Consider the following 109,843-nt stretch of genomic DNA (forward strand, 5'->3'; position numbering starts at 1 on the left):
GCACGTCCGCGTCCTCGTAGGCGAGCCCCAGGCCGATCGCCTCCGGTACCGGGAACCATGCCACGCGCTGCCCCTCGGTGAGCGCGATGTCCTCCGCCGGCACATCGAGCCGCGCCGTGAACGTGTGCTCCATCCCGTAGGAGCGCGTCCGCGTCATCAGGTGCGTGACCTCCGCGGGCGGGATCCGGGCGCCGAGCTCCTCCTCCACCTCCCGCACGATGCACGCGAGCGGCGTCTCCGGCGGCTCGAGCATGCCGCCGGGCAGCGCCCACATCCCGGGGAACGGGATGGTCGGGATGTCGTCGCGCAGCTGCAGGAGGATCCGGCCGCTCCCGTCGACGAGCACCACCTGGCAGCCCTCGGGGAGCGCGGAGCCGTCGGTCACGGGGCCGTCGCCGCGTCCGGTCCGTCCATCGTGTGCGCCGTCATCGCGATCGCCGCGCGCGCGATGTCCTCCGCGGTCTCCTCGGATCCGAGCCCCGGCGACGCCCGCAGCGCCACCTCGGCAGCCGCGCGGTAGTCGGCCGCCACGTGCGCGAGCTTGGCGCGGCCGGTGTCGGTGAGCTCGAGGAAGACGCTGCGCCGATCCCGCGGGTTGGGTACGCGGTCGAGGAGCCCGGCGCCCACCAGCCGGTCGATCACCGCGGTCACGGCGCCCGTGCCCATGGAGATCTCGGAGGCGAGCAGCTTCGGGGTCATGCGGCCGAGGTCGCCGACGACGCTGATGACGGTCAGGTCGGTCGTGTTCATCCCGACGTCGTGGGCGATGCGCGTCCGCAGCTGCCGCTGCGCCGTCTCCACCATGTGCAGCGCGTTCGCGAGCGCGTCCACGGCCGCGGCGTCGCGGCGTCGCGGAGCGGTCTTCTCCGGGGTCATGGGCGGTGTCCCTGCGTCGGGGATCCGGGCGGATCCGGGTGCGGTCCAGCGACTGTAACGCGGCGCGAGGGGGCTCATCCGCTCCGCGAACGGCATGCCCCCCGCAGTGGGGGGATTGCGCGGAATCTGAGTAGCTGTATATTCGAGTTACTTGCAAAGCGAGTCAAACTTCCTCCCCGGGCCCACCCCGCCCGTCCCACCCCGATCCGCCAGGAGCCAGAACATGTCGAACCACATCGCCCCCGCCGCCAAGACCAAGCGCGTCCGCTTCGCCCCCCTCGCCATCGCGACCGGCGTCGCCGCGGCCGTCCTCCTCTCCGTCTCGATGTCCGGCACGCTGTCGGGCTTCGTCGCCTCGATCACCAACGACACCAACACGGCGGCCTCCGGCTCGCTCGTCATGCAGGAGTCGCAGGCCGGCGCCAACGGCGCCCCGACCGTCACCTGCCTCAGCACGAGCGCGGCGACCGGCGTCGACTCCAACGCCGCCACCTGCTCCACCATCAACAAGTTCGGCGGCTCGACCACGATGGTCCCCGGCCAGACGGTCACGAGCGTCGTCAACATCAAGAACGTCGGCACGTCGAAGGCCGCGACCTTCACGCTGACCCCGGGCGCGACCTGCACCCAGACCAAGAACGGCACGGTCAACGGCTCCGCCACCGACTTCTGCTCCAAGCTCAACGTCGTCATCACGGCCGCCGGCTCCACCGCGCCCGTCTTCTCCGGCACCGCCGCGACCCTCGCCGGCTCCTCCGCCAAGACGCTGACCGCCCTCGCCGCGAACGGCAGCACCGACTTCACGTTCGCCGTCACGCTCGACTCCTCCGCCGGCAACACGTACCAGGGCCTCGGTGCGTCGCTGCCCCTCACCTGGACCTTCGCGGCCTAGTCCCCGCACGACCCGGCGGGGCCGCCACGGCGGCCCCGCCCTCCGCGCGACCATCCCCACGCGCGCCCATCCCCATGAGCCCCTGACCCGGGAGGTGCCCCATGACCGACATCCAGGACCGCGCGACCGCCCCCGCGACCGCTCCCCTTCCCCCGACCGCCTCCGCGATCGACGCCCTCGAGATCGACGCCCTCGAGCTCGACCTCCTCGAGCTGGACCTCCTCGAGCTCGACGCCGTCGACCTCGAGCCCGTCGAGCGGGATGCCGTCGACCTGGACGTCCTCGTCACGGAGGAGGCGGACCTCGACCCCGCCTCCTCCGTCCTCCCCGCGCGCGGCGCCGCCCGCCGGGCCGCGCGCACCTCCCGCTCCGTCCGCCGCCGCACCGTCGTGATGTGGACGGCCACCGTCCTCCTCACGCTCCTCGTCGCGGCGACGCTCCTCTTCCAGGCCTCCGGCGGCCGCTGGTTCGTCGTGCAGACGCCGTCGATGGGCACCACGGCCCCCGTCGGCACGCTGCTGCTCACCACCCCCGTCCTCCTCGAGGACGTGCAGGTGGGCGACGTCGTCAGCTTCCACCCCTCCACCACCCCCGCCGAGACCTACACGCACCGCGTCATCGGGGTCGACGCCGACGGCCTCACCACCCGGGGCGACATCAACGGCGCCGTGGACCCGTGGAAGACCGACCAGGAGCACCTCGTCGGCGAGGCCACGACGATCCTCCCCGGCTTCGGCTGGCTCGCGAAGGGCCTGCCGCTGATGCTCGCGGGCCTCGTGATCGTGATGATCCTCACCCGCCTCATCGGCTCGCCCACGCACCGCGCCTCGATGCGCATGCTCGGCGGATCCCTCGTCGCCGCCTTCACCGTCTTCCTCCTGAAGCCGTTCGTCGGCCTCGTCGTCCTCGACGCCGTGACGGCCGGCAGCGACGTCCGCGCCACCGTCGTCAACACCGGCCTGCTGCCCATCCGGGTCGCGGCCGAGGGCGGCACCGCCACCTCCGTCGTCTCCGGCGCGGTCGGCACGATCACCGCCCCCGCCGGCGAGGCCGGGAAGTTCCACGACATCTCGTCCACGCTCGACCTGCCGCTCTGGGGCTGGGTCGTCTTCTTCGGCCTCTGCGCCGTCCCCCTCCTCTACACGCTGGTCGTCGGCCTCCCCGCCGAGGAGGAGCGCCGCGCATGAGCGTCGTCGCCCGCCTCCTCGGCCGCGCATCCGCCGCGGACGCTCGCCCCCGCCGCGCCCCGCGCCTCGCCGGGATCGCGGCCGCCGTCTCCGCGGCCGCCCTCGGCGCCGTGCTTCTCCTCGCGCCGGGCACGAACGGCGCGTACACCGCCGCGATCACCAACACGAACAACAGCGCCGCCTCGTCGGCCGCGTTCTTCACCTGCTCGAGCGCGTTCGCGGCCGACAAGGCCAACGCCGTCTTCGCCTACGCGCTGAACGAGGCGAGCGGATCCACGACGGCCACCGACGCCGCGACCGGCGCCTACCCCGGCACCTACCGCGGATCCATGACCAGCACGAGCGTCAGCCCGCAGGCCTGCCCCCGCGACGCCGGCGGCGCCTACACGCTGAACGGGTCCACGAGCCAGCTCACCAACTCGCTCATGGCGCAGGGGCCCTCGACCTTCAGCACCGAGCTCTGGTTCAAGACCACGGTGAAGGGCGGCAAGCTCATCGGCTTCGGCAACTCGGCCACCGGATCCTCGTCGGCCTACGACCGCCACACCTACGTCTCCACGACCGGGCAGCTCGTCTTCGGCACCTACAACAACGGCTACCAGACGCTCACGAGCCCGGCGAACGTCGCCGACGGCGCCTGGCACCACGTGGTCTCGACCATGTCGCCGAGCACGGGAATGATCCTCTACGTCGACGGCGCGCGCGTCGCCGGCAACACGGCGTTCACCGCGCCGGAGAGCAACACCGGCTACTGGCGGATCGGCTACGACAACACGTCGGGTTGGCCGAACCCGGGCAACAACTACTTCACGGGCAGCATGCGCTTCGCCGCGCTCTACAAGACGGCGCTCACGGCGACGCAGGTCAAGGCCCACTACGACGCCGGCCGCTGACCGGCTTCGGACGCGAGAGGAGGGACGGCCGTCGGGCCGTCCCTCCTCGTGTGTGCGTGCGTGCGTGCGTCGGATCAGCTCGCGGGCACCACGTCCCAGTGCTCGCGGATGAGGCCGCCGTCGACGCGGAAGACGTCGGCCGCGAGGTACGGGTCGTCCGCCTTCGCGCCGACCGGCTGCGAGAGGATCCAGACCAGGTCGCCGTCCGAGATCGAGACCACCGCCTGCTGCGCCGGGAACTGCGCGCCGCCCGAGAAGAACGCCTTCAGCGCGGCCGTGCCGTTCGCGGCGACGGTGTTGTGCTGGAGGTACGCCGGGTCGAACGAGCGGTCGAGCACGCTCGGGTCGTGGTCCTTGAAGAGGGTGTCGTAGGCGCTCACGGCCAGCTGCCGGTTCGCCTCCTCCTGCTCCTCGGTGGGCGCCGGCTTCCCGGCCGATCCCTGGTAGAGGTCGCTGAACATGGTGTTCGTGTTGCCGCTCGCGGGCGTGCCCTGCGGCACCGGCTGGTCGAACGACCAGTGCTCGTCGATCTGGCCGTTCGGAGCGACGCGGAACACGTCGAGCGCCGCCTCGCCGGTGCGCTCGTCGTCCGGGTTCGCGGTGATCTGCCAGTGCACGGCCACGAGGTCGCCGTCGGCGCCGATGTGCTTGACGACGGCCTGCGCGCCGGGGATGCGCGCGTGCGCCTGCACGAACTCGTCGAGCAGGCCGCCGGGGCCGGCCTTCGACCCGTGCGAGGTGGCGTCCGGGGCGACGGCCGCGATGACCGCGGACTGCGCGGCCTCGCTGGTCGGATCCGGGAACGCGGCGGCGATCAGCTTCGAGACGGCGTCCGCGTTGGCCGACTCCGTGGCGGAGTCGGTGCGGTCGGCCGTGGTGCCGCCGTCGCCCGCGGGAGCGGTGGCGACGATGGGGGAGGCGTCGGTGGCGGGGTCGGCGGAGGCCGCGGAGGATCCGGCGGCCTGGCAGCCGGCGAGGACGACGACGCCAGCGAGCGCGGCGGTGCCGCGCGCGAGCAGGGACACGGGAGTTCGTTGAATGCTCATGCATCCACGATGGGGGTGGTGGCTGGGAAGCTCCGATGTGCATGGACGGCCCGCTGATCGGGAGATCCTGTTATGCGCGACGCCCGCGGTCGAGGTGGACGGGCGGGGGCCTGGCCCCCGGCGGACAGCCGCCCCGCCGGATCCCGCGTCCGTTCCGAATTGAGTGGACCGGGTCCCGAGTCGCCCGGCAGGGGCCCCCTCGCTGCGCATGCGAGGGGGCTTCCCTGCGTGCGGCGTCGCGATCCGCCGGGCGCACGAGGAACGGCCCGGCGTCGTGGGCCGGGCCGTTCCTGGTGCTGCTGCGGGGGTCGAGCCCCGGGTGGGTGCTACTTGGTGTTGACGGTGATCTTGGCGATGCCGACGACGAGCTGGTCGGTGACGGCCGTGGTGCCGAAGGTGCTGTTCAGCAGCGACGCGGCGTCGGGGCTGACCTTGACCGTGGTGCCCTCGAGGACGGCGTTGTCGCCCTCCATCGCGAGGGGCTTCAGGGTCGTGCCGTCGAGGTTGAAGATGTAGACGTCCTTCATGACCTCGCCGTCGCCGACCTGGACCGAGCCGGTGAGGCGGCTGGTGCCGGGGTCGATGACGAAGTCGGTGAGCTTCACGACGGTGGAGCCGGCGGTGAGGCTGATGCCGGAGCCGGAGTGGTCGATCTCGCCCTGGACGTAGGGGCGGTAGGACTGCTGCGGGTCGAAGTACTTCACGTTGCCGCCGGTGATGGGGAACGCGAGGGTGCCGGTGGCGCCGTCGAGGGTCGCGGTGCCGATGACGCCGGGCGTCAGGCCCAGGGTCGTGAGGGCGCCGGTGAAGCCGGAGTCGAGCGTGACCTTCGTGTCGACGCCGGTCAGGGTCGGGATCGACGCGAGCGGCGTGGGGTTCGCCTCGGTCGTCGCGGTCGCGGCGGGCTTCGAGGACGACGATCCGGAGTCGGCGGTCTGCGGCGGCGTGGAGCACGCGGCGAGCCCGACGACGAGGAAGCCGGCGGTGGTGAGGCCCAGGAGGGACTTCGAGATGTTGCGCATGGTGGATCCTTCGGTCGGGGCGGCCGAGCGGCCGCCGGTTGGAGTCGACAGGGCATTCGGCACCCCTCCCGAAGTCGATGGGTCCGTGATGCGAACGTGACCTGATCGGCCCTCTCCTGGGAGTTGAGCCGCTTGCGCTCAGGTTCGGCGGATCCGACTTGACGCCGGACGGGGCTCCGGTAGAGTTGAGTCATCGCGGCTCAAGTAGCAACGCCGCTGACGAAGCGGCACCGCGAGCGAGACTCCGCGGCTCACCCCGCGTCACCCACGAAGCGACCCCGTGATCCGGGCGCCGCGGCAACAGAAGGAGAACACCCCATGGCTCGTGCAGTAGGAATCGACCTGGGTACCACCAACTCGGTGGTCTCGGTCCTGGAGGGCGGAGAGCCCACCGTCATCGCCAACGCCGAGGGCGCGCGCACCACGCCGTCCGTCGTCGCGTTCACCAAGGACGGCGAGGTGCTGGTCGGCGAGACCGCCAAGCGCCAGAACGTCACCAACGTCGACCGCACCATCTCGTCGGTCAAGCGCCACATGGGCACCGACTGGACCGTCGGCATCGACGACAAGAAGTACACGTCGCAGGAGCTGTCCGCCCGCATCCTCGGCAAGCTCAAGCGCGACGCCGAGCAGTACCTGGGCGACTCGGTGACCGACGCGGTCATCACCGTCCCCGCGTACTTCAACGACGCCGAGCGCCAGGCCACGAAGGAGGCCGGCGAGATCGCGGGCCTCAACGTGCTGCGCATCATCAACGAGCCGACCGCGGCGGCCCTCGCCTACGGCCTCGACCGGGGCAAGGAGGACGAGCTCATCCTCGTCTTCGACCTCGGCGGCGGCACGTTCGACGTGTCCCTCCTCGAGGTGGGCAAGGACGACGACTTCAGCACCATCCAGGTCCGCTCCACCGCGGGCGACAACCGCCTCGGCGGCGACGACTGGGACCAGCGCATCGTCGACCACCTCGTCAAGCGCTTCAAGGAGTCGACGGGCGTCGACGTCTCGAACGACAAGATCGCCAAGCAGCGCCTCAAGGAGGCCGCGGAGCAGGCGAAGAAGGAGCTCAGCTCCTCCACCAGCACGAGCATCCAGCTGCCCTACCTCTCCCTCACGGAGAACGGCCCGGCCAACCTCGACGAGACGCTGACCCGCGCCAAGTTCGAGGAGCTGACGAACGACCTGCTCGAGCGCACCCGCAAGCCCTTCGAGGACGTCATCCGCGAGGCCGGCGTCTCGGTCGGCGACGTGGCCCACGTGGTCCTCGTCGGCGGATCCACCCGCATGCCCGCCGTCGTCGACCTCGTGAAGAAGCTCACGGGCGGCAAGGAGCCCAACAAGGGCGTCAACCCGGACGAGGTCGTCGCCGTCGGCGCCGCGCTCCAGGCCGGCGTGCTGAAGGGCGAGCGCAAGGACGTCCTGCTCATCGACGTCACCCCCCTGAGCCTCGGCATCGAGACCAAGGGCGGCATCATGACCAAGCTCATCGAGCGCAACACGGCCATCCCGACCAAGCGCAGCGAGACCTTCACCACGGCCGACGACAACCAGCCGTCCGTCGCGATCCAGGTCTTCCAGGGCGAGCGCGAGTTCACCCGCGACAACAAGAACCTCGGCACCTTCGAGCTCACCGGCATCGCGCCGGCGCCCCGCGGGATCCCGCAGGTCGAGGTCACCTTCGACATCGACGCCAACGGCATCGTGCACGTGTCCGCCAAGGACAAGGGCACCGGCAAGGAGCAGTCGATGACCATCACGGGCGGATCCTCGCTCGGCAAGGAGGACATCGAGCGCATGGTGCGCGAGGCCGAGGAGCACGCGGCGGAGGACAAGACGCGCCGCGAGCAGGCCGAGGTCCGCAACAACGCGGAGCAGCTCGCCTACTCGATCGACAAGCTCATCAAGGAGAACGACGACAAGCTCCCCGAGGACGTCAAGTCCGAGGTCCAGGGCGACGTCGACGGCCTGAAGAGCGCCCTCGCCGGCGACGACGAGGCCGCGGTCAAGACCGCGTTCGACAAGCTGTCCGCGAGCCAGACCAAGCTCGGCGAGGCCATCTACGCGCAGGGCCAGCAGGAGCAGGCCCAGGCGGAGACGCCCGAGGGCGCGCCCGAGGCGAAGAAGGACGACGAGGACATCGTCGACGCCGAGGTCGTGGACGAGGACGAGGACAAGAAGACCGACCGATGACCGAGGACACCGCGAACGGCGAGGGCCGCGTGCCCGACGACGCCACGCCCGAGGACGAGGGGGCCGAGCGGTCGGCCTCCTCGGCCCCGGCCGGGCCCGACGCCACGGCGGACGCGGCGGCCGACCAGGCCTCCGTCCCCGGCGTGGACGGCGCGTTCGTCGAGGCCGAGGGCCCCGACGTCGAGACGACCGACGCCATGGACGAGGAGCTCCAGGACCTCATCGAGCAGACCCGGAACGAGCCCGTCGAGGGCGACTCCGAGCACCTCGCGGACCTGAAGCGCGTGACCGCCGAGTACGCGAACTACCGCAAGCGCACCGAGGCCAATCGCGAGATCGAGCGCCAGCGCGCGGTCGGCGACGTCGTGAAGGGCATCCTCCCGGTGCTCGACGACCTCGACCGCGCCGAGAAGCACGGCGACCTCGCGGAGGGCGGACCGCTCACCGCGATCGTCGCCAAGCTGCGGACGAACGTGGAGCGCATCGGGCTGGTGAAGGTGGGCGCCGTGGGCGACGCCTTCGACCCGCAGGTGCACGAGGCGATCTTCCAGAAGCCGAACCCCGAGGTCCAGGTGGACACCGTGGCGGACGTCGTCGAGAGTGGCTACTACATCGGCGAGACGCTGCTGCGGGCCGCGAAGGTCGTCGTCGACAAGCCGGAGTAGCGCCATCGACCGCAGCATCGATCCGGCTGCACCCACCCCGGTCCGGGCGCCCGCACGCGCGGGCGCCCGGACCGGGTCGTGCGGCACCCACCACGAGAAGAAGAAGGGAGGCGTCTGATGGCCAGCCAGGACTGGTTCGACAAGGACTTCTACAAGGTCCTCGGAGTGTCCAAGGACGTCTCGGAGGCCGACCTCAAGAAGGCCTACCGCAAGCTCGCCCGGCAGTACCACCCGGACAGCAACCCGGATCCGTCGGCCGAGGCGCGCTTCAAGGAGATCAGCGAGGCGAACGCCGTGCTGTCCGACAAGGAGCAGCGCCGCGAGTACGACCAGGTGCGCGCGATGGGATCCGGCGCCCGCTTCAGCGCGCCCGGCGCCGGCGCCCAGGGCGGCGGCTTCGAGGACGTGTTCGGCGGCATGTTCGGCCAGCAGGCCGGCGGCCGCGGACGACGTGCCGGGTTCGGATCCGGCCAGCCGCAGTACGGCCAGGGCGGGTTCGAGGACATCCTCGGCGGCATGTTCGGCAACGGCGGCTTCGGCCAGTCGACCGGCGGCTACCGCGGGTACGGCGCGCCCACCAAGGGCCGCGACGTGACGGCGTCGACCACTATCGACTTCCTCACCGCGGTGCAGGGCGACGTCGTGCGCCTGCAGGACTCCGACGGGCGCCCCATCACGGTGCGCGTGCCGGCCGGGGTCACCGACGGGCAGAAGATCCGCCTCGCCGGCAAGGGCGAGCCCTCCGGCGACGGCGGCGCGTCGGGCGACATCATCCTCACCGTGCACGTGCGCCCGCACCCCGTGTTCGAGCGGGACGGGCTGAACCTCCGCGTCAACGTGCCCGTCACGTTCCCGGAGGCCGCGCTCGGCGCGACCATCGAGGTGCCGACGCTCGGCGGCGACCCGGTGCGGCTGAAGGTCACGCCGGGCACGTCCAGCGGCAAGGTCCTGCGCGTCAAGGGCCGCGGCGTCACGACCGCGAAGGGCACGGGCGACCTGCTCGCGCGCATCGAGGTCGCGGTGCCGTCGCGCCTCACCGACGCCCAGCGCGTGGCGCTCGACGCGTTCGCCAGCTCGGGACCCGTCGAGGACCCGCGCGCCGACCTCCTCGAGCGGGCCAGGAGCTGACGTGGATCCCCGCGACGCGATGGACGAGGACGCCCCCGTCTTCGTGATCTCCGTGGCGGCGGAGCTCTCGGGCATGCACCCGCAGACGCTCCGGCAGTACGACCGCCTCGGGCTCGTGTCGCCCACCCGCACGGCCGGGCGCTCCCGCCGCTACTCGATGCGCGACATCGTGCAGCTGCGGGAGGTCGCCCGGCTGGGCGCGGAGGGCGTGAGCCTGGAGGGCATCGCGCGGATCCTCGAGCTCGAGAACCAGGTGTCCGAGCTCCGCGGCCGCGTCCGCCAGCTCGAGTCCGCGCTCGCGGACGAGCTGCTCTCCCGGCCCGGCCGCCGCGTGTTCGCGGCCCGCGGCGACGGCGACGTGGTGTCGCTGCGCGCGGGCGTGCGGCCCTCGCGACAGACCGAGGTCGTGCTCTACCGCGCGGCCCTGGCCGGCCCCGGCGACGACCGGGACGCCGGCGGGCGCGACGCGCGGTGACCAACGCCACCGGATCCGCGGCGACCGCCGACGACCTCCTCGACCTGGGCGCGCTCCGGCGCCGGCCCGACGTCGAGGCCGAGAACCTCTTCGCGGCCGACGCCGCGGATCGCCTGCTCCTCGACGAGCTGCTCGCGCTCCTCGCGGATGCGGCCGCCGCCGGTCGGCCCGTGACGCCCGACGAGGTCGTCGTGGTCGGCGACCAGTACGGCGCGCTCGCGCTCGGGGCCGCCGCGGCGCTCCGGCGTGCGGGGGCGACGGAGCCGATGCGGATCCGCGTGCACCAGGACGCGCTCGTCTCCGAGACGGCGCTCGACCTCAACGCCCGGGACCTCGGCACGACCGTCGCGTTCGCGCACCACGGGCTCGACGAGGCCCTCGCCGTCGGCGCCCGGGTGGTCCTCGCGCGCCTCCCGCGCAGCCTCGACGCGCTCGACGAGTGGGCCGGCGTGGTGGCGCGCGCGGCGGCCGACGACGTCACCGTGCTCGCGGGCGGGCGGATCAAGCACATGGCGCCCGCGATGACCGACGTGCTCCGCCGGTCCTTCGGCGACGTGCACGCCACGCTCGCCCGGCAGAAGTCGCGCGTGCTCGTGGCGCGCGGGCCCGTGCGCGACGCCGCGGCCGACGCCTTCCCCCGCCGCGAGTCGCACCCGGACCTCGGCCTCGAGGTGCGGGCGCACGGCGCCGCGTTCGCGGGCGCGCGCATCGACATCGGCACGCGCTTCCTGCTCTCGTTCCTGCCGGACCTGCCGGCGGATGCGCGCAGCGCCGTCGACCTCGGCTGCGGCACGGGCGTCATCGCCTCGGCCGTCGCGCTCGCCCGGCCCGGCATGCGCGTGATCGCGACCGACCAGTCGTGGGCGGCCGTCGCGTCGGCCCGCGCCACCGTCGCGGCGAACGGGCTGGGGGAGCGGGTGACCGTGGTGCGCGACGACGCGGGCTCGACCGTGCCCGACGGGTCCGTCGACCTCGTGCTCCTCAACCCGCCGTTCCACACGGGCGCGACCGTGCACGCGGGCCTCGCCGAGCGCCTCTTCCGCTCCGCCGCCCGCATGGTGCGCCCCGGCGGCGAGCTCTGGACCGTGTACAACAGCCCGCTCGGCTACCGGCCGCAGCTCACGCGCCTCGTCGGGCCGACCCGCGAGGCGGGACGGAACGCGAAGTTCACGGTCGCCGTCTCGACGCGGGCGGATCCGCGGGCCTAGCCTCGGGCCACCGCCGGCGGCCGCCCGGCGCCGCGCCGCCCGCTCACCGAGGAGCCGCCATGCCCACCTTCCGCACCCGCGTCCTGCAGGCTCGCGTGAACGCGACGGGGCTGCCCGTGCCGCCCGAGGCGCTCGACGAGCTGGGCGCCGGGAAGCGGCCGGCCGTGGTCGTGACCGTCGCGGGCCACTCCTACCGCACGACCGTCGGCACCATGGGCGGGCAGCACCTGCTGCCGCTGAGCGCCGCGCATCGCACCGCGTCCGGGATCGCCGCCGACGACGAGGTCGAGGTCACGATCGAGCTCGACGCCGTGCCGCGCGACGCCGTGCTCCCCGAGGAGGTCGCCGCCGCGGGTCAGGGACCCGTGGTCAGGACGCCGCGCCTCCGGACGTCGGCGGATCCAGCACCAGCAGGTCGCCGATCTCGCAGTCGAGCGCGCGGCACACCGCCACGAGCGTGGAGTAGCGCACCGCCCGCGCCCGGTCGTTCTTCAGCACCGACAGGTTCACCTGGCTGACCCCCACGATCGCGCTGAGCCGCGTCAGCGTCATGCCGCGCGCGGCGAGCAGCTCGTCGAGCCGGCAGTGCACGCCGGTGGGGCCGTCGTCGTCGGCCGCCATCAGACGAGGCCGCGGGTGTCGCGCTGCAGCCGCTCGCCGTGCTCGACCACGAGGCCCACGATCATCAGGGCGAAGCCGAGGGCGATCGTCGAGAGGTCGACCTCGGCGACCACCGGCCAGAAGCCCTCGAGGCCGTCCAGCGGGTCGTTGAGCTCGCCGCCGACGAGCCACGCGACGCCCGTGCCCACCGCCAGTGAGAGGAGCGCCGCGATCATCACCGTGCCGCCCGCGAGCGTGACCACGAGGCTGACGCGGCGGGCGAGCGGATCCGGCCGGAGCAGCCGCCGGGCCAGGATCGCGACCGTGCCCGCGAGCGCGAGGCCGACCGACGCGTCGAGCGCGATGCGGACCACGTGCATCGCGACGATGCCGTCCGACAGCTCGCCGACCGCGACGTCCGCCGTGCGGTAGGCGCCGGAGCGCAGGTCGGCGGATCCGGCGTCGGCGCGCGCGGGGAGGTCGCCGCGCATCTCGAGCGAGGTGCGGACGACGCCCGTGCGGATCGTCTCGACGGCGACGAGGGCGGCGCTCACCGCGACCGCGAGCATCACGAGCAGCGCGACGACGAACGCCAGCCGGAGCACGAGGCGCGTGCTCTGCGCGGCGACGGCGGGTCCGGCGGTGGAGGTGCTGCTCATGGTGGCGTCCTATCGATCGTCGTTGCAACGAATGTCGATAGGGTCCCACGGGCGCGGGGCGGTGTCCACCCCGCAGCGCGCGCGGATCAGACCGGGTGCGAGCGGAACCACTCCAGGAGCCAGCGGGCCCGCGACGGCGCGTCCGGGCGCGCGGCGGCCTCGGCGGGCCGGTCCAGGAAGTCGTCGTAGCCGTCGAGGCGGGCGACGGTCGCGTCGTCCACCGTGCGGAACGCCATCTTCCAGGCCGGGAACGCCCGCTCGGTGATGGACTCGTCGAGGAGCAGGCGCACCTCGGTGTGCCGGGTGTCGGCGGCGATGACGGCGAACACGTCCCGCACCGCGTCGTCGGGCCCCTCGAGCACCTGCATGAAGCGCCCGTCCCGATGCAGGAGCATGCCGGTGAGCCCGGATTCCTCGTTGTTGCGGACGCACTGGTGCAGGAGCTCCGCCAGGTCGTCGTCGGTCAGGTCCCGCGTTGCGGTGCTGGTGTAGACGGTCGTGCGCATGGATCCCCCTCGTGCTTCCCTCCATCCTCGCGCGTCCGAGGGCTCATCGGGGGCACCGGCGTCTCCTCGGTGCGCCGCGGGGACAGGGGCCGGGCCCGGGGAGGAGCGACCGCGCCGGGCGGGCGGAGCGGGCCGGGTGTCGCGCCGGACGGTGCGATGGCTCGGTGCGACGGCCCGGCGCGACCGCCCGGTCAGGCGTCCCGGCCGCCCAGGGTCCAGGTGCGGACGTGCTCCCAGGTGAGCGTCGTCCACCAGCGGCCGGACCAGTCCGGGCTCGCCGTGCGGTACATGACCACCGTGTCGCCGAGGAACCCGTCGGGCACGGGCTGGTCGAGCCCGCGGATGAAGTCGCCGACCTCGTCGTGCAGGTCGGGGCGCACGAGGAGGTCGTGCGAGGCCAGGGAGAGGTGCGCGCGGAAGCGCGCGGGGTCGAACGAGTGGTGCTCCGGGGAGTCCATGGGTCGGCGGAACGGGGCGGCGACGCGGTCGATGTCCGCCGCGAGCGCGAGCAGCTCGGCGTTCTTGCTGCCGTCGGCCCGCTCGTCGACGTCGTAGACGAAGCCGAAGCCCTGATCGCGGACGCCCGCGTTGTGCACGGGGAACGCGGGGCGGTCGGCGAGGAGCGCGGTGACCGCCTCGATCACCCGGGCCTCGTCGTGCCCGAACGGCTGGCTGCCGATGAGGGTCGCGTGCGGGGGGAAGGCGCCCGCGGAGACGAGGCCGTACTGCGCGCGGATCTGGTCGGTGACGACGGTCACGGCGCGGCAGGTGCGCGGGTCGGGACGGAGGAAGATCCCGTAGCGGTAGGGGTCGCTGTCGTCGCGGGGGAGCAGCGACGGGCGCAGGTCGACGCGGCCGGCCGCCGCGGGCTCGATGTCGGGTGCCGCGATGTCGTAGGCGGTGGGGTCGTCGTGGTCCATGCGGGATCCTCCTGCGGCGTCGTCCGGGCGGAGGGAACGTTCCCACCGCGACCGACACGGTGCCACATCGACGCCCCCCCGGGGACGGCCGCGGGGTGAACGGGGGATGGACGGCGGGTGCCGGCGGACGGCGCGGCGGCCGGGCGCGACGCTCGTGCGCGACGACGCGGGGGCATCGCCGTCCGGGCTACTGCGACAGCCAGTGGTCGTAGTCGGGGATGTCGATGGGGGAGGTGAGCGTGGCGCCGAGCTCGTCGTCCTCGGGCAGGTCCACGGTCAGGAAGACGAGGGGGATGCCCGGGCTCACCAGCACGTCGACCACGCGCGCGCCCGCGAGCCCGACGCGGACCATGGCGCCGCCCTCGCGCACGGCCGCCAGCGCGCGGCGCTGCACGTCCCCGGGGTCCTGGTCGTCCGCGAGCACGTAATCGCGGCCGCTGATGTGCATCGTCGTGCGCTGCTGCATGCTGCCTCCCGCCTCCATCCCACGCGCGTCGGCGCGGATCGCCCACCCCCTTGCCGAGGAGGGGGAGCAGGGGTTACGGGCGCCCGCGAGGCGGATGCCGGAGCGCGGCGGCGGGGCGATCCGCGCCCGGCGTCGTGTGCATCCGCCGCACGCTCACGGCAGGCGCCGGCGGCACGCGCCGGCCGCACGCGCGCCGCGTCAGCCGCGGAGGCGGACGGCGGTCCTGCCGGGGATCAGCTCGCCGTCGACCGCGGTGTGGCACGTGCCCGAGACGCTTCCGTCGATGCGGTCGACCACGGCGTCGACCGCGAGCGCGCCGATCACCGGGATCGGCTGGCGCCACGAGGTGAAGCCGATCAGCTCGCTCGTGAACGGCGGCAGGCCGTCGTAGCCGGTGACGGAGATGTCGTCGGGGGCCGTGATCCCGCGGCGCGCGAGCCCGTCGAGGATCGCGAGGGCCCAGAGGTCGCTCGGCGCCATGAGGGCCGTGATCCCGCCCGCGTCCACGAGCGCCTGGGCGAGTCCGTCCGCGCCGTCGATGTGGCCGTCGGCGTGGTCGTCCGCGCGGACGTGCACCACGTCGAGGCCGAGCTCGCGCAGCCGGTCGAGCATGGCGTGCGTGCGGGCCGAGATGGTGAGCGAGTGGCGCGGGCTGAGGGTCACGACGGCGACGCGGCGATGGCCGAGCGACGCCACGTGGTCGGCGAGGCCGTGCCCGCCCGTGGTCTCGTCGCAGTAGACGCTGCTGAGCGCCGGGTCGACCTCGGGGCGGCCGGCGACGACCGTGGGGATCCGCCGGGCCGACGGCAGGATGTCCTCCACCGGGAGCGCGCCGCTGCAGACGACGAGGCCCTCCACTCGCAGCGACACCAGCGTCTCGAGGGCCTTGCGCTCCTCCTGCACGTCGAAGGCGCCGAAGCCCGTGGCCGTGACGACCCGGTAGCCGCGCTCCGACGCGCGCTGCTGCAGCGCCGTGAGCAGGTGCCCGTAGAAGGGGGTGGACGCGTCGCGCACCAGCACCCCGAGCGTGTGGGTGCGATGGGCGGACATGCTGCGGGCGTGCGCGTTCGGCACGTAGCCGATCTCGTCGGCGGCGGCGCGGACGGCCAGCTGCGTGGCCGCGGCGACGCCCGGGGCGCCCGAGAGCGCGCGGGACACGACCGACTTGGAGACGCCCGCGCGCGCGGCGACGTCGTGGATGGTGGGGGAGTCGTCGATGCGCCTCATGCGCGGGGCCCGGCGGTCGTGCGCGTCGCCGCGGGGGCTGCCGCGCGGGCTGGTGCTGGCGCGGATGGGAGCGCGATCTCGGAAGCGGTCCGGAGGGCGGGGTCGGAGGGCACGGGTCCACGGTAGCGACGTGCGGGGGCGGGTGGAGGCGTCGCGGGTCGCGCGTCGCGCGGATGGGGCGGCGGGGTCAGCGGGGGCGGTCGGTGCGGCGGGTGCGGCGGGCGTCGGCGTCGACGTCGGTGTCCCCGTCGGCGTCCCCGTCGGCGTCCGCGTCCGCGTCCGCGTCCGGAGCGGGGGCCGGGTCGGGTGACGCGGGAGGCGAGGTCGCGGCGAGGTCGGCGCCCGGGGCGGCGGCGCCAGGTGGCGTCGGGGCCGGCGGCAGGGGCAGGCCCGTGGCGCTCGCGCCGAGGCGGCGGCCGATGGCGCGGCACACCGGGGCGACGAGGTCGACGAGCCGCGGCGGGGATCCGGCCTCCGCGCGCCGGCGTGCGTCGTGCAGCGGGTCGTCGTCGGCGGGGTCGCCCGGCCAGGTGTCGTGCAGGGCGCGGAGGCGCTCCCGGAGGAGGTCGTCGTCGCGGTCGGGGCTGCTCAGCATCGGCGCGCTCCGTCGGCACGGGCCGGATCGGGCCGCCGGGTGGCCGCGCGGCGCGCGCGGCGGGCGACGGCGTGCGGGGGTGGGACGGGCGTCATGGGACCTCGGGCGCGGATCGGGGACGGGATCGCACGAGGGTACGGGGTGGGCGGATCCGGCCGGTCGGCTCCTGCACATGGGCGGCAGCGCGGATCCGTCCGGCACATCGCCGCCGGGCGCCGGATGGGCTCCGGCCGCGGCCTACGCTCGCCCCATGACCCCCTCGCGCCCGGCCGACCGGCCCGTCCCGCCCGCCGACGGCGCTGCTGCTGCCGACGCTGCCGGCGCTGCCGCGGACGGCGTCGCTGCCGACGCTCCCGGCGCCGCCGACGACGGCGTGTGGCGCGTGCGCGAGCTGCGGCTCGACCGGCGGCACCGGGAGGTCGCGGTGCGCATCGCGGGCGGGAGCGTCACGCTCGCGGATCCCGCCGCGCCGGTGCGCGATCGGCTCGACCTCAGCGTGTCCGACGGCGTCGTCGACCGGCACGTGCACCTCGGGCTCGTCGACCACGCGGCGCTCGCCGGATCGGCCGTCACGGCGGTCGTTGACCTGGGGTGGGATCCCGTAGCGATCGCGCGCATCGCGGCCCGCCCGCCTGCCGGGGTTGCCGTCCGGTACGCGGGTCCGTTCCACACCGCCGTGGGGGGTTACCCGTCCGACCGGCCCTGGGCACCGGCTGCCGCGGTGCGCGAGGTGGCGCGCGCGGAGGACGCGGCGGGGGCCGTCGCGGCGGCGCGGGCGGGCGGATCCTCCGCCGTGAAGATCGTGCTGCACGACGGCGGGCCGCTCCTCCCGGACGACGTGCTGGCGGCGCTCGTCGACGCCGCGCACGACGCCGGGCTCCCGGCCGCGGTGCACGCGGAGGGCGCGGGCCAGGCCGGGCGGGCGATCCGCGCGGGCGCCGACGTGCTCGTGCACGTGCCGTGGACCGAGCGGCTCGACGACGCGACGCTGCGGGAGTCGGCAGCGCGCGACGTGCTCTGGATCTCGACCCTCGCGATCCACGAGGGCGCCGACCTCGACGCCGCCCTCGACAACGCGCGCCGGTACCGCGCGGTCGGCGGCCGCGTGGCGCATGGCACCGACCTCGGCAACGGCGACCTGCCCGTGGGGCTCAACGCGCGCGAGATCCAGCTGCTCGGCGAGGTCGGGCTCCGCGGCGACGCCCTGCTCGACGCGGTGCTGGGGAGCGCGCCCGGCGGCATCGCGCACGCGCTGGCCAGCGCGGACCCGCTGCCCGACGCGGCGGACGCGACCGCGGACGAACTGGTCGCCTGGCTCCGCGGCGCCCACCGGCTCGGGGAGGAGGACCTGCGCGGCTGAGGCCCGGGTTGTCCGCGGACATGAGGTTAGGCTAACCTCACCTATCGTGACCTCCCCCGCTCCGACCTCGCCGATCCCGCGCGCCGTCGACCCGGGGTCGGCCGCAGACGCCCCGGCCGAGGCCGCGGCGCCGGCCGCAGGCCCCGCGGGCGCGGGCCCCGCGGCCACAGGCACCGCCCGCCCCGCCGCATCCGCCCTCGCGGCCCGCGACATCACCGTCGCGTACGGCGACACGGCCGTCGTGCACGGCGCCGGCCTCGAGATCCGGCCGGGCTGCGTCACCGTGCTCGTCGGCCCCAACGGCAGCGGCAAGTCGACCCTCCTGCGCACCATGGCCCGGCTGCAGGCGGCGCGCTCCGGATCCCTCGCGCTCGTCGAGGAGGAGGGCGCCGAGACCGACGCCCTCGACCTCTCCCTGCGCCGCTTCGCCCGCCGCGTCGCGCTCCTCACGCAGGGACGGCCGACGCCCGGCGGCCTCAGCGTCCGCGACGTCGTCGAGTTCGGCCGGTACCCGCACCGCGGCCGCTTCGGCGGGGCGGATCCCGAGGGCCGCGCCGCCGTCGACCGCGCCCTCGACCTCACGGGCCTCGTCGCGCTCGCCGACCGCGGCGTCGACCAGCTCTCGGGCGGCCAGCTCCAGCGGGTCTGGCTCGCGAGCTGCCTCGCGCAGGAGACCGGCGTGCTGCTCCTCGACGAGCCCACCACCTACCTCGACCTCCGCTACCAGGTCGAGCTCCTCGACCTGGTGCGCGACCTCGCCGACGACGGCCGCATCGCCGTCGGCGTCGTCCTCCACGACCTCGATCAGGCCGCCGCGCTCGCCGACACCGTCGCGCTGCTCTCCGACGGCCGAATCGTGAAGACCGGCACCCCATCCGAGGTGCTGACCCCCGACCTCCTCACCGAGGTCTACGGCATCCCCGTCGAGGTCCACGCGGACCCGACGACGGGCAGCCTGCGCACCCGCGCGGTCGCCCGCCACCACCACAGGAACGAGAGGCTCCACCCGTGATCACGAGACGACGCACCCTGGCGATGACCGCCCTCGCCGCCGCGACAGCGCTCACGCTGACCGCATGCGGCACCACCGAGGAGGCATCCACGGGCGCCGGATCCACGCCGGGCGCCGCGTCCATCACCCTCACCGACGGCACGGGCGCGGAGGTCACGCTCGACGGACCCGCGACCAAGGTCGTCGGCACCGAGTGGAACGTCGTGGAGAACCTCGTGTCGCTGGGCGTGGATCCGGTCGGCGTCGCGGACGTCGAGGGCTACGGCGCGTGGTCGTCGGCCGTCCCGCTCGTGAACGAGCCCGCCGACATCGGCACGCGCGGCGAGCCCAGCGTGGAGACCATCGCGTCGCTCGCGCCCGACCTCATCGTCGCGACCACCGACCTGCCCGCGGACGCCGTCGAGCAGCTCAAGGCGATCGCGCCGGTGCTGCAGGTGAAGTCTGCCGACGGCACGAAGCAGATCCAGCAGAGCGAGGACAACCTCGAGCTCATCGCGAAGGCGACCGGCACCGAGGACAAGGCGACCGAGGTCATCGGCGCCTACGACCAGGCCGTCTCCGACGCCAAGGCCGCGCTCGACGCGGCCGGCCTCGCGGGCTCCAAGTTCCTGTTCGCGGACGCGTACGTGGACGCCGGGCAGGTCACCGTCCGCCCGTTCGGGAAGGGCTCGCTCGTCGGCGACGTGACCGCCGAGCTCGGCCTCGAGAACGCCTGGACCGGCGAGGTCGACCCCGCCTACGGCCTCGGATCCACCGACGTCGAGGGCCTCACCACCGTCGGCGACGTGCAGTTCCTCTACAACTCGAACTCCTCGCAGGGCGACGACCCGTTCGCGTCCACGCTCGCGGGCAACGCCGTCTGGCAGTCGCTCCCGTTCGTGACGGCCGGCGACGTGCACCGCATGCCCGAGGGCATCTGGGTGTTCGGCGGCCCCGCCTCGATGACGGCGTACGCGAAGGCCGTCGTCGCCACCCTCGCGGGCTGATCCGGCGCGCCCGACCCCCCTCCCGATCCGATGACCGCCCCCGCCCGCACCGCGCCCCCGCCGGCCGACGCGCCTCCCGAGCGCCCGACGGAGGCGGCGATGCCGGCCCCCGTCCCGTCGCTCGCCGCCGTCGTGCGCGCCGACGGGGCCGGCCGGATCCCGGTGCGGGCGGTCGCGGTCGTCGGACTGCTGGTGCTCGTGGTGGCGGTGCTCGCGGTGGTCGACGTCACCCAGGGCACCGCCGCGGTCGGACCCCGCGAGGTGTGGGAGGCGCTCACGGGCCGCGCGACGCCGGGTGACGCGTCCGTCGTGGTCGCGTCGCGGCTGCCGCGCATGGCGGCCGGGATCCTCGTGGGCCTCGCCCTCGGCGCGGCCGGCGCCGCGCTCCAGACCGTGAGCCGCAACGTGCTCGCCTCGCCCGACACGCTCGCGGTGAACGCGGGCGCCTACGCGGCCCTCGCGGTCGCGGGCGTCACCGGCCTCACGCTGCCGGTGATCGCGGGCGCGGGCGTCGCGTTCGTCGGCGGGCTGGTCGCCGCGGCGGTCGTGCTCGCGGTCTCGGGACTCGGATCCGGCACCGTGCGCCTCGTGCTCGCGGGCAGCGCGCTCGCGCTGGGCCTCGGATCCGTGACCAGCGCGCTCCTCCTCCTCTTCCCGCAGCAGACCAGCGGCCTCTACCGCTGGGGCCAGGGCGGCATCGGCCAGAACGGCTTCGACGCGGTCGCGCAGATGGCGCCCGTCGTGGTGGTCGCGCTCGTGCTGCTGCTCCTCCTCTCGCGTCGGCTCGACGCGCTCGGCCTCGGCGACGACGCCGCCCGCAGCCTCGGCGTCGACGTGCGGGCGACCCGCGTGATCGCCGTGCTCGCGTCCGTGCTGCTCGCCGCCGCGGCCGTGACGGTCGCCGGGCCCATCGGCTTCGTCGGCCTGTACGCGCCCGCGTTCGCGCGGCCGCTCCGCGCGCTCGTGCCGGGCGTCCGCCGCTCGTGGGTCTTCATCCCCGTCGCCGGCCTGATGGGGGCGGCCGTCGTGCTGCTCGCAGACGTGCTGCTCCGCGCGGTCGTCGGGGCCGAGGCGTCGGTCGCCGTCCCGACCGGCCTCGTCACGTCCCTCATCGGCGCGGTCGTGCTCGTGGTGCTGGCCGTGCGCACCCGCGACAGCGCGGCGCCCGCGCCCACCGAGCGGCACGGCGTCGTCACCCGTCGCCGCGTCGCGCTCGTGGTCGGCGCGCTCGTGGCCGTCCTCGCGGCGCTGCTGGTCGCGGCCGTGCTCCTCGGCGACGCGAAGCTGCTCCTCGGTGACGTCGTGAACGGGATCCGCGGCACCGCCGGCCCCGTCGTGAGCTACGTGCTCGACACCCGCGTGCCCCGCGTGCTCGCCGCCGTGCTCGCGGGCGCGGCCCTCGCGCTCGCCGGCGTGCTCGTGCAGGCCGTGACGCGGAACCCGCTCGCGGATCCCGCGATCCTCGGCGTCTCCGGCGGCGCGGGCCTCGGCGCCGTGCTGTTCGTGACCAGCGCGCCGCTCGCGGCCGGCTGGGGCATCGCCGGCGCTGCGGGCCTCGGCGCGCTCGCGGCCGCCGGCGTGGTGTTCGGCCTGGCGGCGCGCGGCGGCTTCCCGCAGAACCGCCTGGTGCTCATCGGCGTCGGCGTCTCGGCGGGCACGGCCGCGGCCATCAGCCTGATCATCGTGCTCACCGACCCCTTCAACGCGGCGAAGGCGCTCACCTGGCTCTCCGGATCCACGTACGGTCGCGGCTTCGACGACGCCCTGCCGGTGCTCGTCGCGCTCGTGCTCGGCGTGGCGCTCGCGGCCCCGCGGCACCGGATGCTCGACCTGGTCGCCCTCGACGACGACACCCCGCGCCTCCTCGGCGTCTCGCTCGGCCGCGCCCGCCTGCTCGCCCTCGCGATCGCGGTCGTGCTGACGGCGACGGCCGTCGCGGCGGTGGGCGTCATCGGCTTCGTCGGCCTGGTCGCCCCGCACGCGGCCCGCGCGCTCGTCGGCTCGCGGCACGCGCGCGTGGTGCCCGTCGCGATCCTGCTGGGCGCCGCCCTCGTGACCCTCGCCGACCTGCTCGGCCGCACGGCGATCGCCCCCGCCCAGCTCGGCGCCGGCCTCGTAACCGCGCTCGTCGGCACGCCGTACTTCGTGTGGCTGCTGTGGCGCGGGCGGGCGGCCAGGGGGCGGTAGCGGCGACGGCGCCGCGTAGGTTCGGGGAATGACCCGACGCATGGCCGGCCACGACTTCCGCATCTCGCAGGAGGACACGGCCGAGACCGCGCCGCACATGGCGCCGATCAACGCGTTCGTCGCCGCGATCTCGGAGCCGGACCCGGAGGGGTTCGTCCCGCGCATCGCCCCGCACCACGGCGGCACGGACGCGCGCGTGCTCAGCGTGCTGCGAGATCCCGGGCCGGCGACGCAGGTGGGTGTCGGCTCCGGCTTCCTCAGCATCGAGAACGACGATCCGACCGCGGAGCGCCAGGCCGTGCTGTTCGCCGAGCACGGGATCCGCGACCGCGACGTGCTGCCCTGGAACGCGTACCCCTGGTACATCAACGCGGCGCCGGATGCGGCGCAGGGCCGGGTGGGAGCTCGGGCGCTCGTGGAGCTCGTCGCGCTCCTGCCCGGCCTCGAGGTCGTGCTGCCACAGGGCCGTGACGCCGAGCGGATCTGGCGCTACGCCGTCGAGCTCGACGACACGCTCGCCGACGGGATCCGCTTCCCCGTGGTGGCGACCATCCACCCCGGTCGCCAGGCGCTCTTCCACCCCGACCCGGTCGAGCGGGAGCAGCGGAGGGCGCACCAGGTGGATGCGTTCGCTGGTGTCGGGCGGATCCTCGCGGCCGGATGCGTGTCGTGAGCCTGTCCCCGGGCGGATCCCGCGCGATGACCTGCGCCCTCGCGGTCGTGAACGCCATCCTCGCCCTGGCGGGGATCGTCGTGGGCGCCCTAGCGGTGTCCGTCGCCGACGGCCGCGCCTCGATCGGGGCCATGGGCGTCGCGCTCCTCCTGGGCGCGGCGATCTTCGGGACGATGTCAGCGCTGTTCGTGGTCGCCCTCCGGCGGATGCGCTAGCCGACCCCCATCACGTACCGCCGGCACACGTGCACGCGCCGGAACCGCGCCCGCAGCTCCGCCTCGCGCTCGATCGGCGCGTGCAGCAATGCCTGCACCGGCCGGCCGAGGCCGTCGGGGGTCGTGAAGCCGCTCGTGTCGTCGCCCTCGCTCACGTACACGTGCAGGTAGCGGGTCTCCTCGACGAAGCCGACGCGGCGGTACCAGGCGTTCGCGGCCGGATCCTCGCGGGTCCACGCGTCGAGCTCGGTGGCGCCGGTGCCGCCGAGGAGCGGGAGCGCGGTCTCGAGGAGGGTCGTGGCGATGCGCCGGCCCTAGTGGTCGGGGTGGACGGCGATCGCGTCGATGGTCGCGAGGGCGCCCTCGACGCCGATGTCGAGGATCCCGACGATGGTGCCGTCCGGGTCCTCCGCGACGAGCGCGACGGACGGCTCGGCGGGATCCGGCCGCCGGGCCAGCGCGTAGTCGAAGTACTGCGTGTCGAGGAACGAGAGCGCCCGGCAGCGGAGCCAGCCGGTCTCGTCGGCGGGCAGGTACGGGCGGATGCGGGGGAGCGGGGCGTGCGCGGTCATGGGTGCCTTGTCGTCGAGGCGCGCCGGGCGGGATCCGCCGGGCGCGGGTGGAGGGGTGCGGAGCGGGAGCCGGTGCTCATCTCGACGACATGGGTCCACACTGGCCGACGGCGCGGATCGGCACAAGGCCGCCGTGCGCGCGCCGCCTCAGCCCAGCGCGCGCCCCATCTGCACCCGTCGCCCGAGCCGGTCGAGCCCGAGCCGCGCCTCCGTCTCCACGAGGCGCAGGTGGAAGGGCGTCGCCGACGGCTCCTCCACGAAGCCGGCGCGGGCGTAGGCGGGCGCGTTCCAGGGGACGTCGGCGAAGGTGCGCAGCGTGATCCGCCGATGCCCGCGCCGCCGGGCCTCCGCGGCCGCCGCCTCGACGAGCGCGCCGCCGTGCCCGCGGCGCCCGTGCTCGGGCGGCACCGCCACCTGCTCCAGGTGCGCGAGGCCGTCGACCTCGAGGACGTGCGCGAAGCCGACGAGCTGGCCGTCGGCGTCGGCGTCCCCGTCCGCGTCCTCCGCGACCAGCAGGAACCCGGGCTCCGCCGCGCGCTCCGCCCCGGTCGGCGCGGGCCACCACGTGGCGGGGCGCAGCAGCTCGACGAGGATCCGGTCGGCCCGGTCCTCGATCCCCTGAAGCGCGGCGAGGTCGCGGGCGGCGACGGGGCGGATCCGGGTGGGCATGCCGCGAGCGTATGCGGGCGGGTGGACGGGTACGGCCCATCGCCCATGCGCCGGCGCGGCCGGCCGATCGACTGGCATGCTCGGTGACGGCCCGCAGAGCGCGGACCGGACCCGGTCGGAGGCACCCGTGCACTACCGCCTGATGGACGAGTACGGCGTGGACCGACCGCTCTGGGGCGACGACGGCCTCTGCCCCGACGGCACGCCCGAGCTGCCGCCGCACGTCGAGGAGGCCGTCCGGGCCTGGGCGGCCGTGTTCCAGGAGGGGTTCGAGTGGGACCGCGGCTGGCGGGATCGCGCCGTCGCGCGCGAGCACGCGGCCCAGGGCGAGCGTCTGCTCGCGATCCTCGAGCGCGTGCTCGGGCCGGAGGACACCGTCGAGCTCGTCTACTGGGAGACCGACCGGCGGACCGGACGCGGCACCGGCCGCTGACCGCCGCGCCCGCTGCCGCCCGGAAGCACATCCCGCCCCCGTCCGACGAGGTGTTGGACGACCGTCCAACGACCGGCCCGATCGCGTGCGCTCCGGCCGGCCGCCCGGCATCGTCATGGGTGTCGGAAAGAACGACTGACAGCACGATCCATCCAAGACCCCACAGGAAGAGGAAGAGATCATGAGCAAGCTCACGTCGAAGACCACCCGCATCGTCGCCACCGCGGCCCTCAGCGGCGGGATGATCGCCGCGCTCAGCGGCTTCGCGGCGGCACCCGCCCAGGCCGCCGAGCCCGCGGCACCCGCCGCCGAGAGCAGCGAGGTCAACAGCCCCGTCACGGGCAGCGTCACGCTCGACCCGGTCGCCATCGTCGGCGCCATCACCGCCGCGGTGAACGACCAGAGCGACCGCAACGGCGCCGTCCTGGCCGCGCTCGACATCGGCTACTACAGCGCGGACAACCCGGACCGCCTCACGGTCGCGGTCGTCAACAAGAACCAGGACATCGTCGTCGAGGGCGCCATCGTGGACGCCAAGCCCATCGACATCAAGGGCGGCAGCTACGTCATCTACTGGTTCGACGGACCCGGCAAGGTCACCAACAACGGCGACGGCGGGTTCCTGAACTGGGGCGTGCTGGGCAACAACGTCAAGACGGACAACGTCATCAGCATCAACGGCGGCTGATCCCCGTCACGGCTCCGTCGGCGCCCCGTCATCCTCCGGGATGGCGGGGCGTCCGCGCGTCCCGCCCTCGATCATGCGCGGCGGCTCGGCACGGCGCGCGCGCCGGTCGCGCCGGGTGCGGATCACGCCGCGGACGAACGCGACCGACACGAGCGCCGTGCGGTTGGGCGCGTTCCACGTGCGCATCAGCCGACCGAGGTGCCACGCCACGGCCTGCCGGCTGTACGAGGTGGCGCGCGCGATCTCGTCGTTGGACATCCCATGGGCGGTGAGGGCGAGCATGCGCTCCTCCACGTCGTCGAGGTCGGGCGCGCGGGCCACGAGGTCGAGCTCCACGTCGGCGTCGGCGGGGGCCGGTCCCGCGACGATCACGGCGGGCGTCGCCGCGTCCTGCGCACGATGCCCCGCCCACGCCTCCACCCAGCACGTGCCGAGCTCGTGCGCGACGTGGGACGCGCGGGCCATGGCGACGACGAGCGTGGCGTCGCGCTCGGCGGCCGCCGCGTGCATCACGAGCGCGAAGACGCGCAGCGCGGGCAGGGCGCCGCGGAGGGCGACGGACAGGTCGACGTCGGGCTGCGCCGCGCTCCGGCGGGCGACCGCGCGGAGCTCGTCGAGGCACGCGGGAGGCAGGGTCCGCCCGTGCTCGACGGCCGCGAGGGCGGCGGGCAGCACCAGCGGCACGATCTCCTCGTAGCGCAGCCGGAGCCAGTCGCGGCCCGCGGGCCGCACCTCCTCCAGCGGGCAGCGCAGCAGCAGCTCTCGGAACTCGTCGACGCGCGCGTCGAGCCGGAGCCCCAGCGGCTGGCCCGGCCGCAGCAGCCGCGCCCGTTCGACGGGCTCCGCCTGCGCCGCGGGCGGCCCCTCATGCGTGTGCTGCGCATCGACCATCGGAATCCCCCCGGATCCGCGGTGCACGTCGTCCCCCCGGACGTCCGCACCGCACCCCCATGCTGTGCCCGGCGGGTGGACGGCCGGTGGACGCGCCGTGTCCCGCCGGGGTACCGGCGGCCGACCCGCACCGCCCAGCTCCTCGGAGCTGCCCCGTGGGGCGCGGATGCCCGGCCCCACCACGACGCTCCCACGGCGGGCCCCGTTCCTCAAGGCGTTGACGGCGACGGCGGTCCGTGCGAGGGATCGGCGGGCGGGACGGCGTCGCCGCCTCGGCCACGGCGCCACCCGCTCGATATCGTGGGCCCCACCCGCGCCACCCGCGCGGCAGCACGAGGAGGAGCACCCATGAGCAGCTACGCCGTCACCGATCCGACCACCGGCGAGACCGTCGCCGAGCATCCCGAGATCACCGACGCGGAGCTGCAGGACGCGCTCGCCGCCGCCGAGGGCGCGTACCGCGGCTGGTCGCGCCGCACCTCCATCGCCCAGCGCGCCGCGCTCGTGGCCCGCGTCGCCGAGCTGCACACGGAGCGCCGCGACGAGCTGGCGCGGATCATCGTGCGCGAGATGGGCAAGCCCCTCGACCAGGCGCTCGGCGAGGTCGACTTCGCCGCCGACATCCTCGGCTACTACGCCCGGAACGCCGAGGAGTTCCTCGCCGACGAGCCGATCGCGCTCGTCGACGGCACCGGATCCGCGTTCGTGCGCCGCTCGGGCCTCGGCGTGCTGCTCGGGATCATGCCGTGGAACTTCCCGTACTACCAGGTGGCCCGGTTCGTCGGTCCCGCCATCGTCACGGGGAACGCGATCCTGCTGAAGCACGCGCCGCAGTGCCCCGAGTCGGCGGAGGCGATCCAGCGCATGTACGCGGACGCGGCGGCGGAGCAGGGCGCCGACCCGGGCGTCTACGTGAGCGTGCTCGCGACGAACGCGCAGATCGAGGGCGTCATCGCGGATCCGCGCGTGCAGGGCGTCTCCGTCACGGGCTCCGAGCGGGCGGGCGCCGCGGTCGCGGAGATCGCCGGCCGGCACCTCAAGAAGGTCGTGCTGGAGCTCGGCGGATCCGATCCCTTCCTCCTGCTGTCGACCGACGACCTCGACGCGGTCGTCGCCGACGCCGTGGCCGCGCGCCTCGACAACAACGGCCAGTCCTGCAACGGCGCCAAGCGCTTCCTCGTGATCGACCACCTCTACGACGACTTCGCCGCGCGCTTCACGGCGGCGCTCACGGCGGCCCAGCCCGCGGATCCGATGGCCGACGGCACCCTGCTCGGCCCGCTCTCCTCGCGCGCCGCGACGGAGCGCCTCACGGAGCAGCTGGCCCGCGCGGTGGAGCAGGGCGCCACCGTGCTCGCGAGCGGCGAGCCCGTCGGCAACATGTTCCCGCCCGCCGTGCTCGCCGACGTGACGCCGGAGATGGACGCCTACCGCGAGGAGTTCTTCGGCCCCGTCGCCGCGCTCTACCGGGTCGCGTCCGAGGAGGAGGCCGTCTCGCTCGCCAACGACACCCCGTTCGGCCTCGGCTCGTACGTGTACACGACGGATCCGGAGCAGGCGCTGCGGGTCGCCGACGGCATCGACGCGGGCATGGTCTGGGTCAACCTCGTGCTCGGCGACGCGGCCGAGCTGCCCTTCGGCGGCGTGAAGCGCTCGGGCTCCGGCCGCGAGCTCGGCCGGCACGCGGTGGACGAGTTCGCGAACCGGAAGCTGATCCGCATCGCGTGAGGCGCGGGGCCGGGCTGCTGTGCGGGCGGCCGCGGCGCGACGGGGGCGCGCACCCGTCCGCGAGGCGCGGGCCGCGAATACCCTTCACGCATGACGGATCCGCATGACGCCGCCCTCCGCCCGCGCTCCCGGGCCTGGCGGCTCGGCTGGCTCAGCCTCGTCGGGCCGGTGGGCGTCGTCGCGTCGATCGCGGCCGCGCGGCTGATCCCCGAGCCGCAGCTCCTGATCGGGGCGGTGCTGTTCGCCGCCGCATCCATCGTCACGTTCGTGATCGGGATCGTGGGCGTCCGGCGCGGGATCCGCGATGCGAGGCGGCACCCCGCGGAGCGCCCGCGCCTCGTCGGGGGCGGCATCGCGGTGTCCTCGGTCGGGCTGCTCGCGTCCGCCGCCGTGGTGCTCGTGATCGGCGGGATCCTCTTCGCGCTCTCGCAATACCGCCCGTACTAGACGTCCCCGTCCCCGTCCGGGCCGGCCGGGGGCGTCGGCTCAGGCGCCCGACGTCGCCGACGGACCCCGGCGCGCCGCCACCGCGGCGTCCAGCCCGGCCGCGATGACCTCCAGCGGATCCGGCAGGGCCGCGATCGCCGTGGCGACCTCGCGGCTCCGCAGCCGGTACGACGGCGTCGTGAGGACCTCGCGCACGGCGCGGCGCACGGCGTCCGGACGCGGGGTGCCCGTTAGCAGGTTCCTGCCGCATCCGGCCCAGGCGACGCGGGCCGCCACCTCGGGCTTGTCCTCGGTGGATCCCGCGACCACGAGCGGCAGGCCGTGCGCGATGACCCGTTGCACGCCGCCGAACCCGCCGTTCGTGACGACGGCGTCGACCAGCGGCAGCAGCAGGTCGTAGGGGAGGAACTCCGCCACGCGCGCGTTGTCCGGCAGCGGGCCGCCGAGCGCGCGCTGCACGTCCGCGACGGGGCGGCCGCCGGTGGTCGCGACGACCAGGGCGTCCTCGTCGGCGAGGGCGCGCAGGGTCGGTGCGACGAGGCGACCGAGGTCCGCGTTGTCGATCGTGCCCTGGGTGACGTGCACGACCGGGCGGCCGTCGACGAGGTCCGACCACCAGTCCGGCAGCGCCGCCGCGTCCGCGCGACCCGCCGCGTCCCGCAGCGGCCCGACGAAGCGGACGGTGCCGGGCAGCTCCCGGCGCGGGTACTCGAGCTCGGCGACGCTCAGCTGGAAGAGCGCGTCGAAGCAGCGGTAGGCGTAGTCGAAGGGGTCCGCGCGGGAGGCGGGGGAGTCGATCTCCGCGAGCACGGCATCCACCGCCTCCCGCAGCGGTCGGGTGAGCCCGGGGCGGATGGCGAGCGCGAGCGCCCGGTTCCGGAGGCGCCCGAGCGGCCCGCGGCCGGGCGCGAGGCCCGCCCCGAACGGCGCCGCGTCGACGCTCGCGAGCACGACGGGCGTGGCGCCGATGCCCAGCACGGGCAGGCGCTCCGCCGGCGGGAGGGCGAGGTAGGGGACGAGGCCGGTGAAGGCCCCCTCCGCGAGCACGGCGTCGAACGGCTCGGCGTCGAGGAGCGCGAGCACCGCGCGGTGCTGCGCCGGGATCACGCGCACGAACAGGGCGATCATGCCCTCGCGGATCGCTCCCACGCCGCGCGCCGCGGAGGCGGGGGCGAGCAGCTCCTCGAGGTCGGCGTCGTCGTAGTCGACCTCGGCGGGCAGGGGCGCGAAGCGGAGGCCGGCCCCCGTGACGAGGTCCCGGTACTTCGCGCCCGTCAGCACGGTGATCGCGTGACCGCGCGCGGCCAGGCCGCGGCCGACGGTGACGAGCGGCGCGAGGTGCCCGTAGATGGGCGGGGCGCAGAGCAGGTAGGAGGACACGATGCGGCTTCCGGTCGGGTACGCGCGGCGCGCGGCGGGAGGGCGGGCGGACGGGTGCGCGTCCCGGGCGTGGACGCTGGGTGGACGGGTGGCTGGGTGGACGGGTGGACGGGTGCGCCGACGATCGCGCGGAGGGCTCCTCAGGGGAGCGCGGCGTCGGGCCGCGGCGCGACCGGATCCGCGAGGAGCAGCCGCTGGAGGCGGATGGCGCCGACGGTGAGGACCCCGAGCACCCCGGCGGCGACGCACGCGGACCCGAGGGCGACGACGCCGAGGGCGAGGGGCAGGCCCGTCGGGCGGGCGGCAGGGCGCATGCTCGATCTCCCTCGTCGCGGCGGGGAGCGCTGCGGTCCCGAGGAGGGTAGGGATCGAGGCTGGGATCGGCGCCCGACCGTCCACACCCGTCGCCGCGGGAGGCGCGGGTGGAGGATCCGGCCGCATGTCGCCGTGTGACGGGCCGCCTCGGTGTTCCGCGCCCACCCGCAGGCGCCGTCCGCCAGGCTGGGCACGGCGCGACGGCCGGATGTCCCGCAGGGCCGCCGGACGCGCCGTCCCCACCCCCGCATCCGCCCGCCGCCCGCCCCCGAGGAGCCCGCATGACCGACCGCATCCTGACCACGCACGCCGGCAGCCTGCCGCGCTCGCCGGAGCTGACCCGCCTGCTCGTCGCCCGCGACCAGGGGCGCCCCTTCGACGCGGCCGAGCTGGCGGAGGTGACCGCGACGTCCGTCGCCGACACCGTGCGCCGCCAGCTCGAGACCGGCCTCGACGTCGTCAACGACGGCGAGGTGCCGCGCGTCGGCTTCTCGACCTACGTGCTCGAGCGCATCGACGGGTTCGGCGGCGCCGGGCACCGCAAGCCCACGCTCGACTCGCTGAAGTTCCCCGACTACGCCGCGTTCCAGGCGAAGCAGATCGTGGAGGGCGCGGACGTCGCGCGGGTCTGGGATCCGCCTGTGGCGCAGGGCCTGCTCGCGTACGACCCGACGCTCGCGGGCATCACCGAGGACCTCGACGGCTTCGACCGCGAGCTCGCCGCGCAGGCGGGCCAGGGCCTCCGACCCGCCGGCACGTTCTTCTCCGCCGCGACCCCGGGCATCGTCTCCACGACCCTGCTGCTCGACGCCGCGAACCCGCACTACGGCGACGACCGCGCCTACGTCTTCGCGCTCGCCGACCAGCTCAAGCTCGAGTACGACGCGATCGTCGCGCGCGGCCACGTCCTCCAGCTCGACGCGCCCGACCTCGCGATGGAGCGCGTCATCCAGTTCGGCGATGCCACGCTCGAGGAGTTCCTCGCGGCGGTCGACCTGCACGTGGACGCGCTCAACCACGCGATCCGCGACATCCCGCGCGAGAGGGTGCGCCTGCACGTCTGCTGGGGCAACTGGCAGGGCCCGCACCAGGACGACGTGCCCGTCGACGTGCTGCTCCCGCACCTGTACCGGGCGAACGTCGGCGCGTTCAGCATCCCGCTCGGGAACCCGGCGCACCAGCACGAGGCGCCGGCGTTCCGCGACCACCCGCTGCCCGAGGGCGCCGTGCTCATCCCGGGCGTCGTGGACGTGACCACCAACTACCTGGAGCACCCGCAGGTGATCGCGAACCGGATCCTCGAGGTCGTCGACGCCGTGGGCGACCCGACCCGCGTGATCGCCGGCACCGACTGCGGCCTCTCGACCTTCGCGAGCTACGAGTTCGTCGCGACCGACGTGGCGTGGGCGAAGCTCCGCGCGCTGGTCGCGGGCGCGGAGATCGCGTCGCGGCGCGCGTTCGGCTGAGGGGCGCCGTCAGCTCCAGCGCTGCTGGAGCTGAAGGGACCGCCTGGAGGCGGTCGCCTGGTCAGGCCGCGCCGCTGCCCGCGATGTCGCGGAGGCGGCGGCGCACCGCCGCGTGGGAGGCGACCAGGGTCGCGTCGAGGCCGGCCGTGCGCGCATCCGCCCACTCGTCGAAGGCCGCGCGCACCGCGACGCCCGCGAGCTCGGTGACGAGGCGCGCCTCCTGCGCGGTGATGCGGCCGCCGAACGCCGTCGTGATCCGCTCCGCCAGCTCCCACGAGCGCGTCGCGTCGATCGACACCGCGGCCGAGCGCAGCTGCGGCTCGTCGGCCATGAGCCGCCGCACGCGCAGCTGCTGGTGCGCGATGTGCGCGAGCTCGCCGTCGAGGCTCGCGAGCACGCGCTCGTAGACGGCCTCGAGCTGGGGGAGCGGCGCGGATCCGCGGTCGACGTCGGCGAGCCACGCGTCGAGCGGGGCGTCGAACACCGGGTGCAGCGTGAGGACCGACTCCTCCTTGCTCGGGAAGTAGCGGAAGCACGTGCGGTCGGAGACGCCCGCGGCCTGCGCGATGTCGTGGATGGTGGTGCCCGCCATGCCGCGCTCCTCGAAGAGCGCGAGGGCGGCCTCGCTGATCTCGGTGGTCGTCGCCATGCGGCGGCGCTCCCGGAGGCCCGTCGCGCCGGCGGCCGCGCCGCTGGCCGCGGTGGCTGCCACGGCTGCGCCCGTCGTGCCCGCCGCCTCGGCCGTGTCGCTCAGCGTGCCCATCCGGTCGCCTGCCTCTCGCGCATCCCGCCGGTCGGATCCGACGAATCTGTCATATACTGCCACATGGTCCGAGTCTGACATCCGGACCTCCCCGGCCCCGCACCGTCGCGCGCGCCCCGCCTTCCACTCCCCGGAGAACCGCACATGACCACGCCGCCTTCCGCCGACACCCGGCGCGACGCCACGCCCGCCGACGCGACCCTGCCCCGCGCGGACCGCGCCGCCGCCGACCGGGCCGTCGCCCCCGAGGACGAGCGCCTGCCGCACGGCGCCCCGCTCGTCATCGGCCTGCTCGTGGTCGCGGCGTTCGTCGTGATCCTCAACGAGACGATCATGAGCGTCGCCCTGCCGAGCCTCATGGTCGACCTGTCCATCACCACCGCCACCGCGCAGTGGCTCACGACGGGCTTCATGCTCACGATGGCCGTCGTGATCCCCGCGACCGGCTTCATCCTGCAGCGCTTCTCCACGCGCCAGGTCTTCGGCGCCGCCATGACGCTGTTCTCGCTCGGCACGCTCGTCGCGGCCATCGCGCCCGGCTTCGGCGTCCTGCTCGTCGGCCGCATCGTGCAGGCCAGCGGCACGGCCATCATGATGCCGCTGCTGTTCACGACCGTCCTCAACCTGGTGCCCGCCGCGCGCCGCGGCCGCCTCATGGGCGTCATCTCCATCGTCATCGCGGTCGCCCCGGCCATCGGGCCGACGGTGTCCGGCCTCATCCTCAGCTCGCTGTCGTGGCGCTGGATGTTCTGGATCGTGCTGCCCATCGCCGTCATCGCGCTCTCGCTCGGCCTCTGGAAGATCACGAATCTCACCACCCCGCGGAAGCTCCCGTTCGACATCCTCTCCGTCGTGCTCTCCACGCTCGCGTTCGGCGGCCTGATCTTCGGCCTCTCGAGCCTGGGCGAGTCCGCTGAGGGCAACGCGCCCCTGCCGCTCTGGATCCCCATCGCCGTCGGCGCCATCGCGCTCGCCGCGTTCATCGCCCGCCAGATCGGCCTGCAGCGCGAGGACCGCGCCCTCATGGACCTCCGCACGTTCCGCAGCCGCGCGTTCGTGGTGGCCGTGATCATGGTGAGCGTCAGCATGATGGCGCTGTTCGGCAGCCTCATCGTCCTGCCGCTCTACCTGCAGAACGTGCTGGAGCTCGGCACGCTCGAGACCGGCCTGCTCCTCCTCCCCGGCGGCGCGCTCATGGCGATCCTGTCGCCCATCGTCGGCCGCCTCTTCGACCGCGTCGGGCCGCGCCCGCTCGTGATCCCCGGCGCCGTCGTCGTGAGCATCGCCCTCTGGGGCATGACCACGATGCTGCACGAGGGCACGTCCATCGGCTGGGTCATCGCGGTGCACCTCGTGCTCAACGCGGGCCTCGCGTTCATGTTCACGCCGCTGCTCACCTCGGCTCTCGGATCCCTGCCGCCGCGCCTCTACTCGCACGGCAGCGCGACCGTCTCGACGATGCAGCAGCTCGCGGGCGCGGCGGGCACGGCGCTGTTCGTCACGGTGCTCACCACGACGACCGTCGCGGGCGTGGCCGACGGCCAGTCCGAGGTCACCGCGACCGCGGCCGGCGTCCAGGCGGCCTTCATGATCGGCGGCTTCATCTCCCTCGCCGCCGTCGCCGCGTCGTTCTTCGTGCGGCGCCCGGCGAACCCGGTCCCGGAGGGCGTGGCGGGGCACTAGGCCCGCGCGGGCTCCGGCCTCCGCTCCGGCGTCAGTCCCACGCGGCGGAACCGGGCGGGACCGCGACCCGTGCACCCGCCCGCCATCGGGCGATCGACTGCTCCACGTACTCGCCGACGAGGCCGGGCAGGTCGATCCGCGGGTTGTGGATCCACTGGATCTCGAGCCCGTCGAGGATCGCGAGGAAGCACGCGGCCTCGTAGTCGAGCGTCGCGTCGTCCATCGGCGGCACCTGCTCGAGCGTGACGGCCTCGCCGATGCTGCGGCGGATCTGCGCGACCGTGCGCGCGTACCGCCCGCGCATGTACTCGTGGGCGGGGTGCGTCGCGTCGCTGGTCTCGGTCGCGAAGGTCAGGTACAGCTCGAGGAAGCCGCGGTGCTCCACGTGGTACCGCATCAGGTCGACGAAGGCGCGGATCGCGGGCAGGCCCGGCGCGGCCTCGGAGACGAACGGCTGCTGCCGGTCCCACTGGCGGAGCACCTCGGTGAGCAGCTCCTCCTTCGTGAAGTAGCGCAGCACGGCCGCGGGGGAGACGCCCACCTCGTCGGCGATGCCCTTGATGGTCGCGGCGCCGTACCCGCGGATCCCGAACACGCGCACGGCCGCCTCGACGATCTCGGCGCGGCGGCGGACGCCGGTCGAGTACCGACCGCGCCTCGTCTGGCCCGCGCGGGGGGCCGGATCCGTGATCGCGCTCTCATCGCCACCAGCGCGGGAATCGCTCTCGGGGGTGCCCGAGGGCGGGGCCGGCCTGCGGGTGTCGGTCACGATGTCGATCCTCCCCCTTGTGCGGTCCGCGAACCCGGACGTACAGTGACTCAACCGTAAACAGGTCGTCAGTATTCGTCCTGGGTCATCAGCTAGGGACGAGGGCGTCGTGAGCGAAGTGGTGTTCGGGGTCGGCCTCATCGGGGCGGGACCCGTCGGGCAGGCCATCCACCTGCCGACGTTGGCGCGCATGGCCGACAGGTTCCGCGTGGTGCACGTGATGGACGTGGACCCGGACGTGGCCCGCCGCGTCGCCGCCCGCGTCGACGCGCGCCACTCCACCGACGCGGACGCGCTCATCGACGACCCGGCCGTCGACGTCGTCGTGATCGGCAGCCCGAACCGCTTCCACGCCGAGCAGGTCATCGCGGCCTGCCGGGCCGGCAAGCGCGCGGTGCTGTGCGAGAAGCCGCTCGCGGTCTCCGTCGAGGAGGGCGAGGCCATCGCCCGGGCGTCGGTCGAGCACGGCGTGCCCGTCGTCGTCGGCACGATGCACGCCTTCGACGCCGCCTGGACCGCCGCGCTCGGCGGCTGGCGCGCCGCGGGCGACGCCCCGCACACCGTGCGCATCTCCGCCGTGATCCCGCCGAACCCCGACTCCGAGGACTCGGCCACCGAGATCGTCGGCCGGCCCGCGCCCCGCTCGCCCGGCGCCCCGGACCTGGAGGCGCGCGTGGCCGCCATCACCGGCGGCGTGCTGGGCCTCGCGATCCACGACCTGCCGCTCGCCCGCCAGCTGCTGCCCGCGGAGCCGCCGCGCGTGATCGCGGCGCGCACCCTCGACCCGTGGGGCTACGAGATCGTCGCGATGGTCGGCGGGAGCGTGCTCGAGGTGCACGGGGTCGGCGGCGCGACGTGGGACCCCGAGTGGACGCTCGACGCGGTCGCCGTGGACCGCTCGCTGCACGTCGACTTCTCCCTCTCCTACGTGCACGCCGGATCCAGCACCGCCACCCTCGTCGACGCCCGCAGCGCGACGACGTGGGGCCCGTACGCCGACAACGGCTACGTGGGCGAGTGGGAGCACGTGCACGACGTGCTCGTCGGCGCAGCCGATCCGGTGCCGCTCGACGACCTCCTCGCCGACCTCGCCCTCGCGACCTCCATCGCGGAGCAGTGCGCCGACCTGATCCGCGCCGCCGACGGCGACGCGCTCGCGGGCGCCGGATCCCGGGCGGGGGTGGCCGCATGAGCTCGCTCGCCGTGCGCGTCGACGCCGCCGCGACGCCGGTCCGCCGGGCCGCGGCCGCCGCGACCCTCGCCTCGCTGCCCGAGTCCTTCCGCCGCGCCGACGACGCCGGCGAGGTCGTCGTGCTCGACGGCGGACCCGGCTGGGCGGCCCGCGCGGTCGAGGCCGCGCGGGACGGCGCCCGCGCGCTCCTCGTGCTCGACCCCGGCGCGGCCGACGACGACGCCCTCGCCGCGCTGATCGCGACCGGCGTCCCCGTGGTGCTCGACGTGCCGTGGCGCCACGCCGAGGCCGTCCGCCGGGTGGCACCGCGGATCCACCGCTTCGCCGCTCCCGGCGCGCTCCTCGAGGCGCGCGCCGCGGTCGCGGGCACGGCCGACCTGCGGGGGGCCGCCCGCGCGCTCGCGCTCACCGCGGGGACGCTGCTCGGCTCGCCCGTCGCGGAGCTCGCCCCCGTCGTCGCGACCCCGCAGCACCTGATGCTCGCCGGGCCGAGCGCGTCCGGCGTCCACGTGGTCGTGAGCGTCGTCGTCGCCGGCCACGACCACGGACGGTCGACGTTCCGGATCCTCGTCGGCGACCGCGCCGCGCACGTGGTCCTGCCCGCGCCCGGCTCGGCGTCGCCCGGCCGCGCGAGCGTCACGGATCCGGCCGGCCGCGAGGACCTGCCCGTCGTCTTCGAGTCGGGCCACCGCACGGCCCTGCGGATCGCCCGCGACGCCGCCCACGGCCGATGCGCGCCCGGCGACGTCGCCGACCTCCGCGCCCTCCTCGCCGCCGCCCCCGCGCTCGCGGCCGACGCGCGCCCCTAGACCCAGCCCCTTCCCTCCCACCACACACAGCACCACGAGACAACGGAGTCAGAAATGCCACAGCAGTCCTCGAGCGCCTTCGGCAACGGCCTCACCCGACGATCCCTCCTCAGCGCGGGGGTCGGCGCCGCAGCGGTCGGCCTCCTCGCCGCCTGCAGCGGCGGCGGCGGAGGCGCGAGCGGCGCCGCCGCACCCCTCAAGTTCTGGAACATGCCCTGGGGAGCGCCCGCGTTCCTCGCCGAGGACAAGGTGATCTCGGCGGCCTACAAGCCCGCGAGCGGCATGGGCGCCGTGAGCTACCAGCAGGTCCAGTGGGCCAACTTCACGCAGACCTTCTCCACCGCGGTCGCCGCCAACAACGGCCCCGCGGTGAGCTCGGGCGGCGGGACGACGGCGTTCCTCTTCGAGTCGCAGGGCAAGATCGCGTACGCCGACGACCTCATCGAGACGTGGAAGGGCAACGGCATCTACGACGACTTCCTCCCGGGCCTCGTCGACACCCTCAAGACGGCCAACGGCTACGCGGCCGTCCCGTACAACCTCGACATGCGCATGTACTGGTACCGCAAGGACCTCCTCGAGAAGGCCGGCGTCGAGGCGCCCACCGACTGGGACTCCTACGAGGCCGCGTGCGCCGGGCTCAAGAAGATCGGCGTCTACGGCTACGGCACCCGCTCGGGCGCCGGCGCCTTCACCGGCTTCCACCAGATCGTGGCCCACATGATCAACAACGGCGGCGGCCTGTTCGACGGCGACCAGAACCCGGACGTCGTCACCGACAAGAACATCGAGGCCGTCGAGTGGGTGCTCGGCATGGTGAAGAACGGCTACGTGGACCCCCGCAGCGCCACCTACACCTCCGACAACGCGTACCAGCAGATGGACGCCGGCACCTTCGGCATGCTCTGGGACGGCGCGGGAGCCCCGGCGAACGTGAGCGCGGAGACCGCCGCCAACATGGTGGTCGGCGACCCGCTCGTGGGCCCCGGCGGCGAGAAGGGCGCGCTCTACTTCCCGAACAACATCATGATGTACAAGTCGACGCCGAGCCAGGAGAACAGCGAGGCGTTCCTCACGTACTACTACCAGAACATGAAGTCGCTCTGGACGAAGCAGACCGGCATCGGCCTGCCGCCGCTGAAGTCCATCGCGGAGGAGGCGTACGCGGACGACGCGAACACCACGAAGATCCTCACCGACTGGCAGCCCATCTCGAAGACGTGGGGCGCGCCCGGCTCCAACACCGTCTTCCAGAACGTGACCAAGGTCGACGGCACGCAGCCGACGATCTCGTTCGCGCAGTCGGTCCTCGGCGGCACCGTCACGGCGCGCGAGTCGCTCGAGAAGCTGCAGAAGGAACTGGACGCGGGCGCGTGATCACGCGCGCATCCGGAGGGCATGACATGGACGAGGTGACCTGATGGCGCTGGACACCCGGGACACGCGGGACACGCGCGACACCCGCGTCGTCGACAAGGTCGGGCTGGCGCGCCGCGGGGTCGGCGTCGCCGGCCCCGGCCGACGGCCGAGCGCGCCGCGGAAGGGCTCCGGCAAGACGCCGCTCGGCCGGGCCGGCGCGACGCTGGCGCTGTTCGCGCTGCCGTCGCTGATCCTGCTGATCCTGCTCAACGTCTACCCCGTCGTCTACTCCTTCCTGCAGTCTCTGCAGCAGGGGACGCCGTCGACGCTGCCGTGGGAGACGCCGTTCGTCGGGTTCGAGAACTACGCGAGCGTGCTGGCGTCGGAGTCGTTTCGCAACGCGACGGTGTTCACGATCGTCTTCACGGTCACGGGCGTCTTCGGCTCGTGGCTCGTGGGCCTGGCCCTCGCGCTGCTGCTGCGCACCCGGATCCCGGCCAACGGGTTCTTCAAGGTGCTCCTGCTGCTGCCGTGGATCGTCCCGGTGGTCGTCTCGTCGACCTCGTGGAACTGGCTGGTGGCGACGCCGCAGAGCCCGGTGCCGATCATCCTGGAGACGCTCGGGTTCCCCGACGCGAACTTCCTCGGCGATCCGCTCCTCGCGCAGGTCGTGGTCTGCGTGTTCAAGGTCTGGATCAGCTTCCCGTTCATGCTGATGATGATGTCCTCGGCGCTCGCGTCGGTGGACACCAACGTCTACGAGGCGGCGAAGATGGACGGCGCGAGCGCCTGGCAGGCGTTCCGCGGCGTGACCCTCCCGATCATCTCCCGTACCACGTACATCAGCTGGGTGCTGATGACGATCTTCTGCGTCAACGACTTCCCGACGATCTTCCTGCTCACGCAGGGCGGTCCCGTGAACGCGACGACGTCGCTGATCGTGCTGGCGTACCAGCAGGCGTTCCAGAACCTGCAGACCGGACCGGCCACGGCGGTCGCGTTCATGATGACGGCCGTGCTCGTCCTCGTGTCGACGCTGCTGTACCGGCAGATCAAGAAGGCGGACATCGAATGAGCCAGGCACTCGCGGTCGGCGGCGCCACCTCGGCGACCGTCGGCGACGTCAAGCGGACCTCCGCGAAGCAGCGCGAGCAGAAGGGCCAGTGGTGGCGCTTCCTGCTCATCGCGGTGATCACGCTCGTGGTGATCACGCCGATCCTCGCGGTGCTGTTCCTCTCCACCCAGCCGGGGCAGAACTCGACGGCGACCGGTTTCACGCTCGAGAACTTCGAGCGCGTGCTCGGCGGCACCGACGTGATGATCTGGCTCGGCAACAGCCTGCTCGTCGCGCTCGTGACCGTGGTCGTCTCGGTCGTCATCGCGGCGCCGGCCGGCTACGTGCTCAGCCGCTCGCGGTCGCGGCTCGTCTCCGGGTACTCGCTCGTGCTGTTCGTGGTGCAGGCCCTGCCGGTGGTGACGGCGGCGATCCCGCTGTTCATCACCTTCTCGGCGATGGGCCTCATCAACACGCTGCAGGGCGTGGCGATCATCTACATCGGCTCGACCATGTCGGTCGCGATCTGGATGATGGCGGCGTACATCGACTCCATCCCCATCACCCTGGAGGAGGCGGCGTGGATGGACGGCGCGAGCGTGTTCGGCGGCTTCGTGCGCGTCGTGCTCCGCAACTCGCTGCCGGGCATCCTCTCGACCGCGATCTTCTCGTTCCTGCTGGCCTGGAACGACTACCTGATCGCGCTCCTGTTCCTGCAGGACTTCACGAAGTACACCCTCCCCATCGGCCTCAACACGTTCTTCCAGCAGAACGCGGCCGACTGGGGCTCGGTGATGGCGGTCGCGGTCATCATGATGCTGCCGCCCGTGCTGATCTTCGCCCTGCTGAACAAGTACTTCAGCGTCGGCGGGATCGGCGGGTCGCTCGCCGGGAGGTGAGGCGGCCTCGCCCCGGACGAGAGCCCGCCCCCGTGGTCCATGTGGATCGCGGGGGCGGGCTCTCTTCGTGAGCGGCGCTACTTGGTCTGGTTCGGATGCCGCGTGTGGACCTGCTCGAGGAAGACCGTCTGCCCCTCGACGTAGAACCAGATGCGGGCGTCTCCGCGCGCGGTCGGCTTGTGCTGCCAGCGCACGTGGCGCGTGCCTGCGCGCGTGACGATGCCGAGCTCCTCGCCCTTGAGCGGGTAGTTCGTCGGCGTGCGCTCCGTCGGGGTCCGGGTGAGGAAGTCCCACGCGTCCGCCAGCGGGCCGCGGATGGTCGCCGTCAGGTCCTGCCACCCCTTCCGCGCGCTCTCGGAGGCGAAGACGATCGTGTGCTCGGACTTCTTCGTGGGACGTGGGACCTGGGGATCCTTCGCCACGGTCAGGGGCGCTCGACCGGCAGCGGACGATCGAGCCACTCGACCGGCGAGTGCGACAGGCCGGCGGCGATGGCGGTCGCGGTCTCGCGCCAGGAGGTGAGCTCGGCGATCGCGAGGTGGGGCTGGCCGGTGGAGAAGGACGCTCGAGCGGCATCCACGAGCTCGCGCGCGCAGCTCTCCCGGTCGGCGGCGGACAGGGCGAGCATCCACGGGAACCGCTGGGCCATGCGCGAGGCCAGCGAGCCCTCGTCGTCCAGCGTGACGGTGATGAGGTCGGCCGCGAGCTGAAGGAGCTGCCCCTGCGCGTCCGCGGCGCTCTGGGACATCAGCACCAGGGTCTGGCCGTCCCGCCGCGTCACCTGGACCGGGTGCTCCTCTGCTTCGGCGAACACGTCCGCCGAGTGCTTGCTCAGGTCGGACGAGCGACGGATCGTCGTGCGGGCGTCGTGGAGGAGGGACATACCTTCATCATATTCGGAACGTGTTCGGAAGTCCACGTCGCGGGTCAGGCGTCGTCCCGCTCCTCGTACGCCGCCCGCTTCTCCTGCACCGCGCGGATCCGCGCGATGTCGAACTTGGGCCGGCGCTGCGCGTCGTAGATGCCGTTCTGCTCCTGGAACGTGTCGGTGAGCTGCGTGTAGCAGTAGCCGAACATGCGCGGATCCTCGAGCAGCACCTCGGTCAGGCCGCGGAACCGGGCGTGCCACTCCTCGACCGTGCGGACGCGCTCGCCGTAGCCCCAGGAGACGGCGCGCTCGGGGTCGGCGTCGTCGGCTGCGGCCTCCGCCTCGGCCGGGTTCCACCAGATGCCGCCGTACTCGGAGACGAAGAACGGCTGGCCCGCGTACGGCACCGACATCGCGCGGCCGTCGAGGTCGTTGACGAAGGGGCGGCCGTCGGCGAGGCCGGCCTGCTCGCGGCGGAAGGCGTCCGGGTCCTGCTCGTAGGAGTGGGAGTCGTAGACGTCGGCGCCGGGCACGCGGTGGGAGTAGCCGGAGGCGTCGAGGACGGGGCGCGACGGATCCGCCGCCTTGGTCGCCCGGTACATGCCGGCCGTCACGTCGTCGAGCTGCGTGATGCGGTCGTGCAGCGGCTGGTACGTCTCGTTCAGCGGGCACCAGCCGACGATCGACGGGTGGGAGCGGTCGCGCTCGACCGCCTCGATCCACTGCGTGATGAACGACGCTGTCGGCTGCTGCGCGTCCTTGCCGAGGCCGCCGCCCGCGCCCCAGTCGCCGAACTCGCCCCAGACGAGGTAGCCGAGCCGGTCGGCGTGGAAGAGGAAGCGCTCCTCGAAGACCTTCTGGTGCAGGCGCGCGCCGGTGAAGCCCGCGGCCATCGACAGCTCGATGTCGCGGACGAGCGCGGCGTCATCCGGTGAGGTCATGAGCGTGTCGGGCCAGTAGCCCTGGTCGAGCACGAGGCGCTGGAAGACGCGGCGGCCGTTGAGGAGGAGGTCCTGCCCGTCGATCGCGATCGAGCGGAGGCCGCCGTAGGACGCGACCTCGTCGACGACCCGCGCGTCGTCGCCCGTGCCGTCGACCAGGCGGAGCGCGATGTCGTAGAGGTGCGGATCCTCCGGCGACCACGGTCGCACGCGGTCGGCGGGGATCCGCAGCACGACGCGGGCGCCGAGGCCCGCGGGCACGGCCGCGCGCGTGATCTCGCCCGCCGCATCCCGGAGCACGGCCTCGAACCGGAGGCCCGCCGTGCGGTGCGACAGCTCGGGCGTGACGGTGAAGGACGCGTCGCCGAGCTGCGGCTCGATGTGCGCCTGGCGGATGTGGGCCTCGGGCACCGGCTCCAGCCAGACCGTCTGCCAGATCCCGGTCGTGCGCGTGTAGAAGCACTCGGTGTTCGCGTACCAGGTGGCCTGCTTGCCGCGGGCCTGGGGCTCGTCGCGGGTGTCGCGGGCGCGGACCGTGATCACGAGCTCCTCCTCGTGGGCCCGCACGCCGAGGTCGGCCGTGAACGACGTGAAGCCGCCGCGGTGCCGCGCGACCTCCTCGCCGCCGACCCACACGGTGGCGTCGTGGTCGACCGCGCCGAAGTGGAGGAGGACCCGGCGGCCGCTCCAGCCGGCGGGGATCCGCACGCGGCGGCGGTACCAGACGGCCGTGAGGAAGTCGACGTCGCCGATGCCCGAGGCGATCGACTCCGGCGCGAACGGCACCAGGATCTCCTCGGCCAGCTCCCGCTCGAGCAGGCCGCGCTCGAGGCCGGAGTCGCCGCGGTCGCGCTCGAAGTCCCACGTGCCGTTGAGGATGAGCCAGTCGGGCCGCGTGGACTGCGGGCGCGGGTGCTCGGGCTTCGGGATCCGCGGGGCGGCGATCGCGGGGGCGGGGGCGTCGGTCATGGGCGGGTCCTTCTGTCGCGGCGGGCCGGGCGGACGTGCTCGCCTCCACTCTCCCGCAGCCGGGTGGGACCGTCCCGCGAGGATCGCCGGGCGGCCGCGCCTGCCGCGGCGGCCCCGCTCGTCGCGGCAGGCACGGCCGCCGGGACGGTCCGCCCGCCGCGACCGCCCGCGTCCGCCCCGCCCGCCGCGGCCGTCCGCGCTCGCCGTGGACGCCGCGCCGCCTACCGCTCGTGCGGCGCGGCCTCCGTCTCGGCCTGGACGGTCGACGCCGTGGGTGGCGCCGCGTGCGCGCCGTGCCCGCCGTCGGCCGGCAGCCCGCCGGGGAGCTCGGTCGCGGGGACCCCGGTCGTCACCGTCTCGTGCGGGTGCGTCCGTTCGAGCGCCGCGCCCTCGATGTCGACGTCCGGCAGGATCCGGTCGAGCCAGCGCGGCAGCCACCAGGCCGAGCGGCCGAGCAGGTGCATGAGCGCGGGCATGAGCAGCATCCGCACCACGAACGCGTCGAGGAGCACGCCGAACGCGAGGCCGAAGCCGATGGACCGGATGATGGTCGACTCCGAGAAGACGAACCCGCCGAACACCGACACCATGATCAGCGCCGCCGCCGTGACGACCGCGCGCCCGGCCCGGAAGCCCTGCACCACCGCGAGCCGCGCGGGAGCGCCGTGCACGTACGCCTCCCGCATGCCGCTGGCGAGGAACAGCTGGTAGTCCATGGCGAGGCCGAACAGGATCCCGACGAGGATCACGGGCAGGAAGCTCAGGATCGGCCCGGAGCTCTCCAGCCCGATGAGGCTCGCGCCCCAGCCGAACTGGAACACGGCGACGATGAGGCCGTAGGTCGCGAACAGCGACAGCACGAACCCGCCCGTCGCGATGAGCGGCAGGAGGATCGAGCGGAACACCACGATGAGTATCAGCAGCGAGAGCCCCACGACCACGAGCAGGTAGAGCGGCAGCACCGCGGCCAGCGCCTCGGAGATGTCGATGTTCGTGGCGGCCTGCCCGGCGACGCCGAGCGAGATGCCGCCCTCGAGCTCGGGCATGGCGCGGATGTCCTGCACCAGCTGCTCGGTCGACGCGCTGTTCGGACCCTCGGTCGGGAGCACCTGGAACGCGAGCACGGTGCCGTCGTCCGTGTTGGCGACGGGGGCGACGGCCACCACGTCGTCGAGGTCGTGCAGCGCCTGCGCGACCTCCACCTGCGTGGCGAGCAGGTCGCCCTGCGAGACGCCGGAAGGCACGTCGGCGACCACGAGCAGCGGGCCGTTGGCGCCCTCGCCGAACTCGGCGGCGACCGTGGAGAAGGCCTGCTGGCTGGTGGATCCGGCCGGCTCGCTGGATCCGTCCGGCAGGCCGAGGCGCATCGAGAGGCTCGGGATCGCGACCACGAGCAGGGCCACGACCGTGCCGACCACCGTGAGCACGGCGCGTGCGTTCGACATCGGCTTGAGGGCCGTCGGCGCCCCGTGCGGGTGGCGCTCGTGGCCGGCGGCGACGCGCGCGCGGTCGCGCTTCCGGAGCACGCGCATGCCGGCGAGGCCGAGGACCGCGGGCGTCAACGTGATCGCGACCAGCACGGCGACGAGCACGCAGACCGCGCCGACCGTGCCCATCAGCGCGAGGAACGGCACGCCCGTGATGTTGAGGGCGAGGAGCGCGACGATCACGGTGGATCCCGCGAACACGACCGCCGTGCCCGACGTGCCGGTGGCGAGCCCGATCGACTCGCGCACGCCCGTGCCGCCGAGGAGCTGCTTGCGGTGCCGGTTGACGATGAAGAGGGAGTAGTCGATGCCGACCGCGAGGCCCAGCATCACGCCCAGCACCGGGGTCACCGACGCCATGTCGACCACGCCGGAGAACGCGAGCGACGCCGTGACGCCGACGCCCACGCCGACCACCGCGGTGACGATGGGGAGCGCGGCGGCGATGAGGGTGCCGAGCATCACGATGAGCACGATGGCGGCGAACACGAGGCCGACGACCTCGCCGATGCCGAAGATCTCGGGCACGCCCTGCGCGAGGTCGGTCGCGAAGTCGACGCTCGTGCCGGCGACGGGGGAGTCCTGGAAGTGCGCGATGGCGTCCTGCTTGGTCTCCTCGGAGAGCTCGAGGCGCGGATCCGTGAAGGAGACGTTGACGATGGCGGTCGAGCCGTCGTCCGAGACGACGCCGATGCCGTCCGTGAGGCCGAGGAGCGTGCGGCCGAGCTCGGCCTGCTCGGCGCCCGACTCGAGCTGCGTGCGCGAGGAGTCGACGGTCGACTGCTGCTGCGCCAGGGCCTGGGTCTGCGCATCGAGCTGGGCCTGCTGGGCGTCGAGCGCGGCGATCTGCGCGGCGGGCGCGCCCGCGGCCTCGGCCTGCTGGCGCGCGGCGGTGAGCTGCTGCTGGCCCGCGTCGAGCTGCGCCTTCCCGGCGTCGAGCTGCTGCTGCGCCTGGTCGAGCTGCGTGCGGCCCGCGGTGATCTGCTCCTCGCCGCTCGTCAGCTGCGCGGCCTGGTCGGCGCGCTGCTGGGTGACGGCGAACGGATCCACCACGCGCGCGACGCCCGGGAGGTCGCCCGCGCTGGTGGCGAGGGCGGAGATGGCGGCCTTCTGCTCGTCCGTGAAGGCGGAGCCGTCGGTCGTGCGGTAGACGACCGTGCCGGTGCCGCCCGCGGTGTCGGGCAGCGTCTGCGCGAGCTCGTCGGTGACGGCGCCGGATGCGGTGCCCGGGATGTCGAAGCTGTTGCCGAGGGTGCCGGCGAACGCGAGGAACGAGCCCACGCCGATCCCGAGGATCACCACCCACGAGACGATCACGAGCCACGCGCGACGCGCGGCCATCGAACCGAGCCGGTACAGCACTGACGCCATGTCATCTCCTTCAGACGCTTCGACGATACGCTACGTCTCGTCTAGTTTCTGGAGCTACCCTGTGCAGGTGAACGAGCACCGAACCGGACGGGTCCGCAGCGAGGCGGCCCGCGAGGCGATCCTCGGCGCGACCGTGCGCCTCATCCACGCCGTCGGCTACGACCACCTCACGATCGAGGGCGTCGCCAAGGAGGCCGGCGTCGGCAAGCAGACGATCTACCGGTGGTGGCCGACGCGCGGCGCGCTCATCGCCGAGTGCATGACCGAGGGCCGGCTGATCCCGGTGGAGTTCGCCGTGCCCGACACGGGCGACCTGCTCGCCGACATCGAGCGCTGGCTCACCGGCGTGCTCGCCGTGCTGGACGCGCCCACCGGCGGCCCGCTCGTCCGTTCGCTCGTGGCGGCGGCCGCCGAGGACGAGGCCGTCGGCGACCACCTCGGCTCGAGCCTCGGCGTCGACCGCGACCTGTCCGAGCGGCTGGCCTCGGGGATCCGCGCGGGCCAGCTCCCGGCCGACGCGCCCGTCGAGGAGCTCGGCCAGGCGATCCTCGGCGTCATCGTGCTGCGCGTGCTCGGCCGGAAGGCCGACCACTCCGAGAGCGTGACGCGGCTGGTGCGGTTCGTGCTCGGATCCGGCGGGGCGACCGGGAAGGCCCGCCGGGGCTGATCAGCCGAGCAGCCGGATCGGCGCGCCCGCGACCCACGCGGCCACGCACTCGTGCGCCTCGGCGAAGAAGCGGCGGTAGGTGTCGTCCGTGACGTAGCCCAGGTGCGGCGTGAGCACCGTGCGCGGCGCCGACCGCCACGGCGAGTCGGCGGGCAGCGGCTCGCGGTCGAACACGTCGAGCGCGGCGCCGCCGATCCGGCCCGCGTGCAGGGCGGCGAGCAGCGCGGCCTCGTCGACGAGCGGGCCGCGGGCGGTGTTCACGAGGATCGCCGTGGGCTTCATCGCGGCGATGTCGCGCGCGCCGATGAGGCCGACGGACGACGCGTCGAGCTTGGCGTGCACGCTGAGGACGTCGGAGGTGGCGACCAGCTCATCCTTGTCGACGGGGATCACGCCGAGGCCGCGCGCCCGCTCCGGATCCAGGTGCCGGCTCCACGCCGCCACCTCCATGTCGAAGGCGAGCGCCACCCGGGCGACGCGCGCGCCGATCGCGCCGAGGCCGACGATGCCGAGCCGACGCCCGGCGAGGTCGCCGCCGATGGTGCCCTGCCAGAGGCCGTCGCGCACGCGGCGGTCCTCCTCGGGCATGTGCCGGAGGGCGGCGAGGATCAGCGCCCACGTCAGCTCGGCGGCGCCCGAGGTGCCGCCGGTCGCGCCGCCCGACACGAGGATCCCGGCGCGGGCCGCCGCCGGCAGGTCGATGGCGGCGTTCGCGCGTCCCGTGGTCACGAGGAGGCGGAGCGCCGGCAGGGCCGAGAGCACGGCCTCGTCGAAGCGGGTGCGCTCGCGCATCGCCACCACGACGTCGAAGGGCCGGAGCGCCGCGACCACCTCACCAGTGGATCCGAGGTGGTCGCGGAACGCGGTGGCCGCAACCCCGGGGATCGATCCCCAGTCGGCGAGACGAGCGGAGACGCCCTGGTGGTCGTCGAGGACGGCGATGCGGATCGGTGCGGTCATGCTCCACTCTTCCTCCTCCCGCCACGCGGCGGGGGATGCGTGCGGTCGGATCAGGCGAAGGCGTTCGGGATGACGACCAGCAGCACCCAGCAGATGAGCGGCGCGACGGCGACCACGGCTCCCGCGTTGAGCAGCAGCTGCCGGTAGAAGACGTTCCGGTCGATGCCCTGCGCGTTCGCCAGCACGAGCGCGCCGTTCGTGGAGAAGGGCGAGACGTCGACCACGGTGGCCGCGATCGAGAGCGCCGCGACGACCCCCACCACGGGCAGCTCGCCGAGCTGCAGCAGCGGCAGCGACAGCGGGATGATCGCCGCGAGCAGCGCGGTCGAGGAGGCGAAGGCCGAGGAGACGCCGATCACGTAGCAGAGCACCAGCGCCACGACCACGGGGGCGCCGATGAGCAGCGCCATGTCGGCGAGGTCGTCGATGGTGCCGAGCTCCTCCAGCATCGCGATGTAGGTGACCATGCCGCCCACCAGCAGCACGGTCGGCCAGCTGATGCCGGCGATCGTGCGGCTCGTGTTCTTCAGGTCGGTGAAGGAGAGGAGCACGCCCGCCGCGATGGCCACGAAGCTGATCGGCTGGTGCCCGACGAGCACGATCACGAGGATGGCGGCGATGAGCGCGAGCGTCAGCATTCGCACCCGGGTGAGCGGCACGTGGTCGGCGTCGACCGCGTCGTCCTCGATGGTCATGACGCTGCCGGTCGCCGTGTACTCGAGCGTCTTCACGCGGCTCGTGACGGCGTAGGCCGCGACCGTCAGCACCGACAGCAGCGTGTTGATCCCGAAGCTGGAGAAGAAGAGCTGCCACGGGTCGAGCGTCAGGCCGTTGCCCTCGACGATGTCGCGCACGAGCACGCCCGAGACGGAGATGGGGGAGAAGGCGCCGGCGTGGGCCCCGTTGATGGTCATGATCCCCATCACGAGCGGGCTCATGCGCGTGCGGCCGGCGAAGCTCATGGCGGCGGGGGCGATGAGCGCGACCGCGGCCGGGCTGAACGTGCCGAGCGACGTGAGGAACGCGGCCACCAGGAAGAAGACCCACGGGATCAGGTAGAGCTTCCCGCGCACGGCCCGGATGCAGGCGCTCACCATCAGGTCGATGGTGCCGTTCTGCTTCGCCATGCCGAAGAAGTAGGTGACGCCGATGATCGTGAGCACGATCGACGACGGGAAGACCTCGAGGATCTCCTTGTCGTCGTAGCCGAACGCGATGGCGCCGACGAGGAAGGCCCCGATGAAGCCGAGGAAGCCGATGTTGATCGGGAACACGGTCGCGATGACGAACATCACGACGAGGCCGATGAGGGGGATGATCTCGATAGACGACACTGTCTTCTCCTGGTGATCGCGGACGCGGGACGCGTCAGCGGGTGGGGGCGAGCGGGATGGGTTCGTGGTGCGTGAGCAGCTCCGAGTCGGCGAGGCGGCGGGCCGCCCGCTGGAGCAGGACCCGCGTGCCGGATGCGTCGACCTCGACGCCGGCGCGGAGCGGGCCGCCGAGGGTCCCGAGGCGGAGCGGCGCGGTGGCTGGATCCACGCCCACGCGCTCGAGCACGGTGCCCGGTTCGCGCGCGGCGAGGGCCAGGGCGACGGCGCTCGTGAGGCCGATGGTGGGGTGCGCGGCGTTCATCGAGAGCATGCGCACGGAGACGTCGTGGTCGGCCGCGCGCACCTCCTCGCCGAGCGTGGTCACGTGGTCGACCGCCGGGCCGACGACGCCGACCTTGGGCACCGCGTCGCCCGCCTCGGCGACGCTCGGCGCGATGCCCATGGCGACGGCGGCGTGCGCGCGGATCCGACGCAGCAGCGGCACGGCCGCGAGGATCTCGACCTCCGTCGCGGCGGCCGGCAGCCCGAGGTCGGCCGCGGCGAGCAGCACGACGGGCGCGCCCGCGTCGGCCATCGTGACCTCGTAGGCGGTGCCGTCGACGACGAGCTCCTCGCGCACGGAGCCGGTGGGGAAGAGGGCGCCGGTCGTGGATCCGGCCGGGTCGACGAACGCGAGGTCGACGGCGGTGCCGGATCCGCGGACGCCCGGCACCGAGACCTCCGCGTCCCGTGCGCCCGCGACCTGGGCGACGACGACCGCGGAGGTGTTGAGGTTCCGCATCCGGACGGTCGTGGCCGCGTCGCCGGCGCCCGCCAGGCCGAACCGCTCGACCGACCACTGCGCGACGGCCGTGGCGCAGTTGCCGCAGTTGCTGCCCCACTCCACGACGTGCGCGCCGATCGCGACCTGCGCGAAGAGGTAGTCGACGTCGATGCCCGGCTCGTCGGTCCGGCCCACGATCACGGCCTTGGACGTGACCGACGTGCCGCCGCCGACGCCGTCGAGCTGGCGCGGGTCGTCGGCGCCGAACAGCTCGATGAGGAGCTCGGCGAGCGCGTCCCGGTCGGCCGGGACGGCGTCGCGGTCGAAGAGCCAGCACTTGCTGGTCCCTCCGCGCATGAGGGTGGCGGGGATGCTCACGAGGCCTCCTGGTCGTCGTCGATGTGCTCACGCTACGAACGCGGTGGGTCAAGGAGAAGCTCGATCTGCTACGCCCCCGTTCAGCTCCGCTAAAGTCGGCGCATGGCCTCCTTCGACCTCGTCACGCTCGACCTGCTGCTCGACGTGGTCGACACCGGCACGCTGACGGGCGGCGCGGCCCGGTCGCGGATGACGACCTCGGCGGCGTCGCAGCGCATCGCGAAGCTCGAGCAGCTCATCGGCCAGCCCGTGCTCGACCGCCTCCCGCGCGGCATGCGGCTGACCGAGGCCGGGCAGGTCCTCGCGGCGAAGGCGCGCGCGGTGCGTCGCGAGCTGCGGGCCGCCGAGGGGGAGCTCGAGGCGATCCGCGGGCTCGAGCACGGCACCGTGCGGCTCGGGTCCTTCCCCACCGTGAGCGCGTCGCTGCTGGCGGATGCGCTCAAGGACGCGCACGCGGCGTGGCCGGGCATCGAGATCCGCGTGCAGTCGGCGCTGCGGCCGGAGCTCATCGACAAGCTCAGCTCCGGCGAGGTCGAGCTCGCGCTGCTGTGGAGCTACGCGTGGACCGAGGAGGCCGAGAAGCACCTCGCGCTGCGGAAGCTGGTGGAGGACGAGACGATGCTGCTCGTCGCGGCGGACAGCCCCATCCGCGACGGGGTGTCGCTCAAGTCGCTGCGGCGGGAGTCGTGGATCACGCGCAACGGCGGGCACCCGGCGGCCGACGTGCTCTACCGCAGCTGCGCGGCCGCGGGCATCCGGCCGGACGTCGCGTACGAGGCGTACGACTACCAGGAGGTGCAGGCGATGGTGGCGGCCGGCGTCGGCATCGCGATGGCGCCCAGGCTCGCGCTCGCGTCGCACCGCGAGGACGTGCGGGCGGTGTCGTTCCGCCCGGCCGACCGGATCCCCGCGCGCACCATCTACCTCGCGTCGCTCGCCCGCCGCGTGGAGACGCCGGCGATGCGCGCCCTGTCGGAGGCGGTCACGCGCGCGGCGCGGTCGTTCGCGGCGAGCGGGGCGGCGGATCCGCGGTAGCCGGATCCTCCCGCTCGGCTCCTAGGCGGGCGCCGGCGCCTCGACGGCGAGCTTCACGCCGACCGCGCCGAGGAGCCCGCCGGTGGCCCAGCGCTGCCAGCGCATCCACCGGGGTCGGCCCCGCAGGAACTAGGCGACCGAGCAGATCACCTCACCGTCGGTGCGGTCGCATCCGCCCGAATTGGGGGTCTCAGGGCGGCTTCACGCTTCTATGCAGACTCATAGGATCTTGGCGATTACCCGATCCTGCGGTGTTGTGCCACGCCCGCGCCTATGCGCCGCGCCGTTTTTGCGACCCGAATCGCACCGGAAGAGAAGCATTGATGCTCAACGAGAACAACGAGTCCGACATCGCCACCGAGCCGCAGCGCCAGCCTGCATCGGAGGAGGTGACGTCGTCCCGGCGCAGAATCACACGGAGATCATGGGTCATCGCCGGCGTGAGCCTCCTGGTCGCCGTCATCGTCGTGGTGGTCGTCGTCCTGGTGGCCAACCTCCTTCGCGAGCAGGCGGAGACGAAGGCCGAGGCCGTGGCCGCCTATTCGTCCATCCGCACCTCACATCTGAGTGCGATCTCGAATCTGCGCAACAGCATCGACAGCGCTGAAGCGGTGACGGAGACGAAGGCGGAGGGTGACGTGGAGGACGGCAGTCTTCTCCGCGAGCTCACCGCCGAGGTCGGTACCGCGAAGGCGGGACTGGCCGAGTCGCAGCGGAAGTACATCGATCCAGCGGGCTTCGGAAGCGATGAGGTGGATGCGGCCGCAGCGGGACTCGGGCTGGCGCGGTACCAGGCGGAGATCGCGACGAAGAGCCTGAACGAGGCGCGAGTGGCCGTCGTCGACAGTGCGTCGGCGCACGATGCGCGAATCGCGGAAGAAGAACAAGCTGCCAAGACCGCCGCAGCGAAGGCCAGTGCAGGCACGATCGCCTTCGAAGACCTTGCTCGAGCGGGCAACAGCGCGATCGGCACGTACTACCGGTTCGAGGGCCGCATCATCCAGGACGCGGGTGGCGGCACCTATCGGGTGAACATGACGAAGGATCCTGGTTACACGCGCGTCTTCTGGGAAGACACGATCCTCGTCTCCGTCTCTGGCACACCCGGTACTCGTTTGATCGAAGACGACATCATCTCGTTCACCGCCGCATCCGCGGGCGAGCAGAGCTATACGACCGTCCTCGGTGCGACCGTGACACTGCCCCTGGTCATTGCGGAAGCGTCAGACATCTCGGTGACAGGGCGGGCGGACTGACGAGCGCGATGGGCCTGTAGGTCTTCTTCGCTGAGACGGCGCTCCTCGGGGCGACACTCGGGCGAAGCAGCATCGATGGCGAGCCGATCTCGTGTCATCGCGCCTTCCCGCGGATGCGGGATCAGGAGGATCCCGTGGAAGGGTGCTCCGGCGATCATCCGTACGCGTAGAACCCCTCGCCCGACTCCACGCCGAGCTTGCCCTGGTCGAGGTACTCGCTCTGGAGGTGCGCCGCCCACGCCTGCGCGCCCGGGTCGTCGCTCGCGGCGGAGACCGCGTAGGCGGTGCGGAGGCCGATGAGGTCGAAGATCTGGAACGGGCCGAGCGGCGCGCCGGTCGCGATGCGCCAGGTGGTGTCGATGGTCTGCGGATCCGCGACGCCCTTCAGCAGGAGGCCCGCGGCCGCGTCGAGCAGCGGCACGAGCAGCGAGTTGAGCACGTAGCCGGGCTGCTCCTTCTTCAGCGGGATCGGGACCATGCCGATCTCCTCCGCGAACGCGACCACCCGGTCGAACACCTCGGGCGACGTGCGCTCGGTGCCCATGACCTCGGCCGTGTTCTGCCGCCACACGTGGTTCGCGAAGTGCAGGGCGAGGAAGCGGTCAGGGCGGCCGGTGGAGTCGGCGATCGCGCTCGGCAGCAGCGTCGACGAGTTGGTGGCGAAGACCGTGCGCTCGGGCGCGGCCTCGGCGATGCGGCGGTAGACGTCCTGCTTGAGGTCGAGGCGCTCGGGGACCGCCTCGATCACGAGGTCTGCGTCGGCGACGGAGGCGGCGAGGTCGCTCGTCAGCGTGATCCCCGCGGCGGCCGCGGCCGCGGACTCCCGGGTCTCCTCGCCGGACTCGGACACGAACTGCGCGACGATCGCGTCGAGCCGCCCGCGCGCGGCCTCGAGCGCGGCACCGTCGACGTCGTAGCTCGTCACGGTCTTGCCGTGGTTCGCGGCCTGGAACGCGATCTGGGCGCCGAGCACCCCCGCTCCGAGGACGGTGACCTTCGTGATGTCGGGCATGCGGACTCCTTCGTCGGCGGACGCGGCGAGGCGGCGGGCGGGTCCCGCGCCGGGCGTCCTCGCCAGCGAACCACCGGTGGAGTCGGGCGGTCGGGTCCGTGCGGCGAGCGGACATCACTCGCCCGCGCGCCCGGGGCATCCCCGGCCGGCACTCGGTAGCGTCGGGGAGCGGATCCCTCCGCCGAGCAGGAGGACCCCATGAGCGAGACCCCGAGGCGCAGGCCCCTCGATCCCCTCGACCCCGCCGACCAGGGCGTCGCCGGCGAGCTCCGCCGCGACCGCTACCTCGGCGCCCGCGACCTGACCCGCTGGGCGACCCCGGTCGGCCGCGCCCTGGTGCGGCTCGTGCAGCGGATCGTGCGGGCGCTCGGCCCGTACGCCGCCCTCGTGATCACGCTGCTGGTGGGCCTCGTGCTCGCGTTCGGCCTCGCCGCGATCGCCGCGCAGGTCTACGACAACGTGACCGACGCCGACGGGGTCGCCGGCCTCGACCGGCCGCTCCTGGCCTTCATGATCGGCATCCGGACGCCTTGGCTGAACGACGTGGCGACTGCGTACACGGACGTCGCGGGCGTCGTGGTCATGCCGATCATCGCGGTGGTGACGATGCTGTTCCTCGCGGTGCGGCGCCGCTCGTGGACCCCGATCATCCTCGTGCTCGCGGCCGGCGGCGGATCCCTGCTGCTCACCATCGCGGGCAAGGACATCATCGACCGCGCCCGCCCCGACCTCGCCGACGCGGTGCCGCCGTACGAGACGTCGCCGTCGTTCCCGAGCGGCCACACGCTGAACGCGGTCGCGATCGCCGGGATCCTCGCCTACCTGCTGCTCCTCCGCCAGCACCGCCGCGCCACCCGCGTGCTCTCGATCGCCGTGGCCGTGGTCTTCGCCGTGACGATCGGCGCCACCCGCGTGTACCTCGGCCACCACTGGTTCACGGACGTGCTCGCGGCCTTCTTCCTCGGCGGCGCCTGGCTGGCGCTGGTGATCACGGCGCATCGGTTGTATCTGACGGCGCGGCGGCCCGAAGTGGGGGAGGCGGCGGACGGCTGAGCCATATCGCGTGTGGGACGGTGGATGCATGGACGACAGGCGCAGCTTCGAGCACGACTCAGCGGCGAAGAGGCGGCTGACGGGGGAGCTCTCCGCTCGTCAGTCGCTCGGGCTGGTCGCGGTGACCGCCTTCATGTCCGCGTCCGCGCTCGCATTCGTCGAGCTCGACTTCGTCATGCGGATCGTCGTCATGGTGGTCGTGATGCTGGTGCTCGCGCCGATCGGCCGGGTCGTCATCCGCCGCAGCAACCTCCGTCGGAACCGCTAGCCCGCACGCGCTCGGGTCGACCCGTGCGACCCTTGCGGCATGGATCTCGAGGTCGGCCCCGCGCTGACCATCCCCGCCGCCGAGCTGCAGTGGCGGTTCTCGCGGTCGTCCGGGCCCGGCGGACAGCACGTCAACACGTCGGACAGTCGGGTGCAGCTCACGTGGAGCCCGGTCGAGTCACTGGTGCTGACCGATCAGCAGCGGGCGCGGATCCTCGAGCGGCTCGGTCGGCGCCTGGTCGGCGGCGCGATCACGGTGACGGTCTCCGAGCAGCGGTCGCAGCTGCGGAACCGGGTCGCCGCGATCGACGCGCTGCGCGAGATCGTGGCGGATGCGCTCGCGCCTGACGCCGCACCGCGACGGCCGACGCGTCCCACGAGGGGCTCCCAGAAGAGACGCCTCGCGGCCAAGACGCAGCGATCCGCGACGAAGCAGCAGCGCAAGCGGCCGACCGGCGACTGAGCGCGCGAGCGCAGAGACGTCAGCGGATCAGGCCGACGCCCCTACTGCCACGTCGGACCGGTCCCACCCCAACGCCTCCCCGATCCCCTTGATCGCCGCGAGCGAGCGCAGGTTGAAGTCCACGCCGAGCTGGTTGGGGATGGTGACGAGGAGGGTGTCGGCCGCGGCGATCGCCTGGTCGGCGCCGAGCTCCTCGATGAGGCGCTCGGGGGCGCCGATGTAGGAGCGGCCGAAGCGCCACTTCTCGCCGCCGACCTCGCCGACCTGGTCGCGGCCCTCGATCTGCGCGCGGACCCCGAAGTACGCCTCCGACTCGTCGTCGACGATCGGGATGATGCTGCGGCTGACGCTCACGCGCGGCTCCCACGCGTGCCCGGCAGCGGCCCAGCCGTCGCGGAACAGCTGGATCTGCTCGGCCTGGAGCACGTCGAGCGGCACGCCGGTGTCCTCGGAGAGGAGCGTCGACGACATGAGGTTCATGCCCTGCTCGGCCGCCCACCGGCCGGTGGCGCGCGTGCCGGCGCCCCACCAGATCCGCTCGCGGAGGCCGGGCGACTGCGGGGTGAGCGCGACGCCGCCCGCGATCATGCCGCGCTGCGGGGCCGCGGTCGCGAGCTCCTCGCCCTCGAGCGCGCGGAGGAAGAGGCCGGTGTGGCGGCGGGCCATGTCGGCGTCGGTCTCGCCGTCCTGCGGCACGTAGCCGAAGGACTCGTAGCCGGCCTCGACCTGCTCGGGCGATCCGCGGCTGATGCCGAGCTGCACCCGGCGGTTGGAGATGAGGTCGGTCATGGCCGCCTCCTCCGCCATGTAGAGGGGGTTCTCGTAGCGCATGTCGACGACGCCGGTGCCGATCTCGATCCGGCTGGTGCGGCTCGCGATGGCGGCCAGCAGCGGGAACGGCGCCGCCTGCTGCGGCGCGAAGTGGTGCACGCGGAAGTACGCGCCGTCGATGCCGATCTCCTCGGCCGCGACCGCGAGGTCGATCGACTGGAGCAGCGAGTCCTGGGCGGTGCGCACGCGGGATCCGCGCACGTCCTGCCAGTGATTGAACGACAGGAAGCCGATCTTCGTGGCCATGGGGCGCTCCTCGGTGCTCGACGGCGGCGGATCCGGGTGGATGCGTCTGCATGGAAGTGAACGGCGGCCAGGCGCCCGTCTATTCCCGCGTCCGCTTCACCTCGGGCCTGATCTGCGGCTCGCTCAGCTCGTGCTCCTCGAACTCCCCACGCCGGGCACGTTCGAGTGCGGCGAGGAGTCGTCGTGCGCCGGCCGGGTTGCGGAGCAGGTAGGAGCTCTCGTCTTCGGCGGACATGGGAGGGCCTCTCATCGGGATGAGGCGACGGTACCTGTACCTCCCGCGCCCGCCGGCCTACGCTCCGGACATGCACCGCATCTACACGACGTCCTTCGCGTCCGTCCACGTGCTCTACGTGAAGAAGGTCGAGCGCAAGGGCCGCACGCAGGCCGAGGTCGACGAGGTGATCACCTGGCTCACCGGCTTCGACCAGGCCGAGCTCCAGCGCCACCTCGACGCGGAGACGACGTTCCAGGACTTCTTCGCCGCCGCCCGCCTCAACCCGCTCGCCGACGAGGTGCGCGGTGTCATCTGCGGCGTCCGCATCGAGGAGATCGAGGACCCGCTGATGAAGGAGATCCGGATCCTCGACAAGCTCGTGGACGAGATCGCTCGCGGGCGGCCGATGCAGAAGGTGCTCCGCGGCAGCTAGCCGATCCGCTCCGCCTCCGCGAGCACCGCCGCCGGCAGCACCGCGCTCGCGTGCAGCACCTCGATGCCGAGGAGGCGGCCGTGGGCGTCGAAGTCGAGGGCGACCTCGCCGCGGTCGCCCGGCGTCGTGATCGCGGGGATGGTCGTGGCCGCCTCGCCGTCGCCGACCGGCCCCGCGAGCGCGATGTACGCGGCATCCGCGACCGCGTCGTACGTGACCCGCATCAGGCGCCCGCCGCCATCACCCGACGGAACGCGCCGAGGGTGTCGCGCAGCACGTCGGCGAGTTCGGCTCCGCCGGCGCCGGCGCCGGCCCGCCCGCCGTCATCCGACAGCCACCGCCCGATGGACACCCCGAAGACCGTCGCCGTGGCGTGGGCGACGAGCACGGCCGTGAGCGGATCCACCCCGCGCTCGACGAACCCCGCGCGCACCGCCTCCTGCATCGCCGCGACCTTGCGCATCTCGCGCTCCTGCAGGCCGGCGTCGGCGACGATGATGCGCTTCCGGGCGAGCAGCGTCGCGCGCCCCTCCGCGAACTGCGACGCGACGACCTCCGGGAAGCCGTCCTCGACGACCTGGAGCGGCGAGCGGTCGGGCGCCGCCTCGCGGATGATGCGCGTGACGAGCGCCGGCAGCTCGTCCTCCTCGGCGAACAGCACCTCGCGCTTGTCGGCGAAGTGGCGGAAGAAGGTGCGGGTCGTGAGGCCGGCGCGGGCGGTGATCTCGGGCACGGTCGTCTCCGCGAACCCCTGCTCGCGGAACAGCTCGAGGGCGGCGGCGGCCAGGCGCTCGCGCGTGTCCGGCTGCCATCTGCTCATGCGTCGATCCTAGTGATGACATTCCGTGTCATGGGTGTGTATGGTGATGACACGCGATGTCATCAGGCAGCGCGACCCCGAGATCGGAGATCCGCCGTGCCCACCGAATCCGTCGAGTCCGCCGCCTGGCTCGCCTCGTCCGCCGCCGACCTCACCGTCGGCCCGGCGCCCCGCACCGCACCCGGGGCCGGCGAGGTCGCGATCCGCGTGCGCGCCGTCGCGATCAACCCGCTCGACACCATGAAGCAGCACATGGGCGACCTCATGTACCGCTGGCTCCCGCACCCGGCGGTGCTCGGCGAGGACGTCGCGGGCGTCGTCGAGGAGGTCGGCCCGGGCGTCACGCGCTTCGCCGTCGGCGACCGGGTCGTCGCCTACGCGGTCGGCATGGAGAAGGGGCGGCGGCACGCGCCCGAGGGCGGATTCCAGACCCGCGCGATCGTGCGCACCGACCTCGCCGCGCCGATCCCCGACGCCCTCCGCTTCGAGGAAGCCGCCGTCCTCCCGCTCGGCGTCTCCACCGCCGCATCGGGACTCTTCGGCGCCGGTCAGCTGGGCCTGCGCATGCCGGGCGCGACCACGCCGGCCACGGGGGAGACCGTGGTCGTGTGGGGCGGATCCACGAGCGTCGGCATGAACGCGATCCAGCTCGCCGTCGCCGCCGGCTACGACGTCGTGACCACCGCGTCGCCGCGCAACCACGAGCTCGTGCGCTCGCTCGGCGCGAGCCGCGCCTTCGACTACCGGAGCCCGACGGCCGTGCAGGACATCGTGCAGCACCTGGCCGGGCGACGCGTGGCGGGCGTGCTCGCGATCGGCACCGGATCCGGCGACCCGGCCGTGCGGATCGCCGCCGCCACGGGCGCGACGCGCGTCAGCATGGCGAGCCCGCCCGTGTCGTTCGAGACCCTCCCGCGCGGTGGCCGCATCGGCCTGCCGCTCGTGCGCCTCGGCCTCCGCATGGGCACCGCCACCCCGGCCCTGATGCTGCGGGCACGCGCCCGCGGGATCCGCGCGACCTTCATCTGGGGCAGCGCGCTCATGCACGACGAGGTCGGCCCGATGCTCTGGGAGCGCTTCCTGCCGGCCGCGCTCGCCGAGGGCCGCTACGTCCCGATGCCCGAGGCGGAGGTCGTCGGCACCGGGCTCGCGAGCATCCAGCCCGCGATGGACCGGCTGCGCGCAGGCGTCTCGGCGCGGAAGCTCGTGGTCACGCTCTAGCGGGGTGCGGGGTCCCCGCTCCGCTCACTGCCGGGGGAGCCGGGCGCTCAGCACCCAGGATCCGTCGACGGCGCGGGCGTCGAGATCGCCGCCGAGGAGGGTGACGCGCTCCCGCATCCGGTGGATCCCGTAGCCGGAGGAGGGGATCGGGCTCGCGGAGGACCGGAACGGCAGGCTGCTCGTGACGGAGACCGTCACGTCGGTGGTCCCGCGCACGAACTCCACCTGCACGTCCGGCAGGGATGCCGAGTGCTTCGCCACGTTGGTGGCCGCCTCCCGGAGGAACCGGACGAGGGTCCTCTCGATGGCGCTCGAGACCTCGATCCCCTCGAGCGAGCCCATGGACACGCGCGCGCCCAGCGCCTCGAGGTCGCGTCGGACGGCCTCGACCGTCCCCGCGAGGGTGTCCCCGGCGGACTCGGGGTCCTCCCCGTCCACCCCGGGGCGCCCGTCGCGCACCACGCGGAGCACGCGCCGGATGTCCGCGAGCGCCTGATCCGCGCTGTCGCGGATCGCGACGATGGACTGGGCCCGCGTCCCGGGATCGTCGACCCGCTCGAGCACGCGCACGTGCATGGCGACCAGGGTCACGTCGTGGGCGATGATGTCGTGCAGCTCGTCGGCGATCCGCTGGCGCTCGGACTCCAGCTCCGTGGCGCGGACGCGCTCGAGGTCCTCGAGGTCGACCGCGAGACCCCGCTCCCTCCGGAGCGATGAGCGCAGGGTCCACCCGACCAGGGACGCGAGCACCCCGATCAGGAGCACGACGGGCAGGGCCGATGTCGTGAGGCCCTCGGTGGTCGACCAGTGCAGGACGATCGCGGACATGGCGGCGACGGCGTACGCCGCGCTGAACCACCGGGGGCTGGTGTAGACGACCAGTCCCGCGGCGGCGGCGAGGTAGACGGCGAGGCCGCCACCCTGGCCGGCGGCGGTCTCCAGGGTCGCCGTCACCAGCAGGCCGACGGCGGCGGTCGGGGGCGACCACGCGAAGAGGGCGACGGCGACGGTCGGCGCGCTCTGGGTGACCAGCTCGCGCCAGGAGACGGCCGGGTCGCCGACGGCGCCCACGACGTCGATGAGCAGCACCAGCGCCATCACCACCACGAGCGCGATGCGCCCGCTCACGGGCAGTGGCGAGAACCCCGCCTCCCTGCCGCTCAGCGCGGCCGGGAGGCCGGCCACCCGGTGTCGGAGGTCCTCTGCTCTCGTCACCCGCCCATCATGACGGGTCGTCGACCCGCCTCACTTGCAGATGCCGAGGAGCTTGCAGGCCTCGTCCCAGAACCCCGTCGGTCGGATGAACTCCATGAGCGTGCTCAGTGCCAGCATCGTCGTGCCCTTCCCGTGCATCCCGGCAAGGTTGCTGCCGGCTCCGCGCGCGGCGATGCATACGGAGGTCGCGGATGCCGAGACTTTCGTATGGAGGTCGACGTCGGGCTGCGGCATAGGCTCGGCAGATGGATCCCATCCGCGTCCTCATCGCCGATGACGAGGCGCTGGTCCGACACGCGCTGCGCATATTCGTCCAGACCGATCCGGGGATGACGGTGGTCGGCGAGGCGAACGACGGCGTGCTCGCCGTGCGCGCCGCCGAGGAGCTGCGACCGGACGTCGTCCTGATGGACCTGCAGATGCCGCGCATGGGCGGCATGGAGGCGACGCAGCGGATCACCTCGGCGCTGCCGGACACGCGCGTGCTCGCCGTCACGACGTTCTCGTCGGAACGGCACGTGGTCCCGGCTCTGCGCGCGGGCGCATCCGGCTATCTCGTGAAGGACAGCGAGCCGGAGGACATCCTGCACGCCATCCGCGAGGTGCAGGCCGGCCGGTCGGTGCTGTCGCCGCGCATCACCCGCGACCTGATCCTCTCCCTCCGCGACGAGCCTGCCGCGGCGCTGCCTTCCACCGCGGGGCACGAACCGCTCACGCCGCGCGAGGACTCGATCGTCCGCCTCATCGGCCGAGGGATGTCCAACGCGGAGATCGCGGGCGAGCTGCATCTCTCCGAGCCCACGATCAAGGCGAACCTCAGCCGCGTCATGACCAAGTGGGACGTGCGGGACAGGGTGCAGGTGCTGATCCACGCGGTCCGCAACGGGATCGTCGACCTCACCCACGACGAGGGGTCGGCAGGCGCCCGCGAGCGGTGACCGCGCCGTCCGTCGTGGACCTCGCGCCGTCCCCGTGCGCGCTGGTCCCGCGGCTCGTGCGGCCCGGCGAGTAGGGGGCGCTCGCGGACGGCCTGATGCCGATGCCCACGCGTCGGGCGACGGCGGCCGTCCGTAGCATCGGATCCATGCCCGCCGCCGTGCACGACCTCCTCACCGTCCCCGACCGCGCCGCCTGGCGCGCCTGGCTCGACGCGCACGAGGAGTCGTCCGACGGCGTGTGGCTGGTGCTCGCGAAGAAGGGCACGACGGATCCGACCTCCCTCACCTACGCGGAGGCCCTCGACGAGGCGCTGTGCAGCGGGTGGATCGACGGGCAGACCGCGAGCATCGACGAGCGCGTGTTCCGCCGCCGGTTCACGCCCCGGCGGAGGGCGTCGCTGTGGTCGGAGCGCAACATCGGACTCGTCGCGACGCTCACGGCCGAGGGGCGGATGCGGCCGGCCGGGATCCGCGAGGTGGAGCGCGCGCAGGCCGACGGCCGCTGGGAGCGCGCGTACGCGGGCCAGGCGTCCGCCGCCGAGCCCGAGGACCTGCTGGCCGCGCTCGCCGCGTCGCCCGCCGCCGCGGCGACCTTCGCGACGCTCAGCAAGGTCAACCGCTACGCGGTGATCCACCGGGTCGCGACCGCGCCGAACGCCACCGTCCGCGCGAACCGCCTCGCGAAGCTCGTCGCGATGCTCGAGCGCGGGGAGGCGCCGCACCCGCGGTAGGCGCGCGCTGCACCTCCGCGCGAGCCGGTCGTGGTGCCACCCGCGCGCAGGATCCGGCCCTCGCCGAGCATGTCGGCCGCGTGCCTTTCGTCTTGCTGGACGTCGTCACCCGCCGTGACACGGACCACGAGCGCACCCGTAGTTTGTGGACTAACGGCCTCCCTCGCGGCCCGGTGGGCGCCGTCGGCGTCCTCGGCGCGGCGATCCGCCGGGCCCGCACGACCGGACCGCACGCCCGCGTGCATCCTCCTCGACCCGTCGCCACCCGCGACCCGCACCCCGAAGGACTCCGATGCGCGACACCGCCACCCCGACCACCCGCCGGCGACGCCGCCCGATCCGCCTGGCCCTTGGCGCCGCCGTGGCCGCCGCCACCGTCGCCCTCACCGGCTGCGGCGCCGGCGCCGACGTGGGAGGAGCGGGCGTCGCCTGCGACATCCCGCAGCCCGACGCGAAGACCACGGTCAACGTGCTCTCGTACAACAGCCCGTCGACGAACCCCTTCACCGACGCGATCGCCACCGGCTGCACGGGCGGCAACCTCACGGTGAACGCCCCCACCACCGACTTCGGCGGCCAGAACCAGCGCGCCGTGCAGTCCATGTCGGGCGCCAATCCGAGCTACGACCTCGTCGAGGTCTACGGCACCGTCTACCCGCTCTACGCGGAGCGCGGCTGGATCGACCCGCTCGACGACCGCATCGCCGACGCGGGCGACGAGCTCGGCATCGACGACATCGACCCGACGCTGCTGGAGTCGCTGCAGTACGACGGGAAGCAGGTCGGCATCCCCACCTTCTGGGGCACGATCATCTTCATCTACCGCGAGGACATCCTCTCCGACCTCGACATCGCGGTGCCGACCACTTTCGAGGAGATGTACGCGGCGGCCGACAGGATCCGCACCGAGACCGGCATGGCGAACCCGCTGGCCCTCCCGTTCAACGCGGCCGGCGACAACTCGAGCGCCTACAACCAGTACCTCGGCTCGCTCGGCGGCACGTGGTTCGAGGACGGATCCGCGACCCCGACGCTCGACAGCCCCGAGTCCGTCCAGGCGCTCGACACCCTCCGCGCCACGTACCAGCAGATGAGCTCGCAGTCGACGTCGTGGTCGTCGCCCGAGGTCATCACGCAGCTGCAGACCGGTCAGGCCGCCATGTCGATGCTGTTCGCCGGCCGCGTCTCCGCGCTCCTCGACGAGGGGCAGACCGAGAACTTCGACAAGTTCGCGTTCGCCGTGCCGCCCGCCGTGCAGGAGGGCGGCACCCCCGCCACGAGCCTCTCGGTCGACGGCCTCTCCATCGCCGCGAACTCGAAGGTCGACAAGGACCTCCTCTTCGACCTGCTCGGCGTCGCGACCGGCGCCGACGCCGCGACCGAGGCCGCCAAGGCCACGATCCCGGCCCGCACCACGCAGGCGCAGGCCGCCGACCTCCCGTTCGAGGAGGCCGCGCGCGACGTGCTCGAGAGCGAGAAGCCGAACGGCCTGCCGCTCGTGCCGTACATGTCCGACGTGTTCGCCGCGATGGCGCCGATCCTGGCGCAGGTCGTCGACGGCACGCTGTCCTCGGCCGACGGCGCCGCACAGCTGCAGGCGGCGGCCGTCCAGGCCATCGCCACGGCGGGCTTCGCGCCCTGATGCGCGGACCCGGCACGCGCGGCGACGCCCGCGCATCCGGCCCCGGCCCCCGGGCATGAGGCTCAAGACCTTCGCCGCGTTCACGGCCCCCGCCATCATCCTGATGGCGGGGCTGCTGATCGTGCCGCTGATCACCACGCTCGTCTGGAGCTTCCAGAACGTGCCGGTGGGCCAACCGGGCGTCTTCACCGGCCTCGCGAACTACGTCGAGATCTTCACCGACCGCCGCTTCGGGCGCGACGCCGCGTTCACGATCACCTACGCGATCGTCATGACGATCGCGAAGCTCATCGTGGGCTACGGCATCGCGCTGCTGCTGAACCGCATCGAGCGCGGGCGGATGGTGATCCTCGGTCTCCTCATGGCGAGCTACGTGGTGCCGACCGTGATCGGCGCGCTCAACTTCTCCTGGCTCTTCAACGACATCTTCGGCGGCGTCGTGAACCAGGGGCTCGCCGTGTTCGGGATCCACGTGGACTGGCTGACGGAGACCGGGCCCGCCCGCGTGCTCATCGGCCTGCACGCGCTCTGGCACGAGACGCCGTTCGTGATCCTCGTGCTGCTCGCCGGGCTCCAGACGCTCCCGGAGGAGCCGCTCGAGGCCGCGCAGCTCGACGGCGCCGGCTGGTGGCAGCGCCAGCGGTACATGATCGTGCCGCTGCTCGCGCCGCTGTTCTCGTTCGTGACGCTGATCAGCCTGATGGACAGCCTCAAGGTGTTCGACTCGATCCGGATCATCACCCCGGCCGCCGGCAGCGTCGGCACCGAGTCGCTCATGGTGTTCGTGTACCAGGTGGCCCTCGGGGAGTCGTACCGGCTGGGGGTGGCGAGCGCGGTGAACGTGGTCACCATCGTCATCACGCTCGTGCTGCTGATCCCGTTCCTCCGACAGACCTGGAAGGGGGCGCGGGCCGCATGACCGCATCCACCCCGCTCGTGCCCACCGGCCGCACGCGGCTCCCGCGCGACGGCCGCCCCACCGGATCCGGGCGCACGCTCACCGCGCGGGAGCGCCGTCGCCGCGAGCGCATCGGCTCGCTGTGGGCCGGCGCCGCGCTCCTCGTGGTCGTGCTCGTCTCGCTCAGCCCGTTCCTGTGGGCGCTGCTCACCGCGATCAAGCCGTTCCGCGACGCCTTCACGAACCCGCCGACGTGGATCTTCGAGCCGCGCCTCGACTCCTTCGTCGAGCTGTGGCGCGGCACGCTGTTCGCCGAGGTGCTCGTCAACACGTTCATCGTCGCCGGGCTCACGGTCGTGGTGGCGCTGGTCGTGGGCGCGCCCGCCGCGTACGCGTTCGCGCGGTACGCCGGCGTCGTCGGGCCGATCCTGCTGGTGCTCGCCGTCGTGCTGCGGACCATCCCGCGGTTCGCCGTGGTGCTGCCGTTCTACGAGATGAGCCAGGCGCTCGGGATCTACGACACCAAGATCGCGCTGGTCGCCGCGCTCGTGGCGGTGAACATGCCGTTCACGCTGCTGCTGCTCGTCGGGTTCTTCCGCGACATCCCGACCGAGCTCGACGAGGCCGCGATGATCGACGGCTGCAGTCGCTTCGGCGCGTTCCGCCGCGTGATCGTGCCGCTCATGGGGCCGGGGCTGGTGACCGCGGGCGTCTTCACGCTGCTGGTCGCGTTCCAGGAGTACCTCGTGGCGCTGACGCTCACGCAGAACCAGGCCGTCACGATCCCGGTGTTCATCGCCGCGCAGAAGGGCGCCGACGACATCTCGACGTACCAGACGCTCGCCGCGGCGAGCATCGCGCTCGTGATCCCGGTGGTCCTCATCGCGGTGTTCGCGCGGAAGTACCTCGTGGCGGGGCTCGGCGGGGGAGCGGTCAAGGGCTGACGCCCGGGCGGCTCTCCGCCGCGCCGCCGTCAGTGGCCGAGCTCGATGAGCAGCACCCCGCCGATGATGAGCGCGACGCCCGCGACCATGGTGCGGGTGAGCGGGTCGCGGAAGAGGATCCGGCCGAGGATCGCGGTGAGGGCCACACCCGTGGCCGCCCAGATCCCGTAGGCGACGCCGATCGGCAGGCCGAGCGAGAGGGCGCCGGCGAGCATCGAGAAGGCCGTGACGTAGCCGACCGCGACGACCGCGTACCAGCGGCGGCGGCCGTCGGTCGCGAGCTTGAGGGAGATCGTCGCGGCGACCTCGGTGACGATGGCGATCGCGAGCAGCAGCCAGGCCATCAGCGGGCCGTGCCGGGGGTGGGTGCGGATGCGCTCGCGTCGCCGTCGCCAGCCGCCCGGGCGTCGCCGGCCGCCCTCGCCGCGTGCGCGCGCTGCGAGCCGAGCTCCACGAGGAGCACGCCGGCGACGATCAGCACGAGCCCGGCGATCATCGGGCCGGTGAGCGGCTGGCCGAAGAGCGCGGTCGCGCCGACGGCCGTGAGGGCGACGCCGGCCGCGCCCCAGATCCCGTACGCGACGCCGACGGCCATGCCCGCCTTCAGCACGCGCGTGAGGAAGCCGAAGGCGACGAGGTAGCCGACGACGACGAGCGCGTACCAGCCCGGCACGTCGACGGCGGCCTGGAGGGCGAGGGAGGCGGTCACCTCGGAGGCGATGGCGCCGCCGAGCAGGAGCCACCTCACGAGGCGGTCCGGGGGAAGGGGTTCATGGGATCACCGTAGGAGGGATTGGGCCAGATGGCCGAATCTCGGGCGCGACTGCCATGGAGCTCGCGGCGCGCACGCAGGTCGGGCCGGATCAGGCGCCGGGGAGCGTGAGCGTGAGGACCCCGTCGCGCGCCTCGACCGTCGTGCCGCGGTGGTCGCGGACGCGGGGGAGGCCGACGGTGGCGTCGCTCGCGTGGTCGCCGACGACGACCACGCGCATGCCCGCGGCGAGGCCCGCGCGGATGCCGGCCTCGGCGTCCTCGTAGACGATCGCGTCCGCGGGATCCACGCCCAGGCGCTCGGCCGCGAGCAGGTAGCCGGAGGGGTCGGGCTTGCCGGCGGTCACGTCGTCGGCCGAGACCACGACGTCGGGCACGCGGATCCCGGCGCCGGCGAGCCGGGCCCGCGCGAGGGCCGGGCCGGCGCTCGTGACGAGGGCGTGGGATCCGGCGGGCAGCGCGGCCACGAGGTCGCGGGCGCCGGGGATCTCCACCGTCGCGGGGCTGCCGTCGAGCTCGAGCCGGTCGAGCTCGGCGAGGAGCGCGGGCACGTCGCTGCCGGCGGGCGCGAACCGGGCGATGCTGTCGGCGGCGCGCACGCCGTGGATCCGCCGCATCAGGTCGGCGGGGTCGTGGCCGAAGCGGCGGGCGAGCATCGTCCAGATCTCCTCCACGAGCGCGGTGGAGTCGACGAGCGTCCCGTCCATGTCGAGGAGGAGCGCGCGGGCGGTGAGCGTGACGGGGGAGGACATGCGTCCATCCTCCCGGACGGGTGGCAGCCGGGCGCTCCCCGGTCGGCCACGATGGAGGGGAGGCCGCGATCCGACGCGGCGCGGGCGGAGGCGGCATGGGCGCGGGTGACACGGACGAGGCCGAGGCCGGCAAGGTCCGCACGCTCACGGGCATCTCGGCCTTCACGCTGATGCTCGGGCTGCTGATCGTGGGGCTCGTGCCCGACCTGTCGACGGAGGGCGGCTTCCGCTGGGATGCCCCGGCCTGGCTCTACGCCGGGATCTTCGTGCTGTTCGGCCTCGCCGGTCTCGGCTGGGCCGCCGTGCGCGCGATGCGGCAGCGGAGGCGGGCCCGTGGGTGACGCGGTCGAGAAGGCCGTGCTCGTGGCGTACCTCGTCTTCGCGCTCGGCGCCCTGGTGATGGTCGTGCGCCTCGCCGCTCGGCGCATGCGCACGGAGGAGCGGCCCTCGCGCCGCACCCTCGTGATCACCGGCGTCTTCGCGGCCGGCTACGTCGTGACCGGCCTGATCCGCGTGTTCCTGCTCTAGGCGCTCCCGCCCGGCTCACGCACCACCCCTTCCGAGCGGAGCCCGCCCGGCTCCCGCACCGAGGTCCGCGCCACCGCTTACGGCTCCCGCCGACCCCGGTCGCGGGAGACGCGCGCCCGTACCCTGGACCGATGCGGGGATCACGGTGAGGGCGCGCGCAGCGCACCACGTGGTCATCGGCGCCGGGCTCGCCGGGGCGGCCACCGCGTGGCAGCTCGCGAGCCGCGGGCACGAGGTCACGGTGCTCGAGCGCGACCGGCCGGCGAGCATGCGCGGCAGCTCGCACGGATCCGCCCGCATCCTCCGCTACGCCTACGCCGACCCCTTCTACGTGCGCCTGATGCGCGACGCCCGCGTGCTCTGGGACCGCCTCGAGCGCACCACGGGCGCGCGCATCGTGACGCCGACCGGATCCGTCGACTCCGGCCTCGTGCGCCGCCCGGCCGAGCTCGCGCGCGTGCTCGAGCGCGTCGGGATCGACCACGAGCTGATGTCCGCGCGCGAGGCCGAGGACCGCTGGCCCGCGCTCTCCTTCGACTCCGACGTGCTCTGGCATCCGGCCGCGGGCGTGGTCGACGCCGAGGTCGCGGTGCGCACGATGCTCGACCTGGCCGTCGCGCACGGCGCCGTCGTGCGCGAGGGCTGGACGGCCGCGTCCGTCGAGCGCGTCGGCGCGGGCTTCCGGGTGACCTCCGACGACGGCCGGCACGTCGACGGCGACAGCGTGGTGGTGGGCGCCGGCGGCTGGCTCCCCGAGCTCCTGGCCGCGCTGCCGCTCCCGCGCGCCGCCCTCGACCGCATCCCGCCGCTGCGCGTGCGGCAGGAGCAGGTGTTCCACTTCCCGTATCGGCGGAGTCCGTATCGGCGGAGTCCGCATGTCGACGGCCCGCCCGCACCGCCCGTGCCCACCTCCATCCACATGGACGAGCGCATGCAGGTCTACGCGCTGCCCGGCGGACGCGACGTGGAGGGCCGCGGCCACAAGGTCGCCGAGTTCGACGGCGGCCGCGTGATCCCGTCGGCCGCCCACCAGGACGGCCGCGTCGATCCCGCCAACCGCGCCCGCGTCGTCGACTGGGCGCGCCGCAACCTCCCGGGCGTGGACCCGGTGCCCTACGCCGAGACGACGTGCCTCTTCACGAGCACGCCGAGCGAGGACTTCGTGATCGACCGGATGGAGGGCATCACGATCGTCTCGCCCTGCTCCGGCCACGGCGCCAAGTTCGCGCCGCTCATCGGCAGCCTCGCGGCGGATGCGGCGACCGGCGAGCGCGTGGAGCCGCGGTTCGCGTTCGCGCCCTGAGCGGCGGAGGCGCGCGCGGCACCGGCGTCCGTGGGCGGCACCCGCATCCGGACGCCGTCGCGTCACACCTTCTGCGGTCGCCCCCGCGCCGGGGTCCGCGCACGGCTCCGCGCCGGATCCCGCGCCCCCGCGCGCTCCTCGGCCCGCTCCCGCTCCGCCGCCAGCCGCGCGAGCTCGTCGCGTAGCTCGCCGACCCGGTCGTCGCGGCCCTCCTCGGGGAACGCGCCGGGCAGGAGCTGCGGGCTCAGCCGCGCGCGCACGATCTGCTCGAGCGCCGAGTCGCGCGCGATGACCAGCACCTCGCGCAGCGCATCCGGGTCCCGCGACAGCGCGCCGAGCCGCTCCACGATCTCCTCCGCGATCTCGGCCCGGAGCCGGAGCCCCGGCACGTCGCCCTCGCGGTAGTCGTCGGGCCGCCGGCCCTTGCCGTCGCGCAGCGCCGCGCGCTCGGTGGCCATGCGCAGCCGCTCGGCCTCGCCGCGCTTCTCGCCCGTGAGCTCCGCGAGCTCGCCGCGGAGCGCCTCGATGAGCGACTCCTCGTCGAACGCGCGCCGCTCCCGCAGCGTGCGCAGGATGATCAGGTTCTCCATCTGCAGCCGGAGCGCCACGCCCACGAGCAGCAGGGCCTCCTCGACGAGGACCTCCTTCTGCGCCGGATCCGCGGCCACGCGCGCCGCGACGGACGGCGGCGGGGGCCCGGGCTTGCTGCTCCTGCCGGGCTTCGCGGGGCGGATGCGGGGCCGGGGCATGACGTCCTCCCGGTCCGCTCGCTCCACCGGCGAGGTGCTCTCAGGCTACGCGGAACCGCCGACCCCGGGGCGGGTGGCGCCCCCATCCGCGACCGGATCCGCGCCCGGATCGGCCCCCGGATCGGGGCGTGCCCGCGTCACCCCATCCGCCGCCGCAGGAACGCGAGCGTTCCGAGCTCGTCGTCGATGCCGCCGCCGTCGTGGCCGTTGTACTCCCACTCGACGATCTCCTTCTCGCCCGCGTAGGCGTTGAACGCGCCGTAGACGGTGGAGGGCGGGCAGGTCGCGTCCATCAGCCCGACCGAGAAGCGCGCGGGCGCGGTCGCGCGACGCGAGAACGCGACGCCGTCGAAGTACCGCAGCACGGCGTGCACGTCCTCGCCGCGGCCCCGGTGCGTCTTCAGGTAGTCGACGACCTCGTGGTACGGGTACGCGTCGGTGATGTGCGTGGCCCGCTCGATGTCGCAGAGGAACGGCACGTAGGCGGAGACGGCCGCCAGGTCGTCGCGGAGGCCCGCGACCGCGAGGGCCATGCCGCCGCCCTGGCTGCCGCCCTGCACGGCGATGCGCGCCGGATCCACGACGTCGAGCGAGCGGGCGACGTCGACCGCGCGCACCGCGTCGGTGAAGAGGCGACGGTAGTAGTAGGTCTCGCGGGAGGCGATGCCGCGGGTCATGAAGCCAGGGATCGCGGGTCCGGCCTCCCCGTGGTCGGCCGTGTCGCCGGCGCTCCAGTACGAGCCCTGGCCGCGGGTGTCCATCTGCAGGTGCGCGAAGCCGGCGGCGGCGTAGATCAGGGTCTCCTCGGCGCGTCCCCGCCCGCCGCCGTAGCCGACGTAGGAGACGACCGTGGGCAGCGGGCCGGTGGCGCCCGCGGGGGTGCGGAGCCAGGCGCGCACGTCGGTGCCGCCGGATCCGGCGAAGGTCACGTCCTGCACGTCGACCAGCGCGAGGTCGGTCTCCACCGGCGCGAGGCGCACGTCGAGGTCGTGCTGCCCGGCCTCCGCGAGGGTGTCGGCCCAGAAGGCGTCGAAGTCCTCGGGGTCGACGTGGCTGCTGACGTGGGCGCGGGCGGCGTCGACGGGTTCGATGAGCATGGGTCCTCCGGGGGCTGCGTGCGGGATCGGCGGCCGCGCCCGTGCTCGGGCGACGCCGCCTCGCCCATCATGGCCGCGGCGCGGCCGCCCTGCACGCCGCTCGGGCCTAGGGGCGGGAGAGCTCTCCGCCGTCGACGACGAGGTTCGACCCGGTGATCCACTGTGCGCGGTCCGACGCGAGGAATGCCACCGCCTCCGCGATGTCCCGCGGGTCTCCCGGGCGCCCCAGCGGGGTGTCCGCGGTGGTGGCCTCGAGCGGGACGCCCAGGGCGTCGGCGAGGTCCTGGCGGATCGCGTCGGCGCCGGGGGTGAGGACGTTGCCGGGGGTGATGGTGGCGACGCGGATCCCCGAGGGCGCGAGCTCGGAGGCCAGCGCCCTCCCGTACGCGACGAGGGCGGCTTTGGCGGCGCCATAGTGGGCCAGCTGCGGGGCCGCGTCGAGGGCTGCCGTGGACGAGATGTTGATGATCGCGCTGCCCGCCCCGGCATCGTGGAGCGCGGGCAGCAGGGCGTGGGTGACCCGCACCGCGGAGAGGTAGTTGAGGGCGAGCGCGTCGACCCACTCCTCGTCGGGGATCGTGCCGATGCCGCCGACGTGGAAGCGCGCGGCGCCCGCGTTGTTGACGACGATGTCGACGCCGCCGAGCGCGTCGAGCGTGGCCGCGGCGAGGGTCCGCACGCCGTCGACGGTGCTGATGTCGCCGGCGATGAAGGTGGCGCCCGCGGGCGTCTCGGCGGTCGCGCTGCGTGCGGCGGCTACGACGGTGGCTCCGCCGTCGAGCAGCCGCTGCACGATCGCCGCGCCGATGCCGCCCGAGCCGCCCGTCACGATGGCGCGCTTCCCGGCGAACTCGGTGGTCGCGGCTGGGGTCCTGTATGAGGTCATGCCGGTCACGCTATCGGTTCTGGACTGGAAGTTCAGAAGTTATGGACCGAAAGTCCGGAATCCCGTAGGATCAGCCCATGGCGCGACCTCGGAAGTTCGACGAGCAGGACGTGCTGGTGGCGGTGCGCCAGCGGTTCACGGAGACCGGATACCACGGCACCTCGGTGGACGAGCTGTCCCGCGTGACCGGCCTCAGCAAGGGCAGCCTGTACGGGGCGTTCGGGGACAAGGAGGCCCTCTTCGCGAGGGTGTTCGACGAGTACTGCACCGAGGCGGGCGGCGGTGTGGCCGCGCTCGTGGAGGGACCGGAGGATCAGGCGCTCGCTCGGCTGCGCGCGTGGCTGCGCTCGCCGGAGGACGACGCCTCGCGGCGCGACTGCCTCCTGGCGAAGGGGACCGCTGAGCTCGCCTGGGCGGACGACGCCATCGCGGCGCGCTCCCTCGCCGCGTTCGACGGGCTGCTCGACAGCTGCCGCCGGCTCGTCGAGCAGGCGCAGCGCGCAGGTCTCGTGGATCCGTCCGCCGACGCCGAGGCCCTCGGCGGGGTGATCCTGGCCACGCATCGGGGTCTCGAGGCGCTCGCCGAGGCGGGGGTCGATCCCGTCAGGCGCAACCGCATCGCGGACGCCGCGATCGCGGGCATCGCCCTCCACCCGGCAGGTGCGTGAGGCGACCACGGCGGTCAGGGCGCCTCAGCGGAACAGCGATGTCCCGGCGGCGGGATCGGCGAGCTCCGCGTCGAGGAGGGTCCAGATCCACTCGAGCGCCCGCGCGGTGTCGAGGCCCGGCACCTTCTGGGACAGCTGCGTCGCGATGCCGTCGCTGTAGGCCGCGAGCTTGAGCGCGACCTCGGGCGCGTCCACCTGCCGGAAGACGCCGCCCTCGACGCCGCGGCGGATCGTGCGCACGAGGCACGCCTCCCACACGCGGAGGCGCTCGAGGCGCTCGGGCGTGAGGGCGGGCTTCCGCGAGACGGCGGTCCAGTAGTCCGACCAGAGCCGCCAGTGCGCCTCGGACGCGTCGGTGCCGTCGAACAGCGGCTCGACCAGCAGGCGGATGCCGTGCACCGGATCCGGATCCGCGTCGACCTCCTCGACGGTCCCGGCGTAGAACCGGTCGGTCTCGAGCGCGACGACCTCGTCGAGGATCTCCGCGACGCTGGCGAAGTGGTACGTGACGGTGCCCACGGACACGTCGCCCTCGGCGGCGATGTCGCGGAGGCCGGTGGCGGTGAGGCCCTGGCGGAGGATCACGGCGCGGGCGGCCGCGACGATCATCGCCCGGCGCACCTCGGGCTTCTCGCGCTTGCCGCCGCGGCGCGCGCCGCTCGCGGTGGCAGCGGCCGTCGCGGTCGCTGCAGGCGCGCTCGCGCCCGGCGCCGTGCCCGCCGTCACGCGGAGGTCCGCGGGACGAGGTCGTCGAAGACGCGCTCGGCGACGAGCACCTCGGGCGCGTCCGGGCCGCCGTCGCGCGCCCACGCCCGAAGGGTGTTGACGACGCGGAAGGCGTCCGCGTCGGCGGTCACGCGCGAGGTCGTCTCCAGGCGCGCGCGCCAGGTCGGCTGCTCGAGGCCGATGGCCCAGCGCGACTCCGCGACGGCCGAGGTCGGGTCGCCCTCGGTGATCCGGTACGTCTCGCGGCTCGACTCCGTGAAGACGAGGCCGTCCGGGTAGACCCGGGATCCGCCGTAGCCGGGGTCGACGTCGAGCGTCCACTCGCCGGTCGCCACGTCGTGGGAGACGCTGCGCTCGGGCAGGCCGGAGTCGTCGGGGATCCGCTCGATCGCGATGGGCGTCGCCTGCACGGCCTCCTCGAAGCGCACGCCGTCGTCCTCCGCGCGCGTCCAGACGGGCAGGGTCACGGCGCTGCGGGAGGGCGCGACGGCGAGGGTCGCCTCGCGGGCGTGCGGCCAGATCCACGGCCAGTACGCCGACGACACCGCGATGCGCAGCCGGTGTCCGGCCGGGAAGGAGTGGCCGGTGGAGACGAGCGGCACGCGCACGACGGCCTCCTCGCCGGGGACCATCGGGTCGATCCGGGCGCGGTCGATCCGCTTGTTGAGGTTGAGCGCGCCGCGCGTCACGAGCGTGGAGGCGCCGTCGGGCGCGACGTCGCAGAGCCGCACCACGACGTTCGCGTCGGGCAGGTCGCTCGTGACCGCGAGGTCGACGAGCACGTTCCCGAGCACGTCGAGCGGCTCGTCGAGGAGCAGGTCGAAGCAGACCGAGAGGCCGTCCTCGGCGCGCTGGTCCGGCGGCAGGTCGGTGGCGTTGCCGAACGGGAAGAACCGGCCGGCGTCGAGGCCGGTGCGCTGGGGGGAGCGGACCACGACGGCGTCGCCCGCGGCGGCCGGCCCGTGGAACACGGTCAGCGGCAGGACGGGCTGGGCCGCGACGGACGCGGGCGGCGGCCACGAGGGCGCGGCGACCCAGCGCCCGGTGCGCTCGGGGTAGCTCGTGGCGGGCGGCTCGGAGTCGCTGAGGAAGGCGCGGAGCGCGGGATCCGCCTCCACGCCGGTGTCGACGCCCTTCAGCCAGCGGTCCCACCAGCGCAGCGTCTCCTGCAGGAAGCCGATGGACGGGCCCGGCGTCAGGCCGCGGTCCGGGTACTGGTGCGACCACGGGCCGATGATGCCCTTCACGGGCGCGGACACGTTCTCCACCAGGCGCAGCACGGCGTCGCGGTACGGATCCGCCCACCCGCCGACCGCGAGCACGGGCGCGGTGATGGCCGCGTAGTCCTCGCACACGCTGCCGTGCCGCCAGTAGGCGTCGCGCTCCTGGTGCGCGAGCCAGGTCGGCGTCATCGGCCGACCGGGATCCAGGCGCTCGCGCCAGCGCTCCACCCAGCCCTCGCCCACGACCTCGGGCCGCGGCGGCCGCGAGTTGAACGCGAACATCGTCGCGCCCCACGCGGCCATGTCGATGCCGAGCACGGCGCCGCCCATGTAGTGCACGTCGTTGTCGTACCGGTCGTCGGTGGAGCACACGGTGACGACGGCCTTCAGCGCCTCGGGCGCGCGGCCCGCGAGCTGGAGGCCGTTGAAGCCGCCCCACGAGATCCCGAAGATGCCGACGGCGCCCGTGCACCAGTCCTGCGCGGCGATCCACTCGATGACCGCGACGCCGTCGTCGAGCTCCTGGGCGGAGTACTCGTCGACGAACAGGCCGTCGGAGGATCCGGTGCCGCGGATGTCCACGCGGATGGACGCGTAGCCGTGCGCGGCGTACCAGGGGTGCCGCTCGCTGTCGCGCGGGGCGGTCCAGTCGTCGAGCCGGTAGGGGAGGTACTCGAGGAGCGCGGGGACGGGCCCGTCGCCCGCGCGCGACCAGATGCGGGCGTGGAGGGGCGTGCCGTCGGGCATCGGGATCCAGACGTCGCGACGAGTCACGCGGTCGGTCACGTCGGCGCCGTCCACGCCGTCGTCGGCTCCGGTCGCGGTCGTCCCCGCTGCGGCGTCGGTCATCGTGCGTCCTCCCAGTCCCGGATCCGGTGCCCGTCGCCGAGCTCCCTCCACCCTCCACCCGCGGCGTCGCGCCAGGTGGCGCGCGCGTCCTGGACGACCGGCAGCTCGGTGGCGCCGGGCTCCAGCGTCGCGTCCAGCAGCTGCCGCGTGTACGGGTGGTTCGGCCCGGCGAACACGCGCTCGGTCGGGCCGGCCTCCACGATGCGCCCGCCCGTCATCACGGCCACGCGGTCGGCGACCCCGCGCACGACGGCGAGGTCGTGGCTGATGAAGAGGCAGCTGAGGCCCTTGTCGCGCCGCAGGTCGGCGAGCAGCTGGAGGATCTCCGCCTGCACGCGCACGTCGAGCGCGGTCGTGATCTCGTCGGCGATCACCAGCTGCGGCCCCGCGGCCAGCGCCCGGGCGATCCCGACGCGCTGCCGCTGGCCGCCGGAGAGCTGCCCGGGGAGCCGGCCGGCGAAGTCCGGCGACAGGCCCACCTCGGTGAGGATCTCGCCCACGCGCTCCGGCGACGCGCTGCCGGTGAACAGCTCCAGCGGCCGCGCGATGGCCGCGCCGACGGTGCGCCTGGGGTTGAGCGAGGTGTCCGCGTTCTGGAACACGAGCTGCACCGCGCGGCGCAGGTCGAGCGGCCGGTGCGCGACCGCGGAGGTCAGGTCGCCCTCGACGCCGTCGCCCTGGAACCGGAAGGTGCCGGACTCCGTGGGCACGAGGCCGGCGAGCGCGGTCGCGAGCGTGGTCTTGCCGCTGCCGGACTCGCCCACGACGGCGAGCGTCTCGCGCGGCGCGATCGTGAACGACACGTCCGAGACGGCGGGCGGCAGGCCGCGGCCGTAGCGGACGACGAGGCCGTCGGCGACGACGACCGGCGGCACGGGGGCGGGCGCGGGCGTCGCGGCGTCCGCGGATCCGGCGCGCGGGCCGCCCGGGATCGCGGCCAGGAGCTCCCGCGTGTACGGATGCGCGGGCGAGGCGAAGAGCTCCGCGGTCCGCCGGTGCTCCACGATGACGCCGTCGCGCATCACGGCGATCTCGTCGACCATCGTCGAGACGACGCCGAGGTCATGGCTGACGAGCAGCACCGCCATGCCGAGCTCGAGCGCGAGCTCGCGGATCAGGGTGAGGACGGCCGCCTGCGTCACCACGTCGAGCGCGGTGGTCGGCTCGTCGAGCACCAGCACGCGGGGGCGCGCCGCGACGGCCATGGCGATCGCGATGCGCTGCTGCTGCCCGCCGGACAGCTGGTGCGGGTAGCGGCGCACGATGGTCGCGGGGTCGGGCAGGCGCACGAGCCGGATCAGCTCCTGCACCCTCTCGTCGTCGCTCGGCAGGCCGTGGCTCTCGAGCGCCTCGCGGAGCTGGCGGCCCACGCGCATGGACGGAGTGAGCGACTGGCCGGCGTTCTGCGCCACGACGGCCGCGGTGCCGCCGCGGAGCTCGCGCGTCGCGGCGGGGGACAGGGCGAACACGTCGTCCCCGCCGACCTCCACGCTGCCGCCGACGACGCGGGATCCGCGGCGCAGGTGCGCGAGGAGCGTGCGGGCCACGGTCGACTTGCCGCTGCCGGACTCGCCGACGAGCCCGAGCGCGCGCCCGGCGCGGATCTCGAAGCTCACGCCGCGCACGACGGGCACGTCCGCGGTCCCGGTCGAGTACGAGATCGCCAGGTCGGCGACGCGCACGACGGTGCCGAGGCGCACGGCCCCGGTCAGGGTGTCCTCGACGGTCCCGGGCCTCATGCCATCCCCTTCTGCGCGCGATCGACGCCGAGCGACTTGCTGAGCCCGTCGGCGCTGAGGTTGAGGCCGATCACGAGGGTCGCGAGCGCGACGATCGGCGCGAGCGTGCCCATGGGCACGACGGTCAGGGCGGTGCGGTTCTCCTGCACCATGAGCCCCCAGTCGGGCGTCGGCGGGTTCGCGCCGAAGCCGAGGAACGAGAGCGACGAGATGAGCAGCACGATCCACGACGCGCGCATCGCGTACTCCACGAGCACCACGTCGAGCACGTTCGGCAGGATCTCGCGGAACACGATGCTCAGCGGGCGCTCGCCGCGGGCGCGGGCGGCCGTGACGTAGTCCTGCGTGATCACGGTCCGCGCGGCGCCCCGCACCACGCGGGTCACGGCGGGCGCGTACACGACGGTCACGGCGAGCACGATGACCCAGAGGCCGGATCCGAACACCGTCACCACCACGAGCAGCGCGAGGATCGACGGGATGCTGAGCAGCGCGTCGACGACGCGCATGACGACCTCGTCGGACCAGTCGTCCGCGTACGCCGTGACGCAGCCGACGACCGTGCCGATCGCGACCGCGATGGTCGTCGCGAGGAAGGTCACGACGAGCGCGTACCGGCCGCCGTTGAGCGTGCGGGAGAGGATGTCGCGCCCGTACTGGTCGGTGCCGAGCCAGTGCGCCCAGGTCGTGCCGGAGAGCACGTCGCCGGAGTCGGTGACCACGGGATCGTGCCCCGCGATCCACGGCGCGAGCACCGCGAGCACCACGTGCAGCGCGATGAGCCCGAGCCCGATGGCGAGCGCCGTGGATCCCCGGAGCGGCGCCAGCCACGCGCGGATGCGGCGGGTCGGGCCGGTCGGACGGCTCGACCCGGCGGGCCGGGCGGATGCGGGGGCGGTCATGCGCGGGCCTTCCGTCGGGCGCCGCGCGGCAGGCGCCGGGGACGCTGCCTCGTGCGGAGCCGGGGATCGAGGGCGAGGGCGGCGAGGTCGGCCGCGAGGTTGCAGACCACGTACACGCCGGCGCTCAGGAGGGCGATCGCCTGGATGGTCGGCAGGTCGCGCGTGGAGACGGACTCGAGCATCAGCTTGCCCATGCCGGGGTAGTTGAAGACGTTCTCGACCACGACGACGCCGCCGAGCAGCCACGCCACGTTGAGCGCGACCACGTTCAGCGTCGGCAGGAGGGCGCTCGGCACGGCGTGCCGCCACACCACCTGCCGCGTGGTGAGGCCCTTGAGCTCGGCCGTCGTGATGAACTCCGACGCCATCACGTCGATGGTCGACGACCGCATCGTGCGCACGATGTAGGCGGCCATCGCGAGGGTCAGCACGATCACCGGCAGCCCCACCGAGGGCAGGAGCTCGGCGACCGTGGCGTCGCTGCCGCGGAGCACCACGGCGGGGAAGACGGGGATCGCGATGGCGAACGCGAGCACCAGCACGGTGGCGACCATGAACTCGGGCACGCTCATCACCACGAGGCTCACGACGCTGATCACCGAGTCGATGCGGCGCCCACGGCGGACGCCCGCGACCACGCCGAGCGCGAGCGAGACGGTGACGCCGACGAGCATCGCCGGTATCGCGATGAGCATGCTGTTGCGGAAGGCGAGGAGCAGCGTCGGCGCGACCGGGTCCCCGCTCACGAGCGAGGTGCCGAAGTCGCCGCGCGCGGCGCCGAGGAGCCAGTCGCCGTAGCGGAGCCAGACGTTCCGGTCGAGCCCGAGCGACTCGCGGAGGGTCGCGACGGCCTCGGGCGTCGCGTTCTGCCCGAGGAGCTGCTGCGCCACGTCGCCCGGCAGCAGCTGCACCGCGAGGAACACGAACAGCGAGGCGAGCACGATCGTGAGGAGCGCCGTGCCGATGCGGCGGACGACGGCCAGCGACGCGGTCACGCGCGGAACCCGATCGTCAGGTGGTCGAACTCGAAGCCGTATTCGCGGTAGTTGACGACGTCGCGCGAGATGCCGACGAGCCGGTCGCCGAACATGGGCGTCATGTCGGCGCCGTCCTCCACGACGAGCCGCTGCGCGTCCTGGTAGAGCATCAGCCGCTTCGCGTCGTCCATGGTGGCGCGGGCGTCGTCGAGGAGCGCGTCGAACGTGGGGTTCGACCAGGCGCTCTCGTTGTAGGAGGACCCGGTGCGGAAGATCTGGTTCAGCACCTGGTCGATGGGCCGGCCGGTGAACCAGTAGCTCACCATGAGCGGCTTCTGCATCCAGATCTCCGTGTAGTAGGAGTCGGCGGAGGAGCTCCGCACCGTGAGGTCGATGCCCGCGGCCTTCACCTGGTCGCGGTAGGTGACGGCCATGGGCGTGAAGACCGACTCGTAGCTGGAGGTGTGGATCTCCGTCTTGAGCCCCGCCATGCCGGCCTTCGCGAGCAGCGCCTTGGCCTGGTCGGGGTCGTAGGGGCGCTCGACGTCCACGAACGCGGCGAGCGACGGCGGCACCGGGTTGTCGCGCGCCGGCGTGCCGGTGCCCTGCAGGGCCGTGGCGACGATCTGCTCGGGGTCGTACGCGAGCTTCATCGCCTGCCGCACGAGCGGGTCCCGGAACTCGTCGCTCGTGGCGAGCATCGGGATCGTGTACCACTGCGCGTCCACCACCCGCGCGACCGTCGCCCGGCTCGAGGCCGAGACGACGCGGGCGGTCGCGAAGTCGAGGTTCGTCTGCGAGATGAGGTCGATCTGCCCGGCGAGCAGCGCGTTGACGCGGGCCGTCGTGTCCTGGATGGAGGAGAAGTCGATGCCGTCGAGCACGGGCCGCCCGGCGAAGTGGTCGTCGAACGCCTCGACGCTGCCGGATCCGGCCGGGTGGAACGACGAGAGGCGGAACGGCCCCGTGCCGATGCCCGTGCGCCCGATCGTGCCGATGGCGGCGGCCGGCACGATGTAGCACTGGTACGCCGTGAGCAGCGAGGGGAACTCCGCGTTCGGGGTGAGCAGCTGGAACCGGAGCGTGTACGGGTCGGGAGCCGACATGCTGTCGGGCCCGATCATGTCCGCGAGCACGCCGCCCTGCGGGGAGGCCGTCGCCGGGTCGAGGATGTGCTGGATGGAGGCGATCGCGTCGGCGGCCGTGAAGGTCGACCCGTCATGGAAGCGCACCCCGCGGCGGAGCCGGAAGGTCCAGGTGGCGCCGTCGGCGCTCGCCGCCCACTCCTCGGCGAGGTCGGGGATCGTCTCGCCCTTCTCGTCGAGCTTCACGAGCCGGTTGTAGAGGGCGCCGAGGTACTCGTACGCCGAGAGCGAGCTGGCGGAGTCGAGGGTCTCGGCGGCGGATGCGGCCGGCCGCGCGATGCGGAGGCGGCCCCCGCGGGCGGCGGTGCCGGTGGCGGCGGCCTCGGGGATGGTCGTGCTGTTCGCGCCGGTGGCGCATCCGGTGAGGGCGAGCAGGCCGAGGCCGGCGATCCCGGCGGTTCCCGCGAGGACGGCACGGCGGCTGGGCGCGGCCGGCCGGTCGGGGCGCGCGGCGCGGTCGACGATGCGGATGGAGCGCGAGCTCGCGTCCGCGGATGCGGTGCGGGTGGTGACGATCGATGGCATCGGGACGGGCCCTCCTCGTTATCGTTCAGGTGAACGATAGGCGAGATGCCGGCCCGTGGCGAATGCTGACCGGATGCGCGGCGATCGTCGGCGCCGTCGCGCGGGCTCGGCTCCCCCCTGCGAGACGCCCCATGTGGACGCCCCCGACGGCGTCCGCCGCCGTCCTCCATCCTGTCCACGCGGGCGGATGGGCCACCGCCCTCGGGCGGCGCGCACCTCCCCGTCCCGCGCATCCATCGGGGGCTCCGCTCCCGCGCATCCTCCGCCGGAGATCGTTCCGCGCGTGATCCGACGAAGAGAAGAGACACCGAATGCTCGCGAACCTGCTCGTGGCCGGACTGACCATCACCCTGGGGCTCTCGGGCGGCGCGCCGACGCCGACGACCGTGACCCCGGATCCGGGGGAGTCCCACATCGTCGCGGGCCGCGTGGCGCCGCACACCCCATGGGTCGTCCAGATCGTCGAGACCGGCGGGACCGTCCCCTCGGGCTCCGAGGAGGACTGCACGGGCGTGCAGGTCGACGCCTCCTGGGTCCTCACCGCGCGGCAGTGCACGGGGGACACCGACGACATCGACGTCTACCAGTCGAACTCGGTGACGCACTCGGGCCCCGCGACGCCCGTGGACCGCGTGGTCGTGGCCCCGAAGGGCGACATCGCGCTGATGCACCTCGCCGCGCCCGCGCCACTGTCGGCGTACGCCCCCCTCGACCTGCGATCCGGGGCGGCCGCCTCCGGCACCGGGACCATCGAGGGCTACGGCTTCCGCGCGCACGGGAAGCAGGCGACGAGGCTCTACGCGGCCACCGTCCGCCTCACCGGCGCCGAGGTCGACGGCTTCCACGGCGCGGCGCAGGAGGTCACGGGCATCAGCGGAGTGCCGAACGACGGCGACTCCGGCGGTCCGCTCCTGGTCGACGGCCGCGTCCGCGCCCTCTGCTCCCAGGGCTTCGGCGACGAGCGGGACGATCCGCACGGCGTCTCCGTCTTCGCCCTCCTCTCGCAGGACGCGGCGTGGATCCGGAGCACGACGGGGGTGCGCGGCGCCGGTCGGTAGGGCGGCGGGCGCGCTTCCCGACGACGAGCGACATGCCCGCGCGGCGCGGCGTCGTCGTGCCGAGCCTCTACTCACGTGCACGTCCGGCCGCCGGGCCCTCACGGGCTCGGCCCGCCGCAGCACCTCGCGCGTGACCGGGGCCTGCGACGTCGGGGCCCGGCACGTGGCCTGGCGGACGTGGGGAGGGCGGGCGCGCAGGTCCCGGGGCCTCGGCTACCGTCCATCCGCCTCGCGTCCGCTACGGCTCACCCCGCCTCACCACGGAAGGTCCACCATGATCCCTGACTCCTCCACGCCACCCCCGGCGTCCCGCCGTCCCGCTCTCCGCGGCATGCGGCTGATCGCGTGCGCTCTGGCCGTGGCGGGCGCGTTCACCGCCCTGCCGGTCGCGGCGCCGCCCGCGAGCGCGCAGCCCGAGGCCTTCGCGCATCACGGCTGGGGCGACGGGTTCGACCTCTTCGTCACGACCAGCAAGTACACGGCCGTCCAGGTCGGGCCCACGCCCACGAGCGACAAGGTCTGCATCCCCATCTCCCCGGGAAACAGGTGGAACTCGCTCGACTTCACCACCGCCCAGGGCTGGGGTGCGACGATCAACCCGGTCCCGGACTGCAGCAGGGATTGGGGCATCTTCCCGAGCAACTTCCGGGCCCACCTCGGTGAGCACTGGCATCTGGAGGGCACGGTCGCGCGGTGCGTGAAGTACGCGGGCGGCCCGACGCACCAGTGCGAGGGCCGCCTGTAGGAAGGCGCAGCCTCCACCCGCCACGGCGCGGGAGCCCGCGCATGATGAGGCGGTCGGCACCTCCGGGTGTCGGCCGCCTCGTCGTCGTCGCCGTCGGGTCAGCCGACGGACGGCGCCTGCACGTCGATGACCCAGGTCACGCCGAACCGGTCGGTGAGCATCCCGAAGCCCGCCGCCCAGGCGGATGCGGCGAGCGGCTCGATCACGGTCGCGCCCTCCGCGAGCCCCGCCCAGCAGCGCTCGACCTCGGCGAGGGACGCGCCCCGCAGCGACTGGAAGAAGGTGCGGTCGGTGATCGTCGCGCCCTGCTCGCGCGTCGTCGTGCCGGCGATCGCGCTGCCGTCGGCGTCGTCATGGCCGGGCACGTCGTAGGCCATGAGCCGGAGGCCGTCGGCGGTCTCGAGCTGGCCGAAGACCACCTTGTCCGCGCCGGGCGCCTCGGCCGGCATGCCGAGGTCGGCGTAGGTGGCGACGACGACGTCCCCGCCGAGGACGCTCCGGTAGAGCTCGAGCGCCTGGCGCGCGGTGCCGCGGAAGTTGAGGTGGGTGGTGGTCGTGATGCTCACGGTGTCTCCTCGTGCTGGGTGGTGCGGCTCCGGATCCGGGCCGCTGAGGAGCACCCTCCCGGCAGTGGCGGACAGCTGCGGTCCTCCACTCCCGCGAGACTGGATCCATGATCGGGAGCTCGTCGCGGATGCTGTCCCTCCTGTCGCTGCTGCAGACCCGGCGCGACTGGCCGGGGCGGATCCTCGCCGAGCGCCTCGAGGTCACGCCGCGCACCGTCCGCCGCGACGTCGAGCGCCTCCGCGAGCTCGGGTACGAGATCCGCTCGATGAAGGGGCCGGACGGCGGCTACCGGCTGGCCGCCGGGTCGGAGCTGCCGCCGCTGCTGTTCGACGATGAGCAGGCCGTGGCGATCGCCGTCGCGCTCCAGTCGGTGCCCGCGATGGGCGTCGACGTCGACGAGGCCGCGGAGCGCGCCCTCGCGACCGTGCGGCAGGTGATGCCGTCGCGGCTGCGGCACCGGATCGACGGCATCCGCTTCACGGGCGCGGAGCCGGAGCCGGGGCCGGGCGCTGAGCCACGGGTGGATCCGGTGGTGCTGGAGGCCGCGAGCGCCGCGGTCCGCGACCGGCTGACCCTGCGCTTCGACCGCGTCGGCGAGGAGGCGGGGCCGCCCCGGCGCGTCGAGCCGCACGCGATCGTCGCCCGGCGCCCGCGGTGGTACCTCGTGGCGTGGGACCTCGACCGCGACGACTGGCGCACCTTCCGGCTCGACCGGATGCTGCCGCGCACGCCCACCGGCCCGCGCTTCGCGCCGCGGGAGCTGCCCGCGACGGAGGCGCGCACGTTCCTCGCGGCCCGGGCGAAGGGATCCGCGGCGGAGGACCGCTGGCCCTGCACCGGTGAGCTGCTCGTCGAGCTGCCCGCCCGCGAGGTCGCCCTGTGGATCGGCGACGGCGAGATGGAGGAGGTGTCGGCGACGTCGACGCGGATCACCGTCGGCTCGTGGTCGTGGACCGGGGTCCTCGCCGCCGTGGCCCGCTTCGACGCCCCGATCACGGTCGTCGCGCCGGAGGAGCTGCGCGCGGCGGCCGGCGCCCTGGCCGCGCGCCTCCGCTCCGCGCAGGAGCCGCCGCGCGCCTGACCGGCCCGTCGCCGCGTCAGCTCACGTGCACGTCCGGCCGCCGGGCCCGCACCGGCTCCGCCCGCCGCAGCACCTCGCGGGTCACCGGGGCGACCTCGCCCGTGCCCGTCACGAGGAAGCGGAGGAGGTTGCCGACGGGCGATCCCTCCGTCCACTCGAAGTAGACGCCGGGCTTCACGCCCGTGAGGTCGCGCACGGCGAGGAGCACCGCGGCGATCGTGTTCGGGACGTTGCCGCTCGTGACCTGGAGCACGCGGAAGCCGCAGCGCACGATGCCGCGCACCACGAGGTCCTCCTCGAACTCCGACGAGTCGCCCGGGGTCACCTCGTCCGCAGGCGCGGCTCGAGTGATGGTCTGGTGCATCGGGAGCGGCACTCTTCGTCATCGATCAGGCGAACATGACGAGAGGCCGGCCGGTGGCGACTGAGGCATCGCATCGGTCTCGGCCCGGCAGCCCGCCCGCCTGCCGAGCGCGGAGGATGGCGTCTCTCTCTGAGACGGCGGCTCGCCTGCCGGTCGTCACCAGCTCTTGGTCACGTACGCGTTGGCTGTCGGCGCGACGCTGTTCCCGCCCTGGGTGTCGGTCACCACGCATGCCCGGTTGTATGTGGTCGCCGTCCACGAGAAGGCCTTGCCGGCGGAGCCGAGCTCGATGTACTGCCCGTTCAGCCCTTCCGGGACCGTGTAGGACGCGGAGGCGCTCTGGGTGATGGTCTGCGCAACGCCCAGCGTCACCCCCGCGGTCACGCTCGCCGATGCCACGACAGCGTCGGCGGTCACCGTGCCGGACACGCTGACATCCGCATGCACCTCGGATGACTGGCCCGATTCGATAGAGAGGACCGCGCCGCTGTCGCCATAGATCCGCAGGTTGCCGGGTACGTACGTATCGGAGACGTTGGAGACGGCGATGTCGGGCCCATCTCCTGAGCACTCGGAGTTCGTGCCAGCGCCGACCGCCTGCGCTGCGGTACCTCCGGAGAGGAGGAGAAGAGCGGCGATGCCTACGGTGGAAGCGCTTCGTGCAACGACGGATGTGCGTGTCATGGTCATGATGCTTCCTATTCCTTCGTGTAGTAGGTCGACAGCCAGAAACGGCTGCCATCGGGGATCGTGATCTCGAGCTTCGTCGGGGCGGTCGGATCGTCGAGGGGGACGCCGTAGATGCCTCTGCCTTCCGTACCGCATGTGGTCCCCACGCGGTTGGGGTTGGGCTGCGCGACGTTGATCCAGTAGTTCTCGCTCCCTGTGCACGTGACGGTCATGACGACCTTCTTCGCCGCCGGATCGCTCGAAGCAGGCAGCGTCACGTCAACGACGCTCCCGCTACCCGGCTCGATGGTGGCCGCAGCCGTATCAGTTCGAGGCACCTCCGCCAGCTCGGCCGCGCTGCCTGTGAAGTCCCCGGCGTGCTCCCACGAGGAGAACTTGCGGTTCACGGATGCTTCGAGCGAGGAGAACTGCTCCGCATCACTCGGCGTCGCTTCCGGGACCGCAGGGGCGAGCGTCGACGCCGAGCTCGGGTCTCCCTCTTCGCCGGTCGGGCCGCTGGTGCATCCCGTGAGCGCGAGGAGCCCGATGAGGCACGCTCCGGTCATCGCGTCTGGACGGAGTCGATGGTGCCAGGTCATGTGCGCTCCTTCGCGGTCGTCAGCAGGCTCTTGGGAATCGACCTTGGTCGCCCGCGTCAAGTGACGCAAGGGGTTGCTCCAGATCGCGGAGGGGAGCGCACCACCCGATCCCCGTGATGACGGGCTTCACGACGCGACCGAGACGTTTCGTGGTGGCTATGGGCATCTAGGGGACCTTGACGTACGACTAACTACGCGCCACCGCTCGTCCAACAGCTGCCCACGGCACGAGACGTCGGAGTTGTTGCTCGACATCACCGCCATTCGGCCGGCGCGCCGCCGCCTCAGCTGACGTGCACGTCCGGCCGGCGCGACCGCACCGGCTCCGCCCGCCGCAGCACCTCGCGCGTGACCGGGGCGACCTCGCCCGTGCCCGTCACGAGGAAGCGGAGGAGGTTGCCGACGGGCGATCCCTCCGTCCACTCGAAGTAGACGCCGGGCTTCACGCCCGTGAGGTCGCGCACGGCGAGGAGCACGGCCGCGATCGTGTTCGGGACGTTGCCGCTCGTGACCTGGAGCACGCGGAAGCCGCAGCGGACGATGCCGCGCACCACGAGGTCCTCCTCGAACTCCGACGAGTCGCCCGGGGTCACCTCGAGGAAGATCACGGGCGCTCGCGCCGGGATCCCGCTGTCACGCCGCTCGTCGCTCGCCTTCCGGCGGTACTCGGCGACCTGCTCGGCCTCCGTCAGCGCCTCGTCGGGCTCGTCCGGCTCGTGGGCGATGATGCTCACCGCGCCGTAGTCCTCCGCGTCCTCGATGACGAAGGCGCGCGCCTGCTCGTCCATCGTGAGCGAGGTCGCGCGCAGCTGGAAGGAGCGCTGCACGCGGCTCACGATCGAGACCACGAGGATCCCGAGGATGAACAGCGCGGCGATCCGCACGCCGTCCGGCCGCTCGATCACGTTCACCACGGTCGTGTACGCGAACACCGTCGCGATGGCCGCGAAGCCGACCATGCGCTTGCGCTGCCCGGCCTTCCGCGCCGAGAGCGTCACCGCGACCGAGGCCGAGGTGATGAGCACGAGCACGCCGGTCGCGTAGGCGCCCGCCTGCGCGTCCACGTCCGCCTGGAACACGAGCGTCACGATCACCGCGATGGCCGTGAAGACGAGCACGAGCGGGCGCACGGCGGCGGCCCAGTGCGGCGCCATGCCGTAGCGCGGCAGGTAGCGCGGCACGATGTTGAGGAGCCCGGCCATGGCGGAGGCGCCCGCGAACCAGAGGATGCAGATCGTGCTGATGTCGTAGAGCGTGCCGAAGCCGTCGCCGAGGAACTGGTGCGCCAGGTACGCGAGCGCCCGGCCGCTGGCCTTGCCGCCCGGCTGGAACTCGGCCTGCGGGATCAGGAGCGTGGTCACGAAGCTCGACGTGATGAGGAACGCGCTCATGATGAGCGCCGCCGTCGCGAGCAGGCGCTTCGTGCCGTGGATCCGCGTGCGCGGCACCCCGTCGGCGTCGTCCTCGCCGCGCACCTGCGGCATCACGGCGACTCCCGTCTCGAAGCCGGAGAGGCCGAGCGCGAGCTTCGGGAAGACGATGAGCGCGATGCCCACCATCACGAGCGGGTTGCCGTGCTGCGCCGTGAGCGCGAGCCACCAGTCGTCGATGACCTGCAGGTTCCCGGCGACGTGGAAGAGGGACACGACGATCACGACGGCGTTGAGCAGGAGGAACACCGCCACGAGCACGACGGCGATGGAGATCGCCTCGCGGAACCCGCGGAGGAACACGAACGCGAGCGCGGCCAGCAGCACCAGGGTCAGCAGCACCTCGTTGCCGGAGAACCACGCGGGCGCGAACGGGTTCTCGACGGCGTGCGCGGTCGCGTCCGCGGCCGACAGCGTGATGGTGATGAGGAAGTCCGTCGCCGCGAACCCGAGCAGCACGAGCACGAAGAGCTTGCCGCCCCACCAGGGGAGGAGGCGCTCGAGCATGGCGATGGATCCCTCTCCGCGGGGGCTCTCGCGCGCCACGCGCCGGTAGACGGGGAGCGCGCCGAGGAGCGTCAGCAGGATGAGGACGAGCGTCGCGAGCGGCGACAACAGGCCCGCCGCGACGGCCGCGATGGCGGGCTGGTAGCCGAGCGTGGAGAAGTAGTCGACGCCGGTGAGGCACATGACGCGCCACCACGAGTGCGTCTTGCCGACGGTCTCGGCGTGCGGGCCGGGGTGCGCGCCGGATGCTCCGGGCAGGCCGTCGAGGAGCCACGCGGTGATCCCGGCCCGGGCCCGCCGCTGCTCGGGCGCGCGGAGGAGCTTCGGGCCGCTCACGGCCGGGCTCCCGCGGGGGCGGTTCGGGGTGTCGACGTCGGGCAGCCGTTGATCGGGCAGCGCACCGGTGATCCTCCTGAGGCGGCGCCGGGGCCCCGTCTCGCGGATGCGACGGTCGGGCCCGGCAGCATCGTCGCCCCATGGTGCCACCTCCGGGCGGGAGCGGGGTGCGCGTGCAGGGTGCGGTCATGGGGGCGGGTGCTGGGCGGATGGTGCGGGGCCGATCCGAGCGCGTCCCCGCGGACCGCGGTCATCCTCCCGCGCGGGTTCGCGAGGCCCACAGCTGCGCGGCGAGCCCGACCGCGATGAAGCCGGACATCAGCGCCCCCATCGCCGTCGCGGTGCCGCCGAGCGCGCCCGCGAGCGGCGTCGCCAGCCCGCCGAGGCCGAACTGGAGGCCGCCGACGAGCGCCGAGGCCGTGCCGGGGTGCCGGTGGCCGAGCGCTTGGGTGAGGGTGATCGATCCCGGGATCACCCAGCCCCACCCCGCGGTGACGAGGGCGAGGGCCGGCCAGACCAGCGCGGGGCCCGTGCCCGCGAGCGCCCCGAGGAGCACGAGGACCGACCCGAGCGCGCAGGTGGCGAGGCCGATGGTGAAGAGGCGATCCTCGTCGAATCGCCCGATGAGGCGACGGAAGACGAGCGTCGACGCGATCATGCAGGACGCGTTCGACGCGAACACCAGCGTGTAGAGGCCCTCGCCGAAGCCGTACTGCTCCTGGAACACGAAGGACGAGGTCGCGATGTAGGAGAAGAACCCGATGGTCGCGGTGCAGCCGGTGACGAGGTACCAGCGGAAGCGGGGGATCCGCAGCAGCTCCGCCATGCGGCCGAGGACGGCGCGGGGCGACGTGCCGCCGGCGCCGGTGCGGACGAGCGTCTCGGGCAGCAGGCGCGCGGCGGCGAGCGTGAGGGCGAGGCCGAGCGCGGCCAGCACGAGGAACGCGGCGCGCCAGGACGACAACGACAGCACGAGGCCGCCGACGAGCGGGGCGACGACCGGGCCCACCGAGTTGACGACCGCGAGCGTCGCGAAGAGGCGGCTGCGGAGGGTGCCGGTCGAGGCGTCGCCGACCATGGCGCGGGCCGAGACCGCGGCGGCGGCACCGCCCAGGCCCTGTACGACGCGGGCGAGGATCAGCGTCGTCACGTCGGGCGCGATCGCGCAGCCGATGCTGGCGAGGGTGAAGAGGGCGGTGCCGGTGAGGAGGATGCGGCGGCGGCCCGCGCCGTCGCTGATCGGCCCGATCACCAGCTGGCCGACCGCGAACGCGACGAGGAAGGCGGTCAGCGTCAGCTGCACCGAGGCCGTGGAGGCGTCGAGGTCGGTCGCGATGGCCGGCAGTCCGGGGATGTAGAGGTCGGTCGCGAACGGCGAGATGCCGACGATGAGGGCGACGGTGAGGAGCGGTCCGCGGCGTCCGGTCCACGACGTGCGCGGGTCGGGGTCGGGATCCGGGTGCCGGGCGTCGTCGCTCATCCGTCCCGACAGTAGACCGGTTGCCGGTGGGAGGGCGGGCGGCGGACGGGAGGCCGGTCCCGCTCGCGTCGGGACCCCGCCGGTGGCGGGCTCGTCGCCTCCCCGGGGCGGGCCCGCCGACCCCGACCCCGACCGTGGGCACGGGCGGACGGGCCTATCCCCTGCCGTCGAACTCGCCGTTCAGGCGGTCGCGGAGAAGGAGGAGCTGGACGCGCTGGGCGCCCGGCACCTCCCCGCCGCTCAGGACCTCGTCGAGGACGCCGGCGTAGACGCCGCCCTCCTCGACGGTGAACACGATCTGATCCCGGGAGTCGCTCATCGTCCGAGCATGGTCCTGCTCGCGGACTCCGCGCGCGTCGATCGGGGACATCCGCCGTCTCGCGTGCCTCGGGATGCGGGACGTCCCGCGCACGGCGGAGCTCGCCGCGGACCGGGCCGAGGACCGGGCGGCGTCCGTCGTCATGCGCCGCCGGGCGGGGCGCCGCTCCGCACGACCACCGCCCGCCGATGCGCCTAGCCTCGGATCGGGGCGCGCCGCACCGTCGCGCCCACCGCATCCACGAGGAAGAGGAACGCGCATGACGACCTGGCTGATCACGGGATGCTCCACCGGACTCGGACGCGCCTTCGCGGAGGAGGCGCTGTCGCGCGGAGAGGACGTCGTCGTCACGGCCCGCGACGCCGCCAACGTGCAGGACCTCGCCGACCGCTTCCCCGAGCACGCCCTCGCGCTCGACCTCGACGTGACCGACCAGGCGCAGGTGTCGCTCGCGGTCGACGAGGCGACCGCCCGCTTCGGCGGCGTCGACGTGCTCGTCAACAACGCGGGCTACGGCTACCGTGCCGCCGTCGAGGAGGGCGACGACGAGGACGTCGCGCGCCTGTTCGACACCCACTTCCACGGCAGCGTCCGCATGATCAAGGCGGTGCTGCCCGGCATGCGCGAGCGCCGCAGCGGCACCATCGTGAACCTGTCGTCGATCGGCGCCGCCCGCACGGGCGCCGGATCCGGCTACTACGGCGCCGTGAAGGCCGCGATCGAGCAGATGACCATGGCGCTGCGCACCGAGCTCGCGCCGCTCGGGATCGTCGCGACGGTGGTCGCGCCCGGATCCTTCCGGACCGACTTCTCCGGCCGCTCGCTCACGCAGTCGTCCACGGTGATCGACGACTACGCCGAGACCGCCGGCAAGCGCCGCAAGGAGAACGACTCCACCGACGGCACGCAGCCCGGCGACCCGGCCGCGGGTGCGCGCGTGCTCGTCGACGCCGTCGCCTCCGGCCGCGCTCCCTACTACCTGCTGCTCGGCGCGGACGCGGTGGAGATCGTGACGGGCGCGCTCGACGACCTGCGCGCCGACGTCGACGCGTGGGCCGCGGAGAGCCGGTCGACGGGGTACGACGCCGGCTGACCGGATCAGGCGGCGGTCGCGGTCTCCTTCTCAGGCGCGGAGGACACGACCGCCGACGTCCCCTTCGGCTCGCGCGGGGCGCCGACGCCCATCACGCGGAAGCGCTTCGACGCGAGCAGGCGGCGGCGGATCCACCAGGTGATGCGCCCCGACGGCACGAACAGCTGCGACTTGAGCGCCGCCGTGCGCTGGTGCTTCACGACGAACGGCCGCATCTCCGCCTCGAACGCGGTGAGGGCGGCCTCCATGTCGTCCGGATGCGCGGCCAGCGCGTCGCCGAGCGCCGCCCCGCCGAGGAGGCCGGAGGTCGCGCCCATGCCCGAGAAGAGAGTGAGGCACCAGGCGGCGTCGCCGATGACGACGACGCGTCCGCGGTGCCAGGACGGCAGGCGGATCTGCTCCACCGAGTCGAACAGGGTGGCGTCCGCCGCGTCGAGCTCGCGGAGCGCGTCCTCGACGACGCCGCCCGCGGACAGGCCCGCGAAGGCGCGGCGCATGGCGTCGGCGGCGGATCCCCGGAGGTCCTTCCCGGCCTTGCGCGTGCGGTAGCTCATCATCACGGTGGGCGTGGTGCCGGCGAGGGCGAAGACCCACATCGCGCGGCGCGGCTCGGAGACGATGACGCTCTCGTGCTCGGCGAACCCGGGCATCTGGCCGCGGGCCTGGAACGCGCAGACCACGGCGGGCATGGGCTTCACGGAGCGGCGCTCGGGATCCAGCACCAGCGTGCGCACGGCCGAGCGCACGCCGTCGGCGCCGACGACGAGGTCGAACGACTCGCGGTGCGTCTCCCCGGTCGCGACCGTGCGCAGGGTGACGTGCGCGGCGTCGGCGTCCTGGTCGATCGCCACGGGCTCGAGGCCGAAGCGCACCCCGATGCGGTCGCCCATGCGCGTCCACAGCGCCGCCTCGATGTCGCTGCGGAGCACGGCCTCGGGGGCGCCGGGCTGGTCGGCGAGGCCGGGGCCGGGGCGGCGCGATCCGTCGGCGTCGAGCTGGAGCGTGACGCGGTCGGGCCGGTCGCGGGATCCGATGTCGTCCCGCACCCCCAGGCGCTCGGCTGCGACGACCCCCTCGGCGAACATGCCGACCATGTAGCCGGCCATCCGCCGCGACGGCTTCCGCTCCACGATCACCGGCTCCCAACCGGCCTCCTCCAGGCGGATCGCGGCGGACATGCCCGCGACGCCTGCACCGACGATCAGGGCCCTCGGACGCTCTGCCATGTGCTCCCCCTCTTTGCCCGCCAATCTATCGACGGAGGGCCGCCCACGACGAGGGTGGGGGCGCGGGCGACGCATCGGATGCACCGGCCTGTTGCCTTCCGGCGATGAGCCGCGCTAGGGTGACGGCAAGACAAAATACGTATTACCAGTCGGGTGCGACGACGCATCCGAGCTTCGTGACGACCGGACGGGATCCGCGGCATGCTCACCATCCAGGCGGACGTGGCCATCATCGGCGGCGGCCTCGGCGGGGTCGCCGCGGCCATCGCGGTCGCCCGCAACGGCCTCACCGCGGTGCTCACGGAGCAGTACGCCTGGCTCGGCGGCCAGCTGACCTCGCAGGGCGTCCCGCCCGACGAGCACACCTGGGTAGAGCAGTTCGGCGTGACGGCGGACTACCGCCGGCTTCGGGGCGGCATCCGCTCCTACTACCGGCGCCACTACCCGCTCACGGCGGAGGCGATGCGCGACCCGCACCTCAACCCCGGCCGCGGCCTCGTCAGCCGGCTGTGCGCCGAGCCGCGCGTCGCCGCCGCCGTGATCGAGGAGATGCTGGCGCCGTTCCGGGCGGCGGGCAGCATCCGCGTCGTGACGGGCGTCGCGCCCTTCGCGGTCGACGGCGGGCCCGGGCGGATCGAGCGCGTGCTGCTGCGCGACGCCGCGTCGGGCGAGGAGCTCGCGGTCACCGGCAGCTACGTCGTCGACGCGACCGAGACGGGGGAGCTGCTGCCCCTGGCGGAGATCGACCACGTCATCGGCGCGGAGGCGCACGACGACCACGGCGAACCGAGCGCCCCCGCGGTCGCCGACCCGGGCAACGTCCAGGCGATCACGTGGTGCTTCGGGTTCGACAGCGCCGAGGGCGACCACACCATCGAGCGACCCTCCGACTACGACTACTGGCGCGAGTACGAGGTGCCGTTCTGGGGCGACCGCCTGCTGTCGTTCACGGCCCCGAACCCGCGCACGCTGCGTCCCGAGACGCGCACCATGCACGTCAACGCGATCGGCGACACGCGCACGGCCGACCAGCGCGCGCAGGGAGGCGACACCGACCTCTGGATGTTCCGCCGCATGCTCGCCACCGAGAGCCTCGTGCCGGGCGCGCTCGCGAGCGACATCGTGCTCGCCAACTGGCCGATGCTCGACTACCTCGACGGCTCGATCCTCGACTCGCCGGAGCCGGAGCGGCACCTCGCCGGCGCGCGCTCGCTCTCCCTCTCCTACTTCCACTGGCTGCAGACCGAGGCGCCGCGGCCCGACGGCGGGCGCGGCTGGCCGGGGCTGCGGCTCCGCGGCGACGTGATGGGCACCCGGGACGGCCTCGCGCAGGCGCCCTACATCCGCGAGTCGCGGCGGATCCGCGCGCTCACCACCGTGCGCGAGCAGGACGTGTCCGTCGCGGCCCGCGGCACGGGCGCCCCGGCCCGCTTCGACGACTCCGTCGGCGTCGGGATGTACCGCATCGACCTCCATCCCACGACGTCCGGCGACAACTACCTCGACGTCGAGTGCGCGCCCTTCGAGATCCCGCTGGGCGCGCTCGTTCCCCGCACGGAGACCAACCTCCTGCCCGGCGGCAAGGACATCGGCACGACTCACATCACCAACGGCGCGTACCGGCTGCATCCCGTCGAGTGGAACATCGGCGAGGCGGTCGGCGAGCTGGCCGTCCTCGCCCTCGCGCTGGACGTGAGCCCGCGCGCGATCGCGACGGATCCGGCGCTCGTCACGCGCCTTCAGGACCGCCTCGTCGCACGCGGCATCGAGACCCACTGGCCCGACGTCGTCGGGTATTGACCGGGAACCACGAGAAAGAGAAGAGACGATGAGACCAGCGAAGAAGCTGATTGCCTCGCTCGCCGTCGGAGGAGTGCTGATCGCCCTGACGGGCTGCTCCAGCGGTGGCGGATCCGACGACGGCGCGCCCGTCGACCTGAGGATGTCCGTCTGGACGTCCGACGAGAACCAGCTCGCCCTGTTCAAGACCCTGGCGGACGACTACACGGCGAGCCACCCCGAGGTGAAGTCGGTCACGTTCGAGTCGCTGCCGTTCGCGGACTACAACTCCACGCTCACCACGCAGGCGGCCGGCGGCAACGCGCCCGACCTCGCGTGGGTCGGCGACATCGCCAAGGACCTCATCGATGCGGGCGCGCTCGCGCCGCTGACGGAGGACTTCCAGGGCACGGAGGGCTACGACTACGACGACATCCTCCCGAGCGTGACGAAGACGTTCTCGAAGGACGGCGAGCTCTACGCCTACCCGTTCTCGAACTCGCCGTTCGCGCTCTACGTGAACCAGGACCTCATCGCGCAGGCGGGCCAGACGGTCGACCCGGCGAACCTGACCTGGGAGGACGTCGACCGGATCGGCAAGGCCGTCCACGACTCCACGGGCAAGGCCGGATACGTCATCCGCGACTTCGACTTCTCCGGCTGGCTGAGCCTCGCGAACCTCTGGGCCGGATGGGGCGCGCAGCCCTGGGACGCCGCGGGCACGACGTGCACGATGGACAGCCCCGAGATGGTGGAGGCGTTCCAGTTCTTCCACGACTCCGTCTACGTCAGCGGCGCGACACCCGGCCCCGGAACCACGGCCGACTTCTTCGCGGGCGACGCGGCCTTCACGACCGCGCAGGTCTCCCGCGCGAGCCTCCTCGACGGGTCGTTCGGCTCCGAGATCTACCCGCTGCCGAAGGGCCCGGCCGGCGAGTACGGCAACATCGGCCAGGCCGGCATGGCGGTGTTCCAGGGCGGCGACCACGTCGAGCAGGCGACCGACTTCCTCGCGTACATGACGAATCCCGAGAACTCCGCGAAGCTCGCGCAGTTCTTCCCGCCGCCCCGCCAGTCGCTGCTCTCCGGCGAGGAGCTCGCCAAGGTCAACACGAAGCTCTCCGCGGAGCAGCTCGACCGCGTCGTGGTCGACGAGCTCGCCGACGTCTCCGCGACGCCGCCCGTCACGAGCCCCGCCGAGATCACCTCGACCGGCAAGACCGCGCTCGACCGCATGTGGTCGCCCGACGCGGACGTCGCCGAGGTCCTCGGCGGCGTGTGCGACGCGATCCAGCCCGTCCTGACGGGCCGGTGATCCGATGACCGCGAGCTCGACGCGCACCGGCGGCGCTCGGCGCACGGGCGCGTACTGGACGGTGAGCCGCCGGGACGCCCTGGCCGGCTGGCTGTTCATCGCGCCCCAGCTGATCGGCGTCATCGCCTTCGTGCTGGTGCCCGTCGGGCTCGCGGTCTGGTTCAGCCTCAACGAGTGGAACGTCTTCACAGGGCGCATGACGTTCGTGGGCGGCGACAACTACGAGCGGGCGGCGACGGATCCGCAGATCGGCGCCGTCCTCGGATCCACCGCGATCTTCTCCGGCGGCGTGGTCGTGCTCAACCTGTCGCTGGGGCTCGCGCTCGCGGTCGTGCTCAACCGGCGGATCCCGGGCGGCGCGGTGTTCCGCACGCTCTTCTTCTCGCCCGTCGTGATCTCGGTGGTGGCGTGGACGCTCGTCTGGGGCTTCCTGCTCCAGGACAACGGCGCGATCAACGGCCTCCTCTCGCTCGTGGGCGTCGACGGCCCCAACTGGCTCCGCGAGGGGCCGACCGCGATGGCCAGCGTCATCGTGACGCAGGTGATCCGCAGCGTCGGCGTCAACATGGTGCTGTTCCTCGCCGCGCTGCAGGGCGTGCCGGGCGACCTCTACGAGGCGGCGCGGCTCGACGGTGCGAGCCCGCGGTCGATCTTCTTCCGCATCACGCTCCCGCTCATCTCGCCGACGCTGCTGCTCACCGGGATCCTCACGATCGTCGGCTCGCTGCAGGCGTTCGCGCAGATCGCGGTGCTCACCGAGGGCGGCCCCGAGCTGTCCACGACGGTGCTCGTCTACTACGTGTTCCAGCAGGCGTTCGAGTTCAGCGACATCGGCTACGGCGCGACGCTCTCGCTGATGCTGCTCGCCTTCGTCCTCATCCTCACGGTCGTGCAGTGGCAGCTGCGCAGGAAATGGGTCTTCTATGAGAACTGACGCCGTCGTGCAGCGGGAGACCCCGCTCACCCCGCGACTCGAGGCCGTCCCGCCGGCACCCGCGCGCCGACGCCGCCGGAAGGGCCGGAGTCCGGTGCTGACCACGCTCCTCATCGTCGTCCTCGTCCTGCTGGTCATCCCGTTCGCGATCCCGACCTTCTGGATGATCGCGTCGTCGTTCAAGCCGATCAACGAGATCTTCCAGAACCCGCCGACCCTGCTGCCGGACTCGCCGAGCCTCGACGGCTACGCGGAGGCGTTCCGGTTCCAGCCGTTCGCCCTGCAGTACTGGAACAGCCTCTACATCGCGGTCACGGTGACCGCGGTGACGATGGTGGTCTCGAGCCTCGCCGGGTACGCGTTCGCGCGGATCCCGTTCCCGGGCCGCAACGCCGTGTTCCTGGTCGTGCTGACCGGGCTGCTCGTGCCGACCGAGGTCACGATCATCCCGCTGTTCCAGATCTTCCGGTCGGTGGGCGCCATCGACACGCACCTGCCGCTGCTGCTCGTGCCGGCGGTCGGGGCGCCCGCGGTGCTCGGCACCTTCATCATGCGGCAGTACTTCATCGCGATGCCGGTGGAGCTGGAGGAGGCGGCCCGGCTCGACGGCCTGGGGCGCTTCGGCATCTGGCGGCGGATCTTCATGCCGCTGGCCCGCCCGGCCCTCTCGGCCGTGGCGATCCTCACCTTCCTCGGCTCGTGGAACATGTACCTCGAGCCGACCGTCTACCTCACGTCGCCGCGGCTGTTCACGCTGCCGCAGGCCCTCACGCGCTTCACCGACGTCTACGGTGGCGAGATGTGGAACGTGCAGCTGGCCGCGGCCGCCATGACCGTCGTGCCCGTGCTGGCGGTGTTCCTCGTCGCGCAGCGGCAGTTCGTGGAGGGGCTGGCGCACTCGGGCCTGAAGGGCTGATCCGCGTGCGCACCGACCTGGCCCTCGACGCGCTGCGGTCCTTCCGCTCCGCGCTCGTCGAGCCCGACGACTTCGACGCGTTCTGGCGCCGGACCCTCGACGCGGCGGCCGACGGCGCGCCGCCCGTGACCGCCACCGAGGTCGACGCCGGGCTGCCGCTGGTCCGGGTGCGCGACGTGCGGTTCCCGGGCTTCGGCGGCGAGCCCGTCGCGGCCTGGCTCGTGACGCCCGCCAGCGCGGATCCGGCGGCGCCGCTGCCTGTCGTCGTCGAGTACCCGGGCTACGGCAGCGGGCGCGGCACCCCGATCGAGCACCTCTGGGTGGCGGCCGCGGGCTGGGCGCACCTCGTGGTGGACGCGCGCGGCCAGGGCGCTGGCCGCCTCTCCCGCGTGGGCGTGACGCCGGACCCCCATGGGGCCGGGCCCGCGTACCCGGGCGTCGCCACGCGCGGCATCGAGGCGCCCGAGACCTACTACTACCGCCGGCTCATCGCCGACGCCGTGCGCGCGGTCGACGCGGTGGCCGAGCTGCCGGGCCTCGATCCCGCGCGGATCGCCGTGTTCGGCGGCAGCCAGGGCGGCGCGCTCGCGACGGCCGCGGCCGCCCTGCGCCCCGACGTGCGCGGCGCCGTCGCGCTGGTGCCGTTCCTGTCGGACGCGTTCCGCGCCAGCTCCCTCACGGACGAGGCGCCGTACGTCGAGATCGCGCGGTACCTCGCGACGCAGCGGCACCGGGTCGCCGACGTGGAGCGGACGCTGTCGTACGTCGACGGGGTGGCGTTCTCGCGGCGGGTGCGCACGCGGATCCACCGCACGGTCGGCCTGATGGATGCCATCTGCCCGCCCTCCACCGTCTTCGCGGCGCACAATGCGTCGGGCGGCGACGCGAGCATCGACGTCTGGCCGTACAACGGGCACGAGGGCGGCGGGGTGGAGGACCGGGTGCGGGCGCTCGAGGCGCTCCGGCCGGTGCTCGCGGCGCGGGGCTGACGGGACGGGCGGATGACCGGCCCGCTCACCGGGCCGGCCGCCGGATCAGCGCGACAGCCGCAGGGTCACGATCTCGAACGGGCGGAACGCGATCCGCGCGGTGCCGCCCGTCCCGTCCACGGCCGCGTCGATGCGCACCTGCTCCGCCGCGCGCTCCATCATGTCGGTCCGGGCGATGCCCGTCACCGGGAAGTCCGCGTGCACGGCCGCGTCGACCCGCCGGCCGAGCGACTCGTAGAGCCGCACGACGACGTCGCCCGAGCCGTCGTCGGCCGCCTTCACCGCCTCGACCACGACCGACGGGTCGTCGACGACGACGAGCGGCGCGACGGCGCATCCGCCTGTCAGCCGCCGCAGCGGCGTGTTCAGCGCGAGCCCTGCCTCGACGGCGTCCGAGACCTCCGCGCCAACCACGAGCGAAACGGCCAGGCGGTGCCGGCCCTGGTCGGCGTCCGGATCCGGGAACACGGGCGCGCGCAGCAGCGAGAGTCGCACGGTGGTCGCTGGCTCGCCCGCCGCCGTGCGGTCGCGCGTGATGTCGTGGCCGTAGGTGGAGTCGTTGACGACGGCCACGCCGAAGCCCGGCTCGCCCACGTGCACCCAGCGGTGCGCGACTGTCTCGAAGCGCGCCGCGTCCCACGAGGTGTTGACGTGCGTCGGCCGGTGCACGTGGCCGAACTGGATCTCCGAGGTCGCCCGGTCCGACAGCAGGTCGAGCGGGAACGCCAGCTTCAGGAGCTTCCGCCGCTCGTGCCAGTCGACGTCGAGCACGAGGTCGACAGCGGCGCGGCCGACGGGGAGCGAGATCGTCTGCTCGATCGTCGATCCGCCCGCGCGCCGCACCACGAGGAGCGCGGGGAGCGTGCTGCCGAGGGCGTCGCGGACGGTCGTCGGTCGGATCTCCTCCACGCCCACGAGGTCCTCGACGTTCCGTCGGTAGTGGTCGTCGATGTCCCAGGCGTCCCATTTGGTGGGCGTGTCCCGGTGCAGCTGCAGGAGGCCCGCCGCGGCCCCGGCGGGGACGACCTCCCGGCCCGAGGCGAGGTGCAGCACCGACTCGAGCAGGCCGCTCGCGCCGACGCGCACGCGGACGTGCCCGTTGTCGAGCACGTGCCCGCCGTCCCGCGCCTCGAGCCGCGGGATCCCCTCGGTAGCGGGCGGGGGAGCGGGCACCGCCCCGAGCGCCGGGATCCCGCGCACGGGGAACGGCGACGGGTTGGCCACCAGCTCCGCCCGCCCGCCGCCGCTCGCGGCCTGGACGGCCTCGGCGACCATCGTCCCGATCCGCTCGGCGATGCGCGCGTACCGCTCCTCGGCCTCGTGGTGCACCCAGGCGATCGAGGTGCCCGGCAGGATGTCGTGGAACTGCTGCAGGAGCACCGTCCGCCACATCTCCCGCAGCTCGTCCGTCGGGTACGCGGCGCCGGCGCGGACCATCGCGGTCGTCGCCCACAGCTCCAGCTCCCGCAGCAGGTGCTCGCTCCGCCGGTTGCCCTGCTTCGTGCGCGCCTGTGACGTGTAGGTGCCGCGGTGGAACTCGAGGTAGAGCTCGCCGGACCACGTGGGCGCGTCCGGGTACTCGGCCTCGGCCTCCTCGAAGAAGCGTCGCGGCGTCGACAGCTCCACGGTGGGGGATCCCTCGAGGCTCTGCGTGCGGCGGGCCGCGGCGATCATCTCCCGGTTCGGCCCACCGCCGCCGTCGCCGTAGCCGAACGGCACGAGCGACATGGTCGCGTCGCCCTTCTCCGCGAACTGGCGCTCGGCGCGCGCGAGATCCTCGCCGGAGAGGTCGGAGTTATAGAGGTCCACGGGCGGGAAGTGCGTGAAGACCCGGGTGCCGTCGATGCCCTCCCACCAGAAGGTGTGGTGCGGCATGGTGTTCGTCTCGTTCCACGAGATCTTCTGCGTGAGGAACCAGCGCGCGCCCGCGCCCGCGATGATCTGGGGGAGGGCCGCCGAGTAGCCGAACGAGTCGGGGAGCCACACCTCCTCGGTGTCGATCCCGAACTCGTCGAGGAAGAAGCGCTTGCCCTCGAGCAGCTGTCGCACGAGCGCCTCGCCGCCCGGCATGTTCGTGTCCGACTCCACCCACATGCCGCCGACGGGCACGAACCGACCGGCCGCCACGTGCCCGCGGACGCGCTCGAACAGGTCCGGGTGGTCGCGCTTCAGCCACGCGTACTGCTGCGCCGAGGAGGCCGCGAAGACGAAGCCCTCCTCGCGCTCGATCAGGTCGCAGACGTTCGAGAACGTGCGTGCCACCTTGCGGGCCGTCTCGCGCGCGGGCCACAGCCAGGCGGAGTCGATGTGGGCGTGGCCGACCGCGTGCAGGCGGTGGGCGCTCGCCGAGGCGGGCCGCGCGAGCACGTCCGCGAGGGCCGCCCGACCGGATCCGGCGGTGCCCGCCACGTCGTCCGGGTCCACCGCGTCCACGCAGCGGTCGAGCGCGCGCACAATCTCGGCGCGCCGCTGGCTGGAGGCGGGGAGCTGCCCGGCGAGGCCGACCAGCGCGGAGAGGTCCTGCTCCAGCTCCCACACCTGCCGGTCGAGGAGGCCGAGCTCGAGGCGGCGGAGGCGGTAGAGCGGATCCGCGGCGGGGGCGCCCTCCGCGGGCCGGCCGCCGAGCGCCGTGGGGGTGAACGACCAGTCGCCGGTGATGTTCGGGTTCGCCGCCGCCTCGATGTAGAGGTCGACCGCCCGGTCGCCCGGCGCGACCCCGGGCACGCGGTCGAGCGGGACCGCCTGGTTGAACGGCTCGACGGCCTTGACGATCGCGCCCGTCGGCGTGAAGACGAGGCCCTCCGCCTCGAAGCCCGACTGGGCGCCGGTGTAGCCGAGGTCGACGACGAGCTCGGGCTCCAGGCCGTCCACGCCGATCCACCCCTCCGGCACCTCGCCGCGCACGTGGAACCAGACGGTGCCCCACGGCCGGCCCCACCGGTCGCCGATCGCGGTGGGCGCGTACGCGGCGTCGCGCGCGTCGGCGAACGGCACGGGCTCGCCGGGCGCCTCCCACGACTCGATGGCCAGGGGCGCGGCCGCCCGGTGGATGGCCGGCCGCACGCTCTCGCTCCGGAAGCGGGCGACCCGGGCCTCGATGCGTGCGCTGTCCTGGTGCATGTGTCCTCGCTGGTCGTTCGGGTGGGATGGGGAGATGGTGTCGGGGCGGGCGGCGGATCCGGCGTCAGGACGCCATGACCACGCGATGCCCGTCGGGGAAGACCGCGACCTTCCGCCAGGCGTCGTCCGCGAGCTCCCAGCCCTCGTTGACCTGGCCGGCCGCCGGCGTGGGGATGCTGCGCGGCGCGCGGGCCACGGTCGTGTAGCCGGCCGCGCGCTCCACGCGCGTGCTGCCGAGCTCGAAGGACGTGAGCCGTCCACCGTCCTCGATGAGCGCGGACTCGTCGACCTGGTCCTCGCCGCGCTCGATGAACGGGTTCACGAGGCGCGTCTGGAGGGCGTCCGCGCCCAGCACGATCGCCCGCTGCCGGGGGAAGCGGTCGAGGCTCAGCCCGAAGAAGCCGCCTATCACGGTGAGGTTCCGCACCTCCGAGGTCGGCCCGCCGCCGCGGAGGCCGACGCCCAGGCAGTCGGCGCCCGACGTGGGGAAGAAGTTCGGGTTGATCATGAGGTGGCTCGTGCCCGCCTCGATGAGCACCTCCCAGCCGTCCCGTGACCCCTCCGACCGGAAGTTCACCGTGGTGAGTCCCGAGTTGACGGACTTCAGGTTGGCGTTGCGGATCGACCGCAGGCCCACCGTGCCGCCGATGGACTGGCAGTCGAGGAGGGTCATGTTCGTCGGCGCCAGGAGGAAGCCGCCGGCGCCGGGGTTGATCGCCTCGACGTTCGTCATCGACCCGCCGATGGACGCCTGCCCCGAGTCCTCCACGCCCCAGCCGCCGGGGGAGACGATCTTGATCTTGTTCCACGAGTTCGCGTAGGAGTACTCGTCGTCGACGCCGGAGACGAAGGTGGCGCGCTCGCGGAAGACGCCCGAGCGGCCGGTGCGCTGGATCCAGAGGTTCCGGAACTCGCAGTTCACCGCCGAGCGGATGTAGAGGCCGTGCCCGCCGGTCGCCGTGCCGGTGAGCTCCATGTCGCCGATGACGACGCCGGTCGCCTTGTTGTTGTTGGCCGGGCCCGCGGCGTCGCCGGTCTGGCCGGAGACGGTGAGGATGTCGCGGGTCGAGCCCGCGATCTGCACGACGCGCGTCTGCCGCATCCCGGCGCCCGTGATCTTCGGCCCCGGGTACCCGTACGGGGCGCCGTTCTCGGGCTGCACGGGTCGGCCGCGGTAGTCGACGGACATCCCGGTCACGCGGATCTCGCCCGCGGGCAGCGCCACCTCGCCGCCGGGCGCGGTCATCGCCTTGTCTATCGCCGCCTGCACGGCGCGCGTGTTGTCGGCGCCCGCGCGGTCGTCCCAGCCGAGGCCGGGGTCGAGGGGCGAGATCGGCGCCTCGCGGACGGTCAGGCTGCCGCCCGGGCCGCCGCCGGGTCCCCCGGGTCCGCCGGGTCCGCCGCCGGGCGGTGCGGGCTTCGACGGCGGAGGGGCCGCGGACGCCGGGCCGGCCGCACCGGCGCCGACGGCCAGGCCGGCCATGGCGACGACGCCCCCGGTCAGCAGGCTCCGCCGCGTGGCCGCGGGGCGTGCTCGGTGGGGGATCCTCTCGCGGGGTGCATCGGGGTCTGTCATCGTCGACATACCGCCTCTCGTGTTCGTCGTGCTCCGTTCGACCCTCGCTCACCGGGGAGGGGCCGTCAAGGCGTAATACCTATTATCATGGGAGAATGGAACCGACTCGGATGGCGCGGATCACGCAGAGGGACATCGCGCGCATCGCGGGGGTGAGCCAGACGACGGTGTCGTTCGTCCTCAACGACCGGGATGAGCAGCTCGCGCGCGTGCCGGAGGCGACCCGGGCCCGCGTGCTGAAGGTCATCCAGGAGACGGGCTACGTCGCCGACCCCATCGCCCGGCGGCTCAAGCAGGGCGGCATGGGCATGATCGGCGTCTACACGTACGAGAGCCTCTTCCCCCTCGACCGCGAGGACTTCTTCCACCCGTTCCTCGCCGGCATCGAGGAGGAGGCGCAGAACCGCGACATCGACCTGCTCCTCCTCACGAGCGGACGGGTGGGCGGCCGCCGCGGCGGGCTGAGCGGCGGCGCGACGCGGCCGCGGCTCGCCGACTCGTGCATCCTGCTCGGCCAGCGGATGCCGCGGGAGGAGCTCGAGTTCCTCAACGCGAGCGGGTTCCCCTTCGTGAGCATCGGCCGCCGGGACGACGCGGGCGGCCCCGTGCCGCACGTCGCCGCCGACTACGCGTCCGTCGTGGGCGCGCTGGTGGAGCGGGCCCGGGCGCGCGGGCACACCCGTTTCGCGTACGCCGGGCACGGCACGGGCGTCGAGTCGTACACCGACCGCATGGCGGGCACGCGGGCCGCGCTCGGCGACGGCTTCCTGCACCTCGTGCCGGAGGACGGCGCGTCGGCGGGCGCGTGGATCCGCCGCATCCGCGAGGAGGGCGTCACGGTCGTCCTCGCGGAGCAGGAGGAGCAGTTCGCGGCGCTGCGCGCGGCGGCCGGGGAGGCGGGGCTCGAGGTGCCCGGCGACCTGTCGCTCGTGTCGCTGTCCGGATCCGCGGATCCGAGCGGCTGGCAGACCGGCTTCGAGCTGCCGCGGCGCGACATGGGCCGGCGGGCCGTGCAGATCCTCGTCGACGGCGCCGCCGAGACGGCGCACCAGCAGCTCCTCGGCTGCGATCTCGTGCCGGGGGAGTCGCTGGGGCCGGCACCGGATCGCGGCTGACCGGGTCGCGGCTCGCGGCTGCGCGGCTGACCGGCGGCGGCGCGCGGCGTCCGCGGGCGCGATGCGCGCGGGCCTCCGGCAGGATCGGCGCATGGCTTCCACCACCGCCCTGCTCGTGATCGACCTCCAGGCCGGCGTACTGCCCGGCTGCCGCGACTCCGACGGCGTGGTGGCCCGCACGGCCGCGCTCGTTGCGCGCGCCCGCGCCGCCGGGGCGCCGGTGGTCTGGATCCAGGACCACCACGGCTTCGCGGAGGGCGACCCTGACTGGGCGCTCGTGCCGCCGCTCGCGCGCACGCCCGGCGAGGCGCTGGTGCGCAAGGCCCACCGCGACTCCTTCGCAGGCACCAACCTCGTCGAGGTGCTCGCGCGGCTCGGGACCACGCGGATCGTCGTGGCGGGCGCGCAGACCGACTACTGCGTCCGCACGACGCTGCAGAGCGCCGCGGCGCGGGGGTTCGACGTGACGCTCGTCGGCGACGCGCACACGACGGCCGACGCCCGGCACGAGGGCGTCGCGATCGGCGCGGAGCAGATCATCGCGCACACCGACCTGTACTTCCGGACGCTCCGATACCCGGGCATCACGTCGACGGTCGAGGCGCACGACGCCGTGCGGCTCTAGCGGGCGTCGCCCTCGGGGGCGGGGGCGGGGGCGTCGGGCGCGTCCGCGGTCGAGGCCCCTCGCTTCCACGGGCGGATCCCCATCACGACGAAGGTGACGCCGAGGATCAGGAAGGGCAGGCCCGCGAACCGCGCCTCGTCGAGGGTCAGCATGAGGGCCAGGCCGAGCATGCCGAACACGACGCCGAGCGCGATGTTCGGGCTCGTCGCGTCGTCGTCCTCGTCCGGCGGGGCCGCGGGGGCGCCGGGTGCTTCCGATCCGCCCATGCCCTCGACGCTAGGCGGCCGCGCACCCGACCGCGTCCTCCGCAGGGGGGATGCGGCCGGCGGATCAGATGCGGCCCTCCAGCTCGAGCAGCGTCGTCTTCGCCGCGAGCCCGCCGATGTAGCCGCCGAGCGTGCCGTCGGAGCGGAGGACCCGGTGGCACGGGATCACGACGGGCAGCGGGTTCGTCGAGCAGGCAGTGCCCACCGCGCGCGTGGCGGCCGGGCTGCCGGCCGTCTCGGCGACCTCGCGGTAGGTGCGCGTGGAGCCGTACGGGATCTCGGGGAGCAGCCGCTGCACGCGATCGCGGAAGCCGGTGGAGAGGCGGCGGTCGAGCGGGAGGTCGAAGGAGCGGCGGCGGCCGGCGAAGTACTCGTCGAGCTCGCGGGCCGCCGCATCGAGGCGCCTCGGGGCGCGCAGGATCCGCGGGCCGAGCCGCCGCGCGAGGTCGCCGAGCACGGTGTCGTGGTCCTCGCGGGAGTACGCGACGCGGATCAGGCCGCGCTCGGTGGCGGCGAGGAGGAGCGGGCCGACGGGGGAGTCGATGGTGGTGAACCCGACGTCGAGGGCGTCCGCCTCCTCGGCCGCGTCGGCGAGGCGGAGACGGAGGGCGTCGAGGGCGGGGGCGGTGGGATCCGCGCGCTCGAGGGCGTCCGCGTCGAGGAAGGGGGCGGCGTCGTCGGGATCGGGGTCGGTCACGGTCGTCCTCCTCGGGCAGGTGCGCTGACGGATGCGGGGTCGGGGGCGTCGGCGGATGCAGGGTCGGCCGCGTCGCCGCGGGCGGGCGCGGGATCGGCGTCGGCGGCGTCGGGTGCCCGGGCGGGACCGGATGCGCCGACGGCGGCCGCCCCGCCGCGCGGCTCGTCCGCCATCGCCCGCCGCAGGCTCGCCACCCCGTCGGCCGCCGCCCGGCGCGCGGCCTCGGGCGTGCCGCCGATCACGGCCGCGACCTCCGCGTACGGCAGCCCGCCGAGGTGCCGGTAGGCGACCGCGAGCCGCTGCCGCTCGGGCAGGCGGGCGACTTCGCGCCAGAGGTCGGGGTCGCCGGATCCGGGCACGCCGAGGTCGGAGATCCGCTCGGGCACCTCGTCGACGGGGAGCGCGCGGCGGCCGCGGGCGCGGATCGCGTCGAGGGCCTTGCGGTGCGCGATGGTGACGAGCCACGCCCGCACGTCGGCCCGCGGGCCGAGCCGCGGGTACGCGACCAGCGCCGACAGGAACGTCTCCGACCACGCGTCCTCGGCGTCCGCGTGCCCGCCGAGCACGGCCCGGCAGACGCGGAGCACCACGGCGCCGTGCTCGGTCACGACCCTGTCGAACGGCTGCATCATCTCCACACCGGGTAGACGCCGGGGCGGGGTGATCCGTGAGGTCGGCGTGCGGATCAGTCTCGCGGATCCGTGGGCCCGGGACGAGGGCGCGGCCGCCGGGCCGAGGCGCCGGTGGGTGCCGCCCCTCCTCCGGACGCGCCGTGCGCCTCCTCGTGATCCGCGGTGCCCCGCCCGTGCACCCCGTGGGGACCACCCGTGACCATCCCCGGGGAGGACGCCCGCGAGCCCGCCGCTCGTCAGGATGGGGGAGCGGCTCCCCCGGCCGCGCGCTCCGCCCGGAGCCTCCGCCGTCGGCCCGTCCCCCTCGGGTCGGCGGCGGCATCCGGGCGGCCACGAGAGGATCCCCATGACCGGCATCGCGAGCCCCGCCGCCCCCGACGACGAGCGGGCGGTGCCGTCGCCCGCGGACCCGGCCGCATCCGGCCCGCCGCGCGCGCTCCGCGTCGCGGTGGTCGACGAGGAGGCGCCCATCACGCAGCTGCTGTCGCTCGCGCTGCGGATGGAGGGCTGGGACGTGCGCGTGTTCGCGACCGGCCGCGCGGCCATCGCCGCCGCCGTCGAGGACGCGCCCGACGCCATGCTCCTCGACATGATGCTGCCCGACGTCTCAGGCGTGGAGGTCGTCGCCGAGCTGCGTCGCGCGGGCGTCGCGACCCCCGTCCTCTTCCTCACCGGCCGCGACTCGCTCGAGGACCGGCTCGCCGCCTTCGGGGCGGGCGCCGACGACTACGTCACGAAGCCGTTCGGCCTCGAGGAGGTCGTCGGGACCGTGCGCGACCTGTTCCGCCGCCGCGGCCTCGCGCCCGCGCTCGTCACCGCGGGCGACCTCGTGCTCGACCCGGTCACGGGCGAGGCGTGGCTCGCGGGGGTGCCGCTGGAGCTGGATCCGACCGAGCTCGTCGTCGTGCAGGCGCTCGCCGAGGAGCCGACGCACCGGCTCCCGCTGCGCGAGCTCGCCCACCGGCTGCTCGACGCGGGCGGCGAGCCCGTCGCCCCGCAGGCGCTCCTCGACCTGCCCGTCGTGACGGGACGACGTGCCGGTCAGGACCGCATCGTGCTGCTCGCGGTCTCCGGCGACGACCTCGTGCTGGCGCCCGCGGGCTGACCGGACGCCGCCCGGGCCGCGCGGCTGCTGACCCCCAGTGCGGGGGTGGATCCCGCGTGTCACCCCCGCAACTCCGGGGATCACGAGTCACACGCGTCACACTGCCCGAAATATCTCCCCAGGTGGGGAAAGGAAGTCCCTACAGTCGGCGATGGGGAGCAGATCCTCCCCGCCGCGTCCCCGAGACCCCGGAACGCGTCCCCTCTACCGCACGGTCGCGGCACAGCAATGGCGCGCACGGGCGGTCGGCACCACTGGAGATGTCATGACCCGTCCCACCCCCGCCGCCGGTCGCGGCAGGTCGTTCCGCCGCGCAGCAGCGGGCGCCTGCCTCTCGGCATCGCTCGTCCTCCTGCCCCTCGCGATGGCGCCGGCCGCCCACGCCGAGACCGTCCCCGCGGACGCGACGCCCGTCGCCGTCGACGCCCCGGTCGCCGAGGCGCCCGTCGCCGAGACCCCCGCGGTCGAGGCCCCCGCCGAGGACGCGACCCCGACGCCCGCGCCCGCGGAGGAGTCCGCGCCCGTCGCCGACGCCCCGGTCGAGTCGACCCCGACGCCCTCCACCGGCGCCCCGACCACCGGCGCGCCCACGACCGGCCTGCCGACGCTCGAGCCGACCGTCCCCGTCGTCGAGCTGCCCTTCACCTGGACCACGCCCGACCGCGGCGTCGCCCTCCCGATCAACGAGGCCGTGCCGTTCGCCGGCACCGGCACCGCGGGCAGCATCGTCACCGCCAGCTACTTCAACGCCGTGGGCGTCAAGTCCGTCGCCGGCATCGGCATCGTCGGCGCCGACGGCACGTACGCGTTCCCCGCGAGCTTCACCGAGCTGCTCCAGGGCTCGAAGACCGCGAGCGTCACCGTCACGCAGGTCGGCCTCGACCTCGAGGTCACGGGCGAGATCCGCGGCCTGGTGCGCTTCGCCGAGGCGCCCGTCGGCCCGTTCGTGCGCGCCGAGGCGTCGTTCTCGACCATCTCGCCGACCACCGTCGCCGAGGCGACCAGCCTCCTCGGCGGCCTCAAGGTCACCGCGACCGGCTACCTCCGCTACGAGGCGGTCCAGGTCACGGTCACCGCGCCCGACGGCCGCGTGATCCAGCTCAGCGACGCCAACAGCGGCGTGGGCGTCAGCACCCGCTCGCTCAAGGACCTCGTGCGCGCCGACGTCGACGGCACGTTCGCGCAGCCGATCATCCTGTTCGGCGACATCCAGCCGGGCACGTACCAGGTCTCCGTCCTGGGCCTCGAGTCGGGCCTCGCGCAGGGCGGCACCGTCGAGCTGACCGGCGAGGACGCGGGCGGACCGGTCATCCCGGGCGTCCCGACCCCGACGCCGACCACGCCGTCGATCGACCCCGCGGGCACCGCTCCGACGCCGATCACGAAGCCGGCCGCGCAGCACGGCGACACCCTGCCCGTCACGGGCACCGACGGCACCGCGGCCCTCGGCCTCGGCGGCCTGGGCGCGCTGCTGGCCCTCGTCGGCGCGGGCGCGCTCGTCGCCCGCCGCCGCCTGCGCTCCGCGGAGTAGCGGCACCGCACCACCCGCACCACGCACGACGACGGCCGGATCCCCGCGGGGATCCGGCCGTCGTCGCGTGCGGACGCGGCGCGCGCCTTGTCCCGCGCCGCGGCCGCCCCGTACATTTGACGCGAGCCGCAACGAATCCCCGCACGCGGATCCGCCGCACGCCGATCCGCCCCACGAATGAGACGAAGGAGTCCCATGTCCGACACGCAGCCCGCAGCGACGCCCACGGAGACCGGAGGCGCCCTCGGCGTCGCGATGGTCGGCCACGGGTTCATGGGCGCCGCCCACTCGCAGGCCTGGCGCGTCGCGCCCGCGTTCTTCGACCTGCCGCTCGCGCCGCGCATGGTGTCCGTCGTCGGGCGCGACCAGGCGCGCACGCAGGAGTCCGCGGACCGCTGGGGCTGGGATCGCGCCGAGACCGACTGGCGCGCCGCCATCGAGCGCGACGACATCGACGTGGTCGACATCTGCTCGCCCGGCAGCACGCACGTCGAGATCGCGGTCGCCGCGCTCGAGGCCGGCAAGCACGTGCTCTGCGAGAAGCCGCTCGCCAACACGGTGGAGGAGGCCGAGATCATGGCGGCCGCTGCGGAGAAGGCCGCCGCGAAGGGCATCCGCGCGATGGTCGGCTTCAGCTACCGCCGCGTGCCCGCCATCACCTTCGCGCGCGACCTCGTGGCGCAGGGCGCGATCGGCGAGCTCCGCCAGGTGCGCGCCCTGTACCTGCAGGACTGGCTGACCGACGCCGAGGGCCCGATGACGTGGCGCCTCGACAAGGGGGCGGCCGGATCCGGCGCGCTCGGCGACATCGGCGCGCACATCGTCGACGCGGTGCAGTTCATCACCGGCGAGCAGCTGGACGCGGTCAGCGGCCTGCTCCGCACCTTCGTGGAGGAGCGCCCGCTGCTCGCCGAGACGCGCGGCCTCGGCGGCGTCGCCTCGAGCGAGCGCGGGAAGGTGACGGTCGACGACGCGGCCTACTTCACCGGGAAGCTCGCGGGCGGCGCGCTCGCCAGCTTCGAGGCGACCCGCATGGCCACCGGCCGCAAGAACGCGCTCCGGCTGGAGTTCAGCGGATCCGACGGCGCCATCTCCTTCGACCTCGAGCGCCTCAACGAGATCGAGCTGTACGACGCGACCGCGCCCGCCGACCGGCTCGGCTTCCGGCGGATCCTCGTCACCGAGCCCGAGCACCCCTACACGGCCGCGTGGTGGCCCACCGGCCACGGCCTCGGCTACGAGCACGCGTTCACGCACCAGGTGCGCGACCTCGTGCACGACATCGCCGCGGGCCAGGAGCCGCAGCCATCCTTCGCCGACGGGCTCCGCGTGCAGCGCGTGCTCGACGCCGTGGAGCGCAGCTCGGCCGACGGCAGCGCGTGGGTGCAGGTGGACCCCGCCGCGAGCTGACGTCCGCGGGCTGACGTCCGCGGGCCGGGGCCCGCGGACGCTCGCGTACCCTGGTCCGGACGACCGGGAGGCGGACGGGTGCAGGCACGACAGGCGCGGATGCGGCGCGCCGCGCTGTCCGCGCTGGTCTGCACGCTCGTCACGGCGACCGCGCACGCGGCGGCCGGCGGCGGCCTCCCGCATCCGCTCGTCCTCGGGCTCGCGCTCGTCGCGGGCGTCGTGCTCTGCTTCGCGCTCGGCGGCCGCCGCGTGACGCTCGCCCACCTCGTGCTCGCCATCGGCGCCACCCAGGGGGTGCTGCACGCGGCCTTCACGTTCGGCGGATCCGGCATGGCGGCGGCCGGCGGCGCGGCGGGCGGATCCGCCGGGTCGGCCGCCGGCGCCGCCTCCGGATCCGCTGCCGCCAGCGGGCACGGCCACGCGCACGCGCACGCGGCCGCCGACGCCGCCCGCGCGC

Annotated in this window: 113 protein-coding genes and 2 pseudogenes (2 of these 115 cut by a window edge); 58 read left to right on the forward strand and 57 right to left on the reverse strand. The window is 73.8% G+C overall.

What is annotated here, in order from left to right:
• Together FGG90_RS11680 and FGG90_RS11685 are read right to left on the reverse strand one after the other, a co-directional pair.
• Positions 1-385 carry the 5' portion of an NUDIX hydrolase gene (locus FGG90_RS11680; RefSeq protein WP_237583360.1) on the reverse strand. Its footprint begins 35 nt before the window's first position, so 385 of the gene's 420 nt are visible here — the first part of the coding sequence; its start codon is at positions 383-385; its stop codon lies beyond the left edge, outside the window.
• Positions 382-876 (reverse strand): MarR family winged helix-turn-helix transcriptional regulator, encoded by a 495-nt coding sequence (locus FGG90_RS11685; protein WP_094126952.1) that lies wholly within the window; start codon positions 874-876, stop codon positions 382-384. Before FGG90_RS11685 ends, FGG90_RS11680 begins: the two co-directional genes overlap by 4 nt.
• A gap of 223 nt (positions 877-1,099) precedes the next feature.
• Between FGG90_RS11685 and FGG90_RS11690 the strand changes: the two genes are divergently transcribed.
• From FGG90_RS11690 to FGG90_RS11700, 3 genes are all read left to right on the forward strand, one after another.
• On the forward strand, positions 1,100-1,768 hold the full coding sequence (locus FGG90_RS11690) for a hypothetical protein (protein WP_094126950.1): 669 nt from the start codon (positions 1,100-1,102) through the stop codon (positions 1,766-1,768).
• Positions 1,769-1,869: 101 nt separating this feature from the next.
• Positions 1,870-2,955: a signal peptidase I gene (locus FGG90_RS11695; protein ID WP_094126948.1), complete on the forward strand. Its 1,086-nt coding sequence runs from the start codon at positions 1,870-1,872 to the stop codon at positions 2,953-2,955.
• Entirely contained in the window at positions 2,952-3,848 is an 897-nt protein-coding gene (locus FGG90_RS11700; RefSeq protein ID WP_094126946.1) for a LamG domain-containing protein, read from the forward strand. Before FGG90_RS11695 ends, FGG90_RS11700 begins: the two co-directional genes overlap by 4 nt.
• A 74-nt stretch (positions 3,849-3,922) precedes the next feature.
• Here the strand turns inward: FGG90_RS11700 and FGG90_RS11705 are convergent, their stop codons facing one another.
• Positions 3,923-4,894 carry a nuclear transport factor 2 family protein gene (locus FGG90_RS11705; RefSeq protein WP_094126944.1) on the reverse strand — a complete coding sequence of 324 codons (972 nt, stop codon included), beginning with the start codon at positions 4,892-4,894 and terminating at the stop codon, positions 3,923-3,925.
• A 326-nt stretch (positions 4,895-5,220) separates the two neighbouring features.
• The gene (locus tag FGG90_RS11710) at positions 5,221-5,916 is read right to left on the reverse strand and encodes a hypothetical protein (protein WP_094126942.1); all 696 of its coding nucleotides are present in this window, start codon (positions 5,914-5,916) and stop codon (positions 5,221-5,223) included.
• A gap of 318 nt (positions 5,917-6,234) precedes the next feature.
• On the opposite strand from FGG90_RS11710, the gene dnaK reads away from it, so the two are divergent.
• The 6 genes and pseudogenes from dnaK to FGG90_RS11740 form a co-directional block, all read left to right on the forward strand.
• Complete coding sequence (gene dnaK, locus FGG90_RS11715) at positions 6,235-8,103, forward strand: molecular chaperone DnaK (RefSeq protein WP_094126940.1); 1,869 nt, start codon at positions 6,235-6,237, stop codon at positions 8,101-8,103.
• Complete coding sequence (locus tag FGG90_RS11720) at positions 8,100-8,768, forward strand: nucleotide exchange factor GrpE (RefSeq protein ID WP_094126938.1); 669 nt, start codon at positions 8,100-8,102, stop codon at positions 8,766-8,768. Before dnaK ends, FGG90_RS11720 begins: the two co-directional genes overlap by 4 nt.
• Before the next feature lie 117 nt (positions 8,769-8,885).
• Positions 8,886-9,896 carry a DnaJ C-terminal domain-containing protein gene (locus tag FGG90_RS11725; protein ID WP_094126936.1) on the forward strand — a complete coding sequence of 337 codons (1,011 nt, stop codon included), beginning with the start codon at positions 8,886-8,888 and terminating at the stop codon, positions 9,894-9,896.
• Between the two features lie 19 nt (positions 9,897-9,915).
• Positions 9,916-10,371: a heat shock protein transcriptional repressor HspR gene (locus tag FGG90_RS11730; RefSeq protein WP_165771423.1), complete on the forward strand. Its 456-nt coding sequence runs from the start codon at positions 9,916-9,918 to the stop codon at positions 10,369-10,371.
• Positions 10,368-11,579 (forward strand): class I SAM-dependent methyltransferase, encoded by a 1,212-nt coding sequence (locus tag FGG90_RS11735; protein ID WP_094126932.1) that lies wholly within the window; start codon positions 10,368-10,370, stop codon positions 11,577-11,579. Before FGG90_RS11730 ends, FGG90_RS11735 begins: the two co-directional genes overlap by 4 nt.
• Positions 11,580-11,638: 59 nt before the next feature.
• Positions 11,639-11,818: pseudogene (locus tag FGG90_RS11740) on the forward strand (DUF1905 domain-containing protein); the annotation flags it as partial.
• A 130-nt stretch (positions 11,819-11,948) separates the two neighbouring features.
• On the opposite strand, the gene FGG90_RS11745 reads toward FGG90_RS11740, so the two are convergent.
• The 7 genes from FGG90_RS11745 to FGG90_RS11775 form a co-directional block, all read right to left on the reverse strand.
• Positions 11,949-12,200, reverse strand: coding sequence for a helix-turn-helix domain-containing protein (locus FGG90_RS11745; RefSeq protein ID WP_210433030.1), 252 nt, complete (start codon positions 12,198-12,200; stop codon positions 11,949-11,951).
• Positions 12,200-12,838 carry a hypothetical protein gene (locus FGG90_RS11750; protein WP_094126930.1) on the reverse strand — a complete coding sequence of 213 codons (639 nt, stop codon included), beginning with the start codon at positions 12,836-12,838 and terminating at the stop codon, positions 12,200-12,202. Before FGG90_RS11750 ends, FGG90_RS11745 begins: the two co-directional genes overlap by 1 nt.
• An 86-nt stretch (positions 12,839-12,924) precedes the next feature.
• A complete protein-coding gene (locus FGG90_RS11755; RefSeq protein WP_094126928.1) occupies positions 12,925-13,344 on the reverse strand; it encodes a BLUF domain-containing protein in 420 nt (139 codons plus the stop codon).
• 191 nt (positions 13,345-13,535) lie between these two features.
• Positions 13,536-14,264, reverse strand: a complete 729-nt coding sequence (locus FGG90_RS11760; RefSeq protein ID WP_094126926.1) for a 2'-5' RNA ligase family protein — start codon at positions 14,262-14,264, stop codon at positions 13,536-13,538.
• 187 nt (positions 14,265-14,451) lie between these two features.
• The gene (locus FGG90_RS11765; RefSeq protein WP_133065134.1) at positions 14,452-14,730 is read right to left on the reverse strand and encodes a hypothetical protein; all 279 of its coding nucleotides are present in this window, start codon (positions 14,728-14,730) and stop codon (positions 14,452-14,454) included.
• 198 nt (positions 14,731-14,928) lie between these two features.
• Entirely contained in the window at positions 14,929-15,957 is a 1,029-nt protein-coding gene (locus FGG90_RS11770) for a LacI family DNA-binding transcriptional regulator (RefSeq protein ID WP_094126922.1), read from the reverse strand.
• A gap of 187 nt (positions 15,958-16,144) precedes the next feature.
• Complete coding sequence (locus tag FGG90_RS11775) at positions 16,145-16,552, reverse strand: hypothetical protein (protein WP_210433029.1); 408 nt, start codon at positions 16,550-16,552, stop codon at positions 16,145-16,147.
• Between the two features lie 250 nt (positions 16,553-16,802).
• Here FGG90_RS11775 and FGG90_RS11780 point away from each other — a divergent pair, with 250 nt between their 5' ends.
• The 6 genes from FGG90_RS11780 to FGG90_RS11805 are packed head-to-tail and all read left to right on the forward strand — an operon-like array spanning position 16,803 to position 22,985.
• A complete protein-coding gene (locus tag FGG90_RS11780; protein WP_237583361.1) occupies positions 16,803-17,912 on the forward strand; it encodes an amidohydrolase family protein in 1,110 nt (369 codons plus the stop codon).
• 46 nt (positions 17,913-17,958) lie between these two features.
• Entirely contained in the window at positions 17,959-18,924 is a 966-nt protein-coding gene (locus tag FGG90_RS11785; RefSeq protein ID WP_094126920.1) for an ABC transporter ATP-binding protein, read from the forward strand.
• Entirely contained in the window at positions 18,921-19,910 is a 990-nt protein-coding gene (locus tag FGG90_RS11790; protein WP_094126917.1) for an iron-siderophore ABC transporter substrate-binding protein, read from the forward strand. The genes FGG90_RS11785 and FGG90_RS11790 overlap by 4 nt, the downstream gene beginning before the upstream one ends.
• Before the next feature lie 30 nt (positions 19,911-19,940).
• The gene (locus FGG90_RS11795) at positions 19,941-22,097 is read left to right on the forward strand and encodes an iron ABC transporter permease (protein WP_094126915.1); all 2,157 of its coding nucleotides are present in this window, start codon (positions 19,941-19,943) and stop codon (positions 22,095-22,097) included.
• Between the two features lie 28 nt (positions 22,098-22,125).
• Entirely contained in the window at positions 22,126-22,770 is a 645-nt protein-coding gene (locus FGG90_RS11800) for a uracil-DNA glycosylase (protein ID WP_210433028.1), read from the forward strand.
• On the forward strand, positions 22,767-22,985 hold the full coding sequence (locus FGG90_RS11805; protein WP_094126913.1) for a hypothetical protein: 219 nt from the start codon (positions 22,767-22,769) through the stop codon (positions 22,983-22,985). The genes FGG90_RS11800 and FGG90_RS11805 overlap by 4 nt, the downstream gene beginning before the upstream one ends.
• Here FGG90_RS11805 and FGG90_RS11810 read toward each other — a convergent pair.
• The 3 genes from FGG90_RS11810 to FGG90_RS11820 all read right to left on the reverse strand — a co-directional run bounded on the left by FGG90_RS11810 (position 22,982) and on the right by FGG90_RS11820 (position 24,226).
• Positions 22,982-23,140, reverse strand: coding sequence for a hypothetical protein (locus FGG90_RS11810; protein WP_237583363.1), 159 nt, complete (start codon positions 23,138-23,140; stop codon positions 22,982-22,984). The two genes, FGG90_RS11805 and FGG90_RS11810, sit on opposite strands and share 4 nt — an antisense overlap.
• 159 nt (positions 23,141-23,299) lie before the next feature.
• Positions 23,300-23,557, reverse strand: a complete 258-nt coding sequence (locus FGG90_RS11815) for a GNAT family N-acetyltransferase (protein ID WP_237583364.1) — start codon at positions 23,555-23,557, stop codon at positions 23,300-23,302.
• A 147-nt stretch (positions 23,558-23,704) separates the two neighbouring features.
• Entirely contained in the window at positions 23,705-24,226 is a 522-nt protein-coding gene (locus FGG90_RS11820; protein ID WP_094126911.1) for a GNAT family N-acetyltransferase, read from the reverse strand.
• 127 nt (positions 24,227-24,353) lie between these two features.
• Between FGG90_RS11820 and FGG90_RS11825 the strand changes: the two genes are divergently transcribed.
• Together FGG90_RS11825 and FGG90_RS11830 are read left to right on the forward strand one after the other, a co-directional pair.
• Entirely contained in the window at positions 24,354-24,659 is a 306-nt protein-coding gene (locus FGG90_RS11825) for a hypothetical protein (RefSeq protein ID WP_133065133.1), read from the forward strand.
• A 181-nt stretch (positions 24,660-24,840) separates the two neighbouring features.
• Positions 24,841-25,347: a hypothetical protein gene (locus FGG90_RS11830; protein WP_094126907.1), complete on the forward strand. Its 507-nt coding sequence runs from the start codon at positions 24,841-24,843 to the stop codon at positions 25,345-25,347.
• Between the two features lie 6 nt (positions 25,348-25,353).
• Here FGG90_RS11830 and FGG90_RS11835 read toward each other — a convergent pair whose 3' ends face one another.
• Entirely contained in the window at positions 25,354-26,238 is an 885-nt protein-coding gene (locus tag FGG90_RS11835) for a helix-turn-helix transcriptional regulator (RefSeq protein ID WP_094126905.1), read from the reverse strand.
• Positions 26,239-26,586: 348 nt separating this feature from the next.
• On the opposite strand from FGG90_RS11835, the gene FGG90_RS11840 reads away from it, so the two are divergent.
• Positions 26,587-27,966, forward strand: coding sequence for an NAD-dependent succinate-semialdehyde dehydrogenase (locus FGG90_RS11840; RefSeq protein WP_094126903.1), 1,380 nt, complete (start codon positions 26,587-26,589; stop codon positions 27,964-27,966).
• A gap of 90 nt (positions 27,967-28,056) precedes the next feature.
• On the forward strand, positions 28,057-28,413 hold the full coding sequence (locus FGG90_RS11845) for a hypothetical protein (protein WP_094126901.1): 357 nt from the start codon (positions 28,057-28,059) through the stop codon (positions 28,411-28,413).
• Positions 28,414-28,452: 39 nt separating this feature from the next.
• Here the strand turns inward: FGG90_RS11845 and FGG90_RS11850 are convergent, their stop codons facing one another.
• Both FGG90_RS11850 and FGG90_RS11855 read right to left on the reverse strand, forming a co-directional pair.
• Complete coding sequence (locus tag FGG90_RS11850) at positions 28,453-29,793, reverse strand: nucleotide disphospho-sugar-binding domain-containing protein (protein WP_094126899.1); 1,341 nt, start codon at positions 29,791-29,793, stop codon at positions 28,453-28,455.
• A gap of 140 nt (positions 29,794-29,933) precedes the next feature.
• Positions 29,934-30,107 carry a hypothetical protein gene (locus FGG90_RS11855; RefSeq protein WP_165771366.1) on the reverse strand — a complete coding sequence of 58 codons (174 nt, stop codon included), beginning with the start codon at positions 30,105-30,107 and terminating at the stop codon, positions 29,934-29,936.
• Between the two features lie 282 nt (positions 30,108-30,389).
• On the opposite strand from FGG90_RS11855, the gene FGG90_RS11860 reads away from it, so the two are divergent.
• Positions 30,390-31,574: a cobalamin-independent methionine synthase II family protein gene (locus tag FGG90_RS11860; RefSeq protein ID WP_094126898.1), complete on the forward strand. Its 1,185-nt coding sequence runs from the start codon at positions 30,390-30,392 to the stop codon at positions 31,572-31,574.
• Positions 31,575-31,635: 61 nt separating this feature from the next.
• Here the strand turns inward: FGG90_RS11860 and FGG90_RS11865 are convergent, their stop codons facing one another.
• Complete coding sequence (locus tag FGG90_RS11865; protein WP_094126896.1) at positions 31,636-32,337, reverse strand: TetR/AcrR family transcriptional regulator; 702 nt, start codon at positions 32,335-32,337, stop codon at positions 31,636-31,638.
• 144 nt (positions 32,338-32,481) lie between these two features.
• Between FGG90_RS11865 and FGG90_RS11870 the strand changes: the two genes are divergently transcribed.
• Positions 32,482-34,020, forward strand: a complete 1,539-nt coding sequence (locus tag FGG90_RS11870) for a DHA2 family efflux MFS transporter permease subunit (RefSeq protein ID WP_210433027.1) — start codon at positions 32,482-32,484, stop codon at positions 34,018-34,020.
• A 31-nt stretch (positions 34,021-34,051) separates the two neighbouring features.
• Here FGG90_RS11870 and FGG90_RS11875 read toward each other — a convergent pair whose 3' ends face one another.
• Positions 34,052-34,789, reverse strand: coding sequence for a TetR/AcrR family transcriptional regulator (locus tag FGG90_RS11875; RefSeq protein WP_237583366.1), 738 nt, complete (start codon positions 34,787-34,789; stop codon positions 34,052-34,054).
• A gap of 109 nt (positions 34,790-34,898) precedes the next feature.
• Between FGG90_RS11875 and FGG90_RS11880 the strand changes: the two genes are divergently transcribed.
• The 5 genes from FGG90_RS11880 to FGG90_RS11900 are packed head-to-tail and all read left to right on the forward strand — an operon-like array spanning position 34,899 to position 40,102.
• A complete protein-coding gene (locus FGG90_RS11880) occupies positions 34,899-35,981 on the forward strand; it encodes a Gfo/Idh/MocA family protein (protein ID WP_094126894.1) in 1,083 nt (360 codons plus the stop codon).
• Positions 35,978-36,790: a hypothetical protein gene (locus tag FGG90_RS11885; protein ID WP_094126892.1), complete on the forward strand. Its 813-nt coding sequence runs from the start codon at positions 35,978-35,980 to the stop codon at positions 36,788-36,790. The genes FGG90_RS11880 and FGG90_RS11885 overlap by 4 nt, the downstream gene beginning before the upstream one ends.
• A 54-nt stretch (positions 36,791-36,844) precedes the next feature.
• Positions 36,845-38,167, forward strand: a complete 1,323-nt coding sequence (locus FGG90_RS11890; RefSeq protein ID WP_094126890.1) for an ABC transporter substrate-binding protein — start codon at positions 36,845-36,847, stop codon at positions 38,165-38,167.
• Between the two features lie 43 nt (positions 38,168-38,210).
• Complete coding sequence (locus tag FGG90_RS11895) at positions 38,211-39,224, forward strand: carbohydrate ABC transporter permease (RefSeq protein WP_094126888.1); 1,014 nt, start codon at positions 38,211-38,213, stop codon at positions 39,222-39,224.
• Positions 39,221-40,102 (forward strand): carbohydrate ABC transporter permease, encoded by an 882-nt coding sequence (locus FGG90_RS11900; protein ID WP_063072069.1) that lies wholly within the window; start codon positions 39,221-39,223, stop codon positions 40,100-40,102. Before FGG90_RS11895 ends, FGG90_RS11900 begins: the two co-directional genes overlap by 4 nt.
• A gap of 77 nt (positions 40,103-40,179) precedes the next feature.
• On the opposite strand, the gene FGG90_RS11905 is transcribed toward FGG90_RS11900, so the two are convergent.
• The 4 genes from FGG90_RS11905 to FGG90_RS11920 form a co-directional block, all read right to left on the reverse strand.
• Entirely contained in the window at positions 40,180-40,524 is a 345-nt protein-coding gene (locus tag FGG90_RS11905) for a hypothetical protein (RefSeq protein WP_094126886.1), read from the reverse strand.
• A 2-nt stretch (positions 40,525-40,526) separates the two neighbouring features.
• Complete coding sequence (locus tag FGG90_RS11910) at positions 40,527-40,985, reverse strand: prevent-host-death protein (protein WP_094126884.1); 459 nt, start codon at positions 40,983-40,985, stop codon at positions 40,527-40,529.
• A gap of 44 nt (positions 40,986-41,029) precedes the next feature.
• Positions 41,030-42,880, reverse strand: coding sequence for a glycoside hydrolase family 2 protein (locus FGG90_RS11915; RefSeq protein WP_094126882.1), 1,851 nt, complete (start codon positions 42,878-42,880; stop codon positions 41,030-41,032).
• 221 nt (positions 42,881-43,101) lie between these two features.
• The gene (locus FGG90_RS11920) at positions 43,102-45,738 is read right to left on the reverse strand and encodes an MMPL family transporter (protein WP_094126880.1); all 2,637 of its coding nucleotides are present in this window, start codon (positions 45,736-45,738) and stop codon (positions 43,102-43,104) included.
• A 67-nt stretch (positions 45,739-45,805) separates the two neighbouring features.
• On the opposite strand from FGG90_RS11920, the gene FGG90_RS11925 reads away from it, so the two are divergent.
• Entirely contained in the window at positions 45,806-46,405 is a 600-nt protein-coding gene (locus tag FGG90_RS11925; protein ID WP_237583368.1) for a TetR/AcrR family transcriptional regulator, read from the forward strand.
• On the opposite strand, the gene FGG90_RS11930 is transcribed toward FGG90_RS11925, so the two are convergent.
• From FGG90_RS11930 to FGG90_RS11940, 3 genes are read right to left on the reverse strand one after another with little or no spacing between them, the layout of a single operon-like run.
• Complete coding sequence (locus FGG90_RS11930) at positions 46,406-47,365, reverse strand: D-2-hydroxyacid dehydrogenase family protein (protein WP_210433026.1); 960 nt, start codon at positions 47,363-47,365, stop codon at positions 46,406-46,408.
• A 50-nt stretch (positions 47,366-47,415) separates the two neighbouring features.
• A complete protein-coding gene (locus FGG90_RS11935; protein ID WP_094126877.1) occupies positions 47,416-48,699 on the reverse strand; it encodes an SLC13 family permease in 1,284 nt (427 codons plus the stop codon).
• A 34-nt stretch (positions 48,700-48,733) separates the two neighbouring features.
• Positions 48,734-49,840, reverse strand: a complete 1,107-nt coding sequence (locus tag FGG90_RS11940; protein WP_094126875.1) for a PrpF domain-containing protein — start codon at positions 49,838-49,840, stop codon at positions 48,734-48,736.
• Positions 49,841-49,942: 102 nt separating this feature from the next.
• Between FGG90_RS11940 and FGG90_RS11945 the strand changes: the two genes are divergently transcribed.
• Together FGG90_RS11945 and FGG90_RS11950 are read left to right on the forward strand one after the other, a co-directional pair.
• Positions 49,943-50,875 (forward strand): LysR family transcriptional regulator, encoded by a 933-nt coding sequence (locus FGG90_RS11945; protein WP_094126873.1) that lies wholly within the window; start codon positions 49,943-49,945, stop codon positions 50,873-50,875.
• A gap of 323 nt (positions 50,876-51,198) precedes the next feature.
• Positions 51,199-52,131 carry a hypothetical protein gene (locus FGG90_RS11950; RefSeq protein ID WP_094126871.1) on the forward strand — a complete coding sequence of 311 codons (933 nt, stop codon included), beginning with the start codon at positions 51,199-51,201 and terminating at the stop codon, positions 52,129-52,131.
• A gap of 154 nt (positions 52,132-52,285) precedes the next feature.
• On the opposite strand, the gene FGG90_RS11955 is transcribed toward FGG90_RS11950, so the two are convergent.
• Entirely contained in the window at positions 52,286-53,143 is an 858-nt protein-coding gene (locus FGG90_RS11955) for a 3-hydroxyacyl-CoA dehydrogenase (protein WP_094126869.1), read from the reverse strand.
• Between the two features lie 198 nt (positions 53,144-53,341).
• Here FGG90_RS11955 and FGG90_RS11960 point away from each other — a divergent pair, with 198 nt between their 5' ends.
• The 3 genes from FGG90_RS11960 to arfB are packed head-to-tail and all read left to right on the forward strand — an operon-like array spanning position 53,342 to position 54,926.
• Positions 53,342-54,196, forward strand: a complete 855-nt coding sequence (locus FGG90_RS11960) for a phosphatase PAP2 family protein (protein ID WP_094126867.1) — start codon at positions 53,342-53,344, stop codon at positions 54,194-54,196.
• Positions 54,197-54,224: 28 nt separating this feature from the next.
• Positions 54,225-54,464 carry a hypothetical protein gene (locus FGG90_RS11965; protein WP_086518328.1) on the forward strand — a complete coding sequence of 80 codons (240 nt, stop codon included), beginning with the start codon at positions 54,225-54,227 and terminating at the stop codon, positions 54,462-54,464.
• A gap of 39 nt (positions 54,465-54,503) precedes the next feature.
• Complete coding sequence (gene arfB, locus FGG90_RS11970; RefSeq protein WP_094126865.1) at positions 54,504-54,926, forward strand: alternative ribosome rescue aminoacyl-tRNA hydrolase ArfB; 423 nt, start codon at positions 54,504-54,506, stop codon at positions 54,924-54,926.
• Between the two features lie 27 nt (positions 54,927-54,953).
• Here arfB and FGG90_RS11975 read toward each other — a convergent pair whose 3' ends face one another.
• Entirely contained in the window at positions 54,954-56,003 is a 1,050-nt protein-coding gene (locus FGG90_RS11975) for an LLM class flavin-dependent oxidoreductase (protein ID WP_094126863.1), read from the reverse strand.
• A 79-nt stretch (positions 56,004-56,082) separates the two neighbouring features.
• Complete coding sequence (locus tag FGG90_RS11980; protein ID WP_165771365.1) at positions 56,083-56,238, reverse strand: type II toxin-antitoxin system Phd/YefM family antitoxin; 156 nt, start codon at positions 56,236-56,238, stop codon at positions 56,083-56,085.
• A 70-nt stretch (positions 56,239-56,308) separates the two neighbouring features.
• Here FGG90_RS11980 and FGG90_RS11985 point away from each other — a divergent pair, with 70 nt between their 5' ends.
• Positions 56,309-56,653 carry a DUF2200 domain-containing protein gene (locus FGG90_RS11985; RefSeq protein ID WP_094126861.1) on the forward strand — a complete coding sequence of 115 codons (345 nt, stop codon included), beginning with the start codon at positions 56,309-56,311 and terminating at the stop codon, positions 56,651-56,653.
• Here the strand turns inward: FGG90_RS11985 and FGG90_RS11990 are convergent.
• Both FGG90_RS11990 and FGG90_RS11995 read right to left on the reverse strand, forming a co-directional pair.
• Entirely contained in the window at positions 56,650-56,877 is a 228-nt protein-coding gene (locus tag FGG90_RS11990; RefSeq protein WP_094126859.1) for a DUF2283 domain-containing protein, read from the reverse strand. The genes FGG90_RS11985 and FGG90_RS11990 overlap by 4 nt on opposite strands.
• Positions 56,877-57,473, reverse strand: a complete 597-nt coding sequence (locus tag FGG90_RS11995; protein ID WP_094126857.1) for a TetR/AcrR family transcriptional regulator — start codon at positions 57,471-57,473, stop codon at positions 56,877-56,879. The genes FGG90_RS11990 and FGG90_RS11995 overlap by 1 nt, the downstream gene beginning before the upstream one ends.
• A gap of 96 nt (positions 57,474-57,569) precedes the next feature.
• Between FGG90_RS11995 and FGG90_RS12000 the strand changes: the two genes are divergently transcribed.
• Positions 57,570-58,694 carry a zinc-binding alcohol dehydrogenase family protein gene (locus FGG90_RS12000; RefSeq protein ID WP_094126856.1) on the forward strand — a complete coding sequence of 375 codons (1,125 nt, stop codon included), beginning with the start codon at positions 57,570-57,572 and terminating at the stop codon, positions 58,692-58,694.
• A 24-nt stretch (positions 58,695-58,718) separates the two neighbouring features.
• On the opposite strand, the gene FGG90_RS12005 is transcribed toward FGG90_RS12000, so the two are convergent.
• Positions 58,719-59,822, reverse strand: coding sequence for a sensor histidine kinase (locus FGG90_RS12005; protein WP_133065132.1), 1,104 nt, complete (start codon positions 59,820-59,822; stop codon positions 58,719-58,721).
• Positions 59,823-60,154: 332 nt separating this feature from the next.
• Between FGG90_RS12005 and FGG90_RS12010 the strand changes: the two genes are divergently transcribed.
• The 5 genes from FGG90_RS12010 (at position 60,155) to FGG90_RS12030 (ending at position 65,062) form a co-directional block, all read left to right on the forward strand.
• Complete coding sequence (locus FGG90_RS12010) at positions 60,155-60,847, forward strand: response regulator (RefSeq protein WP_094126851.1); 693 nt, start codon at positions 60,155-60,157, stop codon at positions 60,845-60,847.
• Positions 60,848-60,993: 146 nt separating this feature from the next.
• Complete coding sequence (locus FGG90_RS12015) at positions 60,994-61,578, forward strand: YdeI/OmpD-associated family protein (RefSeq protein WP_094131308.1); 585 nt, start codon at positions 60,994-60,996, stop codon at positions 61,576-61,578.
• Positions 61,579-61,870: 292 nt separating this feature from the next.
• Positions 61,871-63,220, forward strand: a complete 1,350-nt coding sequence (locus tag FGG90_RS12020) for an ABC transporter substrate-binding protein (RefSeq protein WP_094126849.1) — start codon at positions 61,871-61,873, stop codon at positions 63,218-63,220.
• Positions 63,221-63,275: 55 nt separating this feature from the next.
• Complete coding sequence (locus FGG90_RS12025; protein WP_094126847.1) at positions 63,276-64,139, forward strand: carbohydrate ABC transporter permease; 864 nt, start codon at positions 63,276-63,278, stop codon at positions 64,137-64,139.
• Complete coding sequence (locus FGG90_RS12030; protein ID WP_094126845.1) at positions 64,136-65,062, forward strand: carbohydrate ABC transporter permease; 927 nt, start codon at positions 64,136-64,138, stop codon at positions 65,060-65,062. Before FGG90_RS12025 ends, FGG90_RS12030 begins: the two co-directional genes overlap by 4 nt.
• A gap of 29 nt (positions 65,063-65,091) precedes the next feature.
• Here FGG90_RS12030 and FGG90_RS12035 read toward each other — a convergent pair whose 3' ends face one another.
• The 3 genes from FGG90_RS12035 to FGG90_RS12045 all read right to left on the reverse strand — a co-directional run bounded on the left by FGG90_RS12035 (position 65,092) and on the right by FGG90_RS12045 (position 66,585).
• Positions 65,092-65,406 carry a DMT family transporter gene (locus FGG90_RS12035; protein WP_094126843.1) on the reverse strand — a complete coding sequence of 105 codons (315 nt, stop codon included), beginning with the start codon at positions 65,404-65,406 and terminating at the stop codon, positions 65,092-65,094.
• Entirely contained in the window at positions 65,406-65,810 is a 405-nt protein-coding gene (locus FGG90_RS12040; protein WP_094126841.1) for a DMT family transporter, read from the reverse strand. Before FGG90_RS12040 ends, FGG90_RS12035 begins: the two co-directional genes overlap by 1 nt.
• Positions 65,811-65,925: 115 nt before the next feature.
• Positions 65,926-66,585, reverse strand: a complete 660-nt coding sequence (locus tag FGG90_RS12045; RefSeq protein WP_094126839.1) for an HAD-IA family hydrolase — start codon at positions 66,583-66,585, stop codon at positions 65,926-65,928.
• 95 nt (positions 66,586-66,680) lie between these two features.
• Here FGG90_RS12045 and FGG90_RS12050 point away from each other — a divergent pair, with 95 nt between their 5' ends.
• From FGG90_RS12050 to FGG90_RS12060, 3 genes are all read left to right on the forward strand, one after another.
• The gene (locus tag FGG90_RS12050; protein WP_094126837.1) at positions 66,681-66,926 is read left to right on the forward strand and encodes a hypothetical protein; all 246 of its coding nucleotides are present in this window, start codon (positions 66,681-66,683) and stop codon (positions 66,924-66,926) included.
• Positions 66,919-67,113 carry a hypothetical protein gene (locus FGG90_RS12055; protein ID WP_094126835.1) on the forward strand — a complete coding sequence of 65 codons (195 nt, stop codon included), beginning with the start codon at positions 66,919-66,921 and terminating at the stop codon, positions 67,111-67,113. The genes FGG90_RS12050 and FGG90_RS12055 overlap by 8 nt, the downstream gene beginning before the upstream one ends.
• Before the next feature lie 145 nt (positions 67,114-67,258).
• On the forward strand, positions 67,259-68,416 hold the full coding sequence (locus tag FGG90_RS12060; protein ID WP_237583369.1) for an FAD-dependent oxidoreductase: 1,158 nt from the start codon (positions 67,259-67,261) through the stop codon (positions 68,414-68,416).
• Between the two features lie 62 nt (positions 68,417-68,478).
• Here FGG90_RS12060 and FGG90_RS12065 read toward each other — a convergent pair whose 3' ends face one another.
• The 3 genes from FGG90_RS12065 to FGG90_RS12075 form a co-directional block, all read right to left on the reverse strand.
• A complete protein-coding gene (locus FGG90_RS12065; RefSeq protein WP_237583370.1) occupies positions 68,479-69,165 on the reverse strand; it encodes a hypothetical protein in 687 nt (228 codons plus the stop codon).
• Between the two features lie 137 nt (positions 69,166-69,302).
• Entirely contained in the window at positions 69,303-70,262 is a 960-nt protein-coding gene (locus FGG90_RS12070) for an acetylxylan esterase (RefSeq protein WP_094126829.1), read from the reverse strand.
• 106 nt (positions 70,263-70,368) lie between these two features.
• Complete coding sequence (locus FGG90_RS12075) at positions 70,369-71,148, reverse strand: oxidoreductase (RefSeq protein WP_094126827.1); 780 nt, start codon at positions 71,146-71,148, stop codon at positions 70,369-70,371.
• A gap of 77 nt (positions 71,149-71,225) precedes the next feature.
• Here FGG90_RS12075 and FGG90_RS12080 point away from each other — a divergent pair, with 77 nt between their 5' ends.
• Positions 71,226-71,816 carry a TetR/AcrR family transcriptional regulator gene (locus FGG90_RS12080; RefSeq protein WP_094126825.1) on the forward strand — a complete coding sequence of 197 codons (591 nt, stop codon included), beginning with the start codon at positions 71,226-71,228 and terminating at the stop codon, positions 71,814-71,816.
• A gap of 24 nt (positions 71,817-71,840) precedes the next feature.
• Here the strand turns inward: FGG90_RS12080 and FGG90_RS12085 are convergent, their stop codons facing one another.
• The 6 genes from FGG90_RS12085 to FGG90_RS12110 are packed head-to-tail and all read right to left on the reverse strand — an operon-like array spanning position 71,841 to position 79,902.
• A complete protein-coding gene (locus tag FGG90_RS12085; protein WP_237583371.1) occupies positions 71,841-72,542 on the reverse strand; it encodes a TetR/AcrR family transcriptional regulator in 702 nt (233 codons plus the stop codon).
• Positions 72,539-74,614 carry a CocE/NonD family hydrolase gene (locus FGG90_RS12090; protein WP_094126823.1) on the reverse strand — a complete coding sequence of 692 codons (2,076 nt, stop codon included), beginning with the start codon at positions 74,612-74,614 and terminating at the stop codon, positions 72,539-72,541. Before FGG90_RS12090 ends, FGG90_RS12085 begins: the two co-directional genes overlap by 4 nt.
• Positions 74,611-76,353 carry a dipeptide ABC transporter ATP-binding protein gene (locus FGG90_RS12095; protein WP_094126821.1) on the reverse strand — a complete coding sequence of 581 codons (1,743 nt, stop codon included), beginning with the start codon at positions 76,351-76,353 and terminating at the stop codon, positions 74,611-74,613. Before FGG90_RS12095 ends, FGG90_RS12090 begins: the two co-directional genes overlap by 4 nt.
• On the reverse strand, positions 76,350-77,255 hold the full coding sequence (locus FGG90_RS12100) for an ABC transporter permease (protein ID WP_094126819.1): 906 nt from the start codon (positions 77,253-77,255) through the stop codon (positions 76,350-76,352). Before FGG90_RS12100 ends, FGG90_RS12095 begins: the two co-directional genes overlap by 4 nt.
• On the reverse strand, positions 77,252-78,250 hold the full coding sequence (locus FGG90_RS12105; protein WP_094126817.1) for an ABC transporter permease: 999 nt from the start codon (positions 78,248-78,250) through the stop codon (positions 77,252-77,254). Before FGG90_RS12105 ends, FGG90_RS12100 begins: the two co-directional genes overlap by 4 nt.
• Entirely contained in the window at positions 78,247-79,902 is a 1,656-nt protein-coding gene (locus FGG90_RS12110; protein WP_210433025.1) for an ABC transporter substrate-binding protein, read from the reverse strand. The genes FGG90_RS12105 and FGG90_RS12110 overlap by 4 nt, the downstream gene beginning before the upstream one ends.
• 311 nt (positions 79,903-80,213) lie before the next feature.
• Here FGG90_RS12110 and FGG90_RS12115 point away from each other — a divergent pair, with 311 nt between their 5' ends.
• Positions 80,214-80,960 carry a S1 family peptidase gene (locus FGG90_RS12115; RefSeq protein ID WP_094126815.1) on the forward strand — a complete coding sequence of 249 codons (747 nt, stop codon included), beginning with the start codon at positions 80,214-80,216 and terminating at the stop codon, positions 80,958-80,960.
• A gap of 274 nt (positions 80,961-81,234) precedes the next feature.
• Positions 81,235-81,705, forward strand: coding sequence for a hypothetical protein (locus FGG90_RS12120; RefSeq protein WP_094126813.1), 471 nt, complete (start codon positions 81,235-81,237; stop codon positions 81,703-81,705).
• A gap of 98 nt (positions 81,706-81,803) precedes the next feature.
• Here the strand turns inward: FGG90_RS12120 and FGG90_RS12125 are convergent, their stop codons facing one another.
• Positions 81,804-82,271 carry a VOC family protein gene (locus FGG90_RS12125; RefSeq protein WP_094126811.1) on the reverse strand — a complete coding sequence of 156 codons (468 nt, stop codon included), beginning with the start codon at positions 82,269-82,271 and terminating at the stop codon, positions 81,804-81,806.
• Between the two features lie 107 nt (positions 82,272-82,378).
• Here FGG90_RS12125 and FGG90_RS12130 point away from each other — a divergent pair, with 107 nt between their 5' ends.
• The gene (locus FGG90_RS12130) at positions 82,379-83,353 is read left to right on the forward strand and encodes a helix-turn-helix transcriptional regulator (RefSeq protein WP_094126809.1); all 975 of its coding nucleotides are present in this window, start codon (positions 82,379-82,381) and stop codon (positions 83,351-83,353) included.
• Between the two features lie 16 nt (positions 83,354-83,369).
• Here the strand turns inward: FGG90_RS12130 and FGG90_RS12135 are convergent.
• The 6 genes and pseudogenes from FGG90_RS12135 to FGG90_RS12160 all read right to left on the reverse strand — a co-directional run.
• Positions 83,370-83,681 (reverse strand): annotated as a pseudogene (locus FGG90_RS12135) (amino acid transporter); the annotation flags it as partial.
• Between the two features lie 192 nt (positions 83,682-83,873).
• A complete protein-coding gene (locus tag FGG90_RS12140; RefSeq protein WP_063071299.1) occupies positions 83,874-84,407 on the reverse strand; it encodes a hypothetical protein in 534 nt (177 codons plus the stop codon).
• A gap of 8 nt (positions 84,408-84,415) precedes the next feature.
• Positions 84,416-84,985, reverse strand: coding sequence for a hypothetical protein (locus tag FGG90_RS12145; protein ID WP_094126805.1), 570 nt, complete (start codon positions 84,983-84,985; stop codon positions 84,416-84,418).
• A 284-nt stretch (positions 84,986-85,269) separates the two neighbouring features.
• Positions 85,270-87,258, reverse strand: a complete 1,989-nt coding sequence (locus tag FGG90_RS12150; protein WP_094126803.1) for an APC family permease — start codon at positions 87,256-87,258, stop codon at positions 85,270-85,272.
• A 250-nt stretch (positions 87,259-87,508) separates the two neighbouring features.
• Entirely contained in the window at positions 87,509-88,738 is a 1,230-nt protein-coding gene (locus tag FGG90_RS12155; RefSeq protein WP_094126801.1) for a multidrug effflux MFS transporter, read from the reverse strand.
• A 154-nt stretch (positions 88,739-88,892) separates the two neighbouring features.
• Positions 88,893-89,057 (reverse strand): hypothetical protein, encoded by a 165-nt coding sequence (locus FGG90_RS12160; RefSeq protein WP_165771364.1) that lies wholly within the window; start codon positions 89,055-89,057, stop codon positions 88,893-88,895.
• Positions 89,058-89,316: 259 nt separating this feature from the next.
• On the opposite strand from FGG90_RS12160, the gene FGG90_RS12165 reads away from it, so the two are divergent.
• A complete protein-coding gene (locus FGG90_RS12165; protein ID WP_094126797.1) occupies positions 89,317-90,150 on the forward strand; it encodes an oxidoreductase in 834 nt (277 codons plus the stop codon).
• 5 nt (positions 90,151-90,155) lie between these two features.
• On the opposite strand, the gene FGG90_RS12170 is transcribed toward FGG90_RS12165, so the two are convergent.
• Positions 90,156-91,376 carry an FAD-dependent monooxygenase gene (locus tag FGG90_RS12170; protein ID WP_165771363.1) on the reverse strand — a complete coding sequence of 407 codons (1,221 nt, stop codon included), beginning with the start codon at positions 91,374-91,376 and terminating at the stop codon, positions 90,156-90,158.
• Between the two features lie 201 nt (positions 91,377-91,577).
• On the opposite strand from FGG90_RS12170, the gene FGG90_RS12175 reads away from it, so the two are divergent.
• The 5 genes from FGG90_RS12175 to FGG90_RS12195 are packed head-to-tail and all read left to right on the forward strand — an operon-like array spanning position 91,578 to position 97,309.
• Positions 91,578-93,176 (forward strand): FAD-dependent oxidoreductase, encoded by a 1,599-nt coding sequence (locus FGG90_RS12175; protein ID WP_094126793.1) that lies wholly within the window; start codon positions 91,578-91,580, stop codon positions 93,174-93,176.
• Between the two features lie 28 nt (positions 93,177-93,204).
• A complete protein-coding gene (locus tag FGG90_RS12180) occupies positions 93,205-94,470 on the forward strand; it encodes an ABC transporter substrate-binding protein (RefSeq protein ID WP_094126791.1) in 1,266 nt (421 codons plus the stop codon).
• A 4-nt stretch (positions 94,471-94,474) separates the two neighbouring features.
• Positions 94,475-95,404: a carbohydrate ABC transporter permease gene (locus FGG90_RS12185; protein WP_094126789.1), complete on the forward strand. Its 930-nt coding sequence runs from the start codon at positions 94,475-94,477 to the stop codon at positions 95,402-95,404.
• A complete protein-coding gene (locus FGG90_RS12190) occupies positions 95,394-96,320 on the forward strand; it encodes a carbohydrate ABC transporter permease (RefSeq protein WP_094126787.1) in 927 nt (308 codons plus the stop codon). The genes FGG90_RS12185 and FGG90_RS12190 overlap by 11 nt, the downstream gene beginning before the upstream one ends.
• Positions 96,321-96,325: 5 nt before the next feature.
• Positions 96,326-97,309, forward strand: coding sequence for an acetylxylan esterase (locus tag FGG90_RS12195; protein WP_094126785.1), 984 nt, complete (start codon positions 96,326-96,328; stop codon positions 97,307-97,309).
• 45 nt (positions 97,310-97,354) lie between these two features.
• Here FGG90_RS12195 and FGG90_RS12200 read toward each other — a convergent pair whose 3' ends face one another.
• The gene (locus FGG90_RS12200; RefSeq protein WP_094126783.1) at positions 97,355-100,429 is read right to left on the reverse strand and encodes an alpha-mannosidase; all 3,075 of its coding nucleotides are present in this window, start codon (positions 100,427-100,429) and stop codon (positions 97,355-97,357) included.
• A gap of 64 nt (positions 100,430-100,493) precedes the next feature.
• Positions 100,494-102,005, reverse strand: a complete 1,512-nt coding sequence (locus tag FGG90_RS12205) for a hypothetical protein (RefSeq protein ID WP_133065130.1) — start codon at positions 102,003-102,005, stop codon at positions 100,494-100,496.
• Positions 102,006-102,100: 95 nt separating this feature from the next.
• Here FGG90_RS12205 and FGG90_RS12210 point away from each other — a divergent pair, with 95 nt between their 5' ends.
• Positions 102,101-103,120, forward strand: coding sequence for a LacI family DNA-binding transcriptional regulator (locus tag FGG90_RS12210; RefSeq protein ID WP_237583373.1), 1,020 nt, complete (start codon positions 102,101-102,103; stop codon positions 103,118-103,120).
• A 91-nt stretch (positions 103,121-103,211) separates the two neighbouring features.
• A complete protein-coding gene (locus FGG90_RS12215) occupies positions 103,212-103,745 on the forward strand; it encodes an isochorismatase family protein (protein ID WP_094126777.1) in 534 nt (177 codons plus the stop codon).
• Here the strand turns inward: FGG90_RS12215 and FGG90_RS12220 are convergent.
• The 3 genes from FGG90_RS12220 to FGG90_RS12230 all read right to left on the reverse strand — a co-directional run bounded on the left by FGG90_RS12220 (position 103,742) and on the right by FGG90_RS12230 (position 105,337).
• Positions 103,742-104,011 carry a hypothetical protein gene (locus tag FGG90_RS12220; RefSeq protein ID WP_210433023.1) on the reverse strand — a complete coding sequence of 90 codons (270 nt, stop codon included), beginning with the start codon at positions 104,009-104,011 and terminating at the stop codon, positions 103,742-103,744. The two genes, FGG90_RS12215 and FGG90_RS12220, sit on opposite strands and share 4 nt — an antisense overlap.
• A gap of 64 nt (positions 104,012-104,075) precedes the next feature.
• Positions 104,076-104,708, reverse strand: a complete 633-nt coding sequence (locus tag FGG90_RS12225) for a methylated-DNA--[protein]-cysteine S-methyltransferase (protein ID WP_094126775.1) — start codon at positions 104,706-104,708, stop codon at positions 104,076-104,078.
• The gene (locus FGG90_RS12230) at positions 104,705-105,337 is read right to left on the reverse strand and encodes an RNA polymerase sigma factor (protein WP_378143596.1); all 633 of its coding nucleotides are present in this window, start codon (positions 105,335-105,337) and stop codon (positions 104,705-104,707) included. Before FGG90_RS12230 ends, FGG90_RS12225 begins: the two co-directional genes overlap by 4 nt.
• Before the next feature lie 349 nt (positions 105,338-105,686).
• Here FGG90_RS12230 and FGG90_RS12235 point away from each other — a divergent pair, with 349 nt between their 5' ends.
• The 4 genes from FGG90_RS12235 to FGG90_RS12250 form a co-directional block, all read left to right on the forward strand.
• Positions 105,687-106,445 (forward strand): response regulator transcription factor, encoded by a 759-nt coding sequence (locus tag FGG90_RS12235; RefSeq protein WP_094126773.1) that lies wholly within the window; start codon positions 105,687-105,689, stop codon positions 106,443-106,445.
• A gap of 265 nt (positions 106,446-106,710) precedes the next feature.
• A complete protein-coding gene (locus FGG90_RS12240) occupies positions 106,711-107,976 on the forward strand; it encodes an LPXTG cell wall anchor domain-containing protein (RefSeq protein ID WP_094126771.1) in 1,266 nt (421 codons plus the stop codon).
• A gap of 195 nt (positions 107,977-108,171) precedes the next feature.
• Complete coding sequence (locus FGG90_RS12245; protein WP_210433022.1) at positions 108,172-109,386, forward strand: Gfo/Idh/MocA family protein; 1,215 nt, start codon at positions 108,172-108,174, stop codon at positions 109,384-109,386.
• A gap of 78 nt (positions 109,387-109,464) precedes the next feature.
• Positions 109,465-109,843: the 5' portion of a hypothetical protein gene (locus tag FGG90_RS12250; protein WP_094126769.1), read on the forward strand. Its footprint extends 344 nt past the window's final position; only the first 379 of its 723 coding nucleotides appear in the window; its start codon is at positions 109,465-109,467; its stop codon lies off the right edge, out of view.

The sequence above is a fragment of the Clavibacter michiganensis subsp. tessellarius genome, from assembly GCF_021922985.1.
Taxonomy (GTDB): domain Bacteria; phylum Actinomycetota; class Actinomycetes; order Actinomycetales; family Microbacteriaceae; genus Clavibacter; species Clavibacter tessellarius.

Bases quoted from the DNA above. Each gene is read 5' to 3' on its own strand.
- FGG90_RS11985 (WP_094126861.1), top strand. From the start codon at position 56,309: ATGCACCGCATCTACACGACGTCCTTCGCGTCCGTCCACGTGCTCTAC.
- FGG90_RS11745 (WP_210433030.1), bottom strand. From the start codon at position 12,200: ATGGCGGCCGACGACGACGGCCCCACCGGCGTGCACTGCCGGCTCGAC.
- FGG90_RS11830 (WP_094126907.1), top strand. From the start codon at position 24,841: ATGAGCAAGCTCACGTCGAAGACCACCCGCATCGTCGCCACCGCGGCC.
- FGG90_RS11895 (WP_094126888.1), top strand. From the start codon at position 38,211: ATGGCGCTGGACACCCGGGACACGCGGGACACGCGCGACACCCGCGTC.
- FGG90_RS12205 (WP_133065130.1), bottom strand. From the start codon at position 102,005: ATGACAGACCCCGATGCACCCCGCGAGAGGATCCCCCACCGAGCACGC.
- FGG90_RS11865 (WP_094126896.1), bottom strand. From the start codon at position 32,337: ATGGGCACGCTGAGCGACACGGCCGAGGCGGCGGGCACGACGGGCGCA.
- FGG90_RS12115 (WP_094126815.1), top strand. From the start codon at position 80,214: ATGCTCGCGAACCTGCTCGTGGCCGGACTGACCATCACCCTGGGGCTC.
- FGG90_RS11780 (WP_237583361.1), top strand. From the start codon at position 16,803: ATGACCCCCTCGCGCCCGGCCGACCGGCCCGTCCCGCCCGCCGACGGC.
- FGG90_RS12120 (WP_094126813.1), top strand. From the start codon at position 81,235: ATGATCCCTGACTCCTCCACGCCACCCCCGGCGTCCCGCCGTCCCGCT.
- FGG90_RS12140 (WP_063071299.1), bottom strand. From the start codon at position 84,407: ATGACCATGACACGCACATCCGTCGTTGCACGAAGCGCTTCCACCGTA.
- FGG90_RS11965 (WP_086518328.1), top strand. From the start codon at position 54,225: ATGGACGACAGGCGCAGCTTCGAGCACGACTCAGCGGCGAAGAGGCGG.
- FGG90_RS11930 (WP_210433026.1), bottom strand. From the start codon at position 47,365: ATGACCGCACCGATCCGCATCGCCGTCCTCGACGACCACCAGGGCGTC.
- arfB (WP_094126865.1), top strand. From the start codon at position 54,504: ATGGATCTCGAGGTCGGCCCCGCGCTGACCATCCCCGCCGCCGAGCTG.
- FGG90_RS11755 (WP_094126928.1), bottom strand. From the start codon at position 13,344: ATGCGCACGACCGTCTACACCAGCACCGCAACGCGGGACCTGACCGAC.
- FGG90_RS11835 (WP_094126905.1), bottom strand. From the start codon at position 26,238: ATGGTCGATGCGCAGCACACGCATGAGGGGCCGCCCGCGGCGCAGGCG.
- FGG90_RS12090 (WP_094126823.1), bottom strand. From the start codon at position 74,614: ATGACCGACGCCGCAGCGGGGACGACCGCGACCGGAGCCGACGACGGC.
- FGG90_RS12030 (WP_094126845.1), top strand. From the start codon at position 64,136: ATGACCGCATCCACCCCGCTCGTGCCCACCGGCCGCACGCGGCTCCCG.
- FGG90_RS11855 (WP_165771366.1), bottom strand. From the start codon at position 30,107: ATGCGCCCTGCCGCCCGCCCGACGGGCCTGCCCCTCGCCCTCGGCGTC.
- FGG90_RS12025 (WP_094126847.1), top strand. From the start codon at position 63,276: ATGAGGCTCAAGACCTTCGCCGCGTTCACGGCCCCCGCCATCATCCTG.
- FGG90_RS11775 (WP_210433029.1), bottom strand. From the start codon at position 16,552: ATGCTGAGCAGCCCCGACCGCGACGACGACCTCCTCCGGGAGCGCCTC.
- FGG90_RS11710 (WP_094126942.1), bottom strand. From the start codon at position 5,916: ATGCGCAACATCTCGAAGTCCCTCCTGGGCCTCACCACCGCCGGCTTC.
- FGG90_RS12165 (WP_094126797.1), top strand. From the start codon at position 89,317: ATGACGACCTGGCTGATCACGGGATGCTCCACCGGACTCGGACGCGCC.
- FGG90_RS11915 (WP_094126882.1), bottom strand. From the start codon at position 42,880: ATGACCGACGCCCCCGCCCCCGCGATCGCCGCCCCGCGGATCCCGAAG.
- FGG90_RS11955 (WP_094126869.1), bottom strand. From the start codon at position 53,143: ATGCCCGACATCACGAAGGTCACCGTCCTCGGAGCGGGGGTGCTCGGC.
- FGG90_RS11980 (WP_165771365.1), bottom strand. From the start codon at position 56,238: ATGTCCGCCGAAGACGAGAGCTCCTACCTGCTCCGCAACCCGGCCGGC.
- FGG90_RS12080 (WP_094126825.1), top strand. From the start codon at position 71,226: ATGGCGCGACCTCGGAAGTTCGACGAGCAGGACGTGCTGGTGGCGGTG.
- FGG90_RS12145 (WP_094126805.1), bottom strand. From the start codon at position 84,985: ATGACCTGGCACCATCGACTCCGTCCAGACGCGATGACCGGAGCGTGC.
- FGG90_RS12230 (WP_378143596.1), bottom strand. From the start codon at position 105,337: ATGCAGCCGTTCGACAGGGTCGTGACCGAGCACGGCGCCGTGGTGCTC.
- FGG90_RS12130 (WP_094126809.1), top strand. From the start codon at position 82,379: ATGATCGGGAGCTCGTCGCGGATGCTGTCCCTCCTGTCGCTGCTGCAG.
- FGG90_RS11795 (WP_094126915.1), top strand. From the start codon at position 19,941: ATGACCGCCCCCGCCCGCACCGCGCCCCCGCCGGCCGACGCGCCTCCC.
- FGG90_RS12110 (WP_210433025.1), bottom strand. From the start codon at position 79,902: ATGCCATCGATCGTCACCACCCGCACCGCATCCGCGGACGCGAGCTCG.
- FGG90_RS12020 (WP_094126849.1), top strand. From the start codon at position 61,871: ATGCGCGACACCGCCACCCCGACCACCCGCCGGCGACGCCGCCCGATC.
- FGG90_RS12245 (WP_210433022.1), top strand. From the start codon at position 108,172: ATGTCCGACACGCAGCCCGCAGCGACGCCCACGGAGACCGGAGGCGCC.
- FGG90_RS12160 (WP_165771364.1), bottom strand. From the start codon at position 89,057: ATGAGCGACTCCCGGGATCAGATCGTGTTCACCGTCGAGGAGGGCGGC.
- FGG90_RS12100 (WP_094126819.1), bottom strand. From the start codon at position 77,255: ATGACCGCCCCCGCATCCGCCCGGCCCGCCGGGTCGAGCCGTCCGACC.
- FGG90_RS11765 (WP_133065134.1), bottom strand. From the start codon at position 14,730: ATGCAGCAGCGCACGACGATGCACATCAGCGGCCGCGATTACGTGCTC.
- FGG90_RS12170 (WP_165771363.1), bottom strand. From the start codon at position 91,376: ATGGCAGAGCGTCCGAGGGCCCTGATCGTCGGTGCAGGCGTCGCGGGC.
- FGG90_RS12095 (WP_094126821.1), bottom strand. From the start codon at position 76,353: ATGAGGCCCGGGACCGTCGAGGACACCCTGACCGGGGCCGTGCGCCTC.
- FGG90_RS12210 (WP_237583373.1), top strand. From the start codon at position 102,101: ATGGAACCGACTCGGATGGCGCGGATCACGCAGAGGGACATCGCGCGC.
- FGG90_RS11730 (WP_165771423.1), top strand. From the start codon at position 9,916: ATGGACGAGGACGCCCCCGTCTTCGTGATCTCCGTGGCGGCGGAGCTC.
- FGG90_RS11760 (WP_094126926.1), bottom strand. From the start codon at position 14,264: ATGGACCACGACGACCCCACCGCCTACGACATCGCGGCACCCGACATC.
- FGG90_RS11820 (WP_094126911.1), bottom strand. From the start codon at position 24,226: ATGCCCACCCGGATCCGCCCCGTCGCCGCCCGCGACCTCGCCGCGCTT.
- FGG90_RS12015 (WP_094131308.1), top strand. From the start codon at position 60,994: ATGCCCGCCGCCGTGCACGACCTCCTCACCGTCCCCGACCGCGCCGCC.
- FGG90_RS12185 (WP_094126789.1), top strand. From the start codon at position 94,475: ATGACCGCGAGCTCGACGCGCACCGGCGGCGCTCGGCGCACGGGCGCG.
- FGG90_RS11960 (WP_094126867.1), top strand. From the start codon at position 53,342: ATGAGCGAGACCCCGAGGCGCAGGCCCCTCGATCCCCTCGACCCCGCC.
- FGG90_RS12180 (WP_094126791.1), top strand. From the start codon at position 93,205: ATGAGACCAGCGAAGAAGCTGATTGCCTCGCTCGCCGTCGGAGGAGTG.
- FGG90_RS11845 (WP_094126901.1), top strand. From the start codon at position 28,057: ATGACGGATCCGCATGACGCCGCCCTCCGCCCGCGCTCCCGGGCCTGG.
- FGG90_RS11990 (WP_094126859.1), bottom strand. From the start codon at position 56,877: ATGCGGGTCACGTACGACGCGGTCGCGGATGCCGCGTACATCGCGCTC.
- FGG90_RS11685 (WP_094126952.1), bottom strand. From the start codon at position 876: ATGACCCCGGAGAAGACCGCTCCGCGACGCCGCGACGCCGCGGCCGTG.
- dnaK (WP_094126940.1), top strand. From the start codon at position 6,235: ATGGCTCGTGCAGTAGGAATCGACCTGGGTACCACCAACTCGGTGGTC.
- FGG90_RS11750 (WP_094126930.1), bottom strand. From the start codon at position 12,838: ATGAGCAGCACCTCCACCGCCGGACCCGCCGTCGCCGCGCAGAGCACG.
- FGG90_RS11725 (WP_094126936.1), top strand. From the start codon at position 8,886: ATGGCCAGCCAGGACTGGTTCGACAAGGACTTCTACAAGGTCCTCGGA.
- FGG90_RS11885 (WP_094126892.1), top strand. From the start codon at position 35,978: ATGAGCTCGCTCGCCGTGCGCGTCGACGCCGCCGCGACGCCGGTCCGC.
- FGG90_RS12220 (WP_210433023.1), bottom strand. From the start codon at position 104,011: ATGGGCGGATCGGAAGCACCCGGCGCCCCCGCGGCCCCGCCGGACGAG.
- FGG90_RS12235 (WP_094126773.1), top strand. From the start codon at position 105,687: ATGACCGGCATCGCGAGCCCCGCCGCCCCCGACGACGAGCGGGCGGTG.
- FGG90_RS11720 (WP_094126938.1), top strand. From the start codon at position 8,100: ATGACCGAGGACACCGCGAACGGCGAGGGCCGCGTGCCCGACGACGCC.
- FGG90_RS11815 (WP_237583364.1), bottom strand. From the start codon at position 23,557: ATGACCGCGCACGCCCCGCTCCCCCGCATCCGCCCGTACCTGCCCGCC.
- FGG90_RS12200 (WP_094126783.1), bottom strand. From the start codon at position 100,429: ATGCACCAGGACAGCGCACGCATCGAGGCCCGGGTCGCCCGCTTCCGG.
- FGG90_RS12155 (WP_094126801.1), bottom strand. From the start codon at position 88,738: ATGAGCGACGACGCCCGGCACCCGGATCCCGACCCCGACCCGCGCACG.
- FGG90_RS12070 (WP_094126829.1), bottom strand. From the start codon at position 70,262: ATGCTCATCGAACCCGTCGACGCCGCCCGCGCCCACGTCAGCAGCCAC.
- FGG90_RS11910 (WP_094126884.1), bottom strand. From the start codon at position 40,985: ATGTCCCTCCTCCACGACGCCCGCACGACGATCCGTCGCTCGTCCGAC.
- FGG90_RS12035 (WP_094126843.1), bottom strand. From the start codon at position 65,406: ATGGCCTGGCTGCTGCTCGCGATCGCCATCGTCACCGAGGTCGCCGCG.
- FGG90_RS11690 (WP_094126950.1), top strand. From the start codon at position 1,100: ATGTCGAACCACATCGCCCCCGCCGCCAAGACCAAGCGCGTCCGCTTC.
- FGG90_RS11975 (WP_094126863.1), bottom strand. From the start codon at position 56,003: ATGGCCACGAAGATCGGCTTCCTGTCGTTCAATCACTGGCAGGACGTG.
- FGG90_RS11770 (WP_094126922.1), bottom strand. From the start codon at position 15,957: ATGAGGCGCATCGACGACTCCCCCACCATCCACGACGTCGCCGCGCGC.
- FGG90_RS12010 (WP_094126851.1), top strand. From the start codon at position 60,155: ATGGATCCCATCCGCGTCCTCATCGCCGATGACGAGGCGCTGGTCCGA.
- FGG90_RS12175 (WP_094126793.1), top strand. From the start codon at position 91,578: ATGCTCACCATCCAGGCGGACGTGGCCATCATCGGCGGCGGCCTCGGC.
- FGG90_RS11800 (WP_210433028.1), top strand. From the start codon at position 22,126: ATGACCCGACGCATGGCCGGCCACGACTTCCGCATCTCGCAGGAGGAC.
- FGG90_RS11705 (WP_094126944.1), bottom strand. From the start codon at position 4,894: ATGAGCATTCAACGAACTCCCGTGTCCCTGCTCGCGCGCGGCACCGCC.
- FGG90_RS12190 (WP_094126787.1), top strand. From the start codon at position 95,394: ATGAGAACTGACGCCGTCGTGCAGCGGGAGACCCCGCTCACCCCGCGA.
- FGG90_RS11945 (WP_094126873.1), top strand. From the start codon at position 49,943: ATGGCCTCCTTCGACCTCGTCACGCTCGACCTGCTGCTCGACGTGGTC.
- FGG90_RS12050 (WP_094126837.1), top strand. From the start codon at position 66,681: ATGGGCGCGGGTGACACGGACGAGGCCGAGGCCGGCAAGGTCCGCACG.
- FGG90_RS11890 (WP_094126890.1), top strand. From the start codon at position 36,845: ATGCCACAGCAGTCCTCGAGCGCCTTCGGCAACGGCCTCACCCGACGA.
- FGG90_RS11695 (WP_094126948.1), top strand. From the start codon at position 1,870: ATGACCGACATCCAGGACCGCGCGACCGCCCCCGCGACCGCTCCCCTT.
- FGG90_RS12045 (WP_094126839.1), bottom strand. From the start codon at position 66,585: ATGTCCTCCCCCGTCACGCTCACCGCCCGCGCGCTCCTCCTCGACATG.
- FGG90_RS11995 (WP_094126857.1), bottom strand. From the start codon at position 57,473: ATGAGCAGATGGCAGCCGGACACGCGCGAGCGCCTGGCCGCCGCCGCC.
- FGG90_RS11860 (WP_094126898.1), top strand. From the start codon at position 30,390: ATGACCGACCGCATCCTGACCACGCACGCCGGCAGCCTGCCGCGCTCG.
- FGG90_RS12215 (WP_094126777.1), top strand. From the start codon at position 103,212: ATGGCTTCCACCACCGCCCTGCTCGTGATCGACCTCCAGGCCGGCGTA.
- FGG90_RS11950 (WP_094126871.1), top strand. From the start codon at position 51,199: ATGCTCAACGAGAACAACGAGTCCGACATCGCCACCGAGCCGCAGCGC.
- FGG90_RS11700 (WP_094126946.1), top strand. From the start codon at position 2,952: ATGAGCGTCGTCGCCCGCCTCCTCGGCCGCGCATCCGCCGCGGACGCT.
- FGG90_RS12075 (WP_094126827.1), bottom strand. From the start codon at position 71,148: ATGACCTCATACAGGACCCCAGCCGCGACCACCGAGTTCGCCGGGAAG.
- FGG90_RS11870 (WP_210433027.1), top strand. From the start codon at position 32,482: ATGACCACGCCGCCTTCCGCCGACACCCGGCGCGACGCCACGCCCGCC.
- FGG90_RS11840 (WP_094126903.1), top strand. From the start codon at position 26,587: ATGAGCAGCTACGCCGTCACCGATCCGACCACCGGCGAGACCGTCGCC.
- FGG90_RS11920 (WP_094126880.1), bottom strand. From the start codon at position 45,738: ATGGCGTCAGTGCTGTACCGGCTCGGTTCGATGGCCGCGCGTCGCGCG.
- FGG90_RS11900 (WP_063072069.1), top strand. From the start codon at position 39,221: ATGAGCCAGGCACTCGCGGTCGGCGGCGCCACCTCGGCGACCGTCGGC.
- FGG90_RS12240 (WP_094126771.1), top strand. From the start codon at position 106,711: ATGACCCGTCCCACCCCCGCCGCCGGTCGCGGCAGGTCGTTCCGCCGC.
- FGG90_RS12065 (WP_237583370.1), bottom strand. From the start codon at position 69,165: ATGCCCCGGCCCCGCATCCGCCCCGCGAAGCCCGGCAGGAGCAGCAAG.